The organism is Vreelandella sp. ssv (genome assembly GCF_059448525.1).
Genome location: NZ_CM182545.1, coordinates 1,323,882 through 1,439,224, shown reverse-complemented (window position 1 = coordinate 1,439,224; position 115,343 = coordinate 1,323,882). Strand labels below are relative to the sequence as shown.

The following is a 115,343-nucleotide window of genomic DNA, read 5'->3' as shown; positions in this document are numbered from 1 at the left end:
TCAGGTCACTTATTATGCCCTGGGCGATTGGCAGGCACCGTTCGGCATTGTGTTAGTGCTTGATCGCCTGTCGGCCCTGATGCTGCTTGTCACCGCCGTTTTGGCAGTCGGGGCCGTGGTGTTTGCCTGCGCGGGTGATGATGAAAAAGGCAGTAACTTTCATGGTCTTTTTCAGTGGCAGCTATTGGGCATCAACGGTGCTTTTTTAACCGGTGATTTGTTTAATCTATTCGTCTTTTTTGAAGTACTGCTGCTTGCCTCATACGCTCTGCTGTTGCACGGCGGAGGCAAAGCGCGCATTCAAGCTAGCGTCCACTACGTGGTGCTCAACCTGGCAGGGTCTTCGCTGTTTCTGATCGCGGTGGGGATTCTGTATGGCGCCACGGGCACGCTCAATATGGCCGATATGGCGATCCGCGTGGCTGAACTGCCAGCCGGGCGTGAAGGACTGATAACCGCCGGCGCATTAATGCTACTGGTGGTGTTTGGGTTAAAAGCCGCCATCCTGCCGCTCTACTTCTGGCTCCCCAAAGCCTACGCTTCGGCTCCTGCGCCGGTAGCAGCGCTGTTTGCCATCATGACCAAGGTAGGTATCTACGCTATTTTGCGCGTCTATTCACTGCTGTTTGGTGACAGCGCTGGCGGTTTGGAAGCCCTGGAACAACCCTGGATTTGGTGGCTATCGCTCGCCACCTTGGCGGCTGCGGGTGTCGGCGTCATGGCCGCACGAGATTTGCGCTTGCTGGTGGCTTATTTGGTACTGGTATCCGTGGGAACGCTATTGGCCGGTATTGGCATGCACTCACCTCAGGCTGTCTCAGCCCTACTCTATTACCTGATCCATACCACGCTGATTACCGGTGGCTTGTTCCTGTTGGCGGAAATGATCGGCCTGCAGCGTGGTAAAGCAGGCACTCGCTTGGTGAAGGGCCGCCCGATGGTGCAGGGCGCCGGACTCGCCATGCTATTTTTCGTTGGCGCCATCGCCGTCGCTGGTCTTCCGCCGTTTTCAGGCGCTATTGGTAAGGCATTAATGCTTAATGCTGCCGAAGGGTCGCAACGTTTATGGCTTTGGCCGCTACTGCTGTTGACCAGCCTAGCCTCGCTGATTGCGCTTTCCCGTGCAGGCTCTACGCTATTTTGGCGCAGCCATCGTGGCAACATCAGCGGCTCACCGTTGTCCTATCGCCAGTGGTTTGGCGTTATCTGGCTGCTTAGCGCAGCACCGCTGTTGGTTGCACTGGCCGGGCCAGTGAGCAGCTACACTCAAGCGACAGCTGACCAATTAGCCAACCCTCAGGTGCTAATTCGCACGCTACTACCCAATGCTGCTGGAGATGCCCAATGATCGCCCCGCGTTCCTGGCTACCCACGCCCGTATTATCGATACTTCTACTCGTCGTGTGGCTGTTGTTAGTACGCAGCTACGCGTTTGGTCAGTTCGTACTAGGCGGCTCGTTAGCTATTTTGATCCCCCTACTAACCCATCGCTTTTGGGACGCACGGCCTCTTATCTCCAAGCCCTTTGCCTTACTGCGTTTCATATTACGTGTGCTGGGCGACATTATTACCGCTAACTTCGAAGTGGCTTATCTAATCGCCAACCCCTGGCGCAAGCTTAAACCCCATTTTATTGAATATCCGTTAATGCTAGAGGAGAGATTCACCATCACGCTGCTCGCCAGCACGATCAGCCTGACACCGGGCACTGTGTCGGCCAATCTGCGTATGGATGGTAAATCACTGCTGATTCACGCCTTGAACGTGGACGATGAGGAAACCCTGATTAACCAGATTCGCGAGCGCTATGAACGCCCACTCAAGGAGATCTACGAATGTTAAGCATTGCACTCTATATCACCTTAGCTCTGGTCGTGATGGCGCTATTGATGAACCTCTACCGCTTGACCATTGGTCCCAGTTTGCCTGATCGCGTGCTCGCGTTAGACACCATGTACGTTAATTCCATTGCGCTCATCGTACTGCTGGGGCTATGGCTGAACAGCAAAACCTATTTTGAGTCAGCGCTGTTGATCGCGATGTTAGGTTTTATCAGTACCGTTGCGGTGTGCAAATATATTCTGCGCGGAGACATCATCGAATGATTTACATGAGCTATCGAATGATGAATAAAAGCTTGGGGGATCTATGTCAGTAATCGTTGAAGCGGTTATTTCACTGCTGCTGATCGCTGGCGGTATCTTCGTCTTTATTGGTTCGTTGGGGATGGCGCACCTGAGCGATTTTTATATGCGTTTGCATGGGCCTACCAAGGCCACCACGTTGGGTATCGGCTGCATGCTCATCGCTTCGATGCTGTATTTCTGGAGCGCGGACGGCAAACCCGATATTCAAGAGCTGTTAATCACGCTCTTTCTGTTTATAACCGCCCCCGTCAGCGCCCACTTGCTAGCCAAGTCCGGCTTGCATCTGCATTTAAAGTACGCCGATAAAACCCAGGGTAAACCGGTAGAGCTGCGTCCAGAAGAGATCGGTGAAAAACCGGTACCCCACCCCGATAAAGGCCATGGGTAAAAAATAACAAGCGGGCAGTGCTGAGATAGCACTGCCCGCTTTTTTACCTCGCGTTTTAGACGTCTCTTGGTGTTAAATCCTGCTGGTGATATCCGAGCAGATAGAGCACACCGTCGAGACCCGACGTAGAAATCGCCTGACAAGCTTGGGCGCGTACCAATGGCTTGGCCCGGAATGCAATGCCCATCCCCGCTTTGGCAAGCATCTTAAGATCGTTGGCACCGTCACCCACGGCTATCGTCTGATCGAGGGTATAGCCGTGCCGCAGTGCAATCACTTCGAGCAGTTCGGCTTTGCGCTCAGCATCCACAATCGGCTCACTTACTTCGCCGGTCACTTTGCCATTTTCGATGATCAGCTCATTGGCATGGATCTCGTCAAAGCCAAGCTTCTTCTGTAAGTGGAGGGCAAAGTAGGTAAAGCCACCAGAGAGTATGGCGGTGCGATAGCCTAACCGTTTTAGATTTTCCATCAGGCGTTCAACGCCCTCCATCAGCGGCAGTTCCTCAGCAATTTCCGCTAGTACCGACTCATCCAAACCGACCAACTTGCTCATCCGCTCGCGAAAGCTCGCCTTGAAATCCAGCTCTCCGCGCATGGCACGCTCGGTGACTTCGGCGACTTCTTCACCCACGCCGTGACGTCGAGCCAGCTCATCGATCACCTCAGCTTTAATCAGCGTGGAGTCCATATCGAAACAGACCAATCGAGGCTGAACGTGATCGCGAGTATCTTGTTGGGCAACGATATCAATACCCAGAGCTTCGCTCAGCGCAAGCGCGGCATCGCGCACTGCTTTGCTATCTGCGTCGCCGGACAAACAATACTCAATACAGTCGATGCCTTCACCTGACTGAAATGAGACATCCGCAAGCCGCTGGGTACTCTCCACGTTCAGATGAAACTGCGTAATGAGAGCATCTACCTGAGCTTGAATGTCGGCGGTTAAATCTGACGCTAGTACGGTTAGGATTAAATCACCGCGTGCCATTACTTACTCCCCTGCCTCTAGTCGATCTACTTTCTGGAAGCCGCGGGGCAGTTTGCTACCACGCCGACCGCGCTCACCGCGATAGTATGCCAAGTCGTCGGCTTTTAGCGTCAGCTTGCGTTTGCCGGCATGGATCATCAGCGCATCAGTGGCGGCTAGCACCACAACACCCGTGACAAACTCCTCCCGGCGGGCGGCTCTTGGGCCTGGGATATCGAGCATTTTATTGCCCTTACCTTTAGACATCTCGGGTAACTGCTCCAAGGGGAACAGCAACAGTCTGCCCTCATTTGAAACAGAAGCCACCCACAGCTCGTCGCCCTCAGGCACTTCCACTGGCGCCATGACGTTGCAGCCTTTGGGTAGGCTAAGTACCGCTTTACCGGCCTTGTTTTTACCGGTGAGCGTATCGAGCCGCGCTACAAAGCCATAGCCGCCATCAGTGGCAAGTACGAAGCGTCGCTCCGGTGGCGCAAACATAAGTCCCGCCATTTTAGCTCCGGCGGCAACATTAGCGCGCCCGGTAACCGGCTCACCCTGCCCCCGCGCACTGGGTAAGTTATGCGCAGACAGCGTATAGGCACGCCCAGTATCGTCCAATAGCACCAGCGGCTGGTTGGTTTTACCTTTTGCCGCCAGCTGGAAACTATCCCCGGCTTTATAGGAGAGCCCCTCGGGGTCGATATCGTGACCTTTCGCCGCACGGATCCAGCCTTTATCCGAGAGCACCACGGTAATCGGGTCAGCGCCTAGCAATTCGACTTCTGAAAGCGCCTTGGACTCTTCGCGCTCGACCAGCGGCGAGCGTCGTTCGTCGCCGTGCTCTTTCCCCGCCGCACGAATCTCTTTTTCGATCAGCGTAGTGAGCTTGGCTTCGCTGCCTAACAGCCCCTCTAAATATTTGCGCTCTTTTTCCAGTTCATCCTGCTCGCCGCGTATTTTCATCTCTTCGAGCTTGGCAAGGTGACGCAGTCGCAGTTCTAAAATGGCTTCCGCTTGGCGCTCGGAGAGACTAAACGTCGCCATCAGCGAGGCTTTAGGGTCGTCCTCCTCGCGAATAATGCGGATCACTTCGTCCAGATCGAGGTAGGCGATTAGCAGGCCTTCCAGGATATGCAGGCGATCTTCAACTTTACCGAGGCGGTGCTCTAAACGACGGCGCACCGTGCTGCGCCGGAACTGCAGCCATTCACCCAGCATTTCGGGCAGCGGCATGACCCGTGGGCGGCCATCTAGACCGATCACGTTCATATTCACCCGAACGTTCTTTTCCAGATCCGTGGTGGCGAACAGGTGCGCCATCAAGGACTCGACGTCAATGCGGTTGGAGCGTGGTTCGATGACCAGGCGAGTAGGCTCTTCGTGAGTCGACTCATCGCGCAGGTCAGCCACCATGGGCAGCTTTTTGGCCTGCATTTGTGCGGCGATCTGCTCAAGTACCTTAGCGCCACTCACCTGATAAGGCACCGCGGTGATTATGATATTGGCTTCTTCGCGGATATAACGTGCGCGCAGCTTGACCGAGCCTCGGCCTGACTCGTAGAGCTTTCGCAGGTCCGCAGGCGGAGTAATAATTTCCGCATCCGTGGGGAAATCCGGCGCAGGTACGAATTCCATTAAATCCGCAGTGGTGGCCTTGGGGTTGCGCAGCAGGTGGCAGGTTGCTTCAACTATTTCCGAGACGTTATGTGGCGGAATATCGGTCGCCATGCCGACGGCAATCCCGGTACCGCCGTTGAGCAGCACATGGGGTAACTTGGCAGGCAGCACCAGCGGCTCCTGCATGGTGCCGTCGAAGTTGGGTGCCCAATCGACGGTGCCTTGGCCCAGTTCACCCAGCAGCACTTCGGCAAACTTGGAGAGCTTGGCCTCGGTATAACGCATGGCGGCAAAGGATTTAGGGTCGTCGGGGCTACCCCAGTTGCCCTGACCATCCACCAGCGGATAGCGGTAGCTAAATGACTGTGCCATCAGCACCATGGCTTCGTAGCAGGCGCTGTCGCCATGGGGGTGAAACTTACCCAGTACGTCGCCGACGGTGCGCGCTGACTTTTTGTACTTGGCATTGGCGTGCAGCGCCAGCTCGCGCATGGCGTAAATTATCCGCCGCTGCACAGGTTTCATACCGTCGCCAACATTGGGCAAGGCACGGTCAAGAATCACGTACATCGAGTAGTCGAGATACGCTTTTTCTGTGTAGTCGCGCAGGGAGAGACGTTCGACGTCTCCCTCCGCTACTTGAATATCCATGGTCATCGGGGGTTATACCTCAATGTCTGCGAGGTTGCCGTAATCTTCCAGCCACTTTTTGCGGTCACCGGCGCGCTTTTTGGCCAGCAGCATATCCATCTTTTCTAAGGTGCCATCGCCATCGGTCAAGGTGAGCTGCACTAGGCGACGAGTTTCCACCGCCATCGTGGTTTCTCGCAGCTGAAGCGGGTTCATTTCACCCAGGCCTTTAAAGCGCTGTACGTTAGGCGTGCCGCGCTTGTTGGCCAGCTGCTTGAGAATCGCGGCCTTTTCGCTCTCATCCAGGGCGTAATGCACCTCTTTACCCAGGTCAATACGGTAAAGTGGAGGCATTGCCACATAGACATGCCCGGCATTTACCAAGCTTGGGAAATGGCGAACGAATAGCGCACACAGCAGCGTGGCAATGTGCAAGCCGTCGGAGTCGGCATCGGCGAGAATACAAATTTTGTGGTAACGAAGTTTCTCAAGGCCGTCGCTGCCTGGATCGGCGCCAATGGCCACCGCAATGTCGTGCACTTCCTGGGAGCTATAGATATCGTGCGTATCGACTTCCCAGGTATTCAGGATTTTACCGCGTAAAGGCAGAATCGCCTGGGTTTCGCGGTTACGCGCCTGCTTGGCACTGCCGCCGGCCGAGTCCCCTTCGACCAAAAATAGCTCGCTCTGGGCGGGATCTTGGCCTGAACAGTCTGCCAGTTTACCGGGCAGTGCCGGGCCGGAAGAGACCTTTTTACGCAGAACTTTTTTGGCTTTTTTCTGACGATTTTGCGCCGCGCTGATCACCAGCTCGGCAATCGCTTCAGCCTGATCCACGTGGTGATTCAACCACAGCGAGAAAGCGTCCTTAACGACGCCGGAAACAAAGCCCGCAATGGTTCGTGACGAGAGCCGCTCTTTGGTTTGCCCGGCAAACTGCGGGTCGAGCATTTTGACCGAGAGCACAAAGGAAGTGCGCTCCCAAAGATCGTCGGCGGTAAGTTTTATGCCCCGGGGCAACAGATTGCGGTATTCACAGAACTCGCGCAGCGCGTCCAGCAACCCAGAACGAAAGCCGTTCACGTGAGTGCCGCCCTGCGGAGTGGGAATCAGGTTAACGTAGCTCTCCAGCAGCGCTTCACCCCCTTCGGGTAGCCACTGAATCGCCCAGTCTACGCCGTGCTCGTCGTCATTGAAGTGGCCGACAAACGGCTCCGCCGGCAGCACTTCGTAGCCGTCGGTAGCTTCGACCAGATAGTCACGCAAACCGTCGGCGAACTCCCACTCGGTCGAGGTACCGTCAGGTTCTACCAGCGTGACTTTCAAGCCGGGGCAAAGTACCGCTTTGGCACGCAACAGGTGTTTGAGTCGCGTTAGCGCAAGCTTTGGGCTATCGAAGTAGCTCTCATCCGGCCAGAAGCGCACCAGCGTGCCGCTTGCCCGCTTGGGAGCTTTGCCAATCTCATGCAGCTCTTCAACTTTCTCACCGAACTCGAAGGCCATGGCATGCCGCGCGCCGTCACGAGTGACTTCAACATCTAACCGGCGCGATAGCGCGTTAACTACCGAGACCCCTACCCCGTGTAGACCACCGGAGAAGCGGTAGCTAGTGGAGGAGAACTTGCCGCCCGAGTGTAGCTTGGTAAAGATCAGTTCAACGCCTGAGACGCCGTGCTCAGGGTGCAGATCGATCGGCATACCGCGGCCGTTGTCCTGCACTTCGATCCCGCCGTCGCTATGCAGCACGACGTTGATCATGGTGGCGTGACCCGCCAGCGCTTCATCGACGCTGTTATCTATGACTTCCTGGGCTAAGTGATTGGGGCGTGTGGTGTCGGTATACATACCGGGACGCTTACGTACCGGCTCGAGCCCGGACAGGACTTCGATGGAACTCGCGCCGTACTGAGAGGCATCAAACTGGGTCATGTAACGTCGATTCCTGAAAAATAGTGCTGGCAGCCTCGCTGGGCGTTAAGTCAGTGGTTAAAAGCAGACGTTAAAAATAGTGTTCAGCAGTTTACAAAGAGCCACAGGATAGCGGAAAAGCAAAAAGCTGTATATCTAGCCATGCTTATCAATGACAAAGCGGAAAGGGCTACGCCGTCGATAAGTCTACGAGGGGGCGCTGTAAACCCATCCCTGGGCGCTACATTTGCCATCCTTGGCAAATGACCCCCTCTACGACTTATCCACGGCGCCCTTTCTGTATGTGCCCACAATATACTAGCGATAAAATTGCACCGCTCACTCCTGCTCAGCGGCCCAAAATGCTTCGATCAATCCACGGCTGGAGGCATCCATACGCGATAGATCGCCCTGATGGTCGATAATCTTTTGAGTATCAGTGGCGATCTGCTTACCTAGCTCAACGCCCCACTGGTCAAACGGGTTGATATCCCAAATCACCGCCTGAACAAACACTTTGTGTTCATAAAGGGCGATAAGCGAACCCAGGGTAGCTGGCGTCAGCTGGTCAAGCAGCACCGTGGTTGAAGGCTGATTGCCACGGTAGCGCTTATGTTCGGGCCGCGGGCCGTCATCTTCCAAGGCATCGTCGCCAAGCATAAGAACGCGGGACTGGGCAAAGCAGTTCGCCAGCGACAAGCGGTGCTGGGCTTTAAGGTGATGGCGGGTATCCGGGTCTTCTACTTCGTCATAGCGCTTCAGCGGCGCTATAAAATCGCACACGACCGGTTGAGTGCCCTGATGCAGTAACTGATAAAACGCATGCTGCGCATTGGGCCCCAACTGCCCCCAAAGCACCGGGCAGGTAGAGTAGTTAACGGGTTGGCCTTGGCGAGTCACTGACTTGCCGTTGGACTCCATCTCCAGCTGTTCAAGGTAAGCGGCAAAATATTCCAAACGTCCATCGTAGGGCAAAATAGAGTGCGCGCGAATATCCAGAAAATTGACGTTCCAGATACCTGCCAACCCAAGCAGGACAGGCAAATTATCCTCCATCGGCGCTTCAGAAAAGTGGCGATCCATGGTGTGGGCGCCAGCCAGGAATTCGCGGAAATTTTTCATCCCCACCACGAGCGCAATCGGTAAGCCAATCGTGCCCCAGAGCGAATAGCGACCGCCCACCCACTCCCAGAAGGTTAACTGGTGGTCGGGGGTGATGCCCCACTCGGTCATTTTCTCAGGACTCGCCGAAACACCAATAAAATGCTGGCGGACCACTAATTCAGCGCTAATCGGCGTCGCGCCATGCTGGGTCAAGCGGCTTAACAGCCACTCGCGAGCCGTATTGGCATTGGAGAGCGTATCGATAGTCGTAAACGATTTAGACGACAGTACAAAGATAGTGGTTTCAGGATTTAACCGGCTCAGATAATCCGCTAACTGCGAGCCATCCATGGTAGAGGCAAAGTGCACTTCGACGGGATGAATATCTTTGGGTCGGAAATCTGTCAACGCATGGGTAACCATTAATGGCCCAAGGTCAGAGCCGCCAACACCTAGGTTAACCACATGACGAATCGGCTTTCCGGTGGCCCCGCGCCACTGCCCGGCATGCAAACGGCTAACCAAGCGCTCCATTTGGACAAGGCTTTCGTGCACGGCGGCGACGATATCTTCACCCTCAACCTCAAGCGTCGCATCGGCGGGTAAACGCAGCGCCGTGTGTAACGCCGGTCGGTTTTCGCTGACGTTCACCCGCTTACCACTCAACAACGCCTCAATGGCAGAAGGTACGCCCGCTTCACTGGCCAAAGTAAACAGATGTTCGAGCGTATCGTCATCCCAGCGCTGCTTAGAGAGATCCAGCGTTAAGCCTGCCACCCGGCGAGTAAAGCTTTCCCAGCGGGAGGGCTCGTTGCCAAATAGCGTTTTCAAGTGAACGTGCTGTAGCGTTTCAGCGTGATGCTTCAACGTCTGCCACGCGGGTAACGTATCGGGGGTAGCGCTTGATGCTGAGGCCATTTGGCATCTCCAGTGGCGTCGATCCTTGCAGCAGGAATCTATTCTAACCAGGCCTATCCTAACCAAGTCTATTCTAACCAGGCCTGTTCTCGTTAATTCAGGGCGCGTAAACTAATACGCCTTTTCCATGATTCCGGCTTGCCCATGAGTGATGCATCTTACCGTGACGCTATCTTTTCGACACCCCTTGACCGAGTAGCGCGCTTCTCTTTCGATGAAAAGGTCGTGGCGTGCTTTCCTGATATGATCCGCCGCTCGGTGCCTGGTTACGGGCAAATTCTGGGCATGCTAAGCCTGATTGCCCAGCGCCATTTGCGTCACGGCGCCCACGTGTATGATTTGGGCTGCTCCCTGGGGGCCTCAGGTCTTGCGCTGGCAGGGGCACTGGCGCCGGACGCCTTTCGCTACACGGGTGTTGATCTCTCCCCCGCCATGGTCACCCAGGCCAGGCAAACCTTTGCTGACGAGTGCCCAGCGTACGCTATGCAGGTAGAAGAAGCCGATATTCGTACCCTGGAGTATGCACCTTCGGGCATGATCATTCTCAATTTTACGCTGCAGTTTCTGCCCGCCGCCGACCGCGATGCCCTATTGGCGCGGCTTTATGCGGCGCTTGAACCCGGTGGTGTGCTGATTCTCTCTGAAAAAACCGTGGATGCCGACGAGCGCGACAACGCTTGGCGGGTTGAACGCTATCACGATTTCAAACGCGCCAATGGCTACAGCGATTTAGAAATCAGCCAGAAGCGCACTGCCCTTGAAAATGTGCTGGTACCAGACACCTTGGACGCCCTCCACGGCCGTTTGAAACAGGCAGGCTTTCCGCGCTCGATGACGTGGTTCCAATACTTAAATTTCGCTTCCATCATTGCCTTTAAGGAGGGGTGAGGTGCCACTACCCGACGACCACCGCGCCCTCTATCAAGCATTTCTGGATCAAGCTGTTCTTGACTCATCGCTCACCGCTTGGCTGGCGAAGCTCCCCGAGCAGTTAGCCCATGGGCTTGACCGTAACCGCCACGGTGATCTCTCCGCTTGGGAAAAAGCCGTCGCCAAACTGCCCGCGCTTCCCGCTGAGCGACGCGTGAACTTAAACAGCGACACCGTCACGGTTGATCTCGACCTTAGCGAGAGCCAGCAGCGACAGTGTTTTAACCTGCTCAGAAAGCTCGCCCCCTGGCGTAAAGGCCCTTTTCAACTGGGTGGCATTCATATTGATACCGAATGGCGCTCGGACTGGAAATGGCAGAGAGTGGCGCCACACCTAGCGCCGCTAAAATATCGTAAGGTGCTCGACGTGGGCGGTGGTAGCGGTTACCACGCATGGCGGATGGCCGGAGCGGGGGCTGCTTTTGTGCTGGTGATTGACCCTTCGCCGCGCTTCTACTGGCAGTTTCAGGCGGTACGCCACTTCGTCGGCGATGCCGATGGCGGGAGAACACAGTTTTTACCCGTGGGTATAGAAGATGTACCGGAGAATCTCGGCTTTTTCGATACGGTTTTCTCCATGGGCGTGCTCTATCATCGCCCTGCCCCCCTTGAGCATCTTCAGCAGCTAAAAGCAGCGTTAGCGCCGGGTGGCGAGCTGGTACTGGAGACCCTGGTGGTTGAAGGCGACGAGCAAACAGTATTCGTGCCCGGCGAGCGTTACGCCGCGATGCCCAACGTCTACTTCATGCCCTCTTCCAAAGCGCTCTGCCACTGGCTAGAACGTTGCGGCTTCACCAACGTGCGCGTGGTGGATGAAGCAGTCACTACACTTGACGAACAGCGCTCAACGGAGTGGATGACCTTTCAGTCGTTGGCGGATTTTCTTGACCCCGAAGATCGCACGCGCACTATCGAAGGCTACCCCGCACCTCGGCGGGCGGTGATATTGGCAAAAAAGCCTGGGTAACGAGTTTGCGTAAAAAGTTGTTTATCTTATAGCCAGAACCTCAACGGCCCACCCACTCCTTGGCTAACGTGCGCTCTTCGGGGTCATAACGGTACACGGTGATGCCCCCATCAAAGGCATGCCCGGTGACCAGCAGGTTAGCGTCCGGGGCTGAATCGATGCTTAAATTGCGGGAGTAGTTATTGACCGAAGGAAAAGGATCGGTGCCCAGATCAAGGTACGCCTGAGGCCAGGGGTTGCCAGCTTCAAACAGGCCAGCATAGGTGCGGCTCATGTCTTCACCTTCGTATTGGGCATGGCCAATACGCAAGAACTCCTCGCTGCCATTGATGAAGGCAATAGCAATGGTTGTCGGAGTTGCCAATGAGCGGATACTTCCCCATTTGTCCGGCTTGGTAGACTCTGGTACGGGGATCAAATGGCTCTCATCCCAGTATTCATCTTCATCGAGCCCTTCCGGCAGATTGTCGCGATAAATACCGTGATCATAGCTTGCCATTCTATGGCGCTCTTCCGGCAGTTCAGTATTCCAGAAAAGACCGATGGTATTCTCGTCACCGCTGACCACCCACTCCCCATCGGGGCTGATAGTGGCATAGGTTTTCGAAGAGTTACCCGGCAGTTTAGCCACGGGCGACAAGGTGTCAATATCCCATAACGTCACCCCGCCATAGCTGGAGGAAAAACGAAAATCGTCCTCTTCTCGCACCGGCGGGGAATCTTCAAGCTCTCCCCCTGGGCTTCCCGAGCCACCGGAGACGAAAAAGTCGCCGCCTATCGACAAGTTTAAGACTTGCCCAGTGCCGGTAAAGCTAGGACTTTGGCTATCGAGTAACACGGGGCGTAAAGCATCGCCATGCCCATGATAAATGTTCCAGGTTTTGTTGCTGGAAAGGTAATGTTGTCTATCGGCGGACATTACATGCCCGTAAGTGGGGAAGTGCTCAAATTCCTCAATCACTTCTCCATTGACGCGCTGTACATAAACTACATCGTCGTGATCCTGCCAGAGAAAAGCGTCGCCTTCGGGAATAAAGTAGGCGCTATAAAGGTTCGCATTGTCCGCCAGTTGCTCCCGATCACGGGCTTCTATATCCCACAGCACTAAAGCCCCGTCTTCGTGGGCAGAGATCACATAACGCCCATCACTGGACATACTTAGTGAAGTAACCGGCTCCAGTTTGGTGAGTGCAAGTACGCCGTAATAGGCCAAGGCCAATACAGTGCCAACTACTATTACAAGAGCGACAATTTTTTGCTTATTCATAGCGGCCAAAACGTGATGTGTCCTTGATCCCATTGACGATGCCTTCCTGATAACTTTTCTCAAAAATTTCATCACTAGGAATTTTCATCCCTGAATGGTCATACAGCCAGAGTGTTTGGTCGACGAAGTCGTAAACCTTGCTGTTCAACTTACTCTCTACAAATCGGCTCTTTTTTCTCACATCATCAAATCCAACACTTCCCAGAGCGGGTCGCGGGGACTTTCCTGCCCGCCAGTTTCTGCCCACTAGCCACTGCAGGGTATCGATATACGCAGCTGCTCGCTCTTCGCTCACCACGGCGTGGTGGGCTAGCGGTGCTAACAGGTCATAAGTGGGTAGCGGGTTGGCACTAGCAAGTGCCTCTCGCGCTTCCTCAATCGCCAGCGCTCTGAATTCCTGCCAAGCACTTGCGGCGCGTTCTCTGCCATAAGGGTCAGGGCCGACCGGTATGGGCTGAGGCACAGGAGGACTCACCGTATCGGCTGGTGCCTTATTGCTGTAGTACCGGATGAAGGGGGTCGACAGGCCGGCGGGGAATGTCCACCACTTTTTGCCGTAAGCACCTCCAAATGAGCCGATTAGCTCATCCAACATATCATCGGCACTGAATAACTCGTGTGCCCACACTGCTGCGGGACTGATGATTTCAGCTACCTGTTGCCAGAAGGAAGAGCTGTCCTGCGGCGGCGGACCGAGAATGCCATCTTCCTCGGAGTGCAACACCACCACTTTTTTCACCGCTTTGTGTGCGTCGGGGAAAACACCCATGCCCAGCGGGTGGCTGTCCTGCGAGGCATCGTTGACTAGCGCGTTATCGGCAACCGCTGGTTCCCATAAATAAATATTGTCGATCCATTGATGGCGCTCTTGCTCTCCGAGGATATTGAGGGCCGTCAGTACCACGCGTGCGCCCAGCGAGTGGCTAATGATATTGATAGCGATGCCCGCGTCGTTAAGCTGCTCCAACAAGGCAACCAAACGCCGTCCTGCCGCCATGGCATTGAGTTCAGCCTGGAAAAAATCGACGCTCCCGGTATCGCCCAACCACGCGATCCCCACCATACGGGTATAGGGTCGCCAATCCTCCTCATTCATCCCAGCAGCAAGATTGAGCCGATGCTCCATGTGAACGAACCAGTTATACGCTCCACTGCCGTTACAATACGCATCACGGTACTCGTCCGATCCATTTTCTGTCGGCGTATGATATAAATTGCTTGCTACATATCCTCTATTAACAGGCACTTGGATATCGACCTTGTCGATATCTTGAAGAATTGTGGCACTACTTGCCATATGGGCAGTGGTTAATAAGGGTTCAGCACTGATATCGGTGCGCTTATCCCAAGAAGCAAAAACGCCATGCTGGCCTAGCGGGACATTGTAACCATGCAAAAACAGCGTGGCGTTATTGCCCGCCAAACGCAGTTGTTCTAGTTGCTCATCACTGAGTAAATCGGCCTCAGTCGACGTTACTTCGTCACGCAGATTGAGGCTGATCGGCGGGGGCAGATAGGTCGCCTGGATTGTCGTTGCATCCATGGCAACATCGACTTCCGGCGGCGCCGCCGCTGCTCGACGGGGATCCAGCGGTTCATCATCGACAGCTACCAAGTGCTGCCCATGGGTATCCATTAATTGCCAAGCGACCTTTCCAGGCGCCATACCTTCGTGACGGCTAATGCCTTCATCATCGATGGCCGAACTGACCGCTTTACCCGCCGCATCCACCAACCTAACCGACGTGCCTTCGGGTAGATAGCGGCCCAAGTTATCGCTATGCACGATCAATACGGTAACACCCACTCTGCAGTGGGCAGGCACGCTGACACCGGTATCGCTTGTTCGGCTGGGCTGTAATGGCGGTGGTGATAATGTTTCGGTCATCTGTCGTCACCATCAGTGTCTACTAAAGGGGCTTGCTCACTGGTCAACATCTTTAACTCACCCAGCAACGCTTGCCAGGAGCCGCCATAGGACGACAGTTGCTGCATATGGCGTGACGAAAGCGGCTCAGGGTAGTCTGATGCAGCAAGAATCTGGCACCCTTCCCAACGCGCATATTCCGTCGTGAGGGGTAGCGCTTTCATTTGCTGTAACCATTGCTGCGCTTGTGATAATGCAACGCCATGATCACTGGCCAACTGCTGGCAAAACGTTTGCTCACGCTTGCGCTGCAATGCCTGCTCGTGGTCAGCCGTCAATTTGAACTTGCCCGGCGGCTCATCATCAGGGGCTGGTGATTCGAGCTGCCATGCTTCACCGTTGGCCACGCCATTCATTACGTTGATAGGCCCCAGCAATGCGTGCGTTTCGCCCTCGGTCAAACCACTGACTAGACCGGCATATATCCGCGAATCGGCATAACGAAACAAGGCGGGAGGGCCCGTTTGGCGTTCGACATGGGTGAGTTGCCGGTAATGCTTGGCAACTTCTGAAAGCGTTGCACGTGTGTGCAGTGCGATAGCGGCTCCCTGCTGCACCAAACGTGCAGCGGCAACATGGGCACTGCCATTTGAAGGGCTGAACAGAATCGGGCCTTGTTGCGCATAACGTGCGTAGGCCGTTTGCAGATACAACCGTTCATAGACAGGGCTTTCATCTATAGCAAATAGCTGCTGCGACAGCTGCGGATAAAGGGCCAAGTCGATCAAATAAAAGACCGACATTGGGGGTGTTCTTAGCGACATGGGCACTGATCTCCCAAGGCACAGCGATCAACATTATCGTTATTGCCGTCCTTCAGCCGTTGGCATATTTCTACCACGGCAGCGCCTTGCATCGCTGCTGTCAGTAGTTGGTCTTGCTGTAAAGGATCAATTCGTTCGTGCCGCTCAGTGGCAACATGGCCAGGTAATAAGGCACCTATTACCGATTGCCCACTACCGGTGCTGGGGCTCCCCCCAGAGTTGATCTTGACCTGGGCGCCTACAATCGTAATGCCGCTAGGGTCGAGTTTTATAAAGCTGCCCCCGGCTTTGAGGGTGATCTCTGCCCCGGCATCAATGACGGTTTTGGCGCCGGATTTTTGATGAATTTCTCGTCCTGCTTCCATCAGCTGCGCCTGACCAACTTTCTCGTGGCGCGTGCCGTTCACGATGAGATAGTCGTCGCCGTCTACCTGCGTGTGGCGGTTGCTGTGCACCGTATGGTGGTTATCGTTATCAATCTCGCTGATGCGGTCGTTGTGCACCTCGAGGTGGCTGTGGTTACGGATCTCTTCGGTGCGGTCGTTAAGCGTTAACAGCTCCAGATCTTTCTGGGCGTGGAGCCAAATCTGCTCTTCGCCTGCTTCGTCTTCGAAGCGCAGTTCGTTGAAGCCTTCGGCCTTGTGGCTTTGGGTGCGGATCACCGTGCGAGTTTTGTGTTCCGGCAGAGGGTAAGGCGCGGTATTCACCGCGTGGTAGGTACGCCCGGTGACCAACGGTTGATCGGGGTCGCCTTCTAAAAACGAGACAATCACTTCATGGCCGATACGCGGGATGGCGATACTGCCGTAGCCACCGCCTGCCCAGCCTTGGGCGACCCGCACCCAGCAACTGGCGGTATCATTTGGCTCTGCGTAGCGATCCCAAGGGAACTGTACTTTGACCCGGCCGTGTTCGTCGCAGTGAATCTCTTCGCCTTCGGGGCCCACCACAAAGGCCACTTGGGGGCCATCGACGCGGGGTTTGGGATTCGGGGTTGCTCGCCAGGGGGCATCACCAGGGATTAGGGTGACCTGGTTGTAATAACGGGTCATACCGTTTGCATCACCCTGAGTCATTCCGTCTTCTTCAAGCGCCTGGGGCTGTTCGCCGAAGTGGCTTACTTCGATCGCCTGCCAGTCGCGGTTGAGGCTCTCGGTGTCGTGGTCGGTCAGCGTGAAGCGCAGGCCAGGGGCGAGTTCGGGCAGGTCACTTTCGGCGTTGGCGGTGAGCGCTTCACGGCGTAGCTGTTCCAGGCGAATGCGGGTAAAGGGCTTGCCGGAGGCGTCCTGCTTATAGCGGCCGGGGTAGTCGTAGTGCTCGTAGTCAGCGTTTTGGCCGTGTTGCTCAACATCACGGCCCAGATGTTCATGCAACTGCGCATACGCTGAATTTTTAAAGCTGTAATCCTTCAGCGTGGCGGAAGCGGCGGCGACTCTAGCGGTGTGGCTGAGTTTGCGCACATGGCGCATGGGGGCGGTGCCTCCCGCCCGGCTGTGATAGGAGCGTTCGCCAACGCTTACCAGCACTTGGGGGTTGTCGGCGAAGATCAGCCGGTGGGCGCCGCCGTCACGCGCTTCAAATTCATGGAAGTAGAACAGGCCTTCTTCGGCGGCCAGGCGTTCGATAAAGGCGAGGTCGGTTTCGCGGTACTGAACGCAATACTCCCGCTCGGCCAATTCACGATTAACCGCAAAGCTCACATCAGTAATGCCCCGCTCGTCGCAGAGGGTATTAATGATCGTGAGCGGGTCGACTTTTTGGAAAATACGCGAGTTCTGGCGCAGCGAGAGCCGCCATAGTGCTGGGCGCAGCACTAGGGAGTAGAAGGTACGACGGTGTCCTCGGTCACCGCGCCCAAATTCGCTAACGATGCCGTGTACCCGACGCAGCGGTTCGCCGTCCTGCCAGATGGTCAGGGTGGCTTCGCGATCCAGCAGTTCAGCGGCTTCAAGACTGCCGTCCCGGCTCGCCAGGTTCAGCACCAGCTCGAAAGGCTGGGAGAGCGCCTCGCGGTGGGTGAAATCGATCACCGCGATATCATCAATACCGGGGAGCATTAGGGTAAATTGTAAGCCAGTGCCGCCTGCCATCAAACTGCCCCTTGGATCGTTAAACACTAATAAAAAAGATTAGGTTAGCGATACCAGTTAGCAGAACAACCCATTAACGGCACGAAACGTCAATGTCTTACAACATTTTAAGCAATATCCTACAAATGAGCGGTTAAGCAATATCCTACAAATGAGCGGTTAAGCAGGTGCGAGACAAATATTCTAGGTGCGTTTGGCTAGGTAAAACGAGGGCAGGCATGTCCATTTATTTCAGCGCCGCAAAATCACCAGCCAGCGGCCCAGGTTCATCACGCTGGCGAGTGAGGCAGCCACGTAGGTAAACGCGCAGGCGGTGAGTACGTGCCGGGCGCCTGGCATATCGTAAGGTGGCACGTACTCTTTCAACAGCGGCAGCGCTCGGTTGAAGCTGGCATCGAACTCCACCGGCAGCGTCACTAGATGCACCACGGCTGCAGTGCCAAAGCTGATCACCGCCATGGCAATGACTATTGCCAAGCCACCCGGTAAGCGTGTCAGCAAAAACAGAAATGGCGCGGCCATCATCAGCAGAGCACCCAGCTTTTCGGCTTTTTGAGCCACGCCAACTAACCGGCTGCGCGCCAGCAGTGGCGCATAACCCTGATAGTGCTGGATAGCGTGACCGACCTCATGAGCGGCCACGGTGACGGCAGTGAGCGAACGACCATCATAATTATCTGGAGAGAGCCGCACGCAGCGTGTTTCAGGGTCGTAATGATCACCGAATTCAGTGCGCTCAACGCTCGCTCCCTCAACGCCTAGGCGGCGTAGCAGATGATCGGCAAGTTCTGCACCCGTACCGGGGTAATCGTCACGGCCACGAGTATGGCGCTTGAGCACCCACTTGGCCCATACATTAGGAAGCACAAAAACGACCAGCGCAAAAATGATCAGCACAACAACCATGACAGCCCCTATCTACATAAAACCGCCAGTAAACGATCAGCGGCAAACGACCTTCTTGTAAGCTTAGCTTTTTATCATGGGGGCTGACTTGGCAACAGCGTTATGCGGGATTCGGTTAATCAGGATTGTTGCGATGCTCCTCAACGTCGCGCTGTACTGCCGCTAAGCCGTGAGCAGAGATATCACCCAGGGCGTGGGCGTGTTCGGCAATCAGTACGCTATCGGCGGCAAGCACCAACTCACACTGAGTGCCCAGCAACTCATCACGCAGGCGCTGAATCGCCTCTTCGCGTTTGGGGTCTTTGTCTACACGGCGAATATAAATAGCTTTAATGCGGTCAGGGTACGCTTTAACTATCTCGATATACACTTCAGGATCGTGCTGACCACTGTCGCCAATTAATATGCACGGCATGCCGTTATACAGGGTAAGCATGCGATCAATCAGATCACGTTTATGCTCTTCCGCGCGGCGGGGCCATGGACGACGCCAGGAGATGCCCCACTCACGTAAGAAAATGATGGGGCCTACGGGAATGCGATTGATCTGAAAAAAGGTTTCGAGCATTTCATAAATGGCCCATGGTCCGCGCGAGACATACAAAATGGGCCGTTCAGCGCGTTCACTAACACCACGATGCAGCGCCTGATAAAGCGATGCAACGCCAGGAAACGCCGTGCGGCGATGGGGCTTTTTAACAAACAGGCGGTAAAGCATTTTGAGCTTCTCCGCCACTCCGGTAAACATCACGGTGTCGTCGATATCACTGATGACCAGTAAGTCAGCCTCCGGTGGCGGTACATATACCTCGACGTGAGTACGAACCGGCGTTTGGCCCACGCAATGCACCAAAATATCAGCGCGGTGCCAGGAGACATCTATCGGTAGGGTGTGGCTAATCGGCAAATGCACATCGAAATAGCCATCACGATCGGTGCCCACACAGAGCTGATTTTCGCCGATGTGAATTTCTACCTGTGCATCGGCCAGCCCCCGGCGCAAAACCCGTCGGGCAACGTCTGCGGTATCGCGCAGCATGCCGTGACGCGGGATTGCTCGGCCAAGGGCGGCCTGGCGAAACACCCTGCCCATCACGAACACTTCTTGCTGAGAGCCATAGCCGCGGTAGGGATGAACCACCATACCACCGCGGCCGCTGTCTCCTTTGATGGGTTTGGCAATTACGTGGACAAGCCTTTTGACAAAGCTTGCCCACTGGCGCAATACGCTCATCAAGCGTGTTGACCGGCGTGACGACCTTCCTGCAACTCTTCGAGCAACTTGGCATTAAAGGCATCCAAGTCCTTCGGCGTACGGCTGGTGACGAGACCACTGTCGACAACCACTGGCTCGTCGACCCATTCAACGCCTGCATTGCGCAAATCTTGAGCAACGCTGGGCACGGACGTCATACGGCGGCCTTCCACGACACCTGCATTAATTAAGATCCATGGGGCATGGCAAATAGCGGCAACGGGCTTGCCTGCTTGAAAAAAAGCTTTAACGAAGCTCAACGCTTCATCATTAGTGCGTAGTTCGTCGGGGTTGAATAAGCCACCGGGAAGAACCAAAGCGTGGTAGTCAGACTCATTAACGTCCGCCAGGGCTTTATCGGCTTCATAGGTATCGCCCCATTCAGTTTCCGCCCAGGCACGGATGCCCTTACCATCGGGGGTCACGATATGAACTTCAACGCCCTCTTTCTGTAAGGCAGCACGTGGCACGCTCAACTCAGACTCTTCAAAGCCAGCGGCGGCCAAAATAGCAACGCGTTTACCGTTTAGTGCTTGTTTCATCATGCTCTCCTTTTCGTGATGATATGCGTTAAGAACGCCCCACTAGTGTGGCGCATATTGAAACAGGGTCAAGCACTCCTGCTGTTGATTCGGGGCTAGTGAATAGAGGCGACCAAGTAGAGCGTTAAGCGTTATGTACAATTTTGCCAGCCTCCGTTAGGTCGTACCCCCCTAACTGCGTTGAACGCTCTATAAAACGTGCTTGTTGAGCAAACGCCAACAGCCGCTGAACTGAGGGCTCAAAATAGCTACGCCGCTGCATGATTAAGTCAAATGGCTCCTCGCAAAGAGGAATGAAGCCTAATTGCTGCCGATGGGCAGCGGCCTCAACTCCCAGCCCTACATCCGACTCGCCCTGGCCAATACTCAGCGCCAAATCATCTTCGCTCAAGGAAGCGTGTGGCGCCCAATTTATCGCCGCGCTCTCCATACCTGCTTGCTGCAATAAACAGCTCAGCAGCCGTGCTGCTCCAGCATTTGGCTGGCGATGCGCCACGCGAACCTCTGCTCGCATTAAATCGCTCAAACCAGTGATTTTTAATGGGTTGTCGGCGGGTAACAGTAACCCTTGGCGGCGCTTGGCCCAGTGCACTATTAGCAGGTCACGCACACCGCTTAATCCAAGTGCGCTGGGTTCATTATAGCGCTGTGTGGTTGCATCCAGCAGATGGATACCCGCCAGCATCGCCTTACCATCAAGCAGGCGACGCACGCCATCACCGCTGCCTTGGCAAAGCATGGCCAGATCAGAGCTGCTTTCCCGAATGGCCCACTCCAATAGCGGATCCTGGCTGCCCGCGACGACTAGCGGCACTGATAAACGCTGCGCCTGGTCGCCTTCCAAGTGACTCAGCACCCATAAGTCGATCTGCTGGCGAGGGAACAACAGCTTTCCCGTAACTCGGCTACAGGGAATCTGCCCTTGGCGTACCAAATCATACACCTTGCGCTCTTTTAAACGCAGATAGTCAGCAACCTCTGCGGTGGTTAAGTAGGCATGTAGCTCAGGCATCCAGGGCCTCCTCACTGCAATGGTTTTTTATATTTTAACGAGTACACATTACCGAGCTTTCGACTCAGCCGCCCTTTTCCTGCATATGACTGCATTAATTCCACCCGCATGTGCAATTAGCGATTTTTCAGTACATTATGCCGATTCACAACTCATAATGACGCTGATGCTCAATGCTAACCAGTGACAACGCCTTTAGTACTGCCCTCGCCCTGATCATGAGCATGGACAGCGCGTTAATCTCCATCGTCATGCTTTCGTTGCAGGTATCGCTGATGGCGGTATTCATCGCCAGCTTAATAGCCCTGCCCTTAGGCGCTGCCCTCGCGCTATGGCGCTTTCCCGGGCGTAACATCGTGATTGTCGCCCTTAATGCCCTGATGGGATTACCGCCCGTGGTCGCGGGTCTGTGTGTCTACCTGCTGCTGTCACGCGCAGGTCCCCTGGGTGAATGGGGGCTCCTGTTCACACCCACGGCGATGGTCATCGCACAAGTGATCCTGGTACTACCGATTATTGCCGCCCTTACCCGCCAGCAGGTTGAAGCACTTCATAGCGAGTATGCCGAACAGTTGAACTCCCTGGGGTTATCACGTAGCCGCATGATTCCGACACTGCTTTGGGATGCGCGCTTTGCACTATTGACCGTCATCCTGGCAGGCTTCGGCCGCGCCAGTGCGGAAGTGGGGGCGGTAATGATCGTGGGTGGCAATATTGATGGCGTCACCCGTGTGATGACCACCAGCATTGTGCTGGAAACCAGCAAGGGCAACCTGCCCATGGCGCTTGGCTTAGGCATTATTTTGCTGGCGCTGGTGACCATGATTAATGCCATCGCGCACATCATCGGCGAAACGGCAAAAAGGCGGCTGGGATGAATGCACATCACACACCTCCCGTCGCGGCACTGGAATTCGATAGTGTGGGTTTTATCCATCGTGGCCATAAGCTGCTCAAACCCACTTCGCTACGCCTTTCAGGCTGCCAGCGAACGCTAATCATGGGGCCGAATGGCGCGGGGAAAAGTCTACTCATGCGCTTAGCCCATGGGCTGTTAGCGCCTACTAGCGGTACCGTTCGCTGGCAAGGCGAGCCACCTCCACAAGCCATGGTGTTTCAGCGCCCGGTTCTGTTGCGTCGTTCAGCGCTGGACAACCTCACCTATGTGCTAGCCATCAACAAAACGCCAAGGCCAGAACTTGAATCGTTACCGAGAAAAGCGCAGGCAATGAGGGCACTTGAGAAGTTTGGCTTAGCCCATTTAGCCAGACGTCCTGCTCGGGTACTTTCCGGTGGCGAGCAGCAACGTTTAGCACTAGCGCGAGCCTGGTTGCTCAATCCCCAAGTGCTGTTTTTAGACGAGCCTACCTCCGCGCTGGACCCCGCTGCCATCAAAGCCGTGGAAGATGCGGTGCTGGAATTTCATCACAGCGGCACACGTATCGTTATGACCACTCACGACTTACATCAAGCGCGCCGTTTGGCTAACGATGTGCTGTTTCTCCATAACGGTGAACTACTCGAACACACCTCAGCCGATGATTTTTTTACCGCTCCTGCCTCACGCGAGGCAGCAGCGTTTATTCGGGGCGAGCTGGTTTGGTAGCCCCGAAGCGAGCAAACCCTGGGATTGATGAAAAACGATTAAGGAGCATTAAAATGAACAAGACCACCGCGTTTATAACCGCAGGCGCCCTAGGGCTGACCTTCAGCGGTACGCTAATGGCGGCCGATGACTACATCACCCTGGCCTCCACCACGTCTACCGAGAACTCAGGTCTGTTTGACGCCATTATTCCGACGTTCACTGAAGAGACAGGGATTGAGGTTCATGTAGTCGCCGTGGGCACCGGCCAGGCATTTGAAATTGGCCGCCGTGGCGATGCCGATAGTCTCTTGGTTCATGATACGGCTGGCGAAGAGCAGTTTGTGGCCGATGGCTATGCCACTGAACGTCTAAATGTCATGTACAACGATTTCGTCATTGTTGGACCGAGCGATGACCCGGCGGGCATCAGTGGCAGTGAAAACGTGATCGACGCCATGCAGCGTATTGCAGAGAGCGAGTCCCCCTTTGCCTCACGCGGCGACGATAGCGGCACTAACCGTGCTGAATTGCGCTTATGGGAGGATGCAGGGGTTACCCCCCAAGGCGAGTGGTATCGTGAGCTGGGCAGCGGTATGGGCCCAACCTTGAACACCGCCGCAGGTATGGACGCCTACACCTTTACTGACCGCGCCACCTGGGTTGCGTTTGAAAACCCCCAAGACCTAACCCTGCTGTTTGAGGGCGATGAAGCTCTCTTTAACCAGTACGGTAGCCTACTGCTCTCAAAAGAGCGCTACCCAGAGCTGAAACATGACCTCGCTGCCCAGTGGCACGAGTGGCTGGTCTCTGAAGAGGGCCAGCAGGCGATTGCGGATTTTGAGGTAGACGGTCAGCAGCTGTTTTTCCCAAACGCTGAGTAATATTTCACTTCATCAAACACAACGGCACGCCTTAAAGGCGTGCCGTTGTGTTTTGTGCTGCAATACGTCCGTCTAAACTTTTAGCGATTGAATAAGCCGCTGATATCTTTGGCTTCCCAGTGAGGAAAGTGCTTACGCACCAGCGCATTCAGGTCGCGCTCAAACGCTGCCCAATCGGTCGCATTCGATACAGCACCTGGGGCGCTTGCGGTGCCACGAATCATGCCAGCGCCTACGGTCACGTTGGTTAGCCGATCAATGATGATAAAACTACCGGTGCCAGGGCTGGTGCGGTAATCATCGACGGGAATGGCGGCGGTTAGCTCAACATCACAACGGGCAATCGCATTTAAGCCTAGCGAATGAGTCGCATGCTTCTCTAAGGTATTCACGTCGATCTGGTAATCAATTGCGCTGACCTGGCCTGAAAGATCGCGGGTCGCCAGTTTGAAATCATAGAGCTTACCCGGCGCCAACACCTCTTCGTGCATCCAGACAATATCGGCTTTAAAGCTATTAGAGAGTGGCAGTTGGCTATCGGCGGCTACCAGCCAGTCGCCCCGGGAGATATCGATTTCATCTTCCAGCGTGACCGTAATTGCCTGACCAGGATAGGCGGCAGCAAGATCGCCATCAAAAGTGACAATCCGCGCTACGCGGGATGTTTTACCCGACGGCAATACTTTCACGGCTTGCCCAGGCCGTAACACACCGGCGGCTAAGGTGCCGCAGTAACCGCGAAAATCAAGGTTCGGGCGATTGACGTACTGCACCGGCAAGCGGAGATCGCTGAGATTTTGGTCACGGCTGATTTCGACGCTCTCAAGTAGCTCGATCAGCGTCTGGCCTTGATGACTATCGGTAAAATACCAGGGCGTGTGTTCGCTACGATTGACCACGTTATCGCCATTCAACGCCGACATCGGCACAAAGCGAATATCTGGCGCTTGCAGGTTAGTGGCGAAGGCCCGGTACTCTTCAACTATTTCGTTGTAGCGCTGCTCAGAGAAACCCACCAGATCCATCTTATTAACCGCAATTACAAGGTGCTGAATACCCAGCAAGTCGGCAATGAAGCTATGGCGGCGCGTTTGGGTCTGCACACCATAGCGCGCATCAATCAGGATAATCGCCAGGCTGGCGGTTGAAGCACCCGTGGCCATATTGCGGGTGTACTGCTCATGCCCAGGCGTATCGGCGATAATAAACTTGCGCTTATCGGTAGAGAAAAAGCGGTACGCCACATCAATGGTAATGCCCTGCTCACGCTCGGACTGCAGGCCATCCACCAACAGCGCCAAATCAACGGTATCCCCGGTAGTGCCGCTGGTTTTAGATGCCTGGGTGATGGCTGCCAGTTGATCTTCAAAGATCATTTTCGAGTCGTGAAGCAGACGGCCAATCAGTGTCGATTTACCATCGTCTACGCTGCCGCAGGTAATAAAGCGCAGCAGGTCTTTGTTTTCATGCTCATGCAGATACTGCTCGATGTTATCAGCGATTAAATTGGATTGATGAGACATTTTAGAAGTACCCCTCGCGCTTTTTCTTCTCCATCGAACCCACTTGATCACGATCGATGGCACGGCCACTGCGCTCACTGGTACGGGTCAGCAGCATCTCTTGAATAATTTCCGGCAACGTCGCGGCTTCGGATTCAACGGCACCGGTCAGCGGGTAGCAGCCAAGCGTTCTAAACCGCACCGACTTCTCTTCCGGCACTTCGCCAGGCGCTAAAGGCATGCGGTCGTCATCCACCATAATCTGCATACCGTCACGCTCGACGATCGGCCGCTTGGCAGAGTAGTAGAGAGGTACAATGGGAATCGACTCTAAGTAGATGTACTGCCAGATATCCAGCTCAGTCCAGTTCGATAGCGGGAATACGCGGATCGATTCGCCTTTGTTAACCTTGGCGTTATACACGTTCCATAGCTCTGGGCGCTGATTCTTTGGGTCCCAGCGGTGATACTTATCGCGGAACGAGTACACGCGCTCCTTGGCACGGGAAGCCTCTTCATCCCGACGTGCACCGCCAAAAGCCGCATCAAAGCCATACTTATCCAGCGCCTGCTTGAGCGCTTGGGTTTTCATGATATCGGTGTACTTGGCGCTGCCGTGATCGAACGGGTTGATATTGGCTGCCCGCCCTTCTTCGTTGGTATGGACAATCAGCTCCATACCCGCGTCGGCTGCCATGCGGTTACGGAACTCGATCATCTCGCGGAATTTCCACGTGGTGTCCACGTGCATAAGCGGGAATGGCGGTGTACCGGGGTAAAAAGCTTTGCGCGCCAGGTGCAGCATTACAGAAGAATCTTTACCGATGGAGTACATCATCACCGGATTAGCGAATTCGGCAGCCACCTCACGGATGATATGGATAGACTCAGCTTCTAATTGCTTGAGGTGGGTCAAGCGCGCGGCGTCAGGGGTAGTAGCAATACTCTCCCCCCGAGAAGCCGGCGCTGATGAGAGCGTCTGTGAAGAAACAGTGGAAAATTGGGTCATGGCCCATTACCTCGCAAGAACAAGCTCATACCAACAAGCTAATGACGAAAGCTTGCTACACAAGCTAGAAAACAGAGTACGTTCTAAAAAAAGTACGTTCGATTGCGGGTAGGGTAACGCCGAGTCAATAATAACCCAAAAGAATTAATAACTATCTTTTTATTCCATTATCGCCTAACAAAAGCCGCTAGGTCGATTTAATGTTCAGTCAATACGCTCTACCCAGGTTTGCCACTCACTGCCTGAAGACTCACTCCAGTGTAAATCGACGATGCGATAACCAGGGCGAGAAGCTTCATCTATAGCGAACTGCTCAGCGCCAGGCAGAAACTGATCGGCCATCGCCGGACAGCCATAAACGTCTATCGTGGCTTCTCCTACGCGATGGTGCTCAGCGAAAGCTTGGTGGGCATGACCAAACAAAATAATTTTAACGTGTGGATGTTCACTCAGTAGCGACCAGAATGCTTGGCGGTCTTGCAGACCGATGGCATCCATCCACACCGCGCCGACGTCAACGGGCGGGTGGTGCATCGCAATGAGCGTAGGTCGATCGTCTTGCTCTAGCCGTTCAGCTAGCTTAGCTAATCGCTCGCTGCCTAGTTCGCCATGAGGTTTGCCTTCCACCTGGGTATTGAGCAGTAGAATGCGCCACATGGAGGCATCCACTTCCTCATGCAAAGGTTGCTCAGCGGACATCAGCTCAAGCTGGTCGTGGTTGCCGGGTAGCCAATACCAAGGGCAAGGCAATGTCGCTAATGCTTGCACCGCCAAGGCGTAGGAAGCTGCAGATTCATCCTGGCTAATATCGCCAGTCACCAACACGATGTCAGGCTGCTCAGCCGCGACGGCACTCACTACCTGCTGAAACTGCCGCCAGGGTATGCCTGCACGTGAGCGCGCCTCGGTGTCCGCATGTAGGTGAGCATCGGAAATCTGCACCAATCGCACTAGGGCATCTCCGGTACATCATGGGTGTGACCGTGAGCAAGGCCGTGAGCTAACCATTCGCCTAGAAAACGATTGAGCTGTAGCTTTTCATCCGGCTGATGCATACGGGCATTGGGATAGCGGTAGCGCCCACTAAAGTGGCGTTCGCGCTGAAAATCGGTCACTTCCGCCATGCGCACATCATGATAAAGATGCACACGCATGCGGGGGCCTTCCAATACCGCATCTAGCGGGCCGGTCTGAGAGACATCCACCATGGTGGTATAAGGCGCCTGCTCTTGAATAAACAGATGCAAATCGCCGAAGTACTGTTTATCACCACGCAAGGCAATATCACGGCGCTGGCCGGTCTCCATGTCGCCCACCAGCCGCACCAACCGTAGGTAGTTGGCGCTGCACTCCCCTTGGAGCGATTTTAAATCGGTGACGTAGGCCGTTCTCGCCATGTTCACTCCTCGTTTTTTTCGCTTTGCGTCAATGTACGCTGCGAGGCAGCGCGTAATGAGGCACGCTGACTATTCAACCAATGTAGCCCAATCAAGCACATGGCGTTGTCGAGTCGCCCCTGCGTTAAGAGCTCCCAGGCGTTTCCAAACGGCATGACATGAACACGAATATCCTCATGCTCTTCGTCTAAACCGTGAATTCCGCCCAAGCCTTGGGAATCTACCAAACCACAAAACAGTGTCACTTGCTCGTTACAGGCACCGGGACTTGGATAATAAGTGTGTATTTTGGTCAGCTCGGCCACTTTACAACCGGCTTCTTCCCACGCTTCACGACGGGCAACCTCTTCCAAGGACTCCCCTTCCTCAATCAAGCCAGCCACAAACTCAAGCTTCCAAGGAGAAACGGCGTCGTCAACTGCACCGGCGCGAAACTGCTCAATCAATACCAGTGCATCGCACTCGGGGTCGTAAAGCAGTACACCTACCGCATCGAAGCGGCTGTGTACTTCACGGCGCATTGGTTCACTCCAACCACCTTCGAATAGCCGGTGTCGAAGCTCTAACGCCTCTAGGCGGAAAAAACCTTGGTGTAGCGTTTCGCGTTTTAACAGCTCGACATCGTCACGCTTTAACTGCGGAACGCCAAGCGTTGTATTGCGAAAAGGGCCGTCTCGAAAATGAGCTTTCCGACTTGCGTCATTCTGGGGGATGGACGCCATAAGGCACTCCCGGTGGTGATAATCGCTCTATTATCAGTGCTTGCTACCGGGAATGCCAATTCAGCGGGAAGGCTATAGCTGGTTTAGCATGGTTTTGGCATCGCGTCGCAGCGCCTCATCCGAGACTTGCCGGTTATCGCGAGCAGTACCATTCAACGCCCGCTGGGCATGCTCCCGCGCGGCCTGTTCATTGCCCTCTTCTTTCAGAAAAGCGGCATAGTAGTAGTTTACATCGATACCGTCTGGGCGGATCTCCAAGGCGCGCTGGAACATTCTTTCGGCGGTATCACTATTTCCGAACCCGAGCGGGCGACCCGGTGCGCGATCATATAATGCCCCCAGCGTCACGTAAGCTGAGCCGTTTAGACCCTGCGGATCAATCTCTATCGCTTGCTCTAACACATCACGCGCATCACCCGCAGTTCCCAGTGCGCCCAGACCACCACGTTCACGGGCATAGGAGGCTAAAATAATGCCTTGCCAAACCAGCACATCGGCTTCATCGCTATATTGATCGGCTAGCTGTTCAGCCTCACTCGCTAACGCTTTTAATGTGCTTTCACGCTGATTGGCCGGTAATTCCGTTACGGTATGCTCCCAGCGATTTTTTAGCGAGAAAAGCTCGCCTTCAAAGGCAGCAGCCATTAACGGTGACAGCGCCAGCGTGCTACCCAAAGCGGCAGCGATTAATGAACGCGATAAAGGCTTACGTAAAAAAGTGACAGCTCGCATACATGCTCCTAAATTGTTGTTGTCCTACGTAGGCCTACGAATGGCGGGCCTCTTACCTAATATAGCAAACATTCTAACGAACGTTTGATTGATTCGCTATTTGCATGTTGCTTGGTATGCTTCACGCATTTAACGTAAGGTAGATAGCTCGCAACACGATAGGGAATAGGTAATGAAAGGCCGCAATATGACACGCTGGCGCGATCCAGCAAAAGATCCGCGTCAAGCCCCTAAGAGTAACTTGATTACCGTAGAGGGAGCGGCCCGCTTGCGCGCAATTTTAGATCACCTGTCGCGAGTTAAACGTCCGGCTATTTCAGAGAAGGTCGGCGAAGCAGCTGCTCAGGGTGATCGCAGTGAAAATGCTGATTACACATATAACAAGAAAGAGCTCAATCGCGTTATCGCACGGATTACTTATCTAACCAAACGTTTAGATGAACTACAGATAGTGGATCGCCTACCCGCCGATACCAGCAAGGTGTTTTTCGGTGCCTATGTGAACCTGGAAGATGAAAACGGCGAGCAGGTACATCTCAGGATTGTGGGCCACGATGAAATCGATACCAAAAAGCGCTGGATCAGTATCGATGCGCCCATGGCCAAAGCACTGCTAGGCAAGCAGGTGGGTGATGATGCGAAAGTGCTCACACCTAACGGTGAAATGTTTTATACCATCACCGCTCTCGACTATACCGGCACCCCCTCCTCCTCAAATGAATGACACTTTCTAGAGCCAAGCGGTCTAAAGCCAAGTTCTTTAGCGTTTAGTCCTGTAGCGAATAGTCCACCGTGGTAACGACACGAACGCGCTTGGTTTGAGGCGTGTAGCTATCCAAATCTTCAATGGAAAAGTAGCCCTGGGTTGCTTGGCGAATCTGCCCCACTTGGCTACCGGAATCCTCGGCAAACTGCTGTGCGGCGTTACGCGCATCGGCAGTGGCTGCTGCAATCATGTCGGGCTTAATGGCATCAAGGCCGGTAAACAGAAATTCCGTGCGATATTCGTAGCTGGGTGAAAGCAATACGCCCTCGCGCACCAACGAAGTCGCGCTAGGAATCGCCGCAATAACGCCCTCGACATCAGGCGAGCGTAATAGCAACGTGGCTTCAGCACGGTAGCGCTCATCAGGACGCTGACCGCCGTACTGATTGCTAAATTGATCGGTAATTCTTGGCGGTGTCGAGCTGACATGCTCTGTCGCAAATCCATGAGATTGCAGGAAATCACGAATCGACTGTTCATCTTCTGACAGCTGCTGCTCGAGGTCGCTTAAACTATTGGCACTAACACTGTAGTTGAATGGCCACAACACTAAATCTGCTGGCACTTCTCGTTCAGCCAAGCCGCGCACGGTCACACTCCGCGACGACTGTTGCCAAACATCTGCAGCACCTTTGATATAGCTACCGCTCCAAACCATTCCCAGCGCCAGCAAACCGCCAAGCAAAGCAGCGCTTCCCAACACCGCCATATTACGAATACTGCCTGCCATTTCAGCCACTCCCACGCACTGCCGTTAAATTGACGACTACTTACTTGCATCATAGTCCTCAAAGGTCAATTCGTCGGCGGCTGATTGTGGCAAGTTTAAGGAAGCGGTGAAGATTAGAGATCATGGCTTTCGATCAGCCATCCCCCGCCTCGTCGTGTTCAGGCCTGTATGACGCGCTGCTGCTGCTCACCCAGACCTTCAATACCTAAACGCATTTGCTGTCCATCGCGCAGGTAAACCGGGGGCTTCTGCCCCATACCGACACCTGGCGGCGTTCCGGTGGAAATCACATCACCGGGCTGCAGGCTCATAAAGCGACTTAGATAACTGATGAGAAAAGGCACTTGATACACCATGGTGCGCGTATTGCCATCCTGATAGCGCTTACCATCCACCTCTAACCACATACTCAACTGGTGAGGGTCAGCCACTTCATCCCGTGTTACCAACCACGGGCCTAAGGGACCAAACGTGTCGCACCCTTTGCCCTTATCCCAGGTACCGCTGCGCTCCAACTGAAACTCGCGTTCCGATACGTCATTAACTACGCAGAATCCCGCCACATAGGACATAGCATCAGCTTCATCAATATAACGACCGCCTTTGCCAATAACGACCCCAAGCTCCACTTCCCAGTCGGTCTTTTTGGAACCGCGGGGAATTTCAACATCGTCATTAGGGCCACAAATAGCACTGGTCCACTTATTGAAAATGACGGGCTCAGGGGGAACCTCGGCACCGGTTTCAGCCGCATGGTCAGAATAGTTGAGACCAATACAGATAAACTTACCCACACGCCCTACGCATGGCCCCAAACGAGTATCATCCGAGACTTCGGGCAGTGTTGTCACCTCGACATCACGCAATTTTGTTAATGTTTCATCGCTCAACACATCGCCGGCAATATCACCCACGATGGAAGAAAGATCACGCACCTTACCCTGACGGTCTAAGATGCCCGGCTTTTCCAGGCCCGGAGAGCCAAAACGTACAAGCTTCATATTATTATTCCTTCTAAAGTCATCAGTTTGCCCAACCGCCATCAATCAATTGCGCAGTACCCGTAATAAATTCCGACTCATCACTGGCCAGAAATGTTGCCAACGCCGCGACCTCTTCGACTCGCCCCAGCCTGCCCATTGGCTGGCGGGCAATAAAAGACGCCAGTACCTCAGCGTCGCTGCGCCCCTCTTTATGGGCCTGCTCAGCGATACGCTGTTTTAATGAGGGTGATTCAACAGTGCCTGGGCAGATAGCGTTGCAGCGGATACCTTGGGTCATAAAGTCTGCTGCCACTGACTTGGTGAGTCCAATCACCGCCGCTTTGGAAGCACCATAAGCACAGCGGTTAGCCACGCCTTTAACGCTTGATGCCAGGGAGGCCATATTAATGATACTGCCCCCCCCGTTCACCAGCATGCCGGGTAGAAAAGCCTGCAAGGTATGAAACATGGAAGTGACATTCATATCCAGTGAGCGCTGCCAAGTAGCCTCATCGCATTCGAGTACAGACCCGCCAGCCACCATGCCCGCACAGTTGAAGAGTATGTCTATATTAGGCAGTGAACCGGCTAATTCATGGATCGCTTTGCTATCCGTGACATCCAGACAATACGCTTCAACGCCTGCGACCCCCTCCAGCTTGGCAATATCAATATCCGTTGCGAATACCCGCGCGCCCTCAGCGACAAAGCGTTCGGCACTGGCGCGCCCGATGCCATTTGCGGCAGCAGTGATTAGCGCTGTTTTGTTCTTGAGTCTCATAGGCTGGATAACCTCTTCCTTGCTATCGCATGGCCACAACAATCGTGGGATCATAGAATAGGTCAAGTCACCCAAACACCTAATGGCCTGACCAATAACCGAGTATGCTGGAGAGGCTTTGATACTGGCAAGGCGGCAAATCGCTCAATAGGGCTGTTAAAGGGTCAACTTTAGTCGCACTTAACGCTTATTAACCAAGTATTGAAACGAACAGGAAACGCCACTAATGCCGATTCAAACCATCCGTTCCCAGCGGCTTTATCGCCAGATTGCTGATCAATTACAGCAACTCATTGACGATGGAGAATTCCCGCCTGGGACATTGCTACCTCCGGAGCGAGAGCTTGCCCAATCCTTGGGCGTTAGCCGCGCCTCCGTTAGAGAGGCCTTGATCGCACTTGAGGTGGTTGGCCAGGTGGCGGTAAAAGTTGGTCACGGCGTGGTCGTGCTTGAATCTAGATCGACTCCTCTGGAACCCGTCATGCGAGCCGCTGCACGCACCGAGGCTTGGGCGCTAGACCCCGAGTTCGAGAGCGAAGTTGAGCTTAACCTGGACGAAGAGATCCCGCCCTTTTCACTGCTCCAGACGCGCCGCTATCTGGAGCCCGAGATTGCGTCGCTAGCAGCCCTGAGTGCCAGTGAAGAGGACCTAAAGGCGATCCGCCTCGCCTTCGAGCGCAATGTATCGGATAACGCCCATGGTGGACGCAACTGTGCCGGAGATCGATTGCTGCATATTCGTATCGCCGAAGCCTCCGGGAACGCAGCCTACGCACTGGTGATCAAGCATCTGCTTGGCCATCAGTACGGCGCCATGTTCCGCCGCCTGCAGGAACTGTTTATGGAAACGGACATGCCGCAACGCTCTCAGGTCGATCATGAGAGGATCGTCAAGGCGATTGAAGCACGTGACCCGACTGCCGCCCGCCACGCCATGGAAGTCCACCTTGACCATGTATTGCATGTTTTCTTTGCGGAGTAAGCGGCGATTCCCCTTTAGCGTGATTAACGACTTGGTTTAATCGCGCCATACACCTTGAAACGGCGATTGTCGGCCAGGGTGTGAAAGTCTTGAAATGCACGTTGTAAGTGATCGGGATAAGGCAAAAAACCGTTCGCTACAATCACTAGGCGTCCACCGGTGTTTAAATGCTCAGGCGCTTGGCTAATCAAGCGCTGGCTTGGGCCGTAGCTAATATCGCGCTCTTTGTGGAAGGGTGGGTTGCTGATAATCCAGTCGAATTGCTCATTCTCAAGTGCGCTAAACACATCACTAAAGAGCACACGCCCCTCTAGCCCATTCTTGGCTAACGTACGTTGACAGGCTTCAATCGCAAAGGCACTCACATCCACGGCGGTCACAAGATGGCCTCGCGTTGCCAGCCAGGCGCTAATAATGCCGTCTCCACAGCCCATATCCAGTATCTTGAGCGGCTTTTTCGGCAAGCGACTCTCAATACTTTCCAACATTAATAGCGTGCCCTCATCGACTTTACCGTGACCAAATACGCCCGGATGACTGACCAGCGTTAACCCCAACGTTTCAATGTTGCGCCAGGCATTATCGCTAGCGTCACTGGTGGAGTTTAACGCAACGGTATGAGTGGCAAAGAGCGAACAGCGCCGTGCATTATCGCGTTTGTCCCACGTCATACCCAACTCCTCAAGTATTTTCGGTACGCGCTTAATCCCCCCTTGATGCTCACCGACAATCTCCAGCGGCGTGCCGGAAGGTAGCTGTTCGCATAGCCATCTTAACCACCAGATACCTAATTGATGGGCTTTTGGCCAAAACAGCACCACCTCTTTGCCTAATGGCGCGCCCTCACTTAGCTCAAAGGGATTTCGGGCTTTTTTACCTTTAGCCTTCCATTCAGAGAGTGCCTTATGGTCGCCACTCACTACCCCCACCGACTGATCAATAAGCCAACTATCGATTGGCGGTCCCACGACCCATAGAGCGGCGTAATTATCTTGTTGACGTTCCAATAACTGACAGGCGGGTACTCGGGCACTCATTCAGGGCTCTCCGGTTTAGTTAAGGTATACAGCAGGTAGCGACCCAACCGCCAATGGGGGTCTTGGCGACAATACTGTTTTTCCAGCGCCAGCAATGTTTCATTATCTGCGGGTGTGCCGGGTGGATGACGCAAGTAATCTTGAAAGACGCGGATTCCAGCCACGGCATCTATTTTCAAGCCGCTCTCAGCGCTCCACTGGGAAATCTCAGCATGCGATACTGGTGAAATAGGCGTTAAACGCTGTCGCTTCCCCTTCCCAGCCAAGCGATCACTCAACGCCTTTTCAAGATTACCTTTTACCACATTAGAAAAACGCAGCGCATCGCGATTGAACACCATTAAGCTGAGTTGCCCACCGGGGGCTAATAGACTGCTTAAGGTGGCAAGCGCGGCTTGCGGATCGCCCAGCCACTCCAATACCGCATGACAGGTAATCAGTGCCCACGGCCCCGGCGCTTGGTAGGCAAGGTGTTGAAGCGGTGACTGCAAGTAAGTAATCGCGTTGTGCGGCAATGCTGGATCATCGTGGTGCCATTGCTGGGCATGGCTTAGCATATCGGCTGAGGGCTCAGCCATGGTCACCGTATGCCCTCGCTTGGCAAGCCACGCGGTTTGCTGGCCCAAGCCACCGCCCACGTCGAGGACTTTCTGGTCGGTTAAAAGCAACATTTGCGGCAACAAATAGTCGAGCATCGTCAAGCGCAGCTCGCCTCGGGGAGCCTGATAGAGTGAACGAGAGAATTTGTCAGCCAAGCCATCAAAATAGCGATCGCCAGCCTCTGTTAGGTCATAGCTTTTTGATACGTCGTTTGGGTGCATGCCGCAGGCGTCGCTTTTACGAGGAAACGCGTAGTTTACCTGATTCATCATGCCCCGCCGAATGACCTCCACACCTACGATTAAAACGCGCTCAGAAAAGCAGCCTATTCATCAAAATAAATAAAGAATTGAATTGCAAATCCTTGTAAAATCATAGCTAATCGACGATAAGAGCAGGCGTTCTCACGAGGCATTGTTAATTAAAATTAATAATAAATGTTGCCACTAAAGTAATATATAGCTAACAAAAATTTTATACGGTGAACATAATATGCCTTTCACTACAACCAATCAAAATAGTACAAGCCAAATAATTAAATCATTACTTACTAAAGATCACACCATTTCAATTTTCTCAAAAGAAGCAGCCTATGCCATTGAGGCGACAGCTATAAAACTAGATTTAAACAATGGAAAAATAACCTTAGAAATAAACTACAACGGAAAATCTCTTTCTCCATACTTAAAAAACGACACTATTTGCTTTGACATAGAAGCATTAAAAAGTTCAGCTGGAGGAGAAGAAGAAATTTATAATATTGAGCAAGTACCTGCTCAAATCACCAAAATAGACACAACTACTTATCACTTAGATTGCCAGCTACCACACTCTATCTTTGCCTCTGATAATCGTGGTGCTTTACGTGTACCGTTTATTCTTGGCATGCATGCTCGTGCACACTTAGACGTTTTTTCGCATGAGCTTAAGCTGGAAGGCAAAGTGCGTAATCTATCTGTCGGTGGCTGCATGGTGTATGTCAGTTTGGAAGACAGTATTGCGCTCAGCGTTAACCAGACACTACCCGACGTAACACTTGAGTTTCCCAACGGCGAAAAATTCAGTACGTCAGGCTGTATAAAGCATATGCGCCCCTTTGGCATTCATGGTTTTGCAGCCATTGGTATCGAATTTATTGAGATGACGGCCAACATGACGGAGACACTTTTCCATTATGTCGCTGAGTCTGAGTTCGAAGCCTCTTTTCGGTCAGGTATTCAGGATAATGCCTCCCGGGTTAAATCTCGGCTTTTCATAGCAGATGCGAAAGAGAAGAAGATGCAAAAAAAAGAAGAGCAGGAGCAAACTCAACAAAACCAAAGATCTCCATTACTGCGGGGAGTACTGGAAATCGCTCATCAGCTACAAGTCATGCTGATGTTCATAAAAAGCAGAGGCTTACTTCCTGGAGAAAGCCTATATGAGTGTGTTGACAGCCTCTTATATATGATCAACCAAGACCAAAAAGCAGTAAAGTACGCCCTGGCTTTTTTACACGATGAGCCTGAGTGGGTGCGCCACGCCATACAGGTAGGCAGTAAACTGGCGATGATATTAATCAGCCGCGACCCACATGATTCACAGACTCGCGAAGCACTGGCAGGCGCCCTACTGCACACCATGGGCAAGCCACTACTGATTAGTGAGCAGCTCCCCTCACTAAAGATGCATATGTCACCTGCACAAACACAGATATTAAAAGGGCATGTTAATGAACTGGATAAAAAATTAATTGCTCTGGACTGGCGCGCCAGCCCAATCTGCCGCGATATTATTTTAAATGCTAACGAATGCTTGGATGGAAGCGGTTATCCAAATGGCAAAAAGAAGGAAGACTTGTCAGAACGAGTTCGTTTAATCAGCGTCATTAAAATTATCAATAAGTTAACCCATGCGCGTAATAGTCAACAACCTCGGTCGCCTCTTGATGCTTACCGCTGGGTTAATAATCACGCTACGATTTATGAAAAATCTTTACTTGTAGAATATATCCAGCACTTCGGTCTTTACCCAATTGGCAGCCTAGCTAAATTCTCAAATGGATTTCTCGCCTGGATAATGGATGTAGACGCAAAGGGTATGCCCTGCAAAGTAAACGTTATTAAAAATTTATCTTTTATTGATACTTCTATTGATACTGTACTGGAGAATAATGACTTCACTCAAATTGGCCGCCTTGAGGGAACGGTAAATCCTTCAGATTACAATATCCATATGATCAACCATACCTAATATGCCATTGCTTTTAATGCGGTGAATGCGCAAAATAAAATCGTTAATATTTCATGACGAGTCCTATGCCTTCTGCAGTACGCCGCTCCACCATCCTTGAGGTCGCCCGTTTAGCTGGCGCTTCAAAAACCAGCGTTTCACGTTTCTTTGGCGACGAACGAGACCGGTTATCGCCCGCTCTTCAAGATCGCATCGCCCATGCGGCAAGCACACTGGGTTACCAGCCCAATCAAATGGCGCGAAGCCTAAAAGGTGGTCGCTCCACGCTCATCGGGATGCTGGTGGCCGATATACGCAACCCGTTCTCAGTCGCCATTACTCATGGTATCGAGCAGGCGTGCCGCCAATATGGCTATTCATTGCTAGTATGCAATACCGATAACGACCCCGAGCTAGAGCGCCAGCATTTAGCCCTGTTGAGTGCTTATCAGGTTGCAGGCTTAGTGGTGAACGCGTCCGGCAGCCCCGAGCGTCAGCTGCACAACTTTATCAGCCACGGGACACCTGTGGTGCTACTCGATCGAGAGGTCGACCATGTGGATGCTGAAGTGGTGGGGCTAGACAACCAAGTGGCAATTGATCAAGCGCTCGACCATCTTGTGGGTCAAGGCTACCAAGCGGTGCTGTATGTGAGTGAACCCCCTAAACAGTCCAGTACTCGACACATACGCCTAACACGCTTTAAACGCGGTGCCGAGCAGCGTGCATTACATTATGAAACGGCTCTGCTTGACTCCCCCAACAGCACGTCGATGCTGACTAAGCTGGCCCATTTTTTAGCCACTCATGCACAACACACCTGCGCAATACTATGTGGCAACGGCAATGTGACCTTGGCGATAACGCACCTGTTTCAGCAAATGAGACTACCACTCGGTGAGGTAGGCTTAATGGGTATTGATGAGCTCGACTGGTGTGCCTTAGTGCCTCCAGGGATTACTACCCTTGCCCAGCCCACCGACATTATCGGTCAGACGGCAATTCACTGCTTGAGGCACAGAATTGAGCCCCAAGCATCGCCGCTACCCGCAGTATTGAGTTTTGCCCCTACTCTGATTACACGAGGTTCCACCCAGCGTTAGCATTTTTTCTAAAGCGCTAGCTAAAAACAGTCGCACAAATGGTATCGTTCCCATTACTTAACGACCAACACCTCCAAGAGACTATTTGCCATGCCAAGATCATTTTCCAACCCACCAGAAATTCTCACTTTTGGTGAAGCCATGACCATGTTTGTGGCTGGCTCCCCCGGCAAGTTATCCGACATTGAACACTTTCAACGTCGGATAGCAGGCGCCGACACCAATGTTGCGATAGGGCTAGCCCGCTTGGGGTTTCATGTTGGCTGGTTAAGCCGGGTGGGTAGCGATAGCTTTGGTGACTTTATACGTCATACGTTGGAGAACGAAGGACTCGACTGCCGTCACCTTCATACCGATACCCAGCACCCCACCGGGCTACTTTTTAAAGAGCGCGCCCTGGGCGGGGCAGACCCCAAAGTTGAGTACTTTCGTCGCGGCAGTGCCGCTAGTCATTTAACCCCCCATGACGCTAGCGATATTGATTTCAGAGCCCTGCGCCATGTGCACTCAACAGGCATACCCCCAGCCCTCTCCGACTCTGCCCGAGAACTCGCTTACCATACGCTTAAAGAAGCCCGAGCTAATGGCGCCAGTCTTTCATTTGACCCCAATATTCGTCCCAGCCTGTGGGCCAGTGACGCTGACATGCGTGAGACCCTAAATGCCCTTGCCGCGCTATCAGATTGGGTGTTACCCGGCCTTTCAGAGGGCCAACTGCTCACTGGGCAGAAGACGCCCTATGACGTAGCAGGCTACTATCTGGATCAAGGCGCCTCCGCTGTCATCATTAAGCTGGGCCCGGAAGGCAGCTATTACCGCGGCAACGTCGATGGACATGAAGAGAGTTTTACCGTAGCCGGTTGCCATGTAGCAGAGGTTGTGGATACCGTTGGTGCCGGTGATGGCTTCGCAGTCGGCGTGATAAGTGCGCTGCTTGACGGCTGTTCAGCACATCAAGCAGTCCGGCGCGGCAACCTGATTGGTGCTCAAGCCATCCAGGTAGTAGGCGACATGGAAGGCTTGCCAAATCGCGAACAGCTACGAGCGCTAGAAGCGGATGATTCCACTGGCTAATACGCCGCGTATTGCTTTTAAAATAAGCTGTTAAAACAATTATAAAGCAAGGTATTAATAGCTAACTTTAAACACACGCTTTACTCAGGAGATAACAATGAAAAAACGGTTAGTAGTTCAAGGACGACTCAGTAACGCTCAGTTGGCGGAGCTTAACAATTTATTTGAGGTGGAAGAACTGGCAAAGACTTCGGCCCTTGACGCCCCTGCACAGCGCGCCCTGATAGCGGAGGCCCATGGCATCATTGGTTCTGGTCTGGCGATTACACCTCAGTTATTGGACGCAGCGCCCAAGCTGGAAGCCATCTCGACCATTTCAGTTGGCTACGACGCTATCCCCGTTGATGAACTTACCCAACGCGGCATCATGCTGTGCAATACGCCGGATGTGCTCACCGAAACTACCGCCGATACCGGCTTTACTCTGATCATGGCCACAGCGCGCCGGGTGGTTGAATTAGCCGAGTGGGTCAAAGCGGATCAATGGCAGGCCAGCATTGGTCCTGCGCTATTTGGTAGCGATGTTCATGGCAAAACCTTGGGCATGGTGGGATTCGGACGCATTGGTCAGGCCGTCGCCAGGCGCGGTGCCTTGGGCTTTGGTATGAAAATTCGCTACTCCAACGCCTCCCCCAAGCCCGCTCTAGAAAAAGAGCTTGGCGCTGAGCGTCGTGAACTTAACGAGCTGCTGGCCGAGGCCGATTTCGTTTGTGTTACGGTGCCACTCACCCCTGAAACCGAACGCTTAATCGGCGCCCAACAGTTCGCGCTCATGAAACCATCAGGCATATTCATCAATATCGCCCGTGGCAGAGTGGTCGATGAAAGCGCCTTGATAGACGCTCTGAATAACGGCGTTATTCACGCGGCTGGATTAGATGTCTTCGAGCAGGAGCCACTTTCTGCCTCCTCACCACTGCTCAAGATGGCCAATGTGGTGGCACTACCCCATATCGGCTCAGCCACCCATGAAACCCGCGACGCGATGGCACAGCGTGCGGTGGACAATATTCGCCTGGCACTGCAAGGCGAGCGTCCGGTTAGCCTGGTCAATGAGGATGCGTGGCGATGAGTGCGGCTAACAACGAGTCCGCGCCGTTATGCTTACTTTTCGACTGTGATGGCACCCTGGTAGATAGCGAAATACTGCTTGCAGAGGTGATGGGCGCTATCCTTCCTGAGTTCGACTTACCCTTCTCAGCACAGCAGTATATGGAGGAGTTCAGAGGGGTGCGTTTTCATACGATTGTGCAAACGCTGGAAAGCCGTTTTCAGGTGCTGGCTGAAGGTGATTTTGCCAAGCTTGAGGCGGGCATGCGGGCGCGAATGGAAACCCGCATGCGTGCCGAGCTCGTGGCAATACCGGGCATGTCCACAGCGTTGGAACAGTTAAGCCGTCACCCCAAAGCGGTGGTCTCCAATGGTCCAGAAGCCAAAATACGCTGCGCCTTGGAAAGCACAGAGTTAGGCCACCATTTTGAGGGCAGACTGTTTAGTGCCTATACCCTCAATGTATGGAAACCGGATCCCGAGCTGTATCGTCAGGCGGCGGCTGCCATGGGCCGCCCTCCCCAGCATTGCGTCGTCATTGATGATGCCATGGTGGGTGTTGAAGCAGGGCTGGCTGCCGGTATGCATGTCATTCATCTCAATCACTTTCCGGCTGAGGAAAACACGCCAGAAGGGGCGATTGGGATTCATCACGCCAGCGAACTCACCGCTGCTATCGAACGTTTAACGGTACACCTTTAAAAGCAGGTAACTAAGCTCTCCTTAACATTTAATTGATTATCGACCAGCAACAATTGGCGCCACTTATCAAAGGTCAAACAGGGATGAGAGGCGCCAAAAGCGATGACATCTCCAACCTCAACATCTTGAGCCTCATCGGGAAGCCGCACGAAAGTATGCTGATCCATAATTTTCGTCACTTCCCAATCCATAACCGACAACTGCTGTTCGGGGTTACCGCTTTCTCGATAGCGGCGTAGGGCAACAGGTAACTGGTCATGACCAATATCGCGCTTACCGAGCGCCACAATGGCAAGCCCTGGCTCAGGGAGTGACTGCACCTGTGCAAAGACTTCCAAAGCGGGTTCAAGGCCCTGCTTTAAATCCGGGCGGCGCGTCATCACCGCGGATTGCGCTTCGCGATATAACCCATGGTCGTGAACCACGTAGCAACCAGGGCGCAGCACGGGGGTAAAACGCCCCTGAAGCGGTGCGCCTTGAAAGGCTTCAGCAATCAAGTCATACCAGGCAGAACCCGAGGCCGTTACGATCGGATTTTTCTCTGCAAAGCGCCCAGCAGCTTCAAGCTCTACGGCAACATCCACTAAATAGTTAGCATAAGCACGAATGCCGGATTCGGGATCATCCCCATGGACAACGCCTTCATAGCCTTCTAAACCTACCAGGCGGAGCGCGGGCTCATTATCGATGGCTTCGGCAAGCGAAAGAATTTGCTGCTGATTGCGGCAGCCACAGCGACCACCTTCTACGCCTACCTCAATAAGTAGTGATAACGTCAAGCCACGTTCAGTGAAGAATCGCCCAAGCTGGCGTACGTTCTCATGGCTATCGACCAAACAGTAAAACGTAGCATCCTGCTCAATCAGACTCGCAATGATGGCCATGTTGGCATGACCGACCAGTTGGTTCGCCATCAGCAGCCGGGTAACGCCATGAGCGAAAGCGGCTCGACACTGCGGCGCAGTCGCCAAGGTGATACCCCACGCCCCCGCCTGAAGCTGACGGTGGAAAAGCGCGGGCGTCATGGTGGTTTTCCCATGGGGGGCCAAGCGAGCGCCGTGAGCCTCTGCGAATCGTTGCATCCACTCTACGTTATGAGCCAGCGGGCCTTCATGTACCACGGCGGCGGGCAAGCTGACACCGGACAACACATTGGGCCCCACTTCGATACCACCTTTATCAACCGCTAACGCACTGGTCTGCATTCGCCCACTTCCTCTCTCGTAAAGAACACATGTTAGATATTTTCATAACTATTGACTTCAAGTTAGAAACTAACATACTTTTTAGGTAAGGCAACCACTAGGAGTCCACGGTGAGCCAAGAAATTGACATTCTGTCACGCATTACCACTGACTTTGCCGCACTGCGCGACGCTGAAAAGAAAGTTGCTGAGCTGATATTTGCTGACATTGAGTTTGTCACCGAAGCAAGCATCGGTGACATTGCCAAGCGCGCTGGGGTAAGTGATGCCAGCGTCACCCGATTTGCACGCGCTATCGGCTGCACTAATGTGCGCGACTTAAAAACGCGCTTAACACGTGCTTTAGCGGCAGGCCGCCGCTTTATACAAGAAGCGACACCCGAAGACAGTTCAAGCGTGGTGTATGACATTGCCACGCAAACCCTCGCGCTTAACCGTGACCTACTCGCCCAGGCCGATGTAGCAGGCGCGGTCGAACAGCTGGATAAAGCGCGCCAGATATTGGTTTTTGGTGCAGGGGGCGGTTCCAGCATTCTCTGCCAAGAGTTTCAATTCCGTTTAGTGAGGCTCGGCTATGCGATCTGCGCTTACCCTCAAGCACTATTACCTCGCATGGTAGCGTCAACCCTTGAGCCGAATGATGTCGTGGTCGTGCTATCGGTGACTGGCTACACCCCGGAGATGGTGGAGTCTGCACAAATTGCCAGGCAGTACGGCGCAAAAGTGATTGCCATCACCGCCATGAACTCTCCCTTAGCCGACACCTCCGACATTGTGCTCCCGGTCACCTCGCGGGAGACCGACTTCATCTACCACCCTTCGGCTTCCCGCTACGCCATGCTAGCGGTCATCGACGTGTTAGCACTTGAACTTGCCATGCGCCACCGCGAGCGTTCACGGACAAAATTGCGTCGCCTCAAGCTTAGCCTCGATGACCATCGCGGTGGCGACAACCGCCAGCCACTAGGAGATTAAGATGGTTTACGACCTGCTAATTCGTAACGCCAACGTACTGGATGGCTCTGGCGCCGCTCATTTTCGTGCCGATGTGGCTATCCAGGGCGAACGTATTTGCGCCATCGGCTCTATGCCTTATGCCAGCGCGACGACGATCATTGACGCCGAAGAGCGCTATCTAGCCCCCGGTTTTATCGATGTCCACACTCATGACGACACCAATGTTATTCGCACCCCCGAGATGCTCCCGAAGCTTACTCAAGGCATAACAACGGTGGTGGTGGGTAACTGTGGTATCAGCGCAAGCCCGGTGACACTCACCAGCGAAGTCCCCGACCCCATGAATTTACTGGGCAAACCCGAAGACTTCCTCTATCCAAGCTTTAGCGCCTATGCCAACGCCGTGGATGCTGCCGCGCCAAGTATTAACGTTGCGGCCTTGGTGGGACACACCAGTCTGCGCAGTCAGGTGATGGAGAGCTTTGCCCGCCCTGCCAGTGACCGTGAAATTGCCCTTATGGAAGGGCTCTTGCGCCAAGCGCTGGATGAGGGAGCGTTAGGGTTAAGTTCAGGGCTTGCCTATCGCAACGCGATACATGCACCGACCACGGAAATGGCACCGTTAGTGGCCGCCGTTGGGCAATCAGGCGGCGTATATACCACCCATCTGCGCGATGAGTTTGCGGGTCTGCTGGATGCCATGGACGAAGCGTTTACCACCGCTCGAAATGGCCAGGTCCCTCTGGTGATCTCGCACCTTAAATGCGCGGGTGCGGGCAATTGGGGAGGTGCAGGTAAAGCGCTGGGTAAATTGGAGTCTGCCGCCCAACACCAACATGCCCACTGCGACTGCTACCCCTACACCGCGGGCTCCTCCACCCTCGATTTGGGCCAAGTCACGGACGAAATTGAAATAACGATCACCTGGTCGACACCCCATCCAGAGCAGGCGCGCCGGCCACTTAAAGAAATCGCCACCGAGTGGGGAGTATCGCTGCTAGATGCGGCCAAACAGCTACAGCCTGCCGGGGCGGTGTACCACAACATGAGTGAAGCGGATATGCAGCAAGTGTTAGCGCATCCGCTCTCCATGGTCGGTTCCGATGGATTACCTAACGACCCTCACCCTCACCCGCGCCTGTGGGGGGCTTTTCCACGTGTTTTGGCCCACTACAGCCGCGATTTAAAGCTAATGCCTCTGGCAGAAGCAGTGCGCAAGATGACCAGCCTTTCAGCAGCCAATTTCGGCTTAACGGATCGCGGTGTGATCCGCATAGGCGCCTACGCAGACCTCACCCTGTTTGATCTGACGAGTCTTGAAGATACTGCCAATTACGAAGCCCCTATTGCGGCGGCTAAAGGCATCGACTTGGTCGTAGTGAACGGCAAGATCGCCTATCACCAAGGCGCAATTTCAGACCAAAGGTCTGGCCGGATGCTACGTAGAACAGAGCGAATTTCTCAAATTATCCCTTCCTTACAAACCAACCAGGAGCAAACCCCATGAGCATTATTCGATACGGCACCGAAGGCGGCGTAGGCACCGGCGGGCAAAAACTGCCTTTTGCCCGTGCCGTTGAAGCAGGCGGCTGGTTATACGTGTCTGGCCAAACGCCAATGACCGATGGCGAAGTCGTTGAAGGCGGCATTGTGGAGCAGACGCGCCTCGCCTTCGACAACTGCTTGGCCATTATGCAAGAAGCCGGCTACGGCGTTGAGGATGTAGTGCACGTCACTACCGTGCTGACCGATGCACGCTACTTCACCTCTTTCAACAAAGTGTTTAAGGAGATATTTGGCGATAACCCACCGGCACGTATTTGCAGCGTTCAAGACCTGGTGGTGGATTGCAAAGTAGAAGTGGACGTGAAGTGTTACCGCGCTGACCGCGTCTAGACATCCAACGTTAGGAACCAAAAAAAAGCGCCGCACCCCGGCAAGGGCGCAGCGCCAGATTACCGCGTGATTAGGATAAAAAAGCCCCGCGGTAATCGCTTCCATTGCCTACCTTCGGCCGCGGCAACGGCCGGATAAACAACGATAAGAGGTTAACATGAACAGTCAAATATTCCTTATCACCTTTGTGCTCTACATCATCGCCATGATTGCGTTTGGCTGGTGGGTTTCAAGGCATAAACGCGGAAGCGGCGACGACTTCCTACTCGGTGGCCGAAGCGTGCCGCTATTTCTTACCGTGGGCACCACGGTGGCGACCATGGTGGGAACCGGCTCCAGCATGGGCGCCGTTGGGTTCGGTTACGCAAACGGTTGGGCAGGTGCTTTATACGGGCTGGGCGGGGCCGTGGGCATTTTACTGCTCGCGGTCTGTTTTGCCCCGGTACGTAAGTTTCGCTTTATGACCATGAGTGAGGAACTCGCCTATTACGTCGGCGCGAACCGGCTGGTACGTAATGTGGTCGCGCTACTTATCTATATTGCCTGTATAGGCTGGCTGGGCGCGCATATCCTTGGCGGCGGTCTCTACCTCTCCTGGATGGCCGGCATTGATCTAACCACTGCGCGCATTCTGGTAGCGTTAGGCTTCGGCATTTACTGCGTGGTGGGGGGATATTTTGCGGTCATCTGGACCGACACTATTCAAGCGGTCGTGCTGTTCGCAGGCTTTATTTTGATGGCGATCCTGGCGCTAGTGGAAGTTGGCGGCTTCTCAGGCCTTACCGCAGGCATGGATGCGGGCGCCACTAGCTTTCTAGGTATTGGTCAAATTGGCGCATTACCAGCGCTATCATTGGCAGCGGTTATTGCCATTGGCGTACTTGCAACACCTTCTTTCCGTCAACGGATTTACTCTGGTGAATCGGTTGGTTCGGTCCGCCGTTCATTCTTAATCACCGGCGTTCTCTATCTCGGCTTCTCGATCATTCCCGCCATTATTGGTATGGCCACCCATGCTCTTAATCCTGGGCTCGATAATAGCAACTACGCATTCCCCTTTCTGGCCACTGAGATCATGCCACTTGGGTTGGGATTATTGCTATTAGTCGCGGGCCTCTCCGCCACGATGTCGAGCGCCAGCTCCGACGCCATTGCCGGTGTTTCCACGCTAATTCGCGATCTGTATGTGCTGGCCACGGGCCACACGCCCTCAGCGCGAAATGTAGTGCGCTTCTCGCGTATCGCGCTAGTAGCAACCATTGGCCTGGCGCTGCTGTTCGCGCTGGCCTCGGATAATGTCATCACTTACATCACCCGTATGATCTCGACGATTCTTTCGGGCCTGTTTGTGAGTGCCATGCTGGGCCGCTTCTGGCCCCGCTACAACTGGCAGGGCGCTATTGCGACGCTAATTTGCGCATCGGTGACCTCATTAACGATTATCGCCAATAGCGATTGGACCGCCTTCTGGGGCAACCCAAGCATTCCTGCCGTATTAGTAGCCCTGGTAGCGGGTGTGATTGTTAGTCTAGTAACGCCCGCCTCACGCGTGACGTCTGCCCAGGCACTGGCGATTCTCGATCAAGAGCGCCAGCGCATGGAGCAAGTACCCGAACCGACGCTCACCGGCGCTGAATCGACCTCGACTACTCGCTAATCGTTAGCCACTAGCGCCACAAAAAAGCCCCGCTGATTCCTTAATCAGCGGGGCTTTTCTATATTGAGGAGTAATGTAGGCTGTAAGGGTAATGGTTATCGAGCAGTGAGCTGCCGCACCGCAAGCTCCACACCGCGTAGTTCGGCGAGTCCGCGCATACGGCCGTAAAGCGGATAGCCAGGTGCCGTATTGCGCTGTTGGTCATCAAGAAGCTGGTGGCCGTGATCCGGCCGTAGCGGCAACCGCGCCCCACCCTCTCGTTTACGACGCTGCTCCTCCTCCACCAAGGCATGTATAACCCCTACCATATCCACATCACCGGCTAGGTGTGGCGCCTCATGAAACGAGAGCGTATCCGCTTCTCGCTGGGTAGCGCGAAGATGGATAAAGTGAATATGCGGGGCAAAATGGCGGGCCATGGCCACCAAATCGTTGTCTTCACGAACGCCGTAAGACCCTGTACACAGCGTCAAACCATTAGCGGGGCTGGGTACGCAATCGATAATCCACTGGGCATCATCGCGAGTCGAAACCACTCGAGGCAGGCCCAGTAGCGGCCGCGGCGGATCATCTGGATGGATCGCCATACGAATGCCTACCTCTTCCGCTACTGGAATAATGGCCTGCAGAAAGTAGCCTAGATTTTCCTGCAATTTAGCGGCGTTAATATCCGCGTACTCTTCCAACACCGTGCGAAACTGCTCAAGGGTGTAGTGCTCTTCGGCGCCCGGCAGCCCCGCAATCAGCGTATTGACTAATTTATCACGGCCAACGCTATCTAATTTATCCAGATAGTGGCGTGCCTGGGCTTTGTCTTCATCGCTGTACTCTTGCTCAGCACCGGGTCTTTGAAGCAGATACAGATCAAAGGCGGCAAACGCCACCTGATCAAAGCGCAGGGCCAAGGCACCATCGGGCAGCTCGTAGGTCAGATCGGTACGCGTCCAATCCAGTATCGGCATAAAGTTGTAGCAAACGGTGTCGATACCGCAGGCTGCTAGGTTGCGCAGTGTCTGGCAGTAGGTGGCAATCAGCGAATCCCGTTCGGGAAAGCCTTTTTTGATCGACTCATGCACCGGTACGCTCTCTACCACCGACCATGTAAGGCCTGTTGCCTCGATCATCTGCCGACGCTCTTGGATCGCCTCAACCGACCAGACCTGATCATTGGGCACCTCATGCAGTGCCGTGACGATACCGGTTGCGCCTGTCTGACGAATCTCTTCTAGCCGAATGGCATCTTTAGGGCCAAACCAGCGCCAGGTATGCTCCATGGTGATCTCCTTTTATTAGTGGCGCTCAAGCGCCGCAAGCGCCCCATCCAATCCTTCTTGGGTCAGCGTTTGATACGCCGTTAGTACAGACTGTGCAAATGCCTTATCCACTGCCAATGCGTTGGGCACCACATCGTCCATGGCTAAATAGGCCGCCACCAGAGCGCTGGGGTCGGCGCTATGGAGATGGTGTAAATCCGCAAAGCGCGTGGCCAGCGGGTCATCGACGGAATAGCGATTCCCTACTAAATCTTCACCGGCGGTGTAGTGAATCCAGGCTGCCATTCCCAGCGCCACACAGGGCGACAATTGCCCTGCGGCACTCCGTTTGAGCGCGCCGGAGAGCCAGCGCTGTGGGAGTTTTTGGCTGCCATCCATCGCGATTTGCTGCAGGCGATGGCGCAAGCTGTCATTGGAAAAGCGTGCCAGCAGCGAATCAGCGTAGGCGTCTAAATCGATTCCATCTGGCATGTCTAATGTCGGAGCCGCCTCTTCAAGCATATAGCGGCGTAATAAAGCGCGAAGCTTTGTGTGATTGACCCCGGCATAGACTGTCTCGATACCTGCAATCGCACCCAGATAGGCAATCAAAGAGTGGCTACCGTTGAGCATGCGCAGTTTCATGGTTTCAAACGGCGCGACATCCGCCACCATCTCAACACCCTCGGCTTCCCAGTCGGGTCGCCCCTGAGGGAAGTTATCTTCGACCACCCACTGAGAGAACGCTTCGCATACCACGGCGTTTGGATCAGTAACACCCAGTGCCGCTAAGCGCTCAAAGTCGGCGTCGGTCATCGCGGGCACAATACGGTCCACCATGCTGCAGGGAAACGCCACTTCACTGGCAATCCAGCTAGCCAATGCTGCGTCACGCTGCTCAGCCAGTTGAACCACCGCTTGGCGTATCCGCTTACCGTTATCTGGCATGTTGTCGCAAGAGAGCACCGTAAAAGGGACCATGCCGGCCTCACGCCGCCGAGCTAACGCTTCTACGATTAGCCCTGGGGCGGTGCGCGGCTGCTGGGGCGAGGCAATATCGCCAATGATCATCGCGTCATCGACTCTTAACTCACCGCTCGCGGGGTTTAAAAAGTAGCCCTTCTCGGTCACCGTCAAGGTCACAATACGGGTGTCCACAGCGGCCATTCGCGCCAGTAGCGCCTCCCGATCGCGACCCCAGTTGTTCGACCTATCACGCCCGGAAAACAGCGACTCTTCGATCACACCAATTTCACGTAGCGTGGTGCTCTCGCTGTCAGCGTACTCCGCGACATGATAGAGATGCCCTGCTGTGCGCAACCCATCGACTAAACCGATGCTAGCGCGCAGGTTAGCGCTGGATACGCCCCACGTCACATCGCCACTGCGCTGGCGATAGCGCTCTAAATAGACGGCTTGGTGGGCACGATGGAAAGCGCCTAACCCCAGGTGGACAACCCCGATTTGGCCGCTTTTTGGCATAGCTTCAATACGCTGAGGAGCCATCATTAATTACTCTCCCATCAGCAAGTTAGGCAACCAAAGCGAAACCGCAGGGACATAAGTCACCAACAGCAGCACCGCCAAGTTGCAGAGTAAAAATGGCACGATGGCTCTCGCCACTGTCAACATTGGCAGTTTGCCAATCCCCGCCACCACGAAGAGGCACACCCCTACCGGCGGCGTTGTCAGCCCAATCATCAGATTCAACACCGCGATGACCGCAAAGTGAACCGGATCGACACCCACGCCCGTGGCTACGCCAACCAACGCCGGAAAAAGAATGATCAGCGCGGCAATGGTCTCCATAAACGCGCCGACAAACAGCAGAATAAGGTTAAGAATCAGCAGAACAATGAGCGGATTATCGCTGATGGAGAGAATCAGCGCAGCGATCATTTGGGGAATCTGTTCGCTGGTAAGAATCCAGCCAAACAGGTTAGCTAACCCCACCATCAGCAGCAGTGCCGAGGAGGTTAAAACGGTGTCTGACAAAATCGCCGGGAGTTTATTCCACGACAACCCTTTATAGACATACATGCCAACCACCAAGGCATAGAGGCAAGCCACAATCGAGGCTTCGGTGGGGGTAAAGAAGCCGCCAATAATGCCGTAAAGGATAATCACGGTCATCAGCAGTGCCCAGAAGGCCGTTTTCGCTTCACGCAATAGTTGTAGAAAAGGTACCCGCTTCTCTTTGGGATACCCACGCCGAACGGCCAGGATATACACCGTGATCATCATGGCGAGCCCCATCAACAGGCCAGGAATCGCACCTGCCAGAAACATACGACCGACCGAAATACCACTCAGTGAACCGGCAATAATCATCGGTACGCTGGGCGGTATGATCGGCCCAACGGTTGACGAGGCAGCGGTGACGGCTGCGGCAAACGGTTTGTCATAACCCGAGCGCGCCATACCGGGAATCATCACCGAACCGATACTGGCTGAATCAGCAACGGCCGTGCCGGAAATACCACCAAAGATCATCGAACCCGCCACGTTGGCCAAGCCAAGGCCGCCGCGAATATGGCCTAACAAAGCATTCGAGAAACGCACGATATGCTCAGTGATATTGCCGACGTTCATCAAGTTGCCAGCCAGCACAAAGCCGGGAATACACAGCAGCACAAAGGTGTCGATACCGGCATACATGCGCTGCGGCACGATGGTTAATGAAATGCCTTCAAGCAGAAGATAAGAGAGCGAGGCTAACCCCAATGCAAACGCAATGGGCATACCCACCGTGAGCAGTATTAAAAAAACGCCAAACAGGATAATAACTTCCATGCTTACGACTCCTGAAGGGAGGCAGAGGAGCGACACATTGCGATAATTCCTTCAAGGCACCCTAGCAAGCTGTAGACCAGGAGGAGCGCAAAGGTCACTACCGTTGAAAAAAAGATATACAGCATGGGGATGCGTAACGTTGGCGAGGTCTGCCAGGTGCCGTTTTGCGCATACTGCCAAGCGTAAGGCAGCACCAGAAAGGCAAACAGGCCAATCAGCGCGCAAATGAACACTTGAAATGCCGCCTGCATGCGCGGCCCCAGCAGGTGATGGAAAAGCTCAACGCTGATGTTTCGGTGCTGGCGCAATACAACACCGGCGGATAGTGCCACCATGTAAATAAACAGGTAGCGTGAGAGCTCTTCAGTCCACGCTATTGAGAACGGCAAAAAAAGCCGTGAACTAATTTGCAGAAGAACCGTGATGGCAATGGCAACCAGTGCCACGACGGCCAAGGTTAGAAAGCACTTATCCACCCAGCCAATCACGCGACCAATGGGTCCTGATAGCTTAGGAACCGCCGCCATTGGATCCAGACTCCCTAGCGCTTCCTGCTCAAGCGCTTTGTGATCCGAGTTCATAACCGTATCCTCATGGGCAAGCCGCTATTTCAATAGAGATTGGGCTAGCATTTCGCCAGCCCAACATCATCAGCTATTCACAAAATTTACTCTCAAGAGCTCACTCTCAAGTGCTTACTCTCAAGAACTTGCTCCAAGCACTTACAAGTCTTGGATAGCGTCGAAGAGTTCACGCTGCTCATCGGTTAAGGCCTCAAGCACGGCGGGGCGAGCTTTCTCTGCGAACGCATCGACATCGACTTCCACGAACTCCATGCCACGCTCCTGTAGCGCTTGCTCAAGACGTGCTTGGTCATCAACGAAAAGCTCGGCTTGATACGCCTGCATCGTTTGAGCAGCGTCCCGCACCACCTGCTGAAGCTCTTCCGGCATACTTTCCAACTGGTTACGGCCAATCACCACGTAGATCCAGCTGCGTACATGGCCGGTCATGTTGACGTAGTCCTGTACCTCATTGAAGCTGGCGCTCTCGATCAGACTAAGCGGGTTCTCTTGACCTTCCAGGGTGTTTTGCTGCAGCGCGGTAAACACTTCGCTAAATGCCATTGGGGTCGGGCGTGCCCCCATTGCCTGCCATGTATCAACAAATAGCGGCACGTTCGGGACACGAAGCCGTAGACCATCCAGCTCATCAGGCGTGCGGATGGGACGATTGGACGTCAGTTCGCGAGGGCCACGTTCAAACCAGGCCAGAGGAACCAAGTTAGTACGCTCGGTGATTTGCGCTTCGATCTCAGCGCCAATATCACCATTCACCGCCGCATGAAGATGCTCGGAGTCTCGAAAGGCGTAAGGTACGGCCATCATCGCGGCTTTAGGTGCCCAGTTCTGTAAGCTCTCACCGGTAATCGTCATATCCGCGGTGCCCAGCTGGATGCTGTTAATCACGTCCATCTCATTTCCCAACTGCTCGCTGGGGTAAAGACGCACCTCGATCTGCCCGTCGGAGTTTGCTTCGACCTCTTCCTTAAATTTCTCGGCGGCCTGATGCCAAATGTTTTGCTCATTGGCTAAATGGCCAAAACGCAGGGTAAAGTCGGCTGCCATCAGGGAGTGGCTACTGACTAAGGCGGCGCCAAGAACAGCGCTGGTGATAAGTTGTTTAATCATGGTATTTCTCCTGCACACGTGTGTTGTTAGTTGTTGATTGCAGTTGCTAATTGATAGCAATTAATTGCGCTTGGGTGGATGTGGCCCCTCAAGCACCAATTTGAATCAGCACCTTGCGGGCTTCTTCTGGTCGGTGATCAAGCATGTCGATGGCGCTGGGCATGTCGCTTAGTGGCAACCGGTGGCTAACTAAGGCCAACGGATCCAACTGCCCACTTGCCATGAGCTTAAGCACCTCCGGAAACTTACGGTTGCTGAGCCGCGACCCGACCAGGGTCAGCTCTTTCTTAATCACTTCTAACTGCACTAGCTCGCTGGGCTGAACGCTAAAACCCAGTAGACCAATGCGCCCTGCAGGCGACGCTAAACGCAGCATTTGCGGTAACAACGCTGGCACACAGGCCGCATCAGCAATCAGCGGCACGCCCTCCCCCTGGGTTAAGGCAAGCACTTCTTTTTCCACTTCCTGCTCGCGGCTATTAAAGACGTGCGTTGCCCCAAGCTGTTTTGCTGCCGCTAATCGCTCGTTAATAACGTCAGCAACAATGACCTCTTCAATCCCCTTGGCCAGGGCCATCTGCAGGATCGTCAGACCAATAACGCCTGCGCCCAAAATCATCAGTCGATCACCGGGATGCGGCTGCATACGATCAAGCACGTTGGCGGCAATGGTGTAGGGCTCAACTAAGGCAGCAGCATCGAGTCCGATATGATCAGGTAGCTGATGCACGTTCGTCGCAGGGACAGTCACCAGCTCTTCAAAGCCGCCATCGCGATGCACGCCGATCACTTCAAGCGAACTGCACACATTGGGTCGACCAATACGGCAGGGATAGCAATGACCGCAGTTGATCACTGGGTCAATGCACACGTGGTCGCCAATGGCGACGTCATGTACACCTTCTCCCACCGCTTCCACTACTCCGGAAAACTCATGGCCGGTGATCCGCGGAAAGCGCACAAAGGCGTTGTCGCCATGGATAATATGCATATCCGAGCCGCATATGCCGGCAAAAGCCACTCGCACTAGCGCTTCACCAGCGGCCACTTTAGGCGGCTCAACCTCTGCTACCTGATAATCGTGAGGCGCCTTTACCTGAAATGCTTTCATTGACGTCAATCTCCTTACCCGTGCTTTAAGTTACCAATGCCCCTAGCTCACCCATGCCCACTAGCTCACCAATGCCACAGGGTGCCGTCTTCAAGCCGGTTCACCGGGAGGCTGGCGCGCTTATAGGGGTATTGTTTGGCCAACTGCTCATCGATATCCACACCATGCCCCGGCGTTTCACCGACGATGAAGTGACCATCTTCAAAGCGATAATCGTGGGGAAATACCTCGTCAGTGGCGCTGGTATGCGGCATATACTCCTGAATACCGAAGTTGGGTACCCAGGTATCAAAGTGAATCGCCGCGCCCAGGCAAACCGGCGAGAGATCCGTCGGCCCGTGGAAGCCGGTACGCACGTGATAAAGACCCGCTAGATCAGCAATGCGACGCATATGAGTAATGCCGCCAGCATGCGTCAGCGTGGCGCGGATATAGTCGATCCACTGATTTTCAATTAGCGCCTTGGCGTCATACAGACTGTTAAAGACTTCGCCTACGGCAAGCGGTGTAGTCGTGTGCTGGCGAATCAGGCCAAACGCCTCCTGATTCTCAGCAGGCACGCAGTCTTCAAGCCAAAAAAGATGGTACGGCTCCACTTCTTTACCTAAGCGAGCTGCCTCGATAGGCGTCAACCGGTGATGAACATCGTGTAGCACGTGTAAATCATCGCCGAAGCGCTCACGTACGGCGGCAAATAATTTAGGCACGTGGTTTAAGTATTTGCTGGTACTCCATACATGCTCAGCAGGCAAATCAGAATCGGCAGGCTCATAAGGTTCGCCATCTTTTTTGGCGACGCCATAAATGCTCGCAATACCCGGCACACCCGCTTGAACGCGCACCGCTTTATAGCCCTCGTCCACATGGCGAGCGACTTCTTCCAGACATGCGTCAATATCGCGCCCCGTCGCATGGCCATACACCATCACTCGATCACGGCTCTTACCACCCAGCAACTGGTACAGCGGCATGCCGGCAAGCTTCGCTTTAATGTCCCAAAGAGCCATGTCTACGGCAGCAATCGCACTCATCGTAACGGGACCGCGACGCCAATAAGCGCCCCGGTAAAGGTAGTGCCAGATATCTTCGATGCGTTGAGGATCGCGCCCGATTAACATTGGGATAACGTGCTCCTCCAGGTAAGCTACAACGGCCATTTCACGCCCATTGAGCGTCGCATCGCCAATACCGTACTCGCCCTCATCGGTGACAATCTTCAACGTCACGAAATTGCGCCCCGGCGAGGTCACAATGGTATATGCCTGTTCGATCTTCATTGAATCGCCTCCTGCTTCAGCGCTAGGTTTTCTTGTTCTTCGAATGCTGCTTGTCCATCAAGTGCTGCCTCCCCCTCAAACATGGTGGGGAAACGACGAACCAGATCGGGCATCGAGACTAAAATTTCACGCAAATGAACCGACATCGCCTGCTCTGCTTGTGAGACGTCCCGCGCCTCAATGGCAGCAACAATGTGGGTATGCTGATCCACGAGTCGTTCAAGCGGGGTGCTATGAGGCACACTGAGATAGCGCACTCGGTCAAGCTGCGCACGAACCTCTTCTATGACTTTCCAGGCGGCGTGCTGCTTTACCCCTAGCGAAAGCGTTCGATGGAACGCTTCATCGAGACGATAAAAGCGGTCGTAGTCTTTGGGCTCAATGCAACGACGCTGGCGTGCTAACAGGTCATGGAGGTCTGTCGACACGATGGAATCAATGCCTTTTTCAGCCGCCAGCCTAACGACAGCAACCTCGACCGCTTCACGCACAAAGCGCGCCTCGAGCACCGCCCGTTGCGAAATCTTCACGACGTAAGTGCCGCGCTGAGGCTTTACTTCCACCAACCCCGCCTCAGAGAGCCGAATGAAGGCTTCCCGTACGGGCTGACGGCTGACAGAAAAGGTGTCAGCAATTTCTTTCTCAGATAAGGCCTGCCCTGGCGCCAACACCATCTGAATGATCGATTGCCTCAACACATAAAATAATCGCTGGCGAACCGAGTCACCCTCACGGGTTTCCTGCCAAAGCGTTTGTAGGGTCGTGTACATAACATCTAAATCCGAGTGAGAGGGTCTGAAGCAGCCAGCGACCAATGCTGATATGACTAGTATGGTAGTATGGAGGAAATAAAAAAAGGCTAACATTGTTAGCCTTTAGTCGACCTAAAACGACTCAATTGAGACAAAGCAACGCCACTTAAAGAGGCGGAAGTGCTCTAGGGGCACCGCCCGGCTTCACATCATGATGAAGCAACGGACTGTCACTTAACCTCTTTGGCAAACCTTCAGTATGTAAGTGGCTGCTTTGAGACGTACGGAAGGCATTAACACTATTACTCAATGACGTAGCCTCACCTTGGAGTGCACCCGCCACTCGGCGATAACTCTCCATATCGCTCGCACTGGCTTGAGTCGTAGTATCAATCTCAGTCATTGCGTGGCCTACTTGGGCAACGCCATCACTCTGCTCATGGGCAGGACCAGACTGGGCTACTCAATCAGAGGTAGAAGAATTCAGCGATAGAAAAAATTATAAAATCCTGACAATACCTGCCTCCCTGTAAGAAATAACTTACAAAAACCTAAGAAATAGCTTACAAAAAGCCGATATCTAGGTTAGCTTTTTTACGTATAGCCTTGATAACAATGACCATCCTACATAAATTCTTTGTCAGCTAACTATTTGTATAGCCTGGATGGGTCATTTTGAGTCAAAAGCCAGGCGTCAACTAAGCCTAATGTATATCAAGCACAGTGTTTATCTTTCGAGCATATAATAGGTTTGTGGTGTGAAATGTCATTGCCTCATGATAAGGCACCACGCAAATTAGCCAAATTTAGCTATGATGGTTTAAAACAAGTGATTGAATACGACCAGCACCGCCCGATATGACTAGTACCAAGAATCGGCTGGAAGCCAATATTAGTTAGGAGAGAGTAATGCAGGTCATTCCGGTAAAGGACAACTCAAAAGACCTGATCTTAACGACCGAATTACCCCCATTTTTAATATCTGATCTGCTCAAATGTCCCAACCTGCCGACTCTCCCTACTGTCGCTATCAAGGTATTGAAAATCGCGCGCACTGATCAACCTTCGGTCAACGACTACGCCAATGCTATTGAGCGCGATCCAGCCTTGACCATGCGCATCATTACCCTTGCCAACAGCGTCTTTTTCTCGCGTAGCCATATAAAGGTGCACGCGTGTCATGAAGCGGCTGCCCGGTTGGGATTAGACGCCACGCTGGCGGCGGTAATGAGCTTTAGTCTGCTTCAAAACAGAGGAGTTGATGCTCACTATCAGCGAGTATGGATGCGCTCTATCATCGCGTCTTTAGCCGCGCGGCACCTTGCTATTCACCTCTGCCCGGAGATGGCGGGGCCCGTTTTCACGGCATCGCTACTCCAAGACATTGGCATTATGGCACTTAGGGCAACTTATCCATTAGAAATTAATAACTTATACAACGAAAAAACATTAACCCATCGTCAACTGATAGAGTCTGAGCAACAACTGTTTGGCTGTGACCATTCTCAAGTAGGTGCTTGGCTTGCCGCTAAATGGGGCGTTCCGGCTCCTCTCGCTCAACGTATCTGTGATAGCCATGGTGAATACGACATTACCGTGCCGGACATGCTTTGCATTCAGTTATCCGGCCCCATTGCCGATGCCTTGCTCTCACCACATCCGGCGCAGTCGCTAGTCTCCGTAGTACGCGATTTTGAAACCTACCAGAGCGCCCACTCGATCTCTTTGCGTCATTTATTGGAGAATATTCAAGAACAGTTACCCGCCCTTGCCGAGATGCTGCAAATGGTAGCTCCTCCACTGCAAGATAATGAATCCCTGCTGGCTGAAGCGCAGCAATTGCTGTTTCGACAAACGCTACAGCTCAATGCGCGTCTTGATGCTCAACAGGCTGAGCTTGCCTCATTACGTCAGCGACAAAATGAATTGGAAGAGCGCTCACGAACAGACACACTCACTGGCATTGCAAACCGTGCTTGGCTCGAAGAACAGATGCATCAGCGATTCGCCTTATGCCAAGAGCAGTCTCGCATCATGTCAGTGGTGTTCATTGACCTTGACCACTTCAAGAAGCTGAACGATCAGTACGGGCACCAAATGGGCGACCATGTGCTCGAAAAATTCGGCAAAACGCTACAGGCATTAATTCGTGAGGGGGACCTGGCCGGGCGTTGGGGGGGTGAAGAGTTCCTGGTCATTTTGCCGGATGAAAACGCCAAAACTGCTCATGTATTCGCAAAGCGCATTGCTGAACGTTTGGAAAAAACCCCGATGGCTCACGATGATCAAGACCCTATCCACGTCTCTGTTTCCATTGGTATTGCCTGCCTGGATGACGGCGGGTTCGGCAGTGCCGACGAGCTGATTGATGCGGCCGATAAGAGTATGTATTTCATTAAACGTACAGGGCGTGGCGGCATAGCGGTTTATGGTGAACGAGGCGGCCCAGACGCTGCTATTAACGATTAATTTGCTGCTTTGTAAGCCCCTACATCAGCAATAAGGGCAGCCCATGCTGGAACTTCATCAGGTCCATAAAACCTATACGACGCCTCAAGGCCCACTAAAAGTACTCGACGATGTGTCCCTTTGCTTAGCGCCGGGCCAAAGCCTCGCATTAATGGGCGAATCGGGAAGCGGCAAATCCACCCTACTCCACCTTGCGGCTGGGCTAGACCTACCCGACCAGGGCAGTATTACCCTCGCGGGACAAAACGTATCAATGTTAGCTGAATCCGCCCGCGCCAAACTACGCCGCGAAAAATTGGGCTTAGTCTTTCAGCAATTTCACTTGGTTCCCAGCTTAACCGTCACCGACAACCTGCGCCTGCAGGCTCGCTTGGCCAACCGCGACGATACGGACTGGACAGCCTATTTAATTGCACGGCTGGGGCTCGAGGGACTGGAAAAACGTTACCCAGAACAGCTTTCCGGCGGGCAACAACAACGCTTGGCCATTGGCCGCGCTTTAGCCCCCCGCCCTCCGCTTTTATTAGCCGATGAGCCCACGGGCAACTTGGATGAAACCACCGCTGGTGAAGTACTTGAACTGTTATTAAGCCTGGTGCGTGAAACCCAGTGCGCCCTACTCGTTGTCACGCACAGCCCTCAGGTAGCTGCCCCGCTAGATCGCTGCCTGCGCTTACGCCACGGGCAACTAATTGACACCGCGATATGATAAAAGCTCTGCCCACGGTGGTGGCAACGCTGCTTGCCCACTACCGGCGTCACCCTGGTCAATTAGCCATGCTGCTGCTCGGTCTTTGGGTAGCCAGCGCTCTGTGGAGTGGCATTCAAGCCATCAACGCCACGGCTCGCGATAGCTACGCCCGCGCGGATGCCATGTTCGATACCCAGCTCGATCAGCTTGAGCGACGCGATGGCGCTCCGCTCACCCGTGCGGACTATCACGCCCTACGCCAAGCAGGCTTGCCTGTTTCGCCCATATTAGAGGGTGAAATCGTCACTCAAGATGGCACCCGGCTAACACTGATCGGTATTGATCCGCTGACCCTTGCCAGTGATAACCCGCTGGCCCAAACAGACTCCTCGGGATCGTTAACCGACTTTCTGATACCGCCATGGCAAACACGCGCAGCCCCCGATGCCTTAACGGCCACCACGACCCTTGCGAACGGCAAATCACTCCCGCCTCTCGTATCATCGCCAGCGCTACCGCCCGACACGCTGATGATGGATATCGCCGCCGCAGCGCGATTACTTGAGAGCGGTGAAGTGATCACGCGCCTTGTGGCCGCGCCGGGAGCACTGGCAGAAGCACCGGCCGGATTAACGCTCACCCGGGCCAGACGAATCGCCACCCCCGGTCAACTTACCGAAAGTTTCCACTTAAACCTTACGGCGTTGGGTCTACTCGCTTGGGTCGTAGGGCTATTTATCGTGCAGGCCGCGCTAGGTTTGGCCTTGGAGCAACGCTTGGGCATGCTGCGCACCCTACGGGTACTGGGGGTCTCAGGAAGCAGTTTGGTTCTAGCACTCAGCGTAGAACTCATCCTGCTCGGGCTGATAGGTGCCGCTGCTGGTATCGCCAGCGGTGTATGGCTGGCACGCCTATTACTGCCCGATGTAGCGGCCACCCTAAGCTCCTTGTATGGCGCAGGCGTTGGCAGAGAGCTCAATTTGCCCTGGCATTACTGGGTTGGCGGGCTAGCGGTTAGTCTTGGTGGGCTACTGCTGGCGGGCGGCGGCGTGCTGTGGCGCGCTGCCCGCTTGAACATGCTGGAATTAGGCCAGATGCAGGCTTGGCGAAGCGGTTACCGCCGGCAGTTAATGTTGATGAGTATCGGCGGTACTTTCGCGGTGGGCGTGGCGCTAGCATTGTATGTTTGGCTTCGCTTTCAGCCCCCAGGTGACGGCTTAGTGGCAGGCTTTGTACTGGTCGCCGCGTTACTGCTGACCAGCGCACTGTGGCTACCTCCCTTGCTAGCCCTCGCGTTGAAAGTGCTGACACACCTCGTCCGACGACGCCCACTGATTCACTGGGCACTGGCGGATATGCAGCTTCAGCTCCCCAAGATCTCGCTCGCCATGATGGCCCTACTTATAGCCCTGGCAACCAACCTAGGGGTTGGCAGTATGGTCGGTGGTTTTCGCCTCACCTTTTTAGAGTGGCTGGATCAGCGCTTGGTTGCCCCACTCTATTTGAATGCTCCCGCCGAGCAATATGCAGACATTGATGCCTGGCTGGCTGACCGCCCTGACGTATCAGAGCGCCTGCTCACTCGGCGAAGCGATGCCATCCTTGAGTCCATCATCACGCCCGAAGGCAGTCGCGCTTTAGGCATCCCTATCGAGCTTTATGGCATTACGCCAGGCGAATCTTTGACACCTCACTGGCCGCTTCTGGCGACCCGGCAAGACCGCAACACTGCCTGGGCAGCCTTCGACCATGGCGCGGCTTTTGTTAACGAACAACTCGCCACCGCAGAGAACCTCTCCCCCGGCGATCAGCTAAACCTTCGCGCGCCAGGCGCCTATGAAACGCTGACCATCGCCGCGACTTACCCTGATTACGGCAATCCCAGCGGGCAGATTCTTATGGCATCGTCCCAGCTTGCCGCGCGCTTTGATGCCCCGCCAAGCTCGATGGGCGTGGTGTTGTCTCCCAATGCCGATGTGGATTCACTGCGTAAAGCACTTACCGAACGCTTTGGCCTGGGCAGCGAGGCCCTCAGCGACCAGCGTGAGATCAAGCGCATCGCCACCGAGATTTTTGAGCGTACTTTTACCATTACTCGCGCCCTCAATGCGTTGACGTTAGCAGTCGCGGCCTTGGCGCTGCTGGCTAGCCTGCTCGCCCAGGCCCGCAGCCGTCGCCAACAGCTAGCGCCGCTCTGGGCGCTGGGTGTGTCTAGGGCACAGTTGGCTCAGCTAAGCTTGCTACAGCTGGGGGGTGCGGCGTTAGTCACCGGTCTTCTGGCACTACCACTGGGTGTTGCGATCACCTGGGGCCTGGTAGCAATCATTAATGTGGCTGCCTTTGGTTGGCGCCTGCCGCTCTATCTGTTCCCTTGGGAAATGGCTGTTACCCTGGCGACCGCTGTTGCTGTGGCGCTTTTATCTGCTGCACTGCCTGCGCTGCGCTTTTGGCGCACCTCACCGCGAACTTTACTAGCAGAAGAGGCCAATCAATGAGCCTTAATCAATGCTTAAGTCGACTGCAAAACTTCCGTCTTCCACTGGCGTTCACCGCGACGCTGATGCTTTACGGCTGCAGTTCAGAAGAATCGACGTCGTCGGCTGACTCAGGCTTTGCCGGGCTTGGCTTGGAGGTTGATAGATTTCAACATGCCGAGCCAAACCAGTTACTTTCATTCCCAACGGATCACGCCGCCCACCCGGATTACCGTATCGAATGGTGGTACTTAACCGCCAATCTTGAAGACGCTGCCGGAGAGCCACTAGGCCTGCAGTGGACGCTTTTTCGTCAGGCGTTAATGCCGCCCAGCGAGCGTCCCGCTCCCACCCCCTGGGCGGCTGACCAACTCTGGATGGCGCATATGGCGATCTCCCAGGGCGAACAGCACGAAGTCGCCGAGCGTTTCGGGCGCAGCCACTCTCAGACCGACCTGACCATCCCCCAGGATAGCCAAGCGGGCGTCATCTCAAGCCCCTTTCGTGCCTGGTTAGACGATTGGCAGCTTGAAGCGAGCAAAGAAGTCGGCAACGACGATTTTAGTCCTCTAACGCTCACCGCCTACAGCGGCGAAGGCGAGTCTCGCTTTGGGTATTCGTTAACGCTTACCGCCGAAGGGCCGCTGGTTTTGCATGGGGACAAAGGGTTCAGCCAGAAAGCCGCCAATGGACAGGGCTCTATGTACTACAGCCAACCCTTCTGGCAGATAGACGGCAATGTCACCCTTAGCGGCGAGACCAAAGCCGTCAGTGGGCGAGGCTGGCTTGATCGAGAGTGGAGCAGCCAGCTACTTGATGCCCGTCAGTCAGGTTGGGATTGGCTATCGCTGCATTTTAATGACGGTCACAAGCTGATGGCGTTTCAGCTACGTGGCGGTGGCGACGACACTGATCAAGAACATAGTGCTGACTATCGCTCAGGCACATGGATTACCCCTCAAGGCGACGCCACTCCTTTGGCAAACACCGACATCATCATGACTTCACTGACAACCTCGACTGTGGCCGGGCGCGAAATCCCCACCCGCTGGCGGCTGGAAGTGCCCTCAGCGGGCGTCGATATTAACGTCGAAGCGCCCTACGCCAACCGCTGGATGCCTACCAGCGTGCCTTATTGGGAAGGTGAAGTGAACATCAGTGACCGCGCCAGCGGCGAACCGCTTGGCGAGGGATATCTGGAAATGACCGGGTATTAATAAGAAAGTGGCGTCATTTAAACGACTCATTTACACAGCTATGTGTTTTAAACAGCCATGTCATTCGGCGCTCTTTGCACTCTCTGTGATAAAAGCGGCAATATTAGCAATATCATCATCCGACAAATCGGTGGCGTTGGGGATCATCAGAAAGGAGTTGGCCCCCACCTTCTCCCCTGCCCGGTACGTCTCAAGGCGGGAAGTGATGTAATCCGCGTCCCGTCCGCTAAGCGATGGAAAGCTAGCCATTCCCTTCCCATTTGGACCGTGACATTGAGCACATGCGTTGGTAAACAGCGCTTCTCCGGCGCTCTTATCTGCCGCCTGCCCCGTTGTTGACCCCATCGTCAGCGCAGCCGCAATAACGATAAATAGTGACGTATTCATTATGGTCTATTCCCATTAGAGTGGTCTTGAATAAAAGCGTGAGGCGGCTTGAAACAAGTGTGCAGCCGCGCTGCCAAACGCCAGCGCGGCTGAAAAAGCGCATTTGCAAAAAAAACTTATTCCGGCGTGATGCGGTATATGTAACCCTCATCAACTGCCGTATAAAGATCGCCATCCGGGCCCAACACTAATGACCGGAAGCGAGCCGCCCCCATGGGCAGTGGCATTTCGGCAACGTCATTGACCGAAAGACCATCCTCCGCAATATCAATCAGATTAATGCGTTGTCCTACCGGCGTACCTCCAAAACCAATGCCCATAAAACCAACAACCAGGCGGCCATCCCAGTCGCCCCACTGCTCTCCGGTTAGAAACTCGGCAGAAGAGATGCCCTGAGAAAGCCCATCGTTTTGCCAGGCAGGCTGCATAGCGTCTGGGTAGGTTTCAGTATCTGTCACCGGCATATAGGCCGCCCGCTCTTTTGGATCCATCCCCTCGGTCTGATTAGGTTCATAACCGCAGTAATCGTCCGGGCAGTCGCCACGGCCAGCCATGTTGGGTTTCGGATCCCATCCACTATTACCACCATTGACCAGTGCATTGATCTCATCCGAATGCCAGGGGCCATGCTCGGTTACGATAGGCTGCCCAGTGGTAGGGTGGAAGGTGATGCCCTGTACGTTGCGGTGGCCATAGGTATAGATCCGTGGATCGAAGCCCTCAGGCGGTTCATTACCCTCGGCAGCCGCGCCATCTCGATCAATGCGCAGCACCTTGCCACCAAGCAGCACCGGTGATTGTGGAATCTCACTATTATGGTTGTCGCCAGTGGTCACATAAAGGTAGCCATCCTCAGGACTGAAGCGAATACGTCCACCATTATGGGCGCCGGCATCACCGAAAGGATGGTCGGTGGCAGCGGGTTTGTAGGGAATATCCTCGACAATGTCGGTGCGATCCGCTACTTCATTAAAATCACTGTTTACCGTCATGCGTAGCACACGGTTGGTGCGTGGCTCAGACAGATTGGAAGCAGAGTAGACGTAGACCGTCCGGTTTTCTTCAAAATCTGGATCGATGGCAACACCGTTCATTCCCGCCTGCCCCTCGCAAACAAGATCATCGGCGGTGGTGGCATACTCATCAGTACCTTCCATTCCCAACAGATGCTCCACTTCACCATCGGGCAGTCTTACCGACAGGCCGCGACAGCGTTCGGTGTAAAACATCGTTCCATCGGGCAAGAAGGCCATATCCCAAGGGTTTTCAAGACCGGACAATACCTCGGTGGAGCTGAGTTCAGGCTCATTGGCGGTCGCGGCGGCTGTATAACCGATGATCACCGCAGAAGCGATGACCGCACTTAGCGGTCGTAGAGTGGGTTTATGGGACATTGAAGGTTCTCCTTCCATACGTTGTTTGTAGTTGTTATCACCTTTGTCCTGCGCTTATTAATTTTAGATCGGCAACCATGGCGGTCAATATTTCCCGCTAGCCAAGTTTCTAATCAGTACTTTTTTAGAGCGAGCAGCTTCACATCGATGAGCGTGCTGGGGTGAGGTATGTAGCAAATGGAATCCTAAAACTGCATATTTTGTATAGTGAATGACGCTTTTCGACAACTATTGTTCGCTCATCGCGACACACTGGTAAGCGAATAAATTGCTTATTAGAGAGCGCGCTATGAATCCCAATGTCATTCTCACCTGTGCCGTCACTGGCGCCGGGGATACCACCGCTAAAAACCCGAATGTGCCAGTGACGCCCAAAGCTATCGCCGCGTCCTGTATTGAAGCTGCCCGTGCCGGGGCAAGCATTGCGCACATTCACGTTCGCGACCCGGAAACCGGTGGTATCAGCCACTCGACCGAACAGTTTCGCGAAGTCATGGAGCGCGTTCGCGAGGCCGATGTAGATATCGTCATGAACATCACCGCTGGCGGCGGCGGCGACTGGATACCCGATGCCACAGACCCCACACGCGGCGGCCCTGGCACCGATATCCAAACGCCCGCCGAACGTCACGCCCCGGTCGGCGAACTTCTGCCCGAGCTGTGCACGTTGGATTGCGGCAGTCTCAACTTTGGCGACATGGTCTACGTCAACCCTGCGGACTGGCTGCGCGAACACGCCCGCTTGGTGCAAGCCGCAGGCGTTAAGCCTGAACTGGAGTGCTTTGATCTGGGCCATGTCTGGTTTGCCCGCCAGCTTCAGAAAGAGGGTTTGATCGATGGCGACCCGCTCTACCAGCTCTGCCTGGGTATTCCCTGGGGCGCAGAAGCCGACACCGAAACCATGCTGGCGATGCGCAACAAGTTACCTGCCAACGCTAACTGGGCCGCCTTTGGCATTGGTCGCCATCAAATGCCCATGGTCGCCCAAGCCGTGCTGCTGGGTGGCCACGCACGGGTAGGATTGGAAGATAACCTGTTTTTGGAGAAAGGCGTGCTGGCTAACAACGGCCAACTGGTCGAGAAAGCTGCCACTATTATTGAGAATCTTGGTTCCCGGGTGATGACACCTGCAGAAACCCGGGCCCATTTGAAGTTACGTAACCCATCTGGAGGTGACCAATGAGCCGCTTAGCCGTCATCGGTACCGGTGTGATTGGCAACGGTTGGATTGCCCGCGCCCTCGCCCAAGGGTGGGATGTCGTCGCCTTCGACCCAGATACTAACGCACCAGCGCGCACGCAATCGTTTATCGACAATGCCTGGCCCTCGTTAACCCAGCTCGGCCTCGCGCCCAATGCTAGCCCTGAGCGGCTAACTTTTGCGGCCACGATTGAAGAGGCCGTGAACGGTGCGTATCTGATTCAGGAAAACGTGCCCGAGCGCCTACCGCTAAAGCAAGAAATTTTAGCCGCTATCGACGCCGCTGCTGCACCAGACGTCATTATTGGCTCGTCCACCTCCGGCTTTAAGCCCACCGATCTACAGCAACAGTGCCAACAAGCGCCTGGGCGCGTAATCGTCGCTCACCCCTTCAACCCGGTGTATTTACTGCCATTGGTAGAGCTTGTGGGCGGTGAGGCCACCCAGCCCGCCCAGATCACCAGCGCCCAAGGGTTGTATCAGTCGCTCGCCATGCGGCCGCTAGTGGTGCGCCGTGAAATAGAGGGCCATATCGCCGACCGCTTGATGGAAGCGCTGTGGCGTGAAGCCTTGCACTTGGTCAACGATGGCGTGGCCACCACCGAAGAGATCGATGCGGCGGTGGTGTACGGCTGCGGGCTACGCTGGCCATTGATGGGCACCTTTTTAACCTTCCACTTGGCGGGCGGCGAGCCAGGGATGCGCCATATGCTGGAGCAGTTTGGTCCCGCGCTAAAACTACCCTGGACCAAGCTGGAAGCCCCGGAACTCACCGACGAGCTAATCGACAAAGTGGTCGAAGGCTGTGAGCACCAGGCCGCAGGCCGTTCAGTGGCCACGCTGGACCGGCGTCGGGATGACTTTTTAGTCGAGCTTCTGGAAGTGGTGCAAAAATACTGGCCAGAAGCCGAAGGCCTAAAGGGACGCATTTAATGATCATCCATGAAACCCACGTCGCGCCCGAGTGGGTCGACTACAACGGTCACATGAACGACGCGGAGTACGCCCGCGTCTTTTCCCAGGCCTGCGAAGCGCTGATTGACCAGATAGGCTTAGACGAAGCGGGCCGTGAGCACTATGGCTACACGATCTATACTCTGGAAACTCACCTCTGCTATCGCCGCGAGGCGCACCAAGGCCAGCCGCTCAATATTGATCTAACGCTGCTCGATAGCGATACAAAACGCATGCACGTGTTTTTCGCCATGTTCGATGACGAAGGCAATCTGCTGGCGACCAGCGAACAGATGCTGATGGGCATGAAGCAAGCCTCAGGGCGACCAAGCCCATTTCCTGAAGCGGTCGCGAATCGCATGGCTGAACTGCCACGGGCAGATAGCGATGCCTGGCCGGAACTAGCTGGCCGTACCATAGGTATTCGACGCTAAGGGTTACCACAGCAATGCACATAGACGCCTTTATTCAGCGCTTTAGCACAGGGCTGGAAGCCATGGAGGAGTTGCCCTTGCCTCAAGCGCGTCGAGCTTACGATAAGCTATGTCGTACCTTCGCCCCACCCGACCCGGCGGGAATGCGGGTCGATAATAGCGGTTTGGATGGTATTAGCGTGCGCCGCTTTATCCCCCAACGACGAGCACAAGGCTGCGTGCTGTTTATCCATGGCGGCGGTTTTACGATCGGCTCAGTGGAGAGCCATCACGGCCCCGCCGCCAGCCTGGCACAAGCGCTTGAGCGTGAAGTGGTGAGCGTTAACTATCGGCTGGCACCAGAGGTAGATTACCCCGCCATGTTGGCAGACTGCCAAGCGGTGTTAGAAGCCATTCAACCTGTTGTGCTGGTGGGTGACAGCGCGGGCGGGCGATTGGCTATCGATCTTGCCCATCAGCTTAGTGAAGCCCCGCCTCTGGGATTGATTTACCCACCGGTCGGCGAGCTATCACTTAAATGCCTGGGTGATGATGCACCGCTGCTATCACGCAGCGACGTGCTCCGTATTCGTGAACAGTGCCCTGAGATTATCGCCACCCAGCGGGATCGCAGCCCTCCTGCGAGTAGCATTGAAGTGCTCACGGTGGAGCACGATCCGTTAACGTGGCCTATCGAAGCCGCAGTGGCACACTGGCAGGATGCGGGCGCGTCCATTGGCTATCGCTGCGCGCCGGAAATGGTGCATGGCGCGCTGCATGCCCACGCAAAGCTACCCGACATGAGTGCCGCCTGGCTGGACTTTTGCCACACACTAAAACGGCGCCTTAATCAATAAGGCGCCGTTTAGCAGTTCAGTTAGCCAGCGTCATGCTTGTAACAATCGTACTGTTAAGCGCCGTACTATTAAGAATCGAACTGGGCGCGCACTTGCTCAATAGCGGATTTGCCATCACGAGTTTCAACACCGTCTAACCATTCGGCAACAGTATCAAGGTTATTGCCAATCCACTCGTTCGCCACTTCATCCGCCGGGCGCTCTTCGTAGCTGTACTCGTGCACCCACTCATTCTGGTCTTCAATATCGATCACGTATTGCGATAGGAAGCGGTGAACCTGAGGGGCCTCATCGGCTAGGTTTGCCGGGGTAATGGTCCACACCGTGCTTTCAATGTTAGCCACGCCCGCATCATCGCTGTCGGCTAAATAGGCCAAATCGAAGCTCACGTTCATCCAGTGAGGCTCCCAGCCGACAAAGGTCACCCACTCTTCGTCGGCCATTTTCTGCTCCGCCTGGGCCAACATCGCCGAGGTCGAGCTTTCGCGCAGCTGCCAATCGCCTAGACCCGCAAGGTCGTTATCGATGGCGTTGAGAATCGCATCGTTAATGCCGGTACCCGCTTCAATGCCCTGAATTTCGCCATCGAAGCGATCATAGTGCTCCGCTAATTCAGCGACCGTGGTGACGCCTGCATCGTAAACATACTGGGGAACCACTAACCCGGAATTGGCCCCAGTGATATTGGAAACCACTTTTTCGATTTTACCGTCGGCCACCAGCGGCTCAACCATATCTGTCTGTACCGGATACCAGCCACCTAGATAGATTTCCAGGTCGTTACGCGCCAAGCCTTCCAAAATAACGCTGACCGCTAAATCCTGTTGGCGGGTTTCGTAGCCCATGGTCTCAAGCAGTTGGGCAGCGACTTCTGATTTTACCGTGACTCCAGGCCATGGCGGCACGCCAAAGCGCAACTCATCGAGCTCAGCCATGGCAGGCGTGGCAGCAAATGCCGCGAATAAAAAGCCTGCTTTTAACGACAACGACTTGGTGGTAGTAGAGCGAGTAGTGACAGACATCATATGGTTAAACCTCTTATTAGTTGGGTTTAGTTAGTATGCGCGGCTGCCTCCCCACTACTAGGCAAAAAGCGACGCTTACCAGCCTCTACACGACACCACTGAGCCTTAAACGCTTTTCTCCCGCACCTGCCGAGGCGAATAGCCGTAATGGGTACGAAACGAACGCGCAAAGCTAGACGACGAGCTAAACCCGCAGGCTAAGCCCACCGCCAGCACTGCTAAATCGGTCTCCGCTAACAGCCGACGGGCGCGCTTGATACGCAGTTGCAAATACCACTGCCGAGGGGTCATGTTCAGCTCCTGCTCGAATAAGCGCTGAAGCTGGCGAACCGATACGTCTACCCGGCTGGCGACCTCCTCAAGGGGAAGCGGCTCTTCAAGGTTCTGCTCCATCAGCGCCACCGCCTCAACCACTCGCCGGTTATGGGTGCCAAGGCGTTTCACCAGTGCCATGCGCTGCTGATCGCTGCGAGTGCGTATTCGGTCATGGATCAGTTGCTCAGATACATCGATGGCAAGCTTCGCGCCATGCCGTCGCGCGATCACTTCCAGCGCCATATCCATCGCCGCCGCCCCGCCCGCGCAGGAGAAGCGCCGCTCACCCAGCTCGTAAAGCTCATCGGTGGTATCAATGCCCGGAAAACGCTCACGAAAGGCGGGCAAACTTTCCCAATGCAGCGCCACCCGCTCGTGTTTTAACAACCCGGTGGCCGCGAGCAAAAATGCCCCGGTATCAATACCGCCCAAGCAGCAGCCCGCCTGATCTAACTGATGAAGCCAGGCCATTAATGGCCGAGTGAGATGGGCTTCCGGCGTAAACCCGCTGCAAACCGCCAGTGAAGGCAGATGATGAACATCCGCCGTGGCTTGATCCACCATCAGCGTCATACCGTTGGATGCCGTGACCGGCCCGCCGTCAGCGCTAATCAAGGTCCAATCGAACAGCGGACGGTTGGCAATGCGATTAGCGATCCGCAGCGGCTCCACCGCAGCAAAGAATGCCATCATCGAATACTGCGGCAACAATAAAAAGCCCACCATTTCAGGTAGCGGGCCTTGGTAACTAAGACGCATAGCACTGCCTAAGACATAACGTTTAATTTAGAAAGTTCGCCACCATAGCGTGTTAGGCTCTCAAGGTCGGTAACTCATGGAAAAATAATCCCACCTTGTTTAGTCAATATCAGTAACTCTATGAATCATCGATTACCTGAATTAGGGCGTTCAGCGAGAAATGAATAGCCCCCTCCTCGCCGAAAGCGTTTTCGTTACGAGAAGCGTCAATATGAATATCACACATCTAGAACACGTCATCATTGCGCTTGTCATTCAAATAGCATTACTGCCGCTGGTCTCCGTGAGAGTAGCCGGTTCTATCGCCATTACGCTACTACTCGGCCGTGAAGTTGCCCAGCATGAGTACAGACTAGGCATTCAGCGAGGGTGGGAGTGGGGTGAAGCATTACCGGTAGGCATGTTCGAGGGCGTCTGGGGCGGCTGGACCCTCGACTCTGCCTTAGACGTTCTGCTGCCAGCATTAGCATGCGGCGTTTTAGCGCTAGTGATTAGCGCTCTACGTAACCGTTTCGTCGATCAACAACGCTAGACTGGTCAAACAGGTGTGCTAGTCGTTATCAAGACGCTCCATACGATAAAGCCGCCACTGATTTTCGACTCGCCCATCCGGCAAGCGGCAGTAACGACCGGTGCCTAAGCTGGTTTCTTGAACTTCGGTATCTCCGCCAACGCTTTCACAGTATTCCGCAGCGCGCTGGGTCATATGGTTTTGAGACTCGGCGCCTCCCCCGCCTGCGGCACAGCCGGCAAGCAGCATTAACACTGCCATTGAACAGTTGCGATATATAGAACCTATGAGCATAGGAACCTCCCTTCTTGGCCGTACACTTAGCCGACACTCTGATTCTGGTGAGTATCCAGAGACACATCAAGCAGGATATTTCTGAGCAAGAAGTGCCGGACATCTTTAGCGTGTTTGCCCATATCGAAAATGACAGCTAAGCTATACCCAGTCACCACCCGTGTACAATCATTGTCGATGGTGACTTGCATTAACAAATTCATATGGAGAGTGAAGCTATGTCCAGCCCTGAACATAAGCAAAAGATCTGGAAAATGATCAAAGACATTAAAGTCGGCATGCTCGTCACATCCGACCATGACACGCCCCGAGCCCGTCCGATGCATTTAGTGCAGGAAGAGTATGACGGCACCCTCTGGTTCTTTACCCGTCGCAGTTCTGAAAAAGTGCTGGAGGCCGCGAGCGATCACGATGTTTGCCTAAGCTTCTCCGATCAGGAAGAGGGTGTTTACGTATCGCTATCGGGCAAAGCCAACCTGATCGATAACCGAGAACTGATCGAAAAATACTGGAACCCGTTCATCGCCGCCTGGTTCCCGGAAGGTAAGGATGATCCAGACGTCGCACTGCTGGAAATCAAAGTACACATGGGCGAGCACTGGAAAGCCGAAGAGAGCAAGGCCTTCCAGCTTTACGAGATTGCCAAGGCCAATCTCAAGAAAGATGCCACCCCAAATCTAGGTGAGAATGAAAAGTTCGGTGGTTAACTTGACCTCTAAGTGCCCCGCTTCTGTCGGGGCGCTGTTCAGCTTACTAGTGATCATGCTCGTGGGCTCAAGCAGCTCATGGGCCACTGACGACACCCAGAGTGACGGTACCAGCGTTTCTAGTGAGTGTGAACTAACCGAGCAAAAGCAGGCCATGCTGTCAGGCATTAACGAAGCACGACGCCAACCGAGGCAGTGTGGCGATCAAGCTTATGAAGCAGCGGAGCCGTTAGCCTGGAGCTGCAAACTGGAAGCAGCTGCCCAGTTGCACTCCCGAGATATGGCCGAGAACGACTACTTTAGCCATACCGACCCTAAGGGTGTGGGAATTCAGCAACGCGTCAACAACCAGGATTACACCTGGCAGGCAGTGGGCGAGAATATCGCCGCAGGCCACACCTCCGTTTCCGCCGTGGTAAACGGCTGGCTAGAGAGCCCCGGTCACTGCCAAAACATTATGAACGCGACCTTTACCGAAATGGGCATGGCAAAAGCAACCGAGCCAGATTCTCGTTACTCCACTTACTGGACACAAACGCTCGGCAACCCGCGCTGAGCGCCCAGCAATGGAGTACAGGTCACTCCCCTATTTCACTCGCACCAATACCACCGTAGTGGACGGCCGTAATCGCATTCTTAGGCGAGCCGTCTACCAGCTTGGTGCTGTAGGTCAGGTAAACAAAGGTTTGAGTGTCCGTGTCATGCATACGGACAACGCGCATATTCTTAAATAGCGCAGAGCGGCGCTGAGTAAAAATCACCTCCTGCTCCTCCACTTCGGCAGGCTCGAAGATTATCTCCCCCGTTTGCCGACATGCCACGCTGGCTTCACTAGCCTCTTCTGCCAGCCCCACCGCCCCCGTAATACCCCCAATTTGGGAATAAGAAATGTAGCAGGAAATGCCCTGCACCTTTGGATCATCAAAGCGTTCCACTTCAATGGTGTTATTCGGGCCCAATAGTTTGAACTCCGTTCGCACGCTGCCAATATGAGCATCCTGAGCGAATAGCGTAGGTGGAAGCAGAGCGAACATAATAACGAGCGCCTTAACAGCGACGCGTTTCGAGAAAGACCGTTCAGGTAAAGACATTGAGAGCTTCCTTAGCAAATGCCAGTGGGTGATGGGCAGGCGAAGAGCATACCTGATGCAGCTAAATTTATCGGCAATATGAGGTTCAACCACAATGCAGCCGATGCCCCGTTCATGTTTGCCTCCCGCATCATCACGTTTAAACGCCATTTAAACCCTTTGTAAGCCATATCTTACAAGCGTGACAGAGATCTCTTACATCATCTTTTATGAAGATGAATTACCGTGTGCTTTCGCCACTGCATGCCGCGTACAAGGAGTACGAAAAACTCGCTCAAGGGATTGAGCCAGGGAAGAAATATGGCGGAAGGAACAGGAGCACGCGGCAGGCCAGGGATGGCTTTTTATAACCCAGCCACTCTAGCTTTTTGTCACATTAAACTCTATTTGATAGTTCATCGCCGCTAACCCCCTCCCAAGCGTCACCGCTTATGTTTTTCATGTCTAACAGCCGTTCTCTACGTCTACCTACTCTGCCAATCCCACAACGCATTAGCCCGCAAAAAGCAGGCTAATGGATCGTAATAGAACGTTCTTCCCTTAACCATCACAAGCGCACCCTTTCGGTTGGTGGCAGGTGTAGTCACGGTTGATACAAGAGTTACCGCATGCCTTGCCTTTGGAGCATGTTTTACAGCATCCGCCTTGGGCTAGGAAAAGCTCTTTTGAAATCGTGTCGAACGTCAGGTCACATTCAGTCTCTTCAACTGCCAGCTCGGCTTGTGTCAGCCAGTTTTCAGAGGCATCCATCGGCTGTCCAGCATTTGCCACGCTTGAGAAGCATAGCGCCAGCATCAACATCCTGGCTTTAATAAGCACGGTCATTCCTTTTAATTATTATTTGTCGATGCAGTATGAGGATGCGGCGTGGGAACTAATAGCAATTACCTAGCCAAACGGGCAAATAATTGCCTAATGGAAATGAATGCTACTTTATAGGAGAGGGGTACTAGGAGAGCGCTTCAGTTCAGATAGCCCGTTGGCGTCCCTGGCAGGAGTCAAATAAATCATATAAATATTTGAATTAAAACAACTTTAAATGAAATATTAAAATACTATATACCACACTGTATACCATTATCTTCATCTGTAAGCCGCTAATAGGTAACCGATGTTCAAAAAATGGAGCAAGCCTTGTAACGCTGTAAAGCTGTCGCGCCGAGAGCTTTTAAAAAACACTATTAGCTTGACTTTTCGACGCTTAAAAAAGCCTCGCCGACTTCAGTCACATAATTATCTATAACCTTCATAAATAACAAGGAGTCACTGTAATCCAAATCATTATCTTCATCTTCGATATAGGCTGTTAAAAAAACTGAAGTAATTTGGGCAAGACTAATAGCAGTAAAATGTGCAGGCTCTGTAAGCCCAGAATTAGATTGACCACAGAGCAACATCTCTTGATTGGCCTCGCGCATGGCATATAAGGAAGCCATTTCATAATAGTCGGAATGAATATAACGACTAGCAAGCTTATAGTTATGCGACCATTTTTCCATCTCTACAAACTCACGTAATTTATCAATTTTCTTAAACCCCGTGTGCTCACGAGCCCAATGCCATCCAGGATCGTCATTAGTGATTGTTTTTTTAAGATCAGAATAAAACAATGCCTCCTCGTCAGAAAAGGTTTCCTGCCCCATAGCTTCAGCCGTTCTTCGGTGCTCTTCAATGCCATCCGCAGTTTGAACCATTCCATGTTTAATATAATCTATAGCAGCCTTACGACCACATTTTTTGATGACCAAACACGTAACAACCATTTCATATAGAGTACGCCAACGCGCTAGAGCAGCATCAGGATAGCCCCCTTCCAAAAGATGGATTATTTCTCCAGCAATGCGGCATGCATGAGCATGCTGTCGCATAAATACGCCAATCAACTCATCAGTTTCATACTTGGGAATTTTTATGAACTGTTGCTGAAAGTTCATACCAGCTTGCAAACAAGTCTCTCTTAAAGCATGTAGCTTAGTGAAACCTTGGGCCCATCGCTCTCGATTCCTCTTAATAAATTCATCATGTTCAGTCATAATCCGTTTAACATTAGCTTCATCATTCTTACGAACCTCTTCAATTAACGCTGTCGCAGTCAGATCAATAACTTTCTGATAATCTAGGTCACTTTCATTTTCTATAAGCTTTTCTTCCATTATCTTTATAAGTTCTTCAAACAAGTTTTTTCTCCAGAATTTTAGACCATACATAACAATGCCAGTACATACGATTTTTATTGAAGGATAGATACAGCCAAAAGGCCGTCGCTGTGCCTGTGAATGCTAGAAATCACCATCTCTCGCTCTCATACTCGTCAAACCAATGGCTGTTAGCATGACCAAACCCATCAATATCGGGGAACAATGTTAAGTAGCGTATATCGAACAAACCCGCCAACTCATTAAATGCCATTTTTTTAAAACTAGGAGATATCCCAATCGCTATATGTGTTTCTTTTTCTTTTCCTAGGGCGAGACTCCCCATATCGGAGTTGGCAACCGTACTGTATAGAAATTGTGCACCTTGAGCGGCAATTCTTTTTGATATAACTGGGGGCTGCCAGGTTTGTGGATATTCAAATTTTCCAATACCTTTAAATATATCTCGGTATTCGCGTGACTCTGGCTGATTTTCACCTCCACCAAGATGGTGAGAATGAATGCCTAAAAGTAGACCAGTCTTGTCAGGCTCCGAAGCGCATGCGAACCAGAGAGCAGTCATAATGTTTCTTGAACAGTCAATCAGCCTTGTTGCGGCGCCATGATGTTGGAGTTTAGCCAATAGTTCGAAATCTGATAATTCCCTGCCTGACTCAAACCGATATCCTTGATGAGTTGCATGCCTTAACAAGTCTTCTTCGTAACGTTGCATGCTCTTTTCATTAACATTCCAGCTAGTCCTGCTTAGTCTTCTATAAGCAGAACTATGAATTGGCCAAGCAATATCACTCTGCCCCCTCCATAAATGTACATTCCGTCTATTACCAGAATGGTCTCTAGCCAAATTAAGAATCTCAGCTATTGAAGCAGGTAAAGCGACAGAACCAAATATATCAGTATCGCAGTATTCCATCAAAACATTCCTAATATCCACATTTTCTGGATAGATTAGATCCCAACGGAAAACCAGTTCGACTGGCATCCGCTTGTTAGCGCCCTAAGTCTAGAGCTAAAGCAAGTTCCTGAAGTATGCTTTTAGATAAATCAACCATGTGTTTACTTACTACTGGCTCGGCACCATGAATTATTGAATTCCTTAAAGTTATAAGGTTTTTAATTTCGTTAAATAGGTTTATATCTATTCTCTTAGCTCTCAATATAAATTCGGCTAGCCTAACATTTGAAATCCTTCTCCTTGAACGGTTCTCTCCTTCCAGCTCTGTTTGATATGCTTGGCCATATTTTTGGAGTATGTATTCTAGCCGATTGTAATTGGTTAAAAAATCTTCTAGGCTTCCCTTATCTTCAGCATCAGAAGTTGGATCAACTTTCTGCTGTATAATTTTACTTTATTTTTCTATTCTCTTTGGTGCAATAACATCAAAAATAAAATAGGCAATAACTAGTAGATTTATTAAAAATGCTGATTGTGCTGTATTCAGCAAAATGGTATTGAAAGTGGTTATTCCACTACTTTCAGACGAAATCACAAGATTAGATATCAACAAAGTAAAGATTGACAATGCAGTCACAAAAAGGAGAGTTTTGAAATACCGTTCTTTAAGACTCTCGACCGCTACGGTTAATGTATCATCCTCAAACTCTTCCCTACTAAGCTCGTTTCGAAAAAATATAAAACCAGTTAAGGTTAAACCATAGATGCCTGCCAACACTTGTGCAGAAGTGGAATACAAATAGAAGATTTGGTTTTCGTTCAATATCAGCAATGGCTCAACAAGCCCTATCATACTGGTAATTATTGAACTTAATACAAACATACTTAAAGCAAGAGTAACAATTCTTATTGGTGACAAAACACATTCCTTTTTATCAAAAAATCTTACAATTAGTTATAAAAATAGAAGAGTGAATCTACCAAACTTCAAACAAGCTTAACTACAATAGCTTAAACACCTAACCTGCCCATGTAAAACAACACATTCAGAAAATTTCTCTTTGGTACTTTTTTACATTTACTCTTTATTCATGTATCGCTCAAAAATGGATCTTTTTTCTATAACTTCATACTCGATAGAATTAACATTTCCTTTTGCTCTAGCGATTACAGTTTGGGCTTCATTATCCCAAAGAAACAAGAAATCGCCCACCCACCCCAAATATTTATACTCAACACTTACGCCATTGATCTTTAAATATTGCTGACTATTCTTTGCAGCATTTGCATCGACAGCCCCCCACCCAAAGGCAAAAACAGCCACTGTAACGAGAACATTTACAATAAAAATTCTAGCATATCTGTGAGGAATATAGCGTTCGACCTCTCGTACATCACCAACAAATGCAGGGATAACTAGCATGGACAATAACGCGACCTTAAACCATCTATCGTTTCCAGACTCAAATAAAATTTGATACATAATTGCCAATAATGAAGTCGTGAAAATTATATTCAATACCCAATTAAAATATTTAGCTGAGGGTAAATCCCTCCCTCCGCCTGGTGGCAGTTTTTTTGACAAAGGAATACTTAGCATGCTACCAACTAGAAAACCAGCCATCACTATAAGAGCTGAATATAGCAATGGAGTCATTGCACTTTTTAACACATCGCTAAGTGCAATGTATTCTAGTATATTGACATCAAATGAGCTCCAGAAACCAAACAAATATAAAATCGATACAAACAAACTATATGGCGTAATGAAAGTTAATATTTTTTGAAAATTCATATGCCTTATTTTATTCCTAAAAACATAAAAAATAACACATTAACCAATTTGGGGTGCTCTCAAATACCCGAACAATTATTAATTCAATTACCGAATGATAATTAGGCAGCCTCTCACAGACTCTCTACTCCATTAAGCTTAAGGAGTATTCATCATTTCCCTACGCCTGTACAACCCATTCATCTGAGACTTTAGACCACTCTATACCGCCTCTATCAGGAACGCACCGTTGCCGACAAGCCTTATCAGGAATGACTCTTTATGCTATCGGCCAGCCGTAGGGCTAGCTTTAGAATATTGCTTTTCATCTACTGACCAAACGTGCACAAATCCGCATGATTTTGCATGGCTCCAATGCACCCAAAACCCGCCTACAGCCCAGCAACAGCGGGCTTTGGCTCGTTCTGACGGATCATGAAGAAATACCCCACAAGCGAACACCGCAGGCGGGTGGGGGACAACGCGCCGTAGGGTGCGGCGGCCTGGGGGCCTACCCCTTGGCAACCGTGCCATATAGCCGCTGTGTGCCGCTGTAAGCCTCGCTCGTGCCATGCAACGAGAAAGCCCCGCACGGTGGCGGGGCTTTAAGATCATAAATAGCACGTTCTTCCCTTAACCATCACAAGCGCACCCTTTCGGTTGGTGGCAGGTGTAGTCACGGTTGATACAAGAGTTACCGCATGCCTTGCCTTTGGAGCATGTTTTACAGCATCCGCCCTGGGCTAGGAAAAACTCTTTTGAAATCGTATCGAACGTCAGGTCACATTCAGTCTCTTCAACTGCTAGCTCGGCTTGTGTCAGCCAGTTTTCAGAAGCATCAATCGGCTGCTCAGCATTTGCCACGCTTGAGAAGCATAGCGCCAGCATCAACATCATGGCTTTAATAAGCACGGTCTTTCCTTTTAATTATTATTTGTCGATGCAGTATGAGGATGCAGTCTAGGAACTGATAGCACTTACTTAGCCAAACGGGCAAATAATTGCCTAATGGAAATGAATGCTACTTTTTTGGAGGGGGATGCTAGGTGATCGCTTCAGATAGCCCGTTGGCGTCCCTGGCAGGAGTCGAACCTGCGACCTGCCGCTTAGGAGGCGGCTGCTCTATCCTACTGAGCTACAGGGACTTAATCGGTGGCTAGTCGCATCTTGCGGGCGCGTAGTATAACGCGTCACCCAAGGTAGGGCCAATCGAGTTGCTAGATTCACGCTTATGACTATATCCAGCCGAGCAAGCGCAGCGCGAAGACGCCCAGCGTGACGGTGATACTGGCCATCAGTGTGGTGATGGCGATGATATTGGCCGCGAGGGCGACATTGCCACCTATGGCTTTGACCATCACAAAACTGGCGGCGGCGGTGGGGCTGGCGAAGAAAAGAAACAGCAGGCCCAGTTGCTCGCCTGAAAAGCCCACTAACCAAGCCGCGGCAGTGGACAGTACCGGGAGCGTGACCATTTTCATCCAGCTCGCGCCTAGCGCCACCTGGCTACCGTCGCGCATGCTTGAAACGGAGAGCGTTGCGCCGATGCAAATCAGCGCCAGGGGCAGCGTTAACGAGGCGAAATAGTCCCCTGAAGTAATCAACCAGCTCGGCAGCGGGATCGAGAGCGCAGTGAACGGCAGCGCGGCAAAGACTGAGATAATCAGCGGATTGGTAATCACGTGTTTCAGCAAACTGCGCCAGTCGGTAGACTGCCCCGGCTGGTAGGTCGCCAGCACCACCACTGAAAGTGCGTTGTACATCACAATCACCACGCCTACCAGCAGGCTACCTGCTGAAAGGCCATAGTTACCATACATACCGGCCGCCAAGGCTAAGCCCACTACCCCGCAATTACCCCGAAACGCACCTTGCACGTATATCCCACGATCTTTGTGCGCGACTCGATAGTGCGCCCAGGCCCAGCTCAGCAGAAACTGCCCTAGCGTTGCCGCAGCAAAAAACACCATGAGCGATACATCTAGCGCAACGCTCAAGTCAGCTTTGATTAAACTAAGAAAAATCAGGGTGGGCAGCGTCGCTTTAAACACCAGCGTTGAGGCGGTTGAAACAAAAGCACTATCGATCCATTTCAAGCGCTTAAGGCCCAGGCCAACAAACACCATCGCAAAAACAGGCAACGTCACATCCAACGTGCGGGCAAACAGTTCAAGTAGGTTCACAACAGCGTCTCAGTCAGTTCAGCACCTGCTTATATTCTACTGCTGAGCAGGAATTGTCGACTCACCAAACAGGGGATGCTATTCCTGCGAGTCAAAAAGCGCCATCACATCGTCTTGGTCACGGGGCATATTCACTACCACGCCATCACGGCCCTTACCTTTAGCCTCATAACTCCCTGCATCCGCTCGAGCCATTACATGGGTTACGTTGATATCGCTTTCATCAAAGGTGGTCACGCCAATACTTAAAGTGACCATGTACTTTTTACCTTCATGAACCACTGAAATTTCGGCTACCGCCTGTCGTAACGATTCGGCCACTTTTTGTGCCTGAGATAAGGTGCAACTGGGCAACAGAACCCCAAACTCATCCCCCCCTTGGCGTGCAACATGATCATTACGGCGCACTTCCCAGGCAACTACCTGAGCAATTCGCCGCAACATCTCGTCGCCAAGGGCATGCCCACCTTCATCGTTGATTGGCTTAAAGTGATCCAAATCGAACAGCAACAGGGCCGACGGCGTGCTGGTTTTTTGGAAGTCGGCAAAGGCTTCTTCCAGACGCCGCTCAAAGCCCCGGCGATTGAGCAGGCCCGTTAACGGGTCGTGCTCCGCTTCCCAGCGTTGAATCGCCTCCTGCTCCCGGCGCTCGGTAATGTCTTTTACAACGCCCACTAAACCAAGCGTATGGCCGTCTTGGGATATCGTGACCACGCGAGCATGAATGTCCAGCCACAATAGCTCCGCATCACTACGTAAAAACCGCAGTTGGCGAACAAAATCTGTGCCGGTGCGCAAGCTATGCAGCCACATATCGCTAGCCCCGTCGAGATCATCAACGTGAATCTGCGTTATCCAGCTATCCATGGGCAGCTCAGCGGAGATACCCAGCATTTCTAGCAGTGCTGGGTTCATATACGTAATATCGCCCCTGATATTAGCGACAAACATCCCCTGCGGTGCGGCATTGAGCACCGAGTCAAGAAATGCCTCGCGCTCTTGCAGATGATCAAGCAAGAGTTGACGCTCTTCTTCTACCCGATTAAAGGTGCTTGCCACCTGCTGTAGTTCGAGCATATTTGTAGCAAGACTGACGTTTTCACGGTAGCCACGCCCTACTTCACCAATCTGCTTTTCAAGATGATTAAGGGGTGAAAGCTCTCTCCCCAACAGCCACCACATCAGCGGCAGCATCAAGAGTGCCATCGCCACCCATAGCCACCACAGCTTATGAATGAAGGTAGCCAGCGGCAATTGGGCTTGATCAATGGGCAAAAAGAGGCCCACGATCCAACTGGCAGGCCATACCTGGGCGTAGGACTGGAGGGCAGTTTGACCATTCAATAATTTGCCCACGCTATCGCCTTCCCAGCCATCCAAGGCTAAGTCCAGCCAGGGATTAAAGTCCTTGCCAGGCACTGAGGCGTTAATTAATGAAGCTTCCGGGTGGTACAAAACTTTACCGGACGCAGTGGCAACGCCTGCATAGCCCTTTTCACCCAGGCGCACCCTGGCTAACCGGCTAAACACGCCACCGGAATCAAGAGTTAGAACACCACCAATAAAGCCATCGAACTCACCCTCTTCAGTAAGACGTGGAACGCTGACCAAGACCATGGGCACACCGCTCGCGCGCCCGACAAAGGGCTCACTAACGTAGGAACGAAGGGTGCCACGCAGCATTCGAAAGTACTCAAGTTGCGCCGTCTGCAATCCTACCCGGCCAACAATAGCGGGCCAATCGGCCACCACTTCACCCTCGCGATTGGCTACCACTACGCCGTCAAACCAAGCCAGTAAGCCATCGTTTTGGCGTAACTGATAGCTGATCCAATTGGTATCATCAGTGTCACCAATCATTTCTTGTAAGCGCTCTAATGCTTGGAAGCGAAGCTCTATTTGTTGGGTGGTTTCATCAGCCAAGAGGGTAGCTTCATAACGCAGGTGCGACATATTCGTCTCGTGCACCATTGTTTTACCCAACTGCCATGACATGCCAAGCAGTATCGCAACCACCAACAGCCAAGTAATAGCCAAGCCCAGCAATAGCCGGCCTTTTAGAGTACGAAAACGAAAAAAACGAGTTATAAGGTCGGGCAAATGCACCGCAGTACCTTGTTATAAATAGCATTCATCAGTGTATTTTAAGCGCCTTAAAAGAATTAGCACGGCTTAGGGATGCCAACGTACCAAAAACGTAATCAATACGCGCGTTGAAAGACCTACCGTATATCCACCTTACTGACTATACGGTTTTAGACACGCAGTACCAGCAACCCACAACTTTTAATTAGCGGTCAATTACGAGTGGCGATGAATTGATAACCCCCGCCAATTCACGTATGTTCGCCCGCCTACCCTTTGTACTGTTACCTAACTGCGGCCTTATCTATGGCGACACGAACGGCAGGTTACACATCCACCGGTATTCGCAAACTGGCTGCCCTGCCTGCGCTGCTGCCCGAATTTAATCGTTTCGACCGCCTTCGCCCATGGAAGCAGAGACCCGACGCGATCATTGGCTGGGGGTTAAAGCCCACCAGCACTCGCGCAAGGCAGTATGCCAAGCGCCACCAGCTGCCTTATATCGCCCTGGAGGATGGCTTTATCCGCTCGTTGGGGTTAGGGGTGAGTGGCTTTCAACCGCACAGCTTGGTGGTCGATAAGACCGGCATTTACTACGACGCCACGCGACCTTCTGATTTGGAAAACTGGCTCAACACAGCCAACTTCACCGATGAAGAGCTAGCCCAAGCAGAACGCTGCATGGCACTGCTCACCCGCTATCGGCTCTCCAAATATAACCACGCTCCCGACCAGCCGATTCAGAACGTCAGCCGAGCGCGTGTATTAGTGGTGGACCAAACCGCTGGGGATGCCTCTATTCATTACGGCGGTGCCCGGTCGGAAAGTTTTCAGCAAATGTTGCAAGCCGCATTAGAGGCGCACCCCGAAAGCGACATTTTGGTCAAGATCCACCCTGACGTTATTGCCGGAAAAAAGCAGGGGCATCTGCTTAACGCCACCGACCACCCCCGCTGCAAGGTCATCGGTGAAGACGTGAACCCCTGGGCACTCTTCGACCAGATTGATCACGTTTACGTCGTCACCAGTCAGCTCGGCTTTGAAGCGTTACTTGCCGGTAAGCAAGTGCACTGCTTTGGCATTCCGTTCTATGCTGGCTGGGGGCTTACCTACGACCAGTTGCCCTGCCAGCGGCGCGGCGTTAAACGCACGCTGGCCGACGTCTTTGCGGCGGCTTATTTGCGCTACTGCCGCTACGCCAATCCTTATACTCGGCAGCCTGCCACCCTGGAAGAAACCATTGCCCTGATCGCCGACCAACGGCGACAGCAGGAGCGCTACCGGGGAAGCTGGCGGGCATGCGGGTTTTCCTCGTGGAAGCGTCGCTTTATTGGCGACTTTCTAGGCGCTGCCGCGCGTACAAACTATCAAGCGAAGCTTCCAGAGAGCGAACAGCCCAATGAACGGCTGCTGGTATGGTCTAGCCGTATTGATGCCGATTTTAAACGCCAGCACGCCCAGCACATGGCCAAACTCTGGCGCATGGAAGATGGGTTCATTCGTTCGGTGGGATTGGGGGTCGATCTTACTCAACCACTGTCACTGGTGATTGATTCACAGGGTATTTACTACGACCCCAGCCAACCCAGTGATTTAGAGACGCTGCTCGATAGCGCTCCTTTCAGTGAAGACCTGTTGCAACGTGCGCAACAGTTACGTCAGCGATTAGTGGGGCTCAAGCTCTCCAAGTACAATGTGCGTGGGCAGGCAGAAGTCGAGCTGCCCAAAGGGCGTTACACCATACTGGTGCCCGGCCAAGTGGAGAGCGACGCCTCTATTGCCACCGGCTCGCCGTACATTAATACCAATAGCGGGCTGCTGAAAGCCGTGCGTGATGCGCACCCTGACGCCTATATTGTCTACAAAGCCCACCCGGATGTATTGAGCGGTGCGCGTGTCGGGGCACTCGATACCAATGCCAAACGCCTGTATGATCTAGACGCCAGCGACATCGATATCGCGACCTTGTTAGAGCGCGTTGATGCCGTTCATACCATGAGTTCCTTGACCGGTTTTGAAGCGCTTCTGCGCAAGCGGGACGTTAGCACCTACGGCCTGCCCTTTTATGCGGGATGGGGACTAACCCAGGATGCGCTTAGCTGCCCACGCCGCACGCGTTCACTCTCGCTGGATGCGCTAGTGGCCGGCACACTGATTCTTTACCCCGGCTATGTAGACCCAACGACCCGCCAGCTGTGCAATGCGGAAACCGTCGTCAGCCTGTTGGAACAGGCAAGAACACAAAAAAGTACTCTTACATGGAAACAGCATCTCTACCGCTGTTATCGTAACTTGTTGATCGGAAGGCATTGAGTTGAAGCATCAGAAGCGTGCATTCTTATTTTTGCAGGGCGTTTGCTCACCGTTTTACCAGCGCTTAGCCAAGCGTCTGGTGAACGATGGGCATCGTGTCGTCAAGGTCAACTTCAATGCGGGCGATATCGCCTATTGGCAGCGCACCCATGGCGAGAGCCACCTGTTTCGCGGTCCGCTTGCCGAGTTACCTGGCTATATCCAACATCTGTGGCAGCAGTACGCGATAACCGACCAAGTCGTGTTTGGCGACCGCCGCCCCATTCATCGCCCCGCAGTCGATAATGCCGCCGCCGCAGGCGTACGCACCCATGTGTTTGAAGAGGGCTACTTTCGCCCGTTCTGGATCACCCTGGAGCGCGAAGGCGTTAACGGCCACTCGCTGCTGCCCCGTGATCCAAGCTGGTTTTATGAAACTGGCAAATCGCTCCCCGAACCGCCTGCACCCGTGCGTTTTCGCTCCTCTTTTAAAATTCGCGCCATGCATGATGTAGGCTACCACTTGGCCGGACTGGCCAATCCACTGGTTACGCCGCACTATCGCAATCACGCGCCGATTACTGCGCCCGTAGAATACGCAGGCTACCTGAAACGCTTTACCCAGTTAAAGTTCTGGAAAAAACGCGATGCCGAACGCATCCAAGCGCTGATCGAGAGCGGCAAACCCTATTTTATGCTGCCGTTGCAGCTAAATAGCGATGCGCAAATCCGTGATCACTCCCCTTACGCTAATATGCAGGAAGTGATGGACGACGTGATGGCATCGTTTGCCCTACACGCCCCCAGCGATACCCAGCTATGCATAAAAAACCACCCGCTGGATATGGGGCTGGTCAACTACCCGAGCATTATTAACCAGCTTTCAGAACGGCATGGATTGCAGGGGCGCATTGTTTATCTTGAATCAGGAGATTTAAACGTTCTGCTCAAAAATGCCAAGGGTAATGTCACCGTTAATAGCACAGTGGGTATTGTGTCACTGGAAAAAAACTGTCCGACCTTTGCGCTTAGCGACCCCATCTACAACCTTGATGGACTAACCTACCAAGGGAGGTTAGCGGATTTTTGGCAGCAGCCTCAGCCACCCAACGGCGAGCTATTTGGCTACTTTCAAAAGACCGTGATGCATGCCGTTCAAGTTAACGGCGGCTACTACTGCCAGCCCGGTATCGATTTGGCTGTGGATAACGCCGCCCGCATACTCGAAGCCTGCCCATCGCCGTTGGAGAGATTGTTGTGAGCCAACCCCAACCTTCTCGCTGTGTACTGATTACTGGCGCCACGGGGGCAATCGGTGGGGCGCTAGCTCTCGCCTATGCCGACCCTGCCACCCATCTCGTGCTGCACGGCCGACGGTTAGAAACGCTCGAAGCACTGGCTGCAAGCTGCCGTCAGCAAGGTGCCCAAGTTACGCTCTCAACCATTACGCTAACCGATGATAACGCCCTGCAAAGCTGGCTAGCGGATCTTTGCAAACAGCACGCACCAGATATCGTGATTGCCAATGCGGGCAAAAATACCCATCCCCAGGGGCCTGATATCTTAGAGCCCTGGGCAGATGTGCAGGCGCTGCTGGATATTAATCTGAAAACGCCCATCGCCATGGTGCAACACCTAGTGCCCGCCATGCAGGCTCGCGGCAGCGGCCAACTGGTGTTGATCAGTTCGCTTGCCGGGTGGCACGGGCTGCCCACCACACCCAGCTACAGCGCCAGCAAAGCAGGCATTAAAGCCTACGGCGAAGGACTGCGCGGGTTACTCGCCCCCCATGGCATTGGCGTTACGGTGGTGATGCCTGGCTACGTGACGTCACCGATGTGCGACGCCATGCCCGGCCCCAAACCTTGGGAGTGGCCGCCCGAGCGCGCCGCCAAAGTGATTAAGCGTGGCATTAGCGCTAACCGTGCGCGGGTAAGCTTCCCCTTTCCGCTTAATTTCGGTACCTGGTGGTTAGCGGTACTGCCCGCCGCCGTTTCACAGTGGCTGATTAAACACCTGGGCTTTAATCACTCAGCAGGCACGCCCCATGATTAGCGCGCTGATGTGGCCACTACTGATAGGGCTGTTGTTGAGCGGTGGTTTTGAAGCCCTGCTCAATCCCCGTCCGCGAGCCTTCTGGAAGCGCGGGTTGGCGGCTAATAGCGTGCATGTAGGCTCTTGGGTGCTGATGTTCGGCCTGTTGGTGCTGCTACTGCAACGCCCCTGGTTCGCGGTCATGGTGTTTCTCTCGCTACAGCTGGTCGTCGTGCAGTCGAGTAACACCAAATCGCACACGCTTAACGAGCCGTTTATTTGCCACGACTTCGAATACTTCTTGGATGCCATTCTGCATCCACGCTTATATGTGCCCTTTTTCGGCATTGGCCTGGCGATTGCCGCCAGCAGCGCGGCAGCCTTAGCCATTGGGGCTTTCTTCTATTGGGAAACGTCGCTAGTCACCAGCGAGGGCGCTAGCCGCTTTTTAATCAGCGCGTTTGAGATCATCGCCATCGGCGTGCTCCTGCTCTCTTTCAGCCTACCGAAGCTGCCCGCCATTACCCTGCAGCCCATTCAAGACCTACAGCGCCTAGGGCTTTTCGCCAGCCTGTGGGCATACGGTATGGCGCTGATGCGCTCACCTGTGCCAACGCCGGAACAGTCGCCTTTTTATCACTTAGCCCAGGTGGCTAAAGCATCTAAAGATGAGCAAACTCTGCCTAACCAGGCACTGCCAAACCGGAACCTGCCGAACGTAGTACTGGTGCAGAGTGAATCGTTTTTCGACCCGCGCCCCTGGTGTGAAGAGGTCGGTGCCAATCTTCTTCACCATTTCGACAATACCCGCGCAAACGCCACGCTACATGGCGCATTGAATGTGCCCGCCTGGGGCGCCAACACCGTGCGCACCGAGTGCGCGGTATTAACCGGCATTGCTCCCGACCAGTGGGGCGCACGCCAGTTCAATCCCTATCGCACCCTTTCACGCCACCCAATGCCGAGTTTGGCGAGTGCGCTGAAAGCGGCGGGTTACCGCACCGTATGTATCCACCCTTACCTCGCGAGCTTCTATTTTCGTCACAAGGTGATACCCCAATTAGGCTTTGATCACTTTATAGATATCAATGCCTTCGAGAGCAGCGACAAAAGCGGCCAATACATTAGCGACTTGGCAGTTGCACGAAAGATTGGACGCCTGCTTGAAGATGACGATAATAGGCCGCTATTTATCTTTGTAATCACCATGGAAAATCACGGCCCGCTACATTTGGAAGCACCCAACCAAGCGACGTTAGCTAAAACGCTGCCCAATGCGCCTTGGCCACTACCCGGTCATTTGCGTGATTTTGCGGTCTATTTGCACCATTTAAGTGAATCCGACAAGATGTTGGCCAACGTTAAAAATTCGCTAAATACTGCAAAGCGACCAGGGCTGCTAGGCTGGTATGGGGATCATGTGCCGATTCTACCGGAGGCGTACACCCATTTTACGCCCCCTGATAGCCGCACCCCCTACATGATATGGTCAACGGAGCATCTGGCAACAGATAGTGGACCCTATGAACTAGCCGCAAACGAGCTTGGTGTCCAACTGTTCAAACAGGTGTTTGGACATGATATGAGTAGCGATGTGATCAAGGCAGAACCAGAACCTCAGGAGCAAGAATGACTAAACGCGTTGCCATCATCGGCGCCGCCCATCGTTTCCCCGGCACCACCCCTGAAACGTTCTGGCAGGACCTGCAAGCCGAAAAAGATTTAGTTACCGAAGTGGCCGCTGATCGCTGGAGCCACGACGCCTTTTTGCACCCGGATAAACGCCACCCTGGCACCAGCGTGACCTTTGCCGCTGGCAGCCTGGGGGACATCAGCGGGTTTGACGCTGAGTTTTTTGGTATTTCGCCCCGTGAAGCGGCCAACATGGACCCCCAGCAGCGCATGCTCCTAGAGCTCGCCTGGGAAGCCATGGAAGACGCCAGCATTCTGCCCAGCTCCCTACGCGGCAGCCAGTGTGGGGTATTTTTAGGTGTCGCCAGTCTCGACTACTCATACCGGATGGCGGACGACATGTCGGCCATTGACGCCTCAACCGCCACCGGCAATACCTCCAGCATCGCCTCGAATCGATTGTCCTACGTGTTTGACCTGCACGGCCCCAGCATGTCGCTGGATACCGCCTGTTCGTCGTCCATGGTGGCCTTTCACCAAGCCTGCCAATCGATTCGCAGTGGTGAAACCAACATGGCGATGGCGGGTGGCATCAGCCTGCACCTGCACCCCTACGGCTTTATCATCTTCTCCAAAGCCAGCATGCTCTCGCCAACAGGCCGCTGCCAGGTATTTGACGAAGCGGGTAACGGCTACGTGCGCTCGGAAGGGGCAGGCATTTTTCTGCTCAAGGATTACGACCAGGCGGTAGCCGACGGCGACAACATTATTGCCGTTGTGGCAGGCTCCGCGGTGAACACCGATGGCCATAAATCCGGCCTGACAGTGCCTAACCCCAGCGCCCAGATCGACCTCATGAAGCGCGCCTACCAGCAGGCGGGCATCTCGCCGGACGAGATCGACTACCTGGAAGCTCACGGTACCGGCACCGCGGTGGGCGACCCCATCGAGACCCGCGCGATTGGCGAAGCCCTCGGCCAATACCGTAAAACACCGCTGCTGATTGGCTCGGTGAAAAGTAACCTGGGCCACCTGGAAACGGCTTCCGGCGTGGCGGGGCTCGCCAAGGCGCTATACAGCATTCAGCACCGCGAAGTGCCTGCCACCATCGGTATTCGCAAGCTTAATCCGCGTATCAAGTTTGATGAGTTGAATTTATCAGTCGTGACCAAAGGCCAGCCGCTGAAAAAAGAGGGCCGTCTCGTTATCGGCATTAACTCTTTTGGTTTCGGCGGGGCCAACGCCCACGTGATTCTGGAAAGCCCGCCCGAGCGGAGCAAACCCGAGCCGCAGGCACCTGGTTCAACGCTGCCGATTCGTCTTAGCGCCCGCAGCGATGAAGCGCTTACCCAAAGTGCCGCAACGCTCGCCAGTTATTTGCGCGAGAACGACTTACGCGAAAGTAGCGATATCAGCCTATACGACATCGCCTATACGCTGTTCCACCACCGTGAACGCCATAGCCATGGTGCGCTGCTGTTTGCCCAAACGGCTGACGAAGCAGCCACGCTGCTCAGTGAATTTGCGAGCGGGGAAACGAAAAGCGTCACCACACTTGGGCGGCTGACTAACGCGGTCGGCCCGGTGTTTGTTTACGATGGCAATGGCTGCCAGTGGGAAACCATGGGCCGCGATCTGCTCAGTGATTCACCGGTTTTCGCCGCAGCGATTGACCGTGTCGATGCACTCTTTCAGCAGTACGGTGACTTCTCGCTACGCGCCGAACTAGAGGGGCGTAATGGGCAAAGCGATGAAAACCGCTTCGCGCTGACTGAGGTCGCCCAGCCCGCGCTGTTTGCTCTGCAAGTAGCACTGACCGAGTGGTTGCGTGAGCAGGGTATTGTCCCTACCGCAGTGTTCGGCCACAGCGTAGGCGAAGTGGCTGCCGCATGGGCCAGCGGTGCGCTGAGCCTGGAAGACGCGGTGAAAGTGATTTACTACCGCAGCGACTATCAAGGCAGAACCCGCGGCCAAGGCGAAATGACCGCCGTCGCCATGAGCGCCGATGACATCGCCGAATGGCTCGAAAAGCCCGAATACAGCAAGGTTTGCCTGGCCGGCATCAACAGCCCTAAAGGCATTACCCTGGCGGGTGATAGCCAGCAACTGAGTGAATTGGAAGCTGCGCTAAGCGGGCAAGATATTTTTGCCAAGCGCCTGCCGTTGGATTACGCCTTCCACAGTCCCGCGATGGACAGTATTGAAACAGGCGTGATCGACGCGCTGGCAGATATCACGCCGCGCGCGACGCAGATCCCCTACTACTCCACCGTGACCGGCGCGCTAAGCGACGGGCTTGAGCTGGGCGCCACCTACTGGTGGAAAAACATTCGTGAGCCGGTGCTGTTTGACGCTGCCGCCAGCGCATTAATGGAGCAAGGCCATAACGTCTTTGTAGAGATTGGCGCTCACCCCATTCTGCGCCGCTACCTCAATGAGTCCCTGCGCCAGTTAGAGCGCTCCGGCCTGGTATTCGGCACCATTGAACGTCATAAACCGGGCCTTGAAGGCTTGCAGCGCTGCTTAGGCCAACTGCTGCTCAGCGGCCTTGATTTGGCTAGCCGCCACCTGCCGGTGGTGGGCCAACGCGTGCCGCTGCCGCGCTATCCTTGGCAGCGAGGCCACCACTGGGTACACGCCACCAACGACAGCCAAGGGCTGCTTGCGCGCTACTACCAGCACCCGCTGCTGGGCTACCCGCTGGCGCAGCATGAGCATACCTGGGAAAGTCAGCTCGATACCCAGCGCCAGCCCTGGCTGGCCGACCACGTCGTCGGCGAAGGCGCAGTCTTCCCCGGTGCCGGTTTTGTGGAACTGACCCTGGCCGCGGCGCTACAGCTAAAAGACACTCCGCTGCTGGATATCGAAGAGCTCGAAATTCGCGCCCCGCTGCTGCTGGACGGCCCCCATGGCCGTACCATGCGGTTGACCTACCTGCCGGAAGATGGCCGCCTGGAGATCCACTCCCGTGAGCCCGCCACTGGCAGTGAATGGCAACTGAATGCCGTGGCCCGCACCATGCGCGAAAGCCGTGGCTTCCTGCTAAAACGTCAGGCACCTGCGCTACCTTCCCGCGCGCCGGACTACACGCTGGAAGATCACCTGCAAATGGCCGAGCGTATTGGTCTGCACTACGGCCCCGCCTTCCAGGCCATTTCCAAGGGCTGGATCGAAGGCGATGCGGTGATTGGTGAAATCGCCTTGTCAGATGAGGTGCAGGCGCAGCTAGCCACGCTGCACGTACACCCCGGCATTCTGGATAGTGCCTTCCAGATGTTTATCCCGTTGCTGGCCCAGCATAGCGCATTTGCCGCCCAGCTGGCCTTTGTCCCGGTTCGCGTCGGTCGCATTCAAGTCAACACCCAGGCTGGCGCGCCGGTTATCGCCCGCGCCGTGATGGGCAAGCGCTCACCGCACTCCTTTACCGCCGATTTTGAGCTGTACGACGCCGCTGGCAATGCGGTAGCGGTATTGAGTCAAACCCGCTTTAAAGCGATTCGTCTTAATCGCGCGCATCAGCAGCACTTTAGCTACTTAGACGTTGAATTGACCCCAGCGCCGCTGCATTCAGCGCCACTAGCACTGCCCGCCGATGCGCTGGCCCGTCTGGCCGATATAGCCACTATTTACGGTGAGCGCACCGGCCATCGCTATGGCAACGAAGTCGCTCCACTGCTGGATAGCCTCAGTGAAGCCTTTGCACAGCAGCGCGCGAACGCAGAAACCGCTATTGATTCAGAAGTCGCGCAGCACTCGCCTGACGTTATCTGGCAACTGCTGGTGCAGGACTACCCGGACTACTTTGCACCTATCCATCTGGTGGGCCGCTTAGGGCTTCACCAACAGGCGCTGCGCAGCGGCAGCAGCGATCTTGAAGCGCTGAGCATTAGCCAGGAACACCTTGCGCGCTTAAACCGCGTACTGGTGGGTGAAAGCGGCTGGCAGGCGTTGGCAGGCGGGCTAGGCGAGTTGATCGACGCTCTGATAGCAGAGCTCCCTGCTGGGCAGCGATTGCAGCTGCTCGAAGCAGGCCCCAGTGCGCCTGCTTTGGGCGAACGGTTACTGGAACGCAGTGCCCAGGCGCTTTACCACGACCTTACCCATTATCGCGTGATCACCACCCTCGATAGCACGCGCCATCAGGCAGAGCAGCTGCAAGAACGTTTCCCTCTGATGGATATGCAGCATCTTGACCAAAACGACTTCGCTGCCTTAACCGCCCCCACTGGCGTGGAAAAAGCCCAATTAGCGTTTATCAGCGTGGATGTCACCCATCCCGCCGCGACGCGCCAATTGATAGAAGCACTGCCCGCGCAGCTAGCGCCAGGCGCCCAGGTCATGCTGATCGGTATCGCTCCGAGCCGCTGGCTGGATGATCTTCTGGCCACGCCCGGAATCGACCAAACCGCGCTGGAACAAGAGCCCCTTATCGGCTGGCTGAACGATCAAGGCTTTGTGGTTTCCACGCCAATGGCACTGGAAGAGAGTGAGAATGGTGCCTACCTGCTCCACGCCCACTACCCGTTAGCAACGGTCGATGACGAGTCCGCCGCGACCCAACGGCGTCACTTGGTGGTCGCCGATCACAACAGTGAAGCGCTGTCGGCCAATCTCGTCGAGGCACTGCAAACGCAAGGTGCTTCCGCGCTGCTCAGCGTTAGCCAGAGCGCGCCTGCCGAGCTGCTGGCACATGCGTTAACGCAATCGGTACTGGCGAATCACCCAGAACAAACGCTCAATGTGATTGACCTGCGTGGCCTGGGCGCCAACAGCACTGAAGCGCAAACTGTTCGCTGTGATCACGCCCTCAAGTGGACGCTGGCGTTAGAGCAGCAGTCGCTGGCCGCCTCCTTATGGCTGGTGACCCACGGCCTTAGCGCGCTCTGGCAGGCAACCCCCGCCACCAGCGCTAACGAAGCGCCCGGTGATGCCGCGCTATGGGGCTTTGGGCGCTCGCTCGCCAATGAAGCTGTCGGGCATAACGTTTATCTGCTGGATGTACCGACAACGGTCAGCGAGCAATCGTTACACGCTTGGGCCACCTTGCTGGCTCAACCGGATAGCGAAAACGAAGCGCTGATCGACAATCAGGGCCACCGCTTTGCCACTCGGCTACGCACCCTGCCCGCGCCGCGACCGGCGGCGGCAGAACCGACTAACGAGCAGACCCAACAGCCGCATCAGGCGATGACGCTCGGCTTTGCCATGCCTGGGCAGCTGCGCCAGTTAACGTGGCGGCCACGCCCGCTACCGCAAGCCAGCGCTGACGAAGTTGAAATCAGCGTTAAAGCCACCGGGCTTAACTTCCGTGATGTGATGTACACCCTGGGCCTGCTCTCCGATGAAGCGATTGAGAACGGCTTTGCCGGGCCGACCCTGGGCCTCGAGTTCGCAGGCGTGGTCGAATCCGTTGGCAGCAACGTCACCCACGTGACGCCTGGACAGGCGGTGGTCGGCTTCGGCCCCGCCAGCTTCAGCGATAGAGTCATCGCCAGCCAACACGCCGTTGCCCCGCTGCCGGAAGGCATCAGTTTTGCCGCGGCGGCCACGATTCCAACGACCTTCTTCACGGTCTACTACGCGCTCAAGCACCTGGCGCGGGTAGAACCCAGCGAGAAAGTGCTGATTCACGGCGCCGCTGGCGGCGTGGGTATCGCCGCGCTGCAAATCGCCCAGTGGCTAGGCGCGGAAATTTACGCCACGGTGGGCTCCGAAGAGAAGCGCGACTTCCTGCGGCTGATGGGCATCGAGCGGCTTTACGACTCGCGCTCACTCACCTTTGCCGAAGAGATCCTTGAAGACACCCAGGGCGAAGGCGTGGATGTGGTGCTTAACTCGCTAGCCGGGGAAGCAATCAACCAGAATCTGCGTGCGCTGCGCCCGTTCGGCCGCTTCCTGGAGCTGGGCAAACGCGACTTCTACGAAAACACCCATATTGGCCTGCGCCCGTTCCGCAATAACCTCAGCTACTTCGGTATCGACTCCGACCAGCTAATGAAGGTGCAGCCCGCGCTGACACAACGTCTGTTTGGCGAAATGATGGCGCTGTTTAACGATGGCACCCTCAGTCCACTGCCGTTTACCTCGTTTAGCCACAGCCAGGTGATCGACGCCTTCCGCTATATGCAGCAGGCGCGCCAGATCGGCAAAGTGGTCGTTACCTACGAACAGCCTATCGCACCGCCCCAGAACGAAGTACTGGGCACGGCAGCAATGCAGTTGTCCGCGGATGCCAGCTACTTGGTGACCGGCGGCCTGGGTGGTTTCGGGTTAAGAACCGCTCAATGGTTGGTAGAGAAAGGCGCGCGGCAGCTGATTCTGCTTAGCCGCAGCGGCCCCGCCAGCGAAGAAGCCCAAGCAGCAATGGCGGCCTTCGAGCAGCAAGGCGTTAAGGTACTGGCTGCGGCCTGCGATATTACCGACCGCGCTGCTCTGGCCGCAGTACTGGAGCGTGCCAACGCTGAACTCGCACCGCTTCGCGGCATTGTGCACGCTGCCACGGTGATCGACGATGGCCTGATCCGCAATCTGGATGCCGAACGTATTCAGAAAGTGCTGGCGCCTAAAATCGACGGTGCCCGCCACCTCGATGCGCTCACGCGCGAAACGGAACTGGATTTCTTCGTGCTCTACTCGTCGGCCACTACGCTGTTCGGCAACCCCGGTCAGGCTAACTACGTGGCCGCCAATCACTGGCTGGAAGCTTTTGCCGCTAACCGCCGCGCCGCGGGCTTACCGGCGACCTGCGTACGCTGGGGCGCCATTGAAGATGTCGGCTTCCTGGCGCGTAACACCCGTACCCGGGATGCGCTGCAAGAGCGCCTGGGGGGTTCAGCACTGCGCTCGGATGACGCGCTGAATGTGCTCGAGCAAATGCTGCTGACCCCAGGGCCAAGCCTTGGCGTGCTGGAGCTGGAGTGGGGCGCGCTTGCCCGCTTCCTACCGACCGCTGAAGCACCGCGCTTTAATGAAATTGCCCGTGCCAGCGATGACGACAGCAGTGTGGATGCCGACGATGACATCAGTGCCCTGCTGGCCGACCTCTCGCCAGAAGAGCTACACAGCACGGTCACCGACTTACTGCGCGCTGAACTGGCCAGCATTCTGTTGATTGATGAAGAGAAGCTCGATATCCACCGCTCGGTCTATGACATGGGCTTTGACTCCCTGATGGGCGTCGAGCTAATGACGGCTATCGAGAACCGCTTGGGCGTTCAGGTGTCAGTAATGGTGCTTAGCGAAGCATCGACGCTCGACAAACTCGCGGGCGTGCTCATTCAGAAAATGCATCAGCACGACGATATTGAAGAAGCCCCGCAAGATGCGATAGCCTCGCTGGCCGCACAACACGGTTCGGAGGGATTCACGACTGAATCTACCTCTGCATCTTCATCATTCGCGACCGAGACACCATGACCGCCAAGCGCTCTGAATTGAAACAGCAACTTCTGGAACAAGCACGCAAACGCACCGCGCCGCGTGCTGCCAGCGCTACCGCGTCGTCATCCAATGGGCAAGGGGCTGAGCAGCGCACGGTGCCGGAGCGCTTTACGCGCTTCGATGCCCAGCCCGGCTATCAGCAAATTGCCATGATGCGTCAAGCCGCCGATCAACTAGGCTTGGTCGACCCGTTCTTCAAGGTGCACGAAGGCACCGCTGGGGCGACCAGCGTGATCAACGGGCAGACCTGCATCAACTTTGCCAGCTATAACTATCTCGGCTTCTCGGGCGACCCGCGTATCAATCAGGCCGCCTGCGATGCCGTGGCGCGCTACGGCACTTCTGTTTCCGCGAGTCGCGTGGTATCCGGCGAACGGCCTATCCACCAGGAGCTGGAACAGGCCCTGGCCTCCGCCTACGATGTGGAAGACGCGGTGGTGTTTGTAAGTGGTCACGCCACCAACGTGTCCACGCTGGGTTACCTGCTTGGCCCTAAAGATTTAGTGCTCCACGACGAGTATATCCACAACAGTTCGCTCGTCGGCGCACAGCTTTCCGGGGCCAAGCGCATGTCGTTTAGCCATAACGACCCCGCCTCACTGGAAGCCCTGCTAGCCCGTCATCGGCATCAGTTTGAACGCGTGTTGGTAGTGATCGAAGGGCTCTACAGCATGGATGGTGACATTCCCGAGCTGCCGCGTTTTATCGAACTCAAGCAGCGCTACCAGGCGTGGCTGATGGTCGATGAGGCACACTCGTTCGGGGTTATGGGCGACACTGGCTTGGGGCTGCGCGAGTATTTCGATATCGACCCGCGTGACGTGGATATCTGGATGGGCACCATGAGCAAAGCCATGGCGGGCTGCGGCGGCTATATCGCAGGCAGCAAACCGCTGGTGGAAACCTTACGCTATCTGGCGCCCGGTTTTCTCTACAGTGTAGGCATGCCCGCACAGGTCGCGGCCCCTTCCCTGGCAGCGCTGCAACTCATGCAGCAAGAGCCCGAGCGGGTTCAGCGCCTGCACGCCATTTCGCGCTACTTCCTCGAGCAGGCCACCGCCCGCGGATTGGATACTGGCAAAAGCATCGGGGCCGCCGTCGTACCGGTGATTATTGGTAGTTCTGCGGCAGCAGCAAGGCTCTCCCACGGGCTATTGGAACAGCAGATCAACGTGCAACCGATCCTGCATCCGGCAGTGCCCGAAAAAAGCGCGCGGCTGCGCTTCTTCCTTTCGTGTGACCATACCCAGGCTCACATTGATCAAACGCTAGATGCACTCGCCGCGTTGATGGCCTAAGTTAGCAGCGCCAAAACCAAGGATGATCGCATGAATGTTGACAGCGACCAGGAAGGCGCAACGTCCTCCTGGTACGTTATTCAATGCAAAGGGGGCGAATCATTTCGCGCCGCCGAACACCTCACCAATCAGGGCTATGAGGTGTTCCATCCTGTGCTGAATAGCCAACGTAAACGCCAGGGCAAACTCACAACGGTGACCGAACCGCTATTCCCCTACTACCTGTTTATATGCCTGGATCAAGTAGTCAGTAACTGGCGTCCCATTCGTTCCACCCGTGGTGTTTTACGTCTGCTGACCTTTGGTAACCGCCCTGTTGCCGTACCTGACCCACTGGTCGACACCTTACGCGCACATCCACACCGCCAGGAAGGCATTCACACCTATTTCAGCGCCGGTGAGAAAGTCACCATCACCGACGGCCCCTTCAAAGATCTCGAAGCCATCTTCACTCGCTGCAAAGGCGAAGAGCGTGCCATCGTACTGCTCAACGTCCTCAACCGCCCACAGCACCTCGACGTCCCTATCGACACCTTAAGCAAGGTGTAACGACGCTCCACGGCTAATAATCACGACAACTGCTTCTCGCTGATCGTCTAAATATTGAAGCCCTGGGCCGTGCGTTTCGTCGTGTTAAAGACGAGCGCCCCTTCAGGATGGATGCGTAAGTACTGCTCCCCGACCATCTCCATTGCCTCTGGACGCTACCAGAAGGCGACGCCGATTACTCTTCGCGCTGGCGAGATATCAAGAAATACGCATCAAAGGAATTCCTGTTCCCACCCAGCATGCAAAAAAGCTGGCAGCGCGGCTCGGCGCTGCATCCGCGGGTGCATTAACGTTTACCACGGCGACGAAAAACCACCCAAACCAGGTAACTGCACCAATGGTGCGGGCTAACGAGGTATCCGAGAGAAACAAATATCTGGGGCACACTCAAAACCTCTGCCATACACTTTTATGAACGCAAAGCGTTGTTAATATAAGAGCAACCAGAGCTAGACATTGAAAATAGCAACTAATCTGCTCGCAATTCTAAAAATCAACTGTTTTGGTAAGTTTCAGCGAAAAAACGTTTCACCAAACCTCTATACCAGTACATTCTAAATATATTAACAAAACCCAATATAAGAGGAGTCATATAAACTATGAACAAGAGTTCTTTTGCAGCTGGAATGAACTTCACGACTAAAAATAAAAACATAACAAATCCAAAAACCGCCGCATTGAAATACAGAGAAAGCCTCTCATAACCACAAAAATTAATTAATACGGACTCTACAACACCAAGCTGTCCAGATGCCACGTTAAAACCGAATGCACCCACAAAGAAAACCACCACCAATATATCACTCACACTGCCTATTATATAAAAGTAAAGAATCATTATAAAAGAAAGAAATGGCACCAAAAAAAACACCAACTTATATATTTTTAATCTCAAACCACTAACCAACAACATTGAATATTCACGCATCATAACCATTCTAGACAGTGAAGCAGCATTATTGTTAATAATCCCTCTCGGAAGAGCAGACATAGCACTGAAAACAGCAGCGGCAAGCGATGCTACTATCGCAATATCACTACCACCTAATGAGACAAAAATAGAAGGTAAAACAAAACCGACTCCGCTGCTCGCAGAGTTAGACAAACCGACTATTAAACTGGAAGCTGCATTCTGCTTAGATATAAAACCAAAACTTCCTGTCAAGCTAACTCGCTTTCTCAGACCCATATATATGAGCATTAGAAGAAATGCGCTAAAATAAGAAAAAGAAAGTAGATTGATAATATTGGAAACACTTAGCTCTTTATAGCTTATAAAAAGAGTGAAAACAGACGATACAAACACTACCCCCACTAACACATCATTCAAAAGCAAATCAAAAAAATCTCTTTTAAACACCAAGTAATTTCTAAACACCTGATAGACAGAGGTAACCAATATCAAGACAAAAACTGAATATAAATCAGGCACTGGCACTAGGTATGAGATTAGAAATAGACAAACGCCAGCCAGGATACCTCCTATTAAAGCCGAAGAAATAGCGTACCTTACGAAAACTGCAAAGCTGGCTTTTTCAGCCATACTTTTTAGCAGAATGGTTGCAAAACCAATGCCCGACATCATTACGAAAAAAGATGCTAATGTATATTCTGTCGAGAAATAAACCATATCTTCTCTTGCCATAAAAAAACCAGCAAAAGCAAGTACGAAAATTCTAAAGCCGCCTGGAGAAGCGGCTGTCAAAAAAGGTAGGCTTCTATCAAACAAACTCAAAAGGCGCGTCATATTAACATCATCCTAGCTTGGCAACGACATTTCTAATAACACCTCTAACTAAACGCGCCATAAAATAAATCTTCTTTCTAGAGGGAGTATTCCTGTCATTTTCGAGGGCGCTCTCCATATTGATAAAGTCTTCCCATACCAGCAATGGCCTAACCTCTTTAACGACGACACCTTGACTCTCAAAGAGTGGCCAATCATCTAAAACACTTTGAATTTTTTCAGAGGCTTTCAATAGCCTTTTGGCTCCTTGAGGAGTAACAACATACCCAACGGCACCCGAAGGCCAAGTTTTAAATCCTCTTCCTAACAAAAAGCGCCCTAACTTTTTACTTCGCTTTAGGGGTTCTAAAAAATGATAAAGCTTTTTGCTACGACGATCTTTCTTAGAATGTCCTAAAAGCACAACATCATACTCAACATCACTAATATTTAGCTGCTCTAAAAAGTCTAAAATACGGCAATCTATTATTGCATCATCTTCAAAAACAACACCGTTTTTATTTGAAGAAACAATCGATGACCAAATGTTTCTATGACTCAGAAAACAGCCAATCTCCCCATTAGTAAGGTATCGACCATTTCTCTCTTTAACTGCAGCTTCATTAATAGAAACAGGTTCTTCAAACTCAGCACTATTATAAACAGTTGCATCAAAAAAACTAAATTCAAGAGGAAGCTGCGAGAGTTGTTTGTTAATTGAACTAACCCTCTCAGGCGCTCTCATGGTCAACACATAAACATTAAAATTTTCCACAGCTACTATAAACCTCTAAAATTTCTATCATAAAACAAAATAATCGACGTAGATTTATCTGCGCCATAAACAATCTTACAATAGCAGTATAAACAAAGCATTGCTTTGCACCTAGCCGTAAATAGGAGCGCAACCAAACGTCATGAAAGGGAAATATTGGGAAGGGAGGGAAATGTCATCTACAGAAGCGGCGAAGCCGCCTCTGCATTTCAATCAATTTACACTTCATAACCCGCTTCACGGGCCAGGGTAGTGTTGGCCTTGAGCCAACCTTCAATGTGCCCACAATCGAAGGTACGGCCACTCATGCGAAAAGCCTGCACTGCGCTACCTTCTTGCATAAAACGGTCTATTGCATCGGTGAGCTGGATCTCATTCCCCGCGCCTGGGGGCTGGTCGCTTAAGAGCTCCATTATTCTAAAAGGCAGCACATAGCGGCCAATCACGGAGAGGCGCGAAGGAGCTTCCTCAGGCTTTGGCTTCTCAACGACGCCACGCATGTTAACACTCTCCCCCGCACTGGGCTCACTGCCCGCGCAGTCGACGATACCGTAGCGATAAACCTCCTCTTCCGGTACCGCCTCTACCATGATCTGCGCTGCTTGACTCGCTTCCCAGCGCGTAACCATTTCCCCTAAGTCACATAGGGAGCTGCCTACCTGCGGTTTAACCAGCACATCCGGCAAGATAACGGCAAAGGGCTCGTCCTTACCTAATAGATGGGCGGCACAAAATATCGCATGCCCTAAGCCCTGGGCATTAGGCTGACGAACGCTGGTGATTTTCAATTTAGGCGGCGCGATAGCGGCCAATGTTTCCAATAGCGCATCCTTACCTTTGCTAGCCAGTGAATCTTCTAACTCAGCATGCGCGTCGAAGTGATCTTCGATGGCTGACTTACCGGTACGCGTCACCAAAATAATTTCATTAATCCCCGCTTCCATCGCTTCTTCAATAACATGCTGGATCAATGGACGATCAACCACAGGCACCATTTCCTTCGGGATTGCTTTGCTGATTGGTAACAACCGCGTACCGAAACCTGCTACCGGAATAATCGCTTTACGCACTTGCGTCATTAATAACGTCCTTAATTAAATTTTGTCCAACCTGATTGTTAACGGCATCAACAAGAGTGTTGACGCCACTCGCTTACTTTACGCAATAGCTGCTCGGTACTGGGGTCTTGGACGACATCTTGCTCTGCAGACTCCCCTGCCAGCGTTTGATAAAGGCTGGTGGCAAGCTTTTTGCCTAGCTCTACGCCCGGCTGATCGAATGGATTAAGCTTCCACAGCACAGACTGAACAAACACCTTGTGTTCGTAAAGCGCTAATAGAGCGCCCATGCCCCAGGCGTCTAGCTGTTTGAGCAGTAATATAGAATTGGGTTGGTTGCCGCGATAGCCCTGGGCCATATGGCCGCGCAACCCTGTGGGAATTGCATCATCGCCTAGCGCGAAAAGCTGTGCCTGGGCTAAACAGTTGGCGAGCGTTAGCTGCTCTTGGGCGGCCAAAGAATCACACACGGTTTGAGGTGCATCTACCTCCCGGCTGGCTACCGCCACAAAATCAGCACTGACGGTGTGCCCACCCTGGTGCAGAAGCTGATAAAACGCATGCTGGGCATTGGGCCCTACATCGCCCCAGATAATCGGGCAAGTGGCATGGGTGACTGAACGGCCATCGGTGCGAACACTCTTCCCATTCGACTCCATCTCTAGCTGCTGCAAAAAGGCCGGCAGACTTTTCAGACGACCGTCGTAAGGCAACACAGCATGGGTGGATATATTTAGGAACTGGCAATTCCAAGCGCCGACTAGCGCCACTATGGCAGGCAAGTTTTCGGTCAGGGGTGTTTCCAGGAAGTGACGATCCATGTCATGCGCGCCTTCGAGTAGCGCATTGAAACTCGCCATCCCCAACTGCATCGCAACGCTGACACCAATGGGCGACCACAAAGAAAAGCGCCCACCAATCCAATCTTTGAAGACCAGTTGATGGGCGTCAGGAATACCCAATTCGGTCATCTTCTCAGGCTTGGAGGAGACCCCAACCAGCTGATAGCGACATACCGTGGGAATATCGATTTCCAGCGCATCGCTCAACCACGCCAAGGCGGTACGTAGATTGAACTGGGTATCCGCAGTGGTGAACGATTTAGAGGCTAACACAAGCAGCGTAGTCGCGGGATTGAGCTGCTCCATTAGCGGCAAAAGCTGGGCGCCGTCCATACTAGAGACATAATGCACACTCACCTGCGCCTGGCTGGGGCGGTCTGCCAGCGCCTCGCTGATCATTTTTGGGCCTAAATCCGAGCGCCAACACCGATATGTACCACATCGGTAATTTTCTGACCGGTTGCTCCAAACCAGTCGCCTTGATGTAAACGCTCGACCATTCCAGCCAAACGTAAACGCTGCTGCTGACAAAAAGCCACCGCTGGTTCCATGCCTTCTGGTGGCACAGTCTCAGCAGGCCAGCGGGCCGCCATATGCAGAGCCGCTCGGCGTTCAGACGTATTGACCTTAGCCCCGGCAAACAGCGCGCGGCGTTTATCTTCAATACCACAGCTAAGCGCCCAATCGACCAACAGCGACAGGGTTTCCTGGGTAATACGCTGCTTGCTGAGATCCAGATGGAGCGACCCAAACGTAAACGCCAATTCGCTCGCCCGTTGGCGTGCTGAAGAGGTATTACCGCCAATAAGATCGCTGAGAGATTGCGCCTGAAGCCGTTCTGCATGGTCGTTAAGCGCAGTCAGGGGGGTATATAGACGATGGTTTACCGCTATAAGAGAGGCATTCATGATGTATCTTCCTTGATGATGGCCAGGTAACAACCGTTACCCTTTACAAAGCAAGCTCCAAGCCAGCCCGTCTACCTTTACCATTAACTATATAGTTTACAGCGTGATGATAAGAAAGAAGCGCATCAGCATAATGACGAAAATACGCGCGGGAGTGTGCCACTCCTACTCATGTTGCACCTAATTGGCACCGAGGGGCGGCCCTCAGCCGCCCCGGGCCGCTACCCTTTTAAAACACCCGCTAATAGCGCGGTGGCGTTTTCGATTAGCTCGTCCAGGTGCTGTTCGCCTTTAAAGCTTTCGGCGTAGACTTTATAAAGCGATTCCGTACCGCTGGGGCGAGCTGCAAACCAGCCGTTTTCGGTGGTGACTTTGATACCGCCGATGGCGGCGCCATTGCCCGGTGCCGCGACCAGTACGGCATTGATCGCGTCACCTGCCAGGGTTTGTTCGGTCACGCTCTCGGCGGTCAGGTTCTTGAACGCCGCTTTCTCTTCCGGCGAACAGGCAGTATCGACGCGCTTATAGAAAGGTTCACCGAAGCGCTCGGTGAGCGTGCGGTAATACTCGCTGGGCGTTTTGCCGGTGACCGACATGATTTCTGCCGCCAACAGACAAAGCACAATGCCGTCTTTATCGGTGGACCACGCCTTGCCTTCACGGGTGAGCAAGCTTGCGCCAGCGCTCTCTTCACCGCCAAACGCCAACCAGCCTTCATGCAGGCCATCCACAAACCACTTAAACCCAACCGGCACTTCATAGAGCTCACGCTGATGAGATGCCACGACCCGATCGATCATCGACGAAGACACCAAGGTCTTGCCGATTTTTAAGCTCGCCGCCCACTCAGGGCGATGGGTGATCAGGTAATCGATGCACACGGCCAAAAAGTGGTTCGGGTTCATCAAGCCGTTGACATCGACAATGCCGTGACGATCGGCATCTGGGTCATTACCAAAAGCGATATCGAAGCGGTCTTTAATCTTGAGCAAATTGGCCATCGCCGCGGGGCTCGAGCAATCCATACGGATTTTGCCATCGTGATCCGGCGGCATAAACGCGAATTCAGCATCGACCGTAGTATTCACCACCTCAAGATTGAGGTTGTAGTGCGCCGCGATCGCTTGCCATACCGGCAGCGCCGTACCACCCATAGGGTCGGCGCCCAAGGTCAGGTTGGCTTGCTGAATCGCAGCAATATCCACCACACTGCCCAGCTTGGCAACATAATGCGCCGTAAAATCAAACTCCTGAGCGTGGGCAATCGCCTCATCGACCGGCACGGTAGGCACTTTTTCCAACTGGCGGAGCAGATAAGCATTCGCACGCAGCTCGATCCAGCCAGTGGCGTCGGTATCTGCGGGGCCGCCGTGGTAAGGGTTGTATTTGATCCCGCCATCTTCCGGCGGATTATGCGAAGGTGTGATGATCAAGCCATCCGCAAGCGCCACCTCAGTTCCCGCCTGATCTTGAGGTCGGTTATGGTGCAAAATTGCCTGACTAATCAACGGCGTCGCGGTGTAACCATAATCTTTCTCGACAAACACCGGCACCCTGTTTGCGGCCAGCACTTGCAGCACGCACTCCCAGGCGGGGCGCGAAAGCGCATGGGTATCAAACCCTAAAAACAGCGGCCCCTGATAGCCCGCCTCAGTGCGGTAATCGACCACCGCCTGGGTGATCGCATAAATATGCGCTGCGTTAAAAGTGCGCTCCAGGGAACGGCCGCGGTGGCCGGAGGTGCCAAACGCCACCCGCTCCTTGGGAACGCTGGCATTCGGCTGTTGTTCGTAAAATGCTTTTAAAATAGCTTCCATCTGTAAACTCCTTAAACAACAAAACCTACGACCAGCGGCCTCAACACCTAAGCCTATAAGAACTAAGTCTATAAGACCCAAGTCTGTAAGCGCTAGGGCCAAAAAAAAAGAAAGCCCCAATGATAGGGGCTTAGAACTATTAACGTTGCTATGGCACCGCCTCACGCTGCACTCCGCTCACCACGCGCTACCGGGTCACTATCTTACTTAGCATCAATCACTGCCAAACAGGTCGCGGGTATATACCTTGGCTTCCACATCGCCAAGCTCAGCGACCATGCGGTTCGCCAGGATGACATCACACTTCTGTTTAAACGCATCTAAATCGCGCATTACGGTAGAGCCGAAAAACTTATCGCCTTCTAACACCGGCTCGTAAACCACCACTTCCACCCCTTTCGCCTTGATGCGCTTCATCACGCCCTGCATGGCACTGGCGCGGAAGTTATCCGAGCCCGTTTTCATGATAAGACGATAAACCCCCACCACGGTCGGGTTGCGGCGCAGCACCGATTCCGCGATGAAATCTTTACGTGTGCGGTTCGCATCCACAATCGCCTGAACCATGTTACTGGGTACATCGGCGTAGTTGGCCAGCAGTTGCTTGGTATCCTTCGGCAGGCAGTAGCCGCCATACCCAAAGCTCGGGTTGTTGTAGTGCTTGCCGATACGCGGGTCGAGGCTAACGCCTTGAATGATTTGCTTGGCATCCAGATCGTGGGTTTCCGCGTAGCTGTCCAGCTCATTGAAGTAGGCAACCCGCATGGCCAGGTAGGTATTGGCAAACAGCTTGATCGCCTCGGCTTCAGTACTGTTGGTTAGCAGCACCTCAACCTCTTCTGCTATCGCACCCTGCTTGAGGAGTTCAGCAAACGTTTCGCCGCGCTCGGAACGCTCGCCCACAATAATGCGCGATGGGTAAAGGTTGTCGTAGAGCGCTTTCCCTTCGCGCAAAAACTCAGGCGAGAAAAGAAGGTTCTGGGTATTGAAGCGCTCTGAAGCGCCCTTGGTATAGCCTACAGGCACGGTGGATTTAATTACCATCACCGCATCAGGATTAATGCGCATGACCTGTCCAATAACCGCTTCAACGCTTTTGGTATCGAAATAGTTGGTCTGGGGATCGTAATCGGTGGGCGTGGCAATAATCACGAACTGCGCATTAGCGTAGGCCTGCTCAGCATCCAATGTAGCCGTAAAATTCAAATCATCACGATTTAAAAACGCCGCAATTTCCGTATCTTCAATCGGTGAGCGTCGATTATTCAGCAGCTCGACCTTCTCGGGAACAATGTCAACCGCGACCACTTCGTGGTGCTGCGCTAGCAGCATCGCGTTGGAAAGCCCTACATAGCCCGTTCCTGCAACGGCAATTTTCATGCAAATCAATCCCTAACTGTTTCTAAAAGCTGGCTTTAAGAGCTGACTACTAACGCTAATAGTAACGAATCAGCTAATCAGAAAGCGAAGGAATGAGCAATCGTTCATTACCCTCAGCTTAATGCCCTCACGCGACAAAGTGAGGGTTGAGTGTTGCACGGGGTTGGCGTCGCTAAACTCAGTACTTCCAGGTTTTCTACCCGGTCGCCCGCCTGAAGCTAAACCGCATGGGGGTCGCCGGGGGTTAATCCAGACGCTCACTGCGTGCCTGCCAGAATGATACCGCGAAGTTTGGATCACCAACCCGCTGGGCATCTTTCGCTGCCTGCTCGGCCATACGGGATGTCGCGGCCGGGTCTTCAATTAGCTGCTGCAAACCATCGCTCCATGCGTCAGGAGTGTCTTCCACCAACAGGCCATTTTCGCCATGGCGCACGACCTCCGTATAGGGGTAGCGGTTGGAGTAGATACCCACCCCGCCCATAGCGGCAATATCCAGAAACTTGATAAACGACTTACCCTGGTTAAACGGCGTCTCTAAAAGCGGCGCCAAACCAATGTGCAGGCGGCGCTGACGCTGGTAGCGCTGGAAGCCTTGCCAGGGTAATGGCGCAGGGGCTTTGACGCGCGGCAACGCCGCCAAACGCTTCGGAAGATGCTGACCCAGCATGACCTCAAGTTCGGTGTCGTCGCGCTGCTGTTGCAGTGTCTCCAATGCAGGTGCGATATGCAGCAAATCCTGAAGGTGGGCTCGCGTCCCGTGAAAGCCTATCTGCCATGGCGTTTCTGCGGAGGGGGCAAATGAAAAGTGATCACGCTCTGGCAACGGCGCCAGCAAAGCGGGTGTCAGCACGGAAACGTTCGCGTGGCGTGGCGTAAAGTAGCTCGCGAGCTGGTCGCTGCATGCCACCACCTCATCGGCCAGGGCCAGCAAACGTGGTTGAAGCTCTACTATGCGCGCCATGCGTTTGCGATAAGCGCTGGGCAGCGTGGCATCAATGGCGGCAGCGGCTATATCATCATCAATCAGATAGACGATATAGCCAAAGGCGTTGCGGTTGCGTTCCAGCCAGCGCAGCCAGCTTAATGGCAGCGAGCGGCACAGCAGCAGGTTGCCCCCCGCATAGCGACGTTTAAAAGCTCGTCCATGAAGCCGCGACGCGCCGAAAGAACGAGAAACAGGAAAGCGATCGGTCAGTACACCCTCGTTGTGCAACACCGGCGCGGCGGATTCATAGAAATAGATATCTTCAGTCGGCCGCGCACCATCGCTAAGAACAACCCAGTGAATGTGACTACTCACGATGCATCCTTTTTTAACCCATTAATCGAGTGATGCACACACCCGGCATTACAAACAACATCGATGATTACACTGCCTGCGCAAGCCAACTCCGGCACCGCTGCGCGCTGCATCGCGGGTGCGCTCCGCTTACCACGTGCTACGGAACCCTCACGCCTAACCTCTAACGCAACGAATAATCTTCATGGACTAGCGTTAAATTGGGGTTATAGGCCGGGTCGCTGTCTAACAGCTCGCCCCAGGTTTTGCGCATGTAGGCATACTCACTGAGCCAGCGGGCGCGTTTTTCCGGGGTGTCGTCGGCACCTCGGGAGATGGACTCATGATGGTAAAGGGCGGCATAAGGGGTCCACAGATTGCGGTAACCAGCTTCGCGTACCTTGATGCAAAGATCCACATCGTTATAGGCCACCGCCAGGTCGGCTTCGTTCAAGCCGTTAACGGCATCGAAAACCTCTTTGCGTAACAGCAGGCAGGCGGCGGTTACGGCGGAGAGGTTCTGGGTGACTTTCAGGCGCCCCATGTAGCCATCTTCATCGCGTTGGAAAAAGCGATGCGCGTGCCCCGCTAAACCGCCCAACCCCAGAATCACCCCGCCGTGCTGAACGGTGTCGTTGGGGTAATAGAGCTTGGCACCCACACAGCCAATCTCAGGCCGAGAAACCTGCTCGACCATTTCACTTAACCACTGGCCATCGATTGGCTCGATATCATTATTGATCAAGCCAATGATGCTGCCCTTGGCATTGGCCGCGCCGAAGTTGTTGATCGATGAGTAGTTGAAAGGCGCATCCCAGAGCAATACTTTCACCCGGGAATCCCGGGCCGCTACGTCTTTCAAATATGCCAGGGTTTCGGGGCAGCTGCTCTGGTTATCCAGAATCAGCAGTTCGAAATGGGTGTAGTCGGTGCGATCCAGAAGCGCATCCACACAGGGGCGCAGAATATTCACCCCATCTCGGGTAGGCACCAGCAAACTGACCAGCGGAGCGGGGTCGGGCATTGGCCAGCGCACACGCTGAGTGCCCGGCAGCAGCCCAGGGGTTACCTCAGCGTGATGACCAGCCTCACGCAAGTGTTGCGCAACGGTAGCCACATAGCTTGCCGGGGTTGATTCAGTCCCAGGCTCACCGTGGTAAGCAATATGCGGGACATGCGCCAGTTGCTCGGGCGAAAACTCATTCCGCCGAGTGACGGTTAACGTTTGAACGTAATCGAGCCAATCCGCATCGTTGGCAAACTCGCCGCACATTTCTGCCGAAAGGCGCGGCACAAAGCTATGCTGATAGCAGACAGCGCGCCCCATGTAAGGCATCGAAAGCAGTAAGTCGGCGTTCCATTGAGGCTTAAACAGCGGCGAGTGGCGGATGTCGTGCTCGTCGAGACTATCTTCATCGGCCACCAACATTTGCGCTTTAGGATTGTCCACGGCGATGCTCGCCATATGGAACAGCGCATTGGTGGCCAAACGGTCTCCAGGGCGTAAAAACCACACCCAATCATGCTCACAGTAGGAAAGCGCCTCAACGCGCAGCGCCGCTACGCTGGTGGCATAGCTTTCCACCACACACAAGAAAGGCATTTCACGCTGCCACTCGGCCAACCACCCCTGCCACTGCTTGTGGAGCGAAGGCGGCACCAACAGCACGGCTTGATGAGGCGTCAGCGACTGCTCCGCCAAACTGGCCAAGCTTCGGCTCAACCGCTCTTTCAGCGTCTTCTTTTGCGCGCCTTTCATGGTATCGGCTGCAGGACAAACCATCAGCACACTGCAATCGAAAGAGTGAAGATGCGAACGCAGCGCCACGATAGGCTCACTGGGCGCCCGTCTGCGCTCGATCTGGCGAATCCAGTGCTGATAGTGCCGACGGGTCGAAAGGCTGATAAACGTGCTTTCGTAATCTTCCAGCGCAACGGTCTGCCATTTGCGGCTTTGCTTGCTCGCCTGCTGTTTCAAACTCTGCGCAATCTCCTTCAACGAGAGATCGCGATAGTGCTCGTGCATGTTCGACAACCGCTGCAGCAAGCGGTTATAGGCGAACATCGGCGTTAGCCACACAAAACGAAAATGTCCCAGCGAAAACGTACCCGCGGCACTCATGGGCGAAAAGGTCACACGCTTGACGCCCCAGGGCACATATACCAAGCGCTTAGTGACCTTACCCACCCGCAGCGGTAACTCGACCGTGACCGAGCGGCGTGAGGATTCAAATGTCAGGCTAGACACCACGCTGGTCACATCCCGCTCGCAGGCGATTTCGACCATGTTCCAGCCCGGCAACGGCAGCTGCCCTTCTAACGCAAAAAGCGGCTTATCGCCCAGGGAATGCCATTCACCAGGGTGTGAAGCCGCTTCTATCTGCTGTAAGGGGAGAAAGCGTTGGGGGCTGCGGTGATGAGGATACCAATCCTTATCACTTGGTGTTTGAGTAGCGTTCATTCAAAAAAGCATCTTATCCGGCGGATATGGAGCGAGCATCTTACCAGCCCGCAGAGCGTGTCACACCAATCGACAGATCAATCGCAAAACCGATCATCAGCGCATTGTTCCCAACAGTAACGGGGAGAAATCGCGTCACCCCAGCCAGGGTGGCAAATTGAGTTTAGCCAATAGCGTATTATCAGGCTTGGCGAGCACTTGGCGTTTTTCGACCAGCGCCTGCTCCTCAGGGTTAAGCCGCGCGCGTTTATCGCGAATAAGCATCATCAGCGACTGATCCGAGCCTGGCACCTGCACCACAAAACGCGCGTTGGTTTGTGCGGCCAGATAGTCAGGCTCAACCGCAGCGACTAACTCAGGATCAATATTCCCGGCGCTGTGAACAAACACAAAGCGCTTAAAGATTCGGCACAAATAGTTAAACATGGAGTAACTGGAGGAGGAGCCAAACACCAGGCAGGTTGCATCGACCAGCGCATCGGGATACTCCATCACCAACAGCCGGCCAAAATTGGGCAGGCCATTATCAAATACTTTGTAATGCACATGATTGAAGGAGATAAGCACCTCAACGGTAGAGGTCTGCCTGGGCGTTAGCTTATTCCCCAGGTCACCGCCCATGGTTTTATCTTTGTAACGATCTTTTTGAAACAGCGCCTGACACGCCTCACGTTCAACTCCAAGCTTTTCGGCCAGGGCGATAGCGGCTGCCAACGCGCCTTTGTGTGTCCAGTGGGTGTCGGTGGGAATAAAAGCGCTGTCACCCAACGCCTTTAGCTCGGGCACCGGATACACCACATCGTGGGCCGCGGTTAAGCTCAACACCTGATGCATGGGGCCATTGCTGCCCTCTTTACGTGGGTGGTAACTGGCCCCCATTACGCTCTCTTTGGAAGGTGCCACTAGCAGCGCCCAGGGGCGCTTGGCGGCCACCTTTTCAGCCTGAGTCAGGTAGGTTTGCCAGCCCTCTAACCCGGCCTTGGTTAGACGCATGCGGCCCATAAACTGATCAACGCTACCGTTGGTGTCGTTATCCAAAAACAGCCAGCCCTGCTTGCCCTCCAGCACTTTTAACTGTTCAGACGACTCAGCATCCTGAGTATCGACGCTCACTTCCTGCAGCAGCCAGCGCTGGCCACCTAGCGCCAGCCACAAGCGAAAACGCCCTAGTAGCGGCGGCACGCTAAAGCGAAAGCCGCAGCTCAGCAGCGGGTGCTGCGCGGCAGGCACCTTGAGCACGTTCTCGATTACATCGGGGCGCTCGATTTCCAGCGGGTGGCTGAGCTCAAACGCCGACTGCCACTCAGCCACAATAAGCACTTCAGAGTGCATCTCTTTGAGCGCTTCAGGCAGCAGCACCCAGCCCTGCACAACGCGCCCTGAGGACATAAAGCGCGAACCGCGCTGCTCCGAAGGGTAATCAAGCGCCCACTGCTCCACGGGCAACGCATCTGCATCGTTGGACCCCCCCCCCTCTTTCAACCGGCGCTTCAGCCAGCGTTTCAAATCGAAAGAGCCCGAACGGAGTTTCGCAGCATTCGCTTGAGGCGCGGCTTGAAGTGGCTCGGGGGCTATGCCAGCCGTTTTCTGTAACCACTGCATATGTTGCTCAACCTGAGGCGCCATTGCAGCCGCGCCTACACAGGTCTCTTCGTTACGGTCGTAACGCATGAAGTAGTCGCGCTTCTTGTTGTAGTTAGGTGTCGCGGCGCTGCCGCGCTTCGACTTGCCCAATACAAACTCCTCAACCGACTTCACCAGATAGTGGTTGATGCGAACGCCTTCCCACACGATCTGCTCACTCAAGCCGAACTTAGTATTACCTGCAGGATCGAGACGAAGCTCAAGCGCTTTGCCCAAAGCATTCACGTAGTGACCACGGCTTAGATGGGCATAATGCGGATTTTCAAACTCCCTGACATAAGCGGGCCTAACCACACTCTTGAAGTGGCGATTCGGCGGAAACGATTGCTTCGCGCGCTGAGTGAAACGTTCAATCACCAGCCCTTCATCACGAAATTTCGCCCCGTTGGAGCCAAAGCACGCCCAATTGAGCGCTAGCGCGCCCACCTCGGGTGACGCAAACTGTTTCTCCAACCACGCCAATAACGGAAAAGCGGCGGTTTGGTCGACTTGTTCAGGTTCAAGGGCCGGGTAGAGATACTCATCGGCATCGATAAAAGCCACCAAATCAATATCGTTAGGGCACTTCTTGAGCAGCTTATGGTAGGCAGGCAGCTGTGGCGGGCCATCCCCGGTCGGCACTGAAACCAACGTAACCAAGCCCGCCTGGGCAAGCGTCTCAAGCAGTTCATAGGTCCCGTCGTCGCTTTCGTTATCAGCAATTAAAAAGTGGCTAGCCCCCACCGCAAGGTGAAACGCCAACCACTCATTCAAACTATCCAATTCGTTTTTGACGATAGCAGCAATAGCAAGCTTCAAATAAAACCCCTAACAGTTCTTAATAACCGTTTTAAATAACATGAATAAACTTAGCAACCTGCGTCAATTTATAGGCATTAGCCAGGGCATGACGCAACTGGGTAGCATTAAATTCTGTTTCTGCTCGCCGCCTGCCAGACTGGCCAAAACGGCGGCACTGCCCCGGCGAATTCGCAAGCTTCGCCACTTGCTCGGCGGCAGCCAAAGAGTCACCAAAAGGCACCAAAAAGCCGGTTTCGCCCTCAATCACTAGCTCGCCCAACGCCCCCCATTCATAAGCCACCACGGGGCGCGCCGCAGCCATGGCCTCTAACACCGTACGCCCGAAAGACTCTTGAAAACGCGATAGGTTCACCACGATATCCAGCTGCGCCAGGGCTTCTTCAGGCCGCTGAACGTAGCCCGCAAAGGTAATATTGGCCGGTGCACGGCCCTGGGTCTGGCGCTTTAACAGCGCCTCAATCTCAGCGGTGCAGGCACCATACAGCACCACCTCAACGCCTGGGGCCAGCGTTTGCAGATGCCCCGCCATTGCCTCAACGTCCGCCAGGCCCTTCTTAGCGATATTGCTGCTCAGCATGCCCACCCGAACAGGCGCCTCTACCTGAGTATCAACCCCCACGTCAGCCAGCGCTAACAACGGTGTCATCTCAATGGTGTTGGGCACCACGCAAAGCGATGGTGGCTGCGTATCATCACTGGCTTCGCGGGCAAACGCCTGGGCCACACAAGAAGAGTTGGCAATAATCACATCCGCCTGTTGGTGTACATGCTCGACTACCTGTTCAGGCGTTGCGCCTAGCGTGGCACACAGCGTTTGGTCATGGGCGGGCAGTTCACGCACGTGGATAAGGGTGGGCACACCCTCTAGTCTTGCGGCGAGGTATGGCTCCGCCAGCACCACAGTATTGCCATGCACGGCATCTATAGCAAAACGCTTTATCAGATCACGAAAGTAGCCCACCGTCGCGTTCACCGGCTCCCGACCCACCTGCCACCAGCCATAAGGCAGAACGGCCAACGCTTTACAGCGCGTTAATAGCGCCTGTTCATACTCCGCGTTATTGGCTTCGGGCAACGCAATGATGACGTTCCAGCGCAGTTCGGTCATCGCATCCAGGATATCGAGCAGGCTACGCTCAGCGCCATACAGCGCCGCCCCCGCCTGGTGCGCGCACAGCAGCACCGTGGGCCGTTGGCTAAATACCCGTTCGCCTTGCCAAATGGGCAGCGGCTCCAGACCCTTTGCGTGCCCTTCCACCATGAAGTGCACTAATGGATGCTGGCCAGACGCCTTTACTTCTGGATAGCGGCGGCAGTAACCGGAAAGGGAGAAGTGCGGGCCAGGATCGCGCTGCTCTAAGGTACCAGCAGAATAAAAGTGTTCTAGCGGTTCGATACTGGCCTGCTGAAGATCGATATAGCGCTCTAAATACCAGCCCGCATCGAACAGCGCGGACTCACTGACCACATCGATCTCCGCAAAGCTCGCTTGTAGGGTATCGGTGGGCCGTAACATCGCCGATGGCGCCACAAAGGGTCGCTGTTCGGGGTGTTGCGGCATATAAAGCTGGTGGGCGCTTTCCGCGCTGGCATGCCAACGGCGCGCCGCTACCATATAGCGGTAACGTAAACCGGTAAACTTGGTGGTGAGGTGCGAACGGGAGTGCTGCGTGAGCGAGCCCTCATCCGCACGGCCAAACGCAAGAGGCACCCCAGGCAGCGCGATAATGACACTTTCAGCACCGAAGGCCGCTTCCACGCGCTCGCGGTACTCAGTATCCGCATTGACACTGACCGCGTCCCAGTAGCCTAGGGTATTGATCACTTCACGGCGCAGCAGCAGCGAGGAAATATTCGGGTACACCCAGCCGTACTCATCCAAGCGCCAGCGGTGAAACAGCAATTCCGGCGTGGTACGTACCCAACTGGATAAACACGCCTTCGCTTGCGGGTCCGCTTCTAACGCCTGCCACTGGGTCATCAGCTTCTGAGGATGTGACCAGTCATCGCTATCGTGAGTGGTTACGAAATCACCGGTCGACACTGCTAATCCCGTATTACGGGCGGCATACGCGCCTTGGTTCGTTGCGTGACGAACCAACGAAAGCGTCACATGCATGGGGGCCACACGCTGCCAACGGGCTACCTCAAGCACGCCGTCATCTTCACTGGCGTCGTCGACCACCACAATCTCCAAGCGAACGCCCTGCTGATCGAACAGGCTGCGCAGCGCGGTACCAATGGTATGCGCCGCGTTATAGAGCGGAACGATGACGGAGATTAGAGGGGAAGCGTTAGGGGCGAGGGATAAGTTGTCAGTCGTGAGGGGTGAGGGGTGAGGGGTAAGCGATGAATCGTTAGTTGAGAGGTTATCAAGCGATAAGGGCGCGTCGGTGTTGCGCTGGGCAATGGCGCTTAGCCCATGGGCGGCAAAAAGCTGATTGAGCAGCTCAAGCCGTGCGGCATCGCTGCCCTGCTCTACCAGAAGCGTGTTAGCTTCTGCAAGAAAGGTATCCGAATGGCTAGGAAAGCGTTTTTTAAGTGCCTTCAGTAAGACTGACAACGCCAGGCCATCGGCTGGCCTGCCTTCAAGCTGCAACCGGCAATGCGCCTCAACGGCTAGCAGTGCCATGCTGGGGTGATCGACATGATGGAATAGATGCTGAAGGTCATCCTGCCCGGCCAAGCAACTTATCACCGCTTCCCACTGCTGCTGCCAAACATACCAACGCGCCAGCGCCCAACGGGCAGCCTGCTGTTCAGAAGCACTAGCAGCGGTATCGGTCAGCAGTGCCTGCAAACGTGGCAGCATCACCGCATGGGCACCGCGCCAAAGCGCCTCATCCCAAGCAAGGGCGCGGTTACGCTTGGGTAGGCGCCCTTCCTTAGCACCGTGGCGAAGGTAATGCTCCCAGGGGTCGATTCCCGCCTGGGCAACATCGGGGTAGGTGTTTAAATACCACTCTGCGTCAAAATCGTCTTGAGCAACGGGCAGCGGCGCCAGTTCGGCGGGTGCCTGTGGCTTTTTCAACCACAACAACAGTTTTTTAACATTCAACGCCAAAAGAGTACCTTCACTAGCGCAACGAGTTCACCCATAACGCCCTAGCTCTGCTAAATGAAACATCAGGCCTTCACGCCCTGATTGGGCGCTGCTCTTGCTCACCAAACTTGAGGTAATGCACCAGCGGGTTAATACCGCTTTCTACCACGTCTTGATGCGTAGCCAGGTAGAACGCTGAATCGAATTCCGGCCCCGGATTACGGCCTTCAAAGCCACCCATTAGCAAGTAGTGGCGCGCAGGGTTTGCCGACATTTTTGGATCGCGAGCGATATCTGGGTACTGGGCCAGGTACCACTTGGCATCAAAATAGCGGCTCCCTTCAATCAAGGCGATTTGGCGTTTCATCGAGCGTTTGGTAAGCGGCGGCGCTTTTTTCACCGGAGCCTGGGCAGTAATCGGCGCATTCGGCTGAACGGCGTCAGGAGCTGCTTCAGATGGTGGGAGTATCACCGAAGAGTAGTCGATACCACGTTCATCTAACAGGGCCACTAACGCTGCTAGTTCGCGCGCTTGGCGGTCAATTTCCTGCTGGGTATCGGTCTCTTTTTTCTCTAACAGCTCGGTGAGAATTGCCAGTTCGCGGAAGCGCTCATCAGCAAACACCTTGGCTTCCTGGCGCTGCTGTGCCAGTTGGCGCTTCAAGGCAGCGGCTTCTTCACTCGGGCGTTTCAAATCTGCCGTAAGCTTTTCCACCTTCTCAGT

The 115,343-nt window shown here is 53.9% G+C and carries 95 protein-coding genes, 1 tRNA gene and 1 pseudogene (2 of these 97 cut by a window edge); 39 read left to right on the top strand and 58 right to left on the bottom strand.

What is annotated here, in order from left to right; translation table 11 throughout:
- The 4 genes in view from AC5TBW_RS06580 to AC5TBW_RS06565 are tightly spaced (at most 43 nt apart) and all read left to right on the top strand, a layout consistent with a single transcriptional unit that may run on beyond the window.
- On the top strand, positions 1 to 1,348 hold the 3' portion of the coding sequence (locus tag AC5TBW_RS06580) for a monovalent cation/H+ antiporter subunit D (protein ID WP_495511294.1). 167 nt of this gene lie to the left of the window's left edge; only the last 1,348 of its 1,515 coding nucleotides appear in the window; its start codon lies off the left edge, out of view; the stop codon is at positions 1,346 to 1,348.
- Complete coding sequence (locus AC5TBW_RS06575; RefSeq protein ID WP_495511293.1) at positions 1,345 to 1,842, top strand: Na+/H+ antiporter subunit E; 498 nt, start codon at positions 1,345 to 1,347, stop codon at positions 1,840 to 1,842. The genes AC5TBW_RS06580 and AC5TBW_RS06575 overlap by 4 nt, the downstream gene beginning before the upstream one ends.
- The gene (locus AC5TBW_RS06570; protein ID WP_008958594.1) at positions 1,836 to 2,105 is read left to right on the top strand and encodes a K+/H+ antiporter subunit F; all 270 of its coding nucleotides are present in this window, start codon (positions 1,836 to 1,838) and stop codon (positions 2,103 to 2,105) included. The genes AC5TBW_RS06575 and AC5TBW_RS06570 overlap by 7 nt, the downstream gene beginning before the upstream one ends.
- Before the next feature lie 43 nt (positions 2,106 to 2,148).
- The gene (locus AC5TBW_RS06565; RefSeq protein ID WP_495511292.1) at positions 2,149 to 2,535 is read left to right on the top strand and encodes a Na+/H+ antiporter subunit G; all 387 of its coding nucleotides are present in this window, start codon (positions 2,149 to 2,151) and stop codon (positions 2,533 to 2,535) included.
- A 55-nt stretch (positions 2,536 to 2,590) separates the two neighbouring features.
- On the opposite strand, the gene serB is transcribed toward AC5TBW_RS06565, so the two are convergent.
- The 4 genes from serB to pgi (AC5TBW_RS06545) all read right to left on the bottom strand — a co-directional run bounded on the left by serB (position 2,591) and on the right by pgi (AC5TBW_RS06545) (position 9,685).
- Positions 2,591 to 3,526: a phosphoserine phosphatase SerB gene (serB, locus tag AC5TBW_RS06560; RefSeq protein ID WP_495511291.1), complete on the bottom strand. Its 936-nt coding sequence runs from the start codon at positions 3,524 to 3,526 to the stop codon at positions 2,591 to 2,593.
- Between the two features lie 3 nt (positions 3,527 to 3,529).
- On the bottom strand, positions 3,530 to 5,782 hold the full coding sequence (gene parC / locus AC5TBW_RS06555) for a DNA topoisomerase IV subunit A (RefSeq protein ID WP_495511290.1): 2,253 nt from the start codon (positions 5,780 to 5,782) through the stop codon (positions 3,530 to 3,532).
- A gap of 6 nt (positions 5,783 to 5,788) precedes the next feature.
- A complete protein-coding gene (gene parE / locus AC5TBW_RS06550) occupies positions 5,789 to 7,684 on the bottom strand; it encodes a DNA topoisomerase IV subunit B (RefSeq protein ID WP_495511289.1) in 1,896 nt (631 codons plus the stop codon).
- A 318-nt stretch (positions 7,685 to 8,002) separates the two neighbouring features.
- Positions 8,003 to 9,685 (bottom strand): glucose-6-phosphate isomerase, encoded by a 1,683-nt coding sequence (pgi, locus tag AC5TBW_RS06545; RefSeq protein ID WP_495511288.1) that lies wholly within the window; start codon positions 9,683 to 9,685, stop codon positions 8,003 to 8,005.
- Between the two features lie 144 nt (positions 9,686 to 9,829).
- Between pgi (AC5TBW_RS06545) and cmoA the strand changes: the two genes are divergently transcribed.
- Together cmoA and cmoB are read left to right on the top strand one after the other, a co-directional pair.
- The gene (gene cmoA, locus AC5TBW_RS06540) at positions 9,830 to 10,573 is read left to right on the top strand and encodes a carboxy-S-adenosyl-L-methionine synthase CmoA (RefSeq protein WP_495511287.1); all 744 of its coding nucleotides are present in this window, start codon (positions 9,830 to 9,832) and stop codon (positions 10,571 to 10,573) included.
- A gap of 1 nt (position 10,574) precedes the next feature.
- Entirely contained in the window at positions 10,575 to 11,582 is a 1,008-nt protein-coding gene (gene cmoB, locus AC5TBW_RS06535; RefSeq protein ID WP_495511286.1) for a tRNA 5-methoxyuridine(34)/uridine 5-oxyacetic acid(34) synthase CmoB, read from the top strand.
- 40 nt (positions 11,583 to 11,622) lie between these two features.
- Here the strand turns inward: cmoB and AC5TBW_RS06530 are convergent, their stop codons facing one another.
- The 8 genes from AC5TBW_RS06530 to AC5TBW_RS06495 form a co-directional block, all read right to left on the bottom strand.
- A complete protein-coding gene (locus tag AC5TBW_RS06530; protein WP_495511285.1) occupies positions 11,623 to 12,849 on the bottom strand; it encodes a WD40 repeat domain-containing protein in 1,227 nt (408 codons plus the stop codon).
- Complete coding sequence (locus AC5TBW_RS06525; protein WP_495511284.1) at positions 12,842 to 14,737, bottom strand: hypothetical protein; 1,896 nt, start codon at positions 14,735 to 14,737, stop codon at positions 12,842 to 12,844. The genes AC5TBW_RS06530 and AC5TBW_RS06525 overlap by 8 nt, the downstream gene beginning before the upstream one ends.
- On the bottom strand, positions 14,734 to 15,540 hold the full coding sequence (locus tag AC5TBW_RS06520; RefSeq protein ID WP_495511283.1) for a DUF4123 domain-containing protein: 807 nt from the start codon (positions 15,538 to 15,540) through the stop codon (positions 14,734 to 14,736). The genes AC5TBW_RS06525 and AC5TBW_RS06520 overlap by 4 nt, the downstream gene beginning before the upstream one ends.
- Positions 15,531 to 17,630, bottom strand: a complete 2,100-nt coding sequence (locus tag AC5TBW_RS06515) for a type VI secretion system Vgr family protein (RefSeq protein ID WP_495511282.1) — start codon at positions 17,628 to 17,630, stop codon at positions 15,531 to 15,533. The genes AC5TBW_RS06520 and AC5TBW_RS06515 overlap by 10 nt, the downstream gene beginning before the upstream one ends.
- A 231-nt stretch (positions 17,631 to 17,861) precedes the next feature.
- Positions 17,862 to 18,536, bottom strand: coding sequence for a zinc metallopeptidase (locus AC5TBW_RS06510; protein ID WP_495511281.1), 675 nt, complete (start codon positions 18,534 to 18,536; stop codon positions 17,862 to 17,864).
- Positions 18,537 to 18,651: 115 nt separating this feature from the next.
- On the bottom strand, positions 18,652 to 19,770 hold the full coding sequence (locus AC5TBW_RS06505) for an App1 family protein phosphatidate phosphatase (RefSeq protein ID WP_495511280.1): 1,119 nt from the start codon (positions 19,768 to 19,770) through the stop codon (positions 18,652 to 18,654).
- Entirely contained in the window at positions 19,770 to 20,333 is a 564-nt protein-coding gene (locus tag AC5TBW_RS06500; protein ID WP_495511279.1) for a type 1 glutamine amidotransferase domain-containing protein, read from the bottom strand. Before AC5TBW_RS06500 ends, AC5TBW_RS06505 begins: the two co-directional genes overlap by 1 nt.
- Before the next feature lie 124 nt (positions 20,334 to 20,457).
- The gene (locus tag AC5TBW_RS06495) at positions 20,458 to 21,345 is read right to left on the bottom strand and encodes a substrate-binding domain-containing protein (RefSeq protein ID WP_495511278.1); all 888 of its coding nucleotides are present in this window, start codon (positions 21,343 to 21,345) and stop codon (positions 20,458 to 20,460) included.
- 173 nt (positions 21,346 to 21,518) lie between these two features.
- Between AC5TBW_RS06495 and AC5TBW_RS06490 the strand changes: the two genes are divergently transcribed.
- From AC5TBW_RS06490 to AC5TBW_RS06480, 3 genes are read left to right on the top strand one after another with little or no spacing between them, the layout of a single operon-like run.
- Positions 21,519 to 22,223, top strand: a complete 705-nt coding sequence (locus tag AC5TBW_RS06490; RefSeq protein ID WP_495511277.1) for an ABC transporter permease — start codon at positions 21,519 to 21,521, stop codon at positions 22,221 to 22,223.
- Positions 22,220 to 22,951 (top strand): ATP-binding cassette domain-containing protein, encoded by a 732-nt coding sequence (locus tag AC5TBW_RS06485; RefSeq protein ID WP_495511276.1) that lies wholly within the window; start codon positions 22,220 to 22,222, stop codon positions 22,949 to 22,951. Before AC5TBW_RS06490 ends, AC5TBW_RS06485 begins: the two co-directional genes overlap by 4 nt.
- Before the next feature lie 53 nt (positions 22,952 to 23,004).
- Positions 23,005 to 23,814, top strand: a complete 810-nt coding sequence (locus tag AC5TBW_RS06480) for an ABC transporter substrate-binding protein (RefSeq protein WP_495511275.1) — start codon at positions 23,005 to 23,007, stop codon at positions 23,812 to 23,814.
- 80 nt (positions 23,815 to 23,894) lie between these two features.
- On the opposite strand, the gene cysN is transcribed toward AC5TBW_RS06480, so the two are convergent.
- The 6 genes from cysN to AC5TBW_RS06450 form a co-directional block, all read right to left on the bottom strand.
- Positions 23,895 to 25,337, bottom strand: coding sequence for a sulfate adenylyltransferase subunit CysN (gene cysN, locus AC5TBW_RS06475; protein ID WP_495511274.1), 1,443 nt, complete (start codon positions 25,335 to 25,337; stop codon positions 23,895 to 23,897).
- A 1-nt stretch (position 25,338) separates the two neighbouring features.
- Complete coding sequence (gene cysD / locus AC5TBW_RS06470; RefSeq protein WP_495511273.1) at positions 25,339 to 26,325, bottom strand: sulfate adenylyltransferase subunit CysD; 987 nt, start codon at positions 26,323 to 26,325, stop codon at positions 25,339 to 25,341.
- A 204-nt stretch (positions 26,326 to 26,529) separates the two neighbouring features.
- Positions 26,530 to 27,276, bottom strand: a complete 747-nt coding sequence (locus AC5TBW_RS06465; protein WP_495511272.1) for a phosphodiesterase — start codon at positions 27,274 to 27,276, stop codon at positions 26,530 to 26,532.
- Positions 27,276 to 27,722, bottom strand: coding sequence for a DUF1249 domain-containing protein (locus AC5TBW_RS06460; RefSeq protein WP_495511271.1), 447 nt, complete (start codon positions 27,720 to 27,722; stop codon positions 27,276 to 27,278). Before AC5TBW_RS06460 ends, AC5TBW_RS06465 begins: the two co-directional genes overlap by 1 nt.
- Before the next feature lie 2 nt (positions 27,723 to 27,724).
- Complete coding sequence (locus AC5TBW_RS06455; RefSeq protein ID WP_495511270.1) at positions 27,725 to 28,444, bottom strand: NUDIX domain-containing protein; 720 nt, start codon at positions 28,442 to 28,444, stop codon at positions 27,725 to 27,727.
- Between the two features lie 72 nt (positions 28,445 to 28,516).
- Positions 28,517 to 29,176: a hypothetical protein gene (locus AC5TBW_RS06450; protein WP_495511269.1), complete on the bottom strand. Its 660-nt coding sequence runs from the start codon at positions 29,174 to 29,176 to the stop codon at positions 28,517 to 28,519.
- Between the two features lie 172 nt (positions 29,177 to 29,348).
- On the opposite strand from AC5TBW_RS06450, the gene greB reads away from it, so the two are divergent.
- Complete coding sequence (greB, locus tag AC5TBW_RS06445) at positions 29,349 to 29,900, top strand: transcription elongation factor GreB (protein ID WP_495511268.1); 552 nt, start codon at positions 29,349 to 29,351, stop codon at positions 29,898 to 29,900.
- Positions 29,901 to 29,943: 43 nt separating this feature from the next.
- Here greB and AC5TBW_RS06440 read toward each other — a convergent pair whose 3' ends face one another.
- The 3 genes from AC5TBW_RS06440 to AC5TBW_RS06430 all read right to left on the bottom strand — a co-directional run bounded on the left by AC5TBW_RS06440 (position 29,944) and on the right by AC5TBW_RS06430 (position 32,436).
- Positions 29,944 to 30,672, bottom strand: a complete 729-nt coding sequence (locus AC5TBW_RS06440) for an SIMPL domain-containing protein (RefSeq protein WP_495511267.1) — start codon at positions 30,670 to 30,672, stop codon at positions 29,944 to 29,946.
- 158 nt (positions 30,673 to 30,830) lie between these two features.
- Positions 30,831 to 31,673: a fumarylacetoacetate hydrolase family protein gene (locus AC5TBW_RS06435; RefSeq protein ID WP_495511266.1), complete on the bottom strand. Its 843-nt coding sequence runs from the start codon at positions 31,671 to 31,673 to the stop codon at positions 30,831 to 30,833.
- A gap of 22 nt (positions 31,674 to 31,695) precedes the next feature.
- Positions 31,696 to 32,436 carry an SDR family oxidoreductase gene (locus AC5TBW_RS06430; protein ID WP_495511265.1) on the bottom strand — a complete coding sequence of 247 codons (741 nt, stop codon included), beginning with the start codon at positions 32,434 to 32,436 and terminating at the stop codon, positions 31,696 to 31,698.
- Between the two features lie 226 nt (positions 32,437 to 32,662).
- Here AC5TBW_RS06430 and AC5TBW_RS06425 point away from each other — a divergent pair, with 226 nt between their 5' ends.
- Positions 32,663 to 33,418 (top strand): FadR/GntR family transcriptional regulator, encoded by a 756-nt coding sequence (locus AC5TBW_RS06425; RefSeq protein WP_495511264.1) that lies wholly within the window; start codon positions 32,663 to 32,665, stop codon positions 33,416 to 33,418.
- A 23-nt stretch (positions 33,419 to 33,441) separates the two neighbouring features.
- Here the strand turns inward: AC5TBW_RS06425 and AC5TBW_RS06420 are convergent, their stop codons facing one another.
- A complete protein-coding gene (locus tag AC5TBW_RS06420) occupies positions 33,442 to 34,455 on the bottom strand; it encodes a methyltransferase (protein ID WP_495511263.1) in 1,014 nt (337 codons plus the stop codon).
- Positions 34,452 to 35,276 (bottom strand): methyltransferase domain-containing protein, encoded by an 825-nt coding sequence (locus AC5TBW_RS06415; protein ID WP_495511921.1) that lies wholly within the window; start codon positions 35,274 to 35,276, stop codon positions 34,452 to 34,454. The genes AC5TBW_RS06420 and AC5TBW_RS06415 overlap by 4 nt, the downstream gene beginning before the upstream one ends.
- Positions 35,277 to 35,547: 271 nt before the next feature.
- On the opposite strand from AC5TBW_RS06415, the gene AC5TBW_RS06410 reads away from it, so the two are divergent.
- The 5 genes from AC5TBW_RS06410 (at position 35,548) to AC5TBW_RS06390 (ending at position 41,195) form a co-directional block, all read left to right on the top strand.
- Positions 35,548 to 37,287 carry an HD domain-containing phosphohydrolase gene (locus tag AC5TBW_RS06410; protein WP_495511262.1) on the top strand — a complete coding sequence of 580 codons (1,740 nt, stop codon included), beginning with the start codon at positions 35,548 to 35,550 and terminating at the stop codon, positions 37,285 to 37,287.
- A gap of 65 nt (positions 37,288 to 37,352) precedes the next feature.
- On the top strand, positions 37,353 to 38,369 hold the full coding sequence (locus tag AC5TBW_RS06405) for a LacI family DNA-binding transcriptional regulator (RefSeq protein ID WP_495511261.1): 1,017 nt from the start codon (positions 37,353 to 37,355) through the stop codon (positions 38,367 to 38,369).
- Positions 38,370 to 38,459: 90 nt separating this feature from the next.
- Entirely contained in the window at positions 38,460 to 39,443 is a 984-nt protein-coding gene (locus tag AC5TBW_RS06400; protein ID WP_495511260.1) for a sugar kinase, read from the top strand.
- Between the two features lie 97 nt (positions 39,444 to 39,540).
- Positions 39,541 to 40,515, top strand: a complete 975-nt coding sequence (locus tag AC5TBW_RS06395; RefSeq protein ID WP_495511259.1) for a 2-hydroxyacid dehydrogenase — start codon at positions 39,541 to 39,543, stop codon at positions 40,513 to 40,515.
- Entirely contained in the window at positions 40,512 to 41,195 is a 684-nt protein-coding gene (locus AC5TBW_RS06390) for an HAD-IA family hydrolase (protein ID WP_495511258.1), read from the top strand. The genes AC5TBW_RS06395 and AC5TBW_RS06390 overlap by 4 nt, the downstream gene beginning before the upstream one ends.
- On the opposite strand, the gene AC5TBW_RS06385 is transcribed toward AC5TBW_RS06390, so the two are convergent.
- Positions 41,192 to 42,400, bottom strand: a complete 1,209-nt coding sequence (locus AC5TBW_RS06385; RefSeq protein ID WP_495511257.1) for an amino acid deaminase — start codon at positions 42,398 to 42,400, stop codon at positions 41,192 to 41,194. The two genes, AC5TBW_RS06390 and AC5TBW_RS06385, sit on opposite strands and share 4 nt — an antisense overlap.
- A gap of 110 nt (positions 42,401 to 42,510) precedes the next feature.
- Here AC5TBW_RS06385 and AC5TBW_RS06380 point away from each other — a divergent pair, with 110 nt between their 5' ends.
- From AC5TBW_RS06380 to AC5TBW_RS06365, 4 genes are all read left to right on the top strand, one after another.
- Complete coding sequence (locus AC5TBW_RS06380) at positions 42,511 to 43,374, top strand: MurR/RpiR family transcriptional regulator (RefSeq protein ID WP_280106352.1); 864 nt, start codon at positions 42,511 to 42,513, stop codon at positions 43,372 to 43,374.
- 1 nt (position 43,375) lies between these two features.
- Positions 43,376 to 44,863, top strand: a complete 1,488-nt coding sequence (locus AC5TBW_RS06375) for an N-acyl-D-amino-acid deacylase family protein (protein ID WP_495511256.1) — start codon at positions 43,376 to 43,378, stop codon at positions 44,861 to 44,863.
- Entirely contained in the window at positions 44,860 to 45,252 is a 393-nt protein-coding gene (locus tag AC5TBW_RS06370) for a RidA family protein (protein ID WP_280106350.1), read from the top strand. The genes AC5TBW_RS06375 and AC5TBW_RS06370 overlap by 4 nt, the downstream gene beginning before the upstream one ends.
- A gap of 157 nt (positions 45,253 to 45,409) precedes the next feature.
- A complete protein-coding gene (locus AC5TBW_RS06365; RefSeq protein ID WP_495511255.1) occupies positions 45,410 to 46,909 on the top strand; it encodes a sodium:solute symporter family protein in 1,500 nt (499 codons plus the stop codon).
- Between the two features lie 95 nt (positions 46,910 to 47,004).
- Here AC5TBW_RS06365 and uxuA read toward each other — a convergent pair whose 3' ends face one another.
- The 8 genes from uxuA to AC5TBW_RS06325 all read right to left on the bottom strand — a co-directional run bounded on the left by uxuA (position 47,005) and on the right by AC5TBW_RS06325 (position 55,804).
- The gene (uxuA, locus tag AC5TBW_RS06360; RefSeq protein ID WP_495511254.1) at positions 47,005 to 48,183 is read right to left on the bottom strand and encodes a mannonate dehydratase; all 1,179 of its coding nucleotides are present in this window, start codon (positions 48,181 to 48,183) and stop codon (positions 47,005 to 47,007) included.
- 15 nt (positions 48,184 to 48,198) lie between these two features.
- The gene (locus tag AC5TBW_RS06355; protein ID WP_495511920.1) at positions 48,199 to 49,668 is read right to left on the bottom strand and encodes a mannitol dehydrogenase family protein; all 1,470 of its coding nucleotides are present in this window, start codon (positions 49,666 to 49,668) and stop codon (positions 48,199 to 48,201) included.
- Positions 49,669 to 49,674: 6 nt separating this feature from the next.
- Complete coding sequence (locus tag AC5TBW_RS06350) at positions 49,675 to 50,955, bottom strand: TRAP transporter large permease (RefSeq protein WP_495511253.1); 1,281 nt, start codon at positions 50,953 to 50,955, stop codon at positions 49,675 to 49,677.
- 2 nt (positions 50,956 to 50,957) lie between these two features.
- A complete protein-coding gene (locus tag AC5TBW_RS06345; protein WP_495511252.1) occupies positions 50,958 to 51,536 on the bottom strand; it encodes a TRAP transporter small permease in 579 nt (192 codons plus the stop codon).
- A 141-nt stretch (positions 51,537 to 51,677) separates the two neighbouring features.
- Positions 51,678 to 52,646, bottom strand: coding sequence for a TRAP transporter substrate-binding protein (locus AC5TBW_RS06340; RefSeq protein ID WP_495511251.1), 969 nt, complete (start codon positions 52,644 to 52,646; stop codon positions 51,678 to 51,680).
- A gap of 88 nt (positions 52,647 to 52,734) precedes the next feature.
- The gene (locus AC5TBW_RS06335) at positions 52,735 to 53,757 is read right to left on the bottom strand and encodes a Zn-dependent oxidoreductase (RefSeq protein WP_495511250.1); all 1,023 of its coding nucleotides are present in this window, start codon (positions 53,755 to 53,757) and stop codon (positions 52,735 to 52,737) included.
- 65 nt (positions 53,758 to 53,822) lie between these two features.
- Positions 53,823 to 55,034, bottom strand: coding sequence for a D-mannonate dehydratase ManD (manD, locus tag AC5TBW_RS06330; protein WP_495511249.1), 1,212 nt, complete (start codon positions 55,032 to 55,034; stop codon positions 53,823 to 53,825).
- Complete coding sequence (locus AC5TBW_RS06325; RefSeq protein ID WP_495511248.1) at positions 55,031 to 55,804, bottom strand: GntR family transcriptional regulator; 774 nt, start codon at positions 55,802 to 55,804, stop codon at positions 55,031 to 55,033. Before AC5TBW_RS06325 ends, manD begins: the two co-directional genes overlap by 4 nt.
- A gap of 891 nt (positions 55,805 to 56,695) precedes the next feature.
- On the opposite strand from AC5TBW_RS06325, the gene AC5TBW_RS06320 reads away from it, so the two are divergent.
- The 4 genes from AC5TBW_RS06320 to AC5TBW_RS06305 are packed head-to-tail and all read left to right on the top strand — an operon-like array spanning position 56,696 to position 62,637.
- The gene (locus AC5TBW_RS06320; protein WP_495511247.1) at positions 56,696 to 58,255 is read left to right on the top strand and encodes a sensor domain-containing diguanylate cyclase; all 1,560 of its coding nucleotides are present in this window, start codon (positions 56,696 to 56,698) and stop codon (positions 58,253 to 58,255) included.
- 43 nt (positions 58,256 to 58,298) lie between these two features.
- Entirely contained in the window at positions 58,299 to 58,964 is a 666-nt protein-coding gene (locus tag AC5TBW_RS06315; protein WP_495511246.1) for an ABC transporter ATP-binding protein, read from the top strand.
- The gene (locus AC5TBW_RS06310) at positions 58,961 to 61,441 is read left to right on the top strand and encodes an ABC transporter permease (RefSeq protein ID WP_495511245.1); all 2,481 of its coding nucleotides are present in this window, start codon (positions 58,961 to 58,963) and stop codon (positions 61,439 to 61,441) included. Before AC5TBW_RS06315 ends, AC5TBW_RS06310 begins: the two co-directional genes overlap by 4 nt.
- Positions 61,438 to 62,637: a lipocalin-like domain-containing protein gene (locus AC5TBW_RS06305; RefSeq protein ID WP_495511244.1), complete on the top strand. Its 1,200-nt coding sequence runs from the start codon at positions 61,438 to 61,440 to the stop codon at positions 62,635 to 62,637. The genes AC5TBW_RS06310 and AC5TBW_RS06305 overlap by 4 nt, the downstream gene beginning before the upstream one ends.
- Before the next feature lie 60 nt (positions 62,638 to 62,697).
- On the opposite strand, the gene AC5TBW_RS06300 is transcribed toward AC5TBW_RS06305, so the two are convergent.
- Positions 62,698 to 63,024: a c-type cytochrome gene (locus tag AC5TBW_RS06300; RefSeq protein WP_495511243.1), complete on the bottom strand. Its 327-nt coding sequence runs from the start codon at positions 63,022 to 63,024 to the stop codon at positions 62,698 to 62,700.
- A 116-nt stretch (positions 63,025 to 63,140) separates the two neighbouring features.
- Entirely contained in the window at positions 63,141 to 64,418 is a 1,278-nt protein-coding gene (locus tag AC5TBW_RS06295) for a PQQ-dependent sugar dehydrogenase (RefSeq protein WP_495511242.1), read from the bottom strand.
- A gap of 289 nt (positions 64,419 to 64,707) precedes the next feature.
- Between AC5TBW_RS06295 and AC5TBW_RS06290 the strand changes: the two genes are divergently transcribed.
- The 4 genes from AC5TBW_RS06290 to AC5TBW_RS06275 are packed head-to-tail and all read left to right on the top strand — an operon-like array spanning position 64,708 to position 67,842.
- Positions 64,708 to 65,601, top strand: coding sequence for a beta-keto acid cleavage family enzyme (locus AC5TBW_RS06290; protein ID WP_495511241.1), 894 nt, complete (start codon positions 64,708 to 64,710; stop codon positions 65,599 to 65,601).
- The gene (locus AC5TBW_RS06285; protein WP_495511240.1) at positions 65,598 to 66,551 is read left to right on the top strand and encodes an L-carnitine dehydrogenase; all 954 of its coding nucleotides are present in this window, start codon (positions 65,598 to 65,600) and stop codon (positions 66,549 to 66,551) included. The genes AC5TBW_RS06290 and AC5TBW_RS06285 overlap by 4 nt, the downstream gene beginning before the upstream one ends.
- On the top strand, positions 66,551 to 67,006 hold the full coding sequence (locus AC5TBW_RS06280) for a thioesterase family protein (protein ID WP_495511239.1): 456 nt from the start codon (positions 66,551 to 66,553) through the stop codon (positions 67,004 to 67,006). The genes AC5TBW_RS06285 and AC5TBW_RS06280 overlap by 1 nt, the downstream gene beginning before the upstream one ends.
- Positions 67,007 to 67,020: 14 nt before the next feature.
- Positions 67,021 to 67,842, top strand: coding sequence for an alpha/beta hydrolase fold domain-containing protein (locus AC5TBW_RS06275; RefSeq protein ID WP_495511238.1), 822 nt, complete (start codon positions 67,021 to 67,023; stop codon positions 67,840 to 67,842).
- Positions 67,843 to 67,910: 68 nt separating this feature from the next.
- On the opposite strand, the gene AC5TBW_RS06270 is transcribed toward AC5TBW_RS06275, so the two are convergent.
- Positions 67,911 to 68,867: an ABC transporter substrate-binding protein gene (locus AC5TBW_RS06270; RefSeq protein WP_495511237.1), complete on the bottom strand. Its 957-nt coding sequence runs from the start codon at positions 68,865 to 68,867 to the stop codon at positions 67,911 to 67,913.
- Positions 68,868 to 68,972: 105 nt separating this feature from the next.
- Positions 68,973 to 69,941 carry a GlxA family transcriptional regulator gene (locus AC5TBW_RS06265; RefSeq protein WP_495511236.1) on the bottom strand — a complete coding sequence of 323 codons (969 nt, stop codon included), beginning with the start codon at positions 69,939 to 69,941 and terminating at the stop codon, positions 68,973 to 68,975.
- Positions 69,942 to 70,152: 211 nt separating this feature from the next.
- Between AC5TBW_RS06265 and AC5TBW_RS06260 the strand changes: the two genes are divergently transcribed.
- Positions 70,153 to 70,473, top strand: coding sequence for a hypothetical protein (locus tag AC5TBW_RS06260; protein WP_495511235.1), 321 nt, complete (start codon positions 70,153 to 70,155; stop codon positions 70,471 to 70,473).
- An 18-nt stretch (positions 70,474 to 70,491) separates the two neighbouring features.
- On the opposite strand, the gene AC5TBW_RS06255 is transcribed toward AC5TBW_RS06260, so the two are convergent.
- The gene (locus AC5TBW_RS06255; RefSeq protein ID WP_495511234.1) at positions 70,492 to 70,746 is read right to left on the bottom strand and encodes a DUF333 domain-containing protein; all 255 of its coding nucleotides are present in this window, start codon (positions 70,744 to 70,746) and stop codon (positions 70,492 to 70,494) included.
- Positions 70,747 to 70,760: 14 nt separating this feature from the next.
- On the opposite strand from AC5TBW_RS06255, the gene AC5TBW_RS06250 reads away from it, so the two are divergent.
- The 3 genes from AC5TBW_RS06250 to AC5TBW_RS06240 all read left to right on the top strand — a co-directional run bounded on the left by AC5TBW_RS06250 (position 70,761) and on the right by AC5TBW_RS06240 (position 72,009).
- On the top strand, positions 70,761 to 70,886 hold the full coding sequence (locus AC5TBW_RS06250) for a hypothetical protein (protein ID WP_495511233.1): 126 nt from the start codon (positions 70,761 to 70,763) through the stop codon (positions 70,884 to 70,886).
- A gap of 78 nt (positions 70,887 to 70,964) precedes the next feature.
- Positions 70,965 to 71,453 carry a pyridoxamine 5'-phosphate oxidase family protein gene (locus AC5TBW_RS06245; protein WP_495511232.1) on the top strand — a complete coding sequence of 163 codons (489 nt, stop codon included), beginning with the start codon at positions 70,965 to 70,967 and terminating at the stop codon, positions 71,451 to 71,453.
- Positions 71,446 to 72,009, top strand: coding sequence for a CAP domain-containing protein (locus AC5TBW_RS06240; RefSeq protein WP_495511231.1), 564 nt, complete (start codon positions 71,446 to 71,448; stop codon positions 72,007 to 72,009). The genes AC5TBW_RS06245 and AC5TBW_RS06240 overlap by 8 nt, the downstream gene beginning before the upstream one ends.
- Before the next feature lie 22 nt (positions 72,010 to 72,031).
- On the opposite strand, the gene AC5TBW_RS06235 is transcribed toward AC5TBW_RS06240, so the two are convergent.
- From AC5TBW_RS06235 to AC5TBW_RS06190, 10 genes are all read right to left on the bottom strand, one after another.
- A complete protein-coding gene (locus AC5TBW_RS06235; protein WP_495511230.1) occupies positions 72,032 to 72,487 on the bottom strand; it encodes a CreA family protein in 456 nt (151 codons plus the stop codon).
- A 597-nt stretch (positions 72,488 to 73,084) separates the two neighbouring features.
- Positions 73,085 to 73,363 carry a hypothetical protein gene (locus AC5TBW_RS06230; protein ID WP_495511229.1) on the bottom strand — a complete coding sequence of 93 codons (279 nt, stop codon included), beginning with the start codon at positions 73,361 to 73,363 and terminating at the stop codon, positions 73,085 to 73,087.
- A 362-nt stretch (positions 73,364 to 73,725) separates the two neighbouring features.
- Positions 73,726 to 74,721, bottom strand: a complete 996-nt coding sequence (locus tag AC5TBW_RS06225) for a DUF5677 domain-containing protein (protein WP_495511228.1) — start codon at positions 74,719 to 74,721, stop codon at positions 73,726 to 73,728.
- Positions 74,722 to 74,830: 109 nt separating this feature from the next.
- The gene (locus AC5TBW_RS06220; protein ID WP_495511227.1) at positions 74,831 to 75,682 is read right to left on the bottom strand and encodes an FRG domain-containing protein; all 852 of its coding nucleotides are present in this window, start codon (positions 75,680 to 75,682) and stop codon (positions 74,831 to 74,833) included.
- 367 nt (positions 75,683 to 76,049) lie between these two features.
- On the bottom strand, positions 76,050 to 76,514 hold the full coding sequence (locus AC5TBW_RS06215; RefSeq protein WP_495511226.1) for a hypothetical protein: 465 nt from the start codon (positions 76,512 to 76,514) through the stop codon (positions 76,050 to 76,052).
- 159 nt (positions 76,515 to 76,673) lie between these two features.
- Positions 76,674 to 77,390, bottom strand: coding sequence for a hypothetical protein (locus AC5TBW_RS06210; RefSeq protein WP_495511225.1), 717 nt, complete (start codon positions 77,388 to 77,390; stop codon positions 76,674 to 76,676).
- Positions 77,391 to 78,002: 612 nt separating this feature from the next.
- Complete coding sequence (locus AC5TBW_RS06205; protein ID WP_495511224.1) at positions 78,003 to 78,281, bottom strand: hypothetical protein; 279 nt, start codon at positions 78,279 to 78,281, stop codon at positions 78,003 to 78,005.
- Between the two features lie 156 nt (positions 78,282 to 78,437).
- Positions 78,438 to 78,514 (bottom strand) — tRNA-Arg (locus AC5TBW_RS06200).
- A gap of 90 nt (positions 78,515 to 78,604) precedes the next feature.
- Positions 78,605 to 79,552: an AEC family transporter gene (locus AC5TBW_RS06195; RefSeq protein WP_495511223.1), complete on the bottom strand. Its 948-nt coding sequence runs from the start codon at positions 79,550 to 79,552 to the stop codon at positions 78,605 to 78,607.
- Positions 79,553 to 79,630: 78 nt separating this feature from the next.
- Positions 79,631 to 81,598 (bottom strand): sensor domain-containing diguanylate cyclase, encoded by a 1,968-nt coding sequence (locus tag AC5TBW_RS06190; protein WP_495511222.1) that lies wholly within the window; start codon positions 81,596 to 81,598, stop codon positions 79,631 to 79,633.
- Between the two features lie 345 nt (positions 81,599 to 81,943).
- Between AC5TBW_RS06190 and AC5TBW_RS06185 the strand changes: the two genes are divergently transcribed.
- From AC5TBW_RS06185 to rfaH, 7 genes are read left to right on the top strand one after another with little or no spacing between them, the layout of a single operon-like run.
- Positions 81,944 to 83,950 (top strand): capsule polysaccharide biogenesis protein, encoded by a 2,007-nt coding sequence (locus AC5TBW_RS06185; protein ID WP_495511221.1) that lies wholly within the window; start codon positions 81,944 to 81,946, stop codon positions 83,948 to 83,950.
- Between the two features lies 1 nt (position 83,951).
- The gene (locus AC5TBW_RS06180; protein WP_495511220.1) at positions 83,952 to 85,190 is read left to right on the top strand and encodes a capsule polysaccharide biogenesis protein; all 1,239 of its coding nucleotides are present in this window, start codon (positions 83,952 to 83,954) and stop codon (positions 85,188 to 85,190) included.
- Positions 85,187 to 85,984, top strand: a complete 798-nt coding sequence (locus AC5TBW_RS06175; RefSeq protein ID WP_495511219.1) for an SDR family NAD(P)-dependent oxidoreductase — start codon at positions 85,187 to 85,189, stop codon at positions 85,982 to 85,984. The genes AC5TBW_RS06180 and AC5TBW_RS06175 overlap by 4 nt, the downstream gene beginning before the upstream one ends.
- On the top strand, positions 85,977 to 87,596 hold the full coding sequence (locus AC5TBW_RS06170) for an LTA synthase family protein (protein ID WP_495511218.1): 1,620 nt from the start codon (positions 85,977 to 85,979) through the stop codon (positions 87,594 to 87,596). Before AC5TBW_RS06175 ends, AC5TBW_RS06170 begins: the two co-directional genes overlap by 8 nt.
- Positions 87,593 to 95,011: a type I polyketide synthase gene (locus AC5TBW_RS06165; protein WP_495511217.1), complete on the top strand. Its 7,419-nt coding sequence runs from the start codon at positions 87,593 to 87,595 to the stop codon at positions 95,009 to 95,011. Before AC5TBW_RS06170 ends, AC5TBW_RS06165 begins: the two co-directional genes overlap by 4 nt.
- Complete coding sequence (locus AC5TBW_RS06160; protein WP_495511216.1) at positions 95,008 to 96,333, top strand: aminotransferase class I/II-fold pyridoxal phosphate-dependent enzyme; 1,326 nt, start codon at positions 95,008 to 95,010, stop codon at positions 96,331 to 96,333. Before AC5TBW_RS06165 ends, AC5TBW_RS06160 begins: the two co-directional genes overlap by 4 nt.
- A 30-nt stretch (positions 96,334 to 96,363) precedes the next feature.
- Positions 96,364 to 96,882 (top strand): transcription/translation regulatory transformer protein RfaH, encoded by a 519-nt coding sequence (rfaH, locus tag AC5TBW_RS06155; RefSeq protein WP_495511215.1) that lies wholly within the window; start codon positions 96,364 to 96,366, stop codon positions 96,880 to 96,882.
- A gap of 493 nt (positions 96,883 to 97,375) precedes the next feature.
- Here rfaH and AC5TBW_RS06150 read toward each other — a convergent pair whose 3' ends face one another.
- From AC5TBW_RS06150 to AC5TBW_RS06100, 11 genes and pseudogenes are all read right to left on the bottom strand, one after another.
- Complete coding sequence (locus AC5TBW_RS06150) at positions 97,376 to 98,629, bottom strand: hypothetical protein (RefSeq protein ID WP_495511214.1); 1,254 nt, start codon at positions 98,627 to 98,629, stop codon at positions 97,376 to 97,378.
- A 7-nt stretch (positions 98,630 to 98,636) separates the two neighbouring features.
- A complete protein-coding gene (locus AC5TBW_RS06145) occupies positions 98,637 to 99,383 on the bottom strand; it encodes a glycosyltransferase family 25 protein (RefSeq protein WP_495511213.1) in 747 nt (248 codons plus the stop codon).
- Between the two features lie 218 nt (positions 99,384 to 99,601).
- Positions 99,602 to 100,462: a UTP--glucose-1-phosphate uridylyltransferase gene (locus AC5TBW_RS06140; RefSeq protein ID WP_495511212.1), complete on the bottom strand. Its 861-nt coding sequence runs from the start codon at positions 100,460 to 100,462 to the stop codon at positions 99,602 to 99,604.
- A gap of 47 nt (positions 100,463 to 100,509) precedes the next feature.
- Positions 100,510 to 102,191: pseudogene (gene pgi, locus AC5TBW_RS06135) on the bottom strand (glucose-6-phosphate isomerase).
- 221 nt (positions 102,192 to 102,412) lie between these two features.
- Positions 102,413 to 104,008 (bottom strand): phosphoglucomutase (alpha-D-glucose-1,6-bisphosphate-dependent), encoded by a 1,596-nt coding sequence (pgm, locus tag AC5TBW_RS06130; RefSeq protein ID WP_495511211.1) that lies wholly within the window; start codon positions 104,006 to 104,008, stop codon positions 102,413 to 102,415.
- A 213-nt stretch (positions 104,009 to 104,221) separates the two neighbouring features.
- On the bottom strand, positions 104,222 to 105,388 hold the full coding sequence (locus AC5TBW_RS06125) for a nucleotide sugar dehydrogenase (protein WP_495511210.1): 1,167 nt from the start codon (positions 105,386 to 105,388) through the stop codon (positions 104,222 to 104,224).
- A gap of 244 nt (positions 105,389 to 105,632) precedes the next feature.
- On the bottom strand, positions 105,633 to 106,691 hold the full coding sequence (locus AC5TBW_RS06120; protein ID WP_495511209.1) for a glycosyltransferase: 1,059 nt from the start codon (positions 106,689 to 106,691) through the stop codon (positions 105,633 to 105,635).
- Between the two features lie 163 nt (positions 106,692 to 106,854).
- Entirely contained in the window at positions 106,855 to 109,131 is a 2,277-nt protein-coding gene (locus AC5TBW_RS06115; protein WP_495511208.1) for a glycosyltransferase family 2 protein, read from the bottom strand.
- A gap of 135 nt (positions 109,132 to 109,266) precedes the next feature.
- Complete coding sequence (locus AC5TBW_RS06110; RefSeq protein ID WP_495511207.1) at positions 109,267 to 111,573, bottom strand: alginate O-acetyltransferase AlgX-related protein; 2,307 nt, start codon at positions 111,571 to 111,573, stop codon at positions 109,267 to 109,269.
- A 31-nt stretch (positions 111,574 to 111,604) separates the two neighbouring features.
- The gene (locus tag AC5TBW_RS06105; RefSeq protein ID WP_495511206.1) at positions 111,605 to 114,640 is read right to left on the bottom strand and encodes a glycosyltransferase; all 3,036 of its coding nucleotides are present in this window, start codon (positions 114,638 to 114,640) and stop codon (positions 111,605 to 111,607) included.
- A 70-nt stretch (positions 114,641 to 114,710) separates the two neighbouring features.
- Positions 114,711 to 115,343, bottom strand: partial view of a hypothetical protein gene (locus tag AC5TBW_RS06100; RefSeq protein ID WP_495511205.1) — the end only. The gene runs 1,263 nt beyond the window's last position; the window shows 633 of its 1,896 coding nt (coding positions 1,264-1,896); the start codon falls outside the window, past its right edge; its stop codon occupies positions 114,711 to 114,713.

Bases quoted from the DNA above. Each gene is read 5' to 3' on its own strand.
- AC5TBW_RS06575 (WP_495511293.1), top strand. From the start codon at position 1,345: ATGATCGCCCCGCGTTCCTGGCTACCCACGCCCGTATTATCGATACTT.
- AC5TBW_RS06570 (WP_008958594.1), top strand. From the start codon at position 1,836: ATGTTAAGCATTGCACTCTATATCACCTTAGCTCTGGTCGTGATGGCG.
- AC5TBW_RS06565 (WP_495511292.1), top strand. From the start codon at position 2,149: ATGTCAGTAATCGTTGAAGCGGTTATTTCACTGCTGCTGATCGCTGGC.
- serB (WP_495511291.1), bottom strand. From the start codon at position 3,526: ATGGCACGCGGTGATTTAATCCTAACCGTACTAGCGTCAGATTTAACC.
- parC (WP_495511290.1), bottom strand. From the start codon at position 5,782: ATGACCATGGATATTCAAGTAGCGGAGGGAGACGTCGAACGTCTCTCC.
- parE (WP_495511289.1), bottom strand. From the start codon at position 7,684: ATGACCCAGTTTGATGCCTCTCAGTACGGCGCGAGTTCCATCGAAGTC.
- pgi (WP_495511288.1), bottom strand. From the start codon at position 9,685: ATGGCCTCAGCATCAAGCGCTACCCCCGATACGTTACCCGCGTGGCAG.
- cmoA (WP_495511287.1), top strand. From the start codon at position 9,830: ATGAGTGATGCATCTTACCGTGACGCTATCTTTTCGACACCCCTTGAC.
- AC5TBW_RS06530 (WP_495511285.1), bottom strand. From the start codon at position 12,849: ATGAATAAGCAAAAAATTGTCGCTCTTGTAATAGTAGTTGGCACTGTA.
- AC5TBW_RS06525 (WP_495511284.1), bottom strand. From the start codon at position 14,737: ATGACCGAAACATTATCACCACCGCCATTACAGCCCAGCCGAACAAGC.
- AC5TBW_RS06520 (WP_495511283.1), bottom strand. From the start codon at position 15,540: ATGTCGCTAAGAACACCCCCAATGTCGGTCTTTTATTTGATCGACTTG.
- AC5TBW_RS06515 (WP_495511282.1), bottom strand. From the start codon at position 17,630: ATGGCAGGCGGCACTGGCTTACAATTTACCCTAATGCTCCCCGGTATT.
- AC5TBW_RS06510 (WP_495511281.1), bottom strand. From the start codon at position 18,536: ATGGTTGTTGTGCTGATCATTTTTGCGCTGGTCGTTTTTGTGCTTCCT.
- AC5TBW_RS06505 (WP_495511280.1), bottom strand. From the start codon at position 19,770: ATGAGCGTATTGCGCCAGTGGGCAAGCTTTGTCAAAAGGCTTGTCCAC.
- AC5TBW_RS06500 (WP_495511279.1), bottom strand. From the start codon at position 20,333: ATGAAACAAGCACTAAACGGTAAACGCGTTGCTATTTTGGCCGCCGCT.
- AC5TBW_RS06495 (WP_495511278.1), bottom strand. From the start codon at position 21,345: ATGCCTGAGCTACATGCCTACTTAACCACCGCAGAGGTTGCTGACTAT.
- AC5TBW_RS06490 (WP_495511277.1), top strand. From the start codon at position 21,519: ATGCTAACCAGTGACAACGCCTTTAGTACTGCCCTCGCCCTGATCATG.
- AC5TBW_RS06485 (WP_495511276.1), top strand. From the start codon at position 22,220: ATGAATGCACATCACACACCTCCCGTCGCGGCACTGGAATTCGATAGT.
- AC5TBW_RS06480 (WP_495511275.1), top strand. From the start codon at position 23,005: ATGAACAAGACCACCGCGTTTATAACCGCAGGCGCCCTAGGGCTGACC.
- cysN (WP_495511274.1), bottom strand. From the start codon at position 25,337: ATGTCTCATCAATCCAATTTAATCGCTGATAACATCGAGCAGTATCTG.
- cysD (WP_495511273.1), bottom strand. From the start codon at position 26,325: ATGACCCAATTTTCCACTGTTTCTTCACAGACGCTCTCATCAGCGCCG.
- AC5TBW_RS06460 (WP_495511271.1), bottom strand. From the start codon at position 27,722: ATGGCGAGAACGGCCTACGTCACCGATTTAAAATCGCTCCAAGGGGAG.
- AC5TBW_RS06455 (WP_495511270.1), bottom strand. From the start codon at position 28,444: ATGGCGTCCATCCCCCAGAATGACGCAAGTCGGAAAGCTCATTTTCGA.
- AC5TBW_RS06450 (WP_495511269.1), bottom strand. From the start codon at position 29,176: ATGCGAGCTGTCACTTTTTTACGTAAGCCTTTATCGCGTTCATTAATC.
- greB (WP_495511268.1), top strand. From the start codon at position 29,349: ATGAAAGGCCGCAATATGACACGCTGGCGCGATCCAGCAAAAGATCCG.
- AC5TBW_RS06440 (WP_495511267.1), bottom strand. From the start codon at position 30,672: ATGGCAGGCAGTATTCGTAATATGGCGGTGTTGGGAAGCGCTGCTTTG.
- AC5TBW_RS06435 (WP_495511266.1), bottom strand. From the start codon at position 31,673: ATGAAGCTTGTACGTTTTGGCTCTCCGGGCCTGGAAAAGCCGGGCATC.
- AC5TBW_RS06430 (WP_495511265.1), bottom strand. From the start codon at position 32,436: ATGAGACTCAAGAACAAAACAGCGCTAATCACTGCTGCCGCAAATGGC.
- AC5TBW_RS06425 (WP_495511264.1), top strand. From the start codon at position 32,663: ATGCCGATTCAAACCATCCGTTCCCAGCGGCTTTATCGCCAGATTGCT.
- AC5TBW_RS06420 (WP_495511263.1), bottom strand. From the start codon at position 34,455: ATGAGTGCCCGAGTACCCGCCTGTCAGTTATTGGAACGTCAACAAGAT.
- AC5TBW_RS06415 (WP_495511921.1), bottom strand. From the start codon at position 35,276: ATGCACCCAAACGACGTATCAAAAAGCTATGACCTAACAGAGGCTGGC.
- AC5TBW_RS06410 (WP_495511262.1), top strand. From the start codon at position 35,548: ATGCCTTTCACTACAACCAATCAAAATAGTACAAGCCAAATAATTAAA.
- AC5TBW_RS06405 (WP_495511261.1), top strand. From the start codon at position 37,353: ATGCCTTCTGCAGTACGCCGCTCCACCATCCTTGAGGTCGCCCGTTTA.
- AC5TBW_RS06400 (WP_495511260.1), top strand. From the start codon at position 38,460: ATGCCAAGATCATTTTCCAACCCACCAGAAATTCTCACTTTTGGTGAA.
- AC5TBW_RS06395 (WP_495511259.1), top strand. From the start codon at position 39,541: ATGAAAAAACGGTTAGTAGTTCAAGGACGACTCAGTAACGCTCAGTTG.
- AC5TBW_RS06390 (WP_495511258.1), top strand. From the start codon at position 40,512: ATGAGTGCGGCTAACAACGAGTCCGCGCCGTTATGCTTACTTTTCGAC.
- AC5TBW_RS06385 (WP_495511257.1), bottom strand. From the start codon at position 42,400: ATGCAGACCAGTGCGTTAGCGGTTGATAAAGGTGGTATCGAAGTGGGG.
- AC5TBW_RS06375 (WP_495511256.1), top strand. From the start codon at position 43,376: ATGGTTTACGACCTGCTAATTCGTAACGCCAACGTACTGGATGGCTCT.
- AC5TBW_RS06370 (WP_280106350.1), top strand. From the start codon at position 44,860: ATGAGCATTATTCGATACGGCACCGAAGGCGGCGTAGGCACCGGCGGG.
- AC5TBW_RS06365 (WP_495511255.1), top strand. From the start codon at position 45,410: ATGAACAGTCAAATATTCCTTATCACCTTTGTGCTCTACATCATCGCC.
- uxuA (WP_495511254.1), bottom strand. From the start codon at position 48,183: ATGGAGCATACCTGGCGCTGGTTTGGCCCTAAAGATGCCATTCGGCTA.
- AC5TBW_RS06355 (WP_495511920.1), bottom strand. From the start codon at position 49,668: ATGGCTCCTCAGCGTATTGAAGCTATGCCAAAAAGCGGCCAAATCGGG.
- AC5TBW_RS06350 (WP_495511253.1), bottom strand. From the start codon at position 50,955: ATGGAAGTTATTATCCTGTTTGGCGTTTTTTTAATACTGCTCACGGTG.
- AC5TBW_RS06345 (WP_495511252.1), bottom strand. From the start codon at position 51,536: ATGAACTCGGATCACAAAGCGCTTGAGCAGGAAGCGCTAGGGAGTCTG.
- AC5TBW_RS06340 (WP_495511251.1), bottom strand. From the start codon at position 52,646: ATGATTAAACAACTTATCACCAGCGCTGTTCTTGGCGCCGCCTTAGTC.
- AC5TBW_RS06335 (WP_495511250.1), bottom strand. From the start codon at position 53,757: ATGAAAGCATTTCAGGTAAAGGCGCCTCACGATTATCAGGTAGCAGAG.
- manD (WP_495511249.1), bottom strand. From the start codon at position 55,034: ATGAAGATCGAACAGGCATATACCATTGTGACCTCGCCGGGGCGCAAT.
- AC5TBW_RS06325 (WP_495511248.1), bottom strand. From the start codon at position 55,804: ATGTACACGACCCTACAAACGCTTTGGCAGGAAACCCGTGAGGGTGAC.
- AC5TBW_RS06320 (WP_495511247.1), top strand. From the start codon at position 56,696: ATGCAGGTCATTCCGGTAAAGGACAACTCAAAAGACCTGATCTTAACG.
- AC5TBW_RS06315 (WP_495511246.1), top strand. From the start codon at position 58,299: ATGCTGGAACTTCATCAGGTCCATAAAACCTATACGACGCCTCAAGGC.
- AC5TBW_RS06310 (WP_495511245.1), top strand. From the start codon at position 58,961: ATGATAAAAGCTCTGCCCACGGTGGTGGCAACGCTGCTTGCCCACTAC.
- AC5TBW_RS06305 (WP_495511244.1), top strand. From the start codon at position 61,438: ATGAGCCTTAATCAATGCTTAAGTCGACTGCAAAACTTCCGTCTTCCA.
- AC5TBW_RS06300 (WP_495511243.1), bottom strand. From the start codon at position 63,024: ATGAATACGTCACTATTTATCGTTATTGCGGCTGCGCTGACGATGGGG.
- AC5TBW_RS06295 (WP_495511242.1), bottom strand. From the start codon at position 64,418: ATGTCCCATAAACCCACTCTACGACCGCTAAGTGCGGTCATCGCTTCT.
- AC5TBW_RS06290 (WP_495511241.1), top strand. From the start codon at position 64,708: ATGAATCCCAATGTCATTCTCACCTGTGCCGTCACTGGCGCCGGGGAT.
- AC5TBW_RS06285 (WP_495511240.1), top strand. From the start codon at position 65,598: ATGAGCCGCTTAGCCGTCATCGGTACCGGTGTGATTGGCAACGGTTGG.
- AC5TBW_RS06280 (WP_495511239.1), top strand. From the start codon at position 66,551: ATGATCATCCATGAAACCCACGTCGCGCCCGAGTGGGTCGACTACAAC.
- AC5TBW_RS06275 (WP_495511238.1), top strand. From the start codon at position 67,021: ATGCACATAGACGCCTTTATTCAGCGCTTTAGCACAGGGCTGGAAGCC.
- AC5TBW_RS06270 (WP_495511237.1), bottom strand. From the start codon at position 68,867: ATGATGTCTGTCACTACTCGCTCTACTACCACCAAGTCGTTGTCGTTA.
- AC5TBW_RS06265 (WP_495511236.1), bottom strand. From the start codon at position 69,941: ATGCGTCTTAGTTACCAAGGCCCGCTACCTGAAATGGTGGGCTTTTTA.
- AC5TBW_RS06260 (WP_495511235.1), top strand. From the start codon at position 70,153: ATGAATATCACACATCTAGAACACGTCATCATTGCGCTTGTCATTCAA.
- AC5TBW_RS06255 (WP_495511234.1), bottom strand. From the start codon at position 70,746: ATGCTCATAGGTTCTATATATCGCAACTGTTCAATGGCAGTGTTAATG.
- AC5TBW_RS06245 (WP_495511232.1), top strand. From the start codon at position 70,965: ATGTCCAGCCCTGAACATAAGCAAAAGATCTGGAAAATGATCAAAGAC.
- AC5TBW_RS06235 (WP_495511230.1), bottom strand. From the start codon at position 72,487: ATGTTCGCTCTGCTTCCACCTACGCTATTCGCTCAGGATGCTCATATT.
- AC5TBW_RS06220 (WP_495511227.1), bottom strand. From the start codon at position 75,682: ATGCCAGTCGAACTGGTTTTCCGTTGGGATCTAATCTATCCAGAAAAT.
- AC5TBW_RS06210 (WP_495511225.1), bottom strand. From the start codon at position 77,390: ATGAATTTTCAAAAAATATTAACTTTCATTACGCCATATAGTTTGTTT.
- AC5TBW_RS06185 (WP_495511221.1), top strand. From the start codon at position 81,944: ATGGCGACACGAACGGCAGGTTACACATCCACCGGTATTCGCAAACTG.
- AC5TBW_RS06170 (WP_495511218.1), top strand. From the start codon at position 85,977: ATGATTAGCGCGCTGATGTGGCCACTACTGATAGGGCTGTTGTTGAGC.
- AC5TBW_RS06165 (WP_495511217.1), top strand. From the start codon at position 87,593: ATGACTAAACGCGTTGCCATCATCGGCGCCGCCCATCGTTTCCCCGGC.
- AC5TBW_RS06160 (WP_495511216.1), top strand. From the start codon at position 95,008: ATGACCGCCAAGCGCTCTGAATTGAAACAGCAACTTCTGGAACAAGCA.
- rfaH (WP_495511215.1), top strand. From the start codon at position 96,364: ATGAATGTTGACAGCGACCAGGAAGGCGCAACGTCCTCCTGGTACGTT.
- AC5TBW_RS06150 (WP_495511214.1), bottom strand. From the start codon at position 98,629: ATGACGCGCCTTTTGAGTTTGTTTGATAGAAGCCTACCTTTTTTGACA.
- AC5TBW_RS06140 (WP_495511212.1), bottom strand. From the start codon at position 100,462: ATGACGCAAGTGCGTAAAGCGATTATTCCGGTAGCAGGTTTCGGTACG.
- pgm (WP_495511211.1), bottom strand. From the start codon at position 104,008: ATGGAAGCTATTTTAAAAGCATTTTACGAACAACAGCCGAATGCCAGC.
- AC5TBW_RS06125 (WP_495511210.1), bottom strand. From the start codon at position 105,388: ATGAAAATTGCCGTTGCAGGAACGGGCTATGTAGGGCTTTCCAACGCG.
- AC5TBW_RS06115 (WP_495511208.1), bottom strand. From the start codon at position 109,131: ATGAACGCTACTCAAACACCAAGTGATAAGGATTGGTATCCTCATCAC.